Genomic DNA, 113734 nt, shown 5'->3' on the forward strand with positions numbered 1-113734 from the left:
GGCTGGCCATGCCCATTCCTGCGGCATAACCATTGCCGCCCAGCGCCGTGCTGGCAAAGACCGCCAGCAGCAGCGAGCCAACGATTCCGCCGACGCCGTGAACTGCGAATACGTCGAGCGAGTCGTCGATTTCCAGCTTGTGCTTGATCAGCAGGATCATCGGGAAACAGGCCGCAGCGCCGATGGCGCCGAGCATGATTGCGCCGCCTGCTGAAATGAAGCCGGCTGCCGGGGTTACCGTCGCCAGGCCCGCGATTGCACCCGTGGCAAAGCCGACGCTGGTGGGCTTGCCAACCTTGATCCGCTCGATCAGCAGCCAGGCCAGGGCCGCGGTGCTTGCGCCAAGGTGCGTGTTGATGATGGCGCTTGCCGCGTCATCGCTGGCGGCGAGCGCGGAACCGCCGTTGAAGCCGAACCAGCCCACCCACAGCAGAGCGGCGCCTGCCATGGTCAGCGACGGGCTGTGCGGCAGCATCAGAGTGCGGGGAAAGCCTTGGCGCTTGCCCAGCAGCAGGGCCACGATCAGCGCCGAGACCCCTGCGGTCGTGTGCACCACGATCCCGCCCGCAAAGTCCAGGGTGCCCAGTGCGCTCGCCAGCCAGCCGCCGCCCCAGATCCAGTGCGCAACCGGCGCATAGACGATCAGGCTCCACAGGACGCTGAAGCCGACGACCCAGCCGAACCGCGTGCGGTCGACCCAGGCGCCGACCATCAGGGCCGGAGTGATCGCGGCAAAGGTCATCTGGAACAGCGCGAAGGTCCGCTCTGAAATGTCGGTCCCGCTGCGCAGCAGGTCCTGGCTACCCTTCAGCATCCAGGCTCCAGCGCCAAGCCAGCCGTTGGTTGCCGGACCGAATGCCAGCGCATAGCCGCACAGCACCCACAGGATCGAAACGGCAGAAGCGATGGCGCCGACCTGGACCATGACCGAAAGGAAGTTCTTGGTCCGAACCAGCCCGCCGTAGAACAGGGTCAGCCCCGGCATGGTCATCAGCAGGACGAGGGCTGAGGAAATCAGGACCCAAGCCGTATTGCCGCTGTCCGCCGCCACTTGCGCGGCTTGCGCCGCCTGCGCGTGCGCGCTGGCCGGTGCGATCATTGCTGCTGCAACGGCAAGTAACTTGAAAAGTCGCATGAGATGCTCCCCGCAGCCGCAGTCTACCGCTCGGCCGTTCTTCGGGGCGGTCGTTTAGAGCAATGATTTATATCCGCGCAAGCCGCGAGCGGCACTTTTGTTGCGCGAACCCAGCTTATACCCAGCCTTCAAGGACTTGGTCGGGCGGGCGGTGACCATCCACCCAGAACCGGATGTTGGCGATAACCTTTTCGCCGGCGTGGCCGCGCCCTTCGACTGTTGCGCTGCCCATGTGGGGCAGGGTGATGACATTGGGCAGGGCGATCAGGCGCGGATCGACCTGCGGCTCGTTGGCGAACACGTCCAGACCGGCCCCGGCCAGTTGCCCGCTTTGCAGGGCGGCGACCAGAGCGTCTTCATCAATCAGGTGGCCGCGCGCGGTGTTGATCAGGTAGGAACCGGGCTTCATCGCGGCGATCCGCTCGGCATTCACCAGATGGTGCGTGCCCGCGCCGGCAGGGGCGTGCAGCGAAATGATATCCGCTTCGGCAAACAGCCGGTCGAGGTCCGGTTCGTACTTTGCGCCGAACACGTTCTCGATCGCCGGGGCCAGGCGGCTGCGATTGTGATAGACGATCTCAAGCCCGAATGCCCGGGCGCGGTGTGCCACGGCCTGGCCGATCCGGCCCATGCCGACAATGCCAAGCCGCTTGCCGCCGAGGCAATGTCCCAGCATCGATGTGGGCGACCAGCCGCTCCATTTGCCATCGCGCACCAGCCGTGCCCCTTCGCCCAGGCGGCGCGGCACCGACAGGATCAGCATCATGGTGAGGTCTGCCGTATCGTCGGTGAAAACGCCCGGCGTATTGGTGACGATGACTTTGCGCGCACGTGCGGCAGACAGGTCGATATGTTCGATCCCCGCGCCGAAATTGGCGATCAGGCCCAGCCGCTCGCCCGCTTCTTCCAGCATTTGGGCATCGATGCGGTCCGTCACGGTGGGGACGATCACATCGGAATCGCGCATGGCGGCGACCAGTTCGTCGCGGGTGAGAGCGCGGTCTTCCGGGTTCAGGACCACGTCGAACAGTTCGCGCATCCGCTCTTCGACGGCGGGCAGCAAACGGCGGGTCACGTGTACCCTGGGCTTGCCCGAAAGGCGGCGGCTTGTCCTGGTGTCGGTCACGACTGTCATGGGATAAGCGCTAGGCCGGGGCAGGGCAGGCGGTCAAGCGGCTTGAAGCGGATTGCACTGGCAGTCTATCAGCAGGCATGATTTTCCTGCGCCGATTCCTCCTGCCCCTGTCCCTCGTGGCTTCTGCTGCCTGCGCCCCTGCGGCCCTTGCCCAGGATAACAGCGAAGTGCCCTATTGGGCTTCCGTGCGGGTGAGCGAGGTCAACATGCGTGCCGGACCGGGCGAGGATTACCAGATTCTCTGGGTCTATAAGCGTCCGATGCTGCCGCTGAAGGTTCTGCGCATCAAGGAAGGCTGGCGACTGGTGCGCGATCCCGATGGCGCGCAGGGCTGGGTCCTGGCGCGCTTCCTCAGCCGCAAGGCGGGCGGGTTCGTTCAGGGCAAGGACCCTGCGGACATGCGGGAGAAGGGCAGCAGCGATGCGCGCCTGCTCTGGCGGCTTGCGCCCGGCGTGGTCGGTGAACTGGGTGACTGCGCCAACAACTGGTGCGAATTTACCGTTGGCCCGCGCAAGGGATTTGTCCCGCAGGCCAGGTTGTGGGGCGCAGGACAGCCCTGATCAAAGAGGCCGTCCGGGGGCGATGAACGCGCCCCGGACCGAACCGATCAGAATTTAGGCCAGTTCAACCGCAACGGCAGTGGCTTCGCCGCCGCCGATGCACAGGCTGGCCACGCCCTTCTTCTTGCCATGACGCTGGAGCGCCGCAATCAGGGTGGTCACGATGCGCGCGCCCGAAGCGCCGATCGGGTGGCCCAGGGCAGTCGCGCCGCCATGGACGTTGATCTTGTCGTGCGCGATGCCCAAGTCGTGCATGGCGAACATGGCGACGCAGGCGAAAGCTTCGTTGACTTCGAACAGGTCGACGTCGGCCAGCGACCAGCCCGCCTTTTCGAGAACCTTGTTGATCGCGCCGACCGGAGCAGTCGTGAAATCCTTCGGTTCCTGCGCATGGGCAGCTACGGCGACCACGGTAGCGACCGGAGCCAGGCCCTTTGCCTTGGCCACGCTTTCACGCGTCACGACCAGCGCCGCCGCACCGTCAGAGATCGAGCTGGACGTGGCGGCAGTGATCGTGCCGTCCTTGGCGAAGGCAGGCTTCAGCGCGGGGATCTTGTCCGGGCGGCCCTTGCCGGGCTGCTCGTCGGTGTCGACCACGGTTTCGCCGCTGCGGCTGACGACGGTGACCGGCGCGATTTCGGCCTTGAACGCGCCGTCGGCGATGGCGGCCTGGGCGCGGCGCAGCGATTCAATCGCGTAATCGTCCTGCGCCTCGCGCGTCAGTTGATAGGCATTGGCCGTGTCCTGCGCGAAAGTACCCATGGCGCGGCCCGGTTCGTAAGCGTCTTCCAGCCCGTCGAGGAACATGTGATCATAGGCCGTGTCATGGCCGATGCGTGCACCGGAACGGTGCTTCTTGAGCAGGTAGGGCGCATTGGTCATGCTTTCCATGCCGCCCGCCACGACCAGGTCGATCGACCCGGCGGCGAGAGCTTCCGCGCCCATGATCAGGGTCTGCATGCCCGAACCGCACACCTTGTTGACCGTGGTCGCCTGCACCGACTTGGGCAGGCCGGCCTTGATCGTCGCCTGGCGGGCCGGAGCCTGGCCCAGACCTGCGGGGAGAACGCAGCCCATGTAGACGCGCTCAATCTCTTCGCCCTTTACGCCGGCGCGCTCCACCGCGGCCTTGATCGCGGTTGCGCCCAGGTCGGTCGCGCTGACGTCGGACAGGGCGCCCTGCATCCCGCCCATCGGGGTGCGCGCATAGGAGAGGATGACAATCGGATCGTTCGCGGAAAGCTGGGCCATGTCACTGCAACCTTTCAGGCAGGATGAAGAATCCCGCTCCGTCTAATGTTGCGCCGCAGCAATGGCAATCGCCTCTCGCATCAGCGCTCGCCAAAGACGAACTTGGCATAGGCCTGAACGATGGCTTCCCAATAGGCGACGTTATCCAGAAACAGGTCCTCTGACATTCCGCCCTTTTCAAGGTCGAGGTCGAATTCCAGCGCCGGATCGCCATCCTTGTCGAGATAGACGCGGCCCCAGCGGTTTTCGCGCGCATAGGCGTTTATTGCTTCAAGGCTGGGGCTGGATTCCGGGTTGAAAGCAATGAAGAATTGCAGGGACTTGCAGTTCCGCTTCGTGTCATCGCAGCCATAGGGAAGGACCATGAACTTGTATCCGTCCAGCTCTGCGGTGAGGAAGCGTTCGCCCAGATTGCTGCCCAGTTCGGCCTGGTAACCGGCCTTCTTCATGACCGTGGCAACCTGGTCCAGATCGGCAACGATGTTGCTCGCCTGGCTGGGCTGGGCGTTCAAACCGAACATGGCGACAAGGGCAATAATGGCGGTGCGACCCGAAGTTCTCATTTTTGCGTCTCTCCAAGAGCGGACGCCGCTAGCACGCCAAAAGCCGTTGTAAAATCATGTTTTTATCAGAGTTGCGCAAACTCTTGCCTTGCGGCCTGCCTTGGCGGAAAAGAGTGGCAAAGAGAAACTGGGAAAAACTGGGGAAGGATGCATCAATGAGCAATGCCGAAGTGGACCGCATGGGGGCCGTGCTGGCCAGGCAGAAGGCCGCATTTACCGCCGCCATGCCCGAAGGTCACGCCATCCGCCGCGACCGGATCGACCGCGCGATTGCGCTGCTGGTCGATCACAAGGATGCCTTTGCCAAGGCGGTCAGTGCCGATTTCGGCCATCGCAGCACCGAACAGACGCTGATGACCGATATCATGCCGTCAGTCGGGGCGCTCAAGCATGCGCGCAAACATTTCGAGGCGTGGAGCCGGGATGAAAAGCGCAAGGCGATGTTCCCGCTCGGCCTCCTGGGTGCCAAGGCCAAGGTGGTTTACCAGCCCAAGGGCGTGGTCGGCGTGATTGCGCCGTGGAACTTTCCAATCGGCATGGTCATGGTGCCGATGGCCGGTATTCTCGCCGCCGGTAACCGCGCCATGGTCAAGCCCAGCGAATTTACCGAGCGCGTTGCCGACCTCTTTGCCGAAGTGGTGCCGCAGTATTTCGCGGAAGAGGAAATGGCGGTTTTCACCGGCGGGGTGGAAGTCGGCTCGGCCTTTTCGAAGCTCGCCTTCGATCACCTGATCTTCACCGGAGCGACCAGCGTCGGCAAGCACATCATGCGCGCCGCTGCGGATAATCTGGTTCCGGTAACGCTGGAGCTCGGTGGCAAATCGCCAACCTTCATCGGTCGCAGTGCGGACAAGGCCAAGGCCGGACAGCGCATTGCCATGGGCAAGATGATGAATGCCGGCCAGATCTGTCTGGCGCCCGACTATCTGATGGTTGCCAAGGAGCAGGAGCAGGACGTGATCGCCAGCGTGAAAAGCAGCGTGGCGACCATGTACCCGACCCTGCTGGGCAACGACGACTACACCTCGGTGGTCAATGGCCGGAACTATGAGCGGCTCCAGGGCTATCTCGCCGATGCGAAGGAAAAGGGCGCCGAGCTGATCGAAGTGAACCCGGCGGGCGAAGACTTCGCATCGTCCAACGGCAACAAGATGCCGCTGACGATCCTGCGCAACGTGAATGACGACATGAAGGTCATGCAGGAAGAAATCTTTGGCCCGATCCTGCCGGTCATGACCTATGACTCGATCGACCAGGCCATCGACTACGTGAACGCGCACGATCGTCCGCTGGGGCTCTATTACTTCGGCAACGACAAGGCGGAGGAGGAGAAGGTCCTTTCCCGCACGATCTCGGGCGGGGTGACGGTGAACGACGTCCTGTTCCACAATGCCATGGAAGACCTGCCGTTCGGCGGGGTAGGGCCGTCGGGCATGGGCAATTACCATGGCCTGGATGGCTTCAAGACCTTCAGCCACATGCGCGCGGTCTATCGCCAGCCGGGCCTGGATATCGCGGGCATGTCGGGCTTCAAGCCGCCCTATGGCAAGTCGACCCATGCCACCCTGGCGCGCGAACTGAAGAAGTAGAATCTGCACGGCAGGCGGCGCGCCACGGGGCTGCGCTGCCTGCCGCCAGCATCGGTGCTGCCGCGCTGGCGGTAAAATTCCGGCTTTGCAGGGGCTGTCCCCCTTGCACGCGGGCCACGCCGGGACTAGGGCGCGCCTATCTGTTCAGCAAGGCGAGTCAGCCCCTTGGTAGACCTGTCACAATATCTGCCGATCCTGATCTTCCTCGGGATTGCATTCGCGCTATCGGCGCTCTTCGTGTTCCTGCCCATGGGGGTGGCGCGCCTGACCGGCACGCATAACCCGACTGCGGCCAAGGAAAGCGAGTACGAATGCGGCTTTCCCGCGTTCGAAGACCCGCGCAGCCAGTTCGACGTCCGGTTCTATCTGGTCGCGATCCTGTTCATCGTCTTCGATCTTGAAGCGGCCTTTCTGTTTCCGTGGGCGGTCAGCTTCCTCGATCTGGGCTGGGCCGCGTGGATCACGATGATGGTCTTTATCGGCGAGCTTGTGTTCGGCCTTGTTTATGCCTGGAAGATGGGGGCTCTGGATTGGGAATGACCGACCAACTCGACGCAATCGGCCGTCCGGTCTGGAACCGGCCTGACATCACCCCGCCTGATGCTGACTTTTTCAACAGCCTCAACGCCGAAGTGAACGACAAGGGGTTCCTGGTCACTTCGACCGAGGACCTGTTCCAGTGGGCCCGTACCGGTTCGCTGTGGTGGATGACCTTCGGCCTGGCCTGCTGCGCCGTCGAAATGATCCACGTGAACATGCCGCGCTATGATATGGAGCGGTTCGGCGTCGCGCCGCGCGCTTCCCCGCGTCAGTCCGACGTGATGATCGTGGCCGGTACGCTGTGCAACAAGATGGCTCCGGCGCTGCGCAAGGTCTATGACCAGATGTCGGACCCGAAGTACGTGATCTCGATGGGCAGCTGCGCCAATGGCGGTGGTTACTACCACTACAGCTACAGCATCGTGCGCGGGTGTGACCGGATCGTGCCGGTCGACATTTACGTGCCGGGCTGCCCGCCGACTGCCGAAGCGCTGCTCTATGGCGTGATGCAGTTGCAGCGCAAGATCCGCCGCGTGGGGACGATTGAGCGATGAGCACGGTTCTGCATTCCGCCCCGCGGTTCGCTTCGAACGAAGGCGTGATCGACGCCCTGACCAAGGCGCTGGGCAGCAAGCTGCTCGGCGCGGTCGAGCAGCATGGTGAAGTGGTCCTGACCGTCGCTCGCGCTGAAATCGCGAACGCGCTGCGCCAGCTGCGTGACGATCACGAATACCAGCAGCTCATGGAAATCGCCGGGGTCGACTATCCCGACCGCGCTGAGCGGTTCGAAGTGGTCTACATGCTGCTTTCGGTCACCAAGAACCACCGCCTGCTGGTTAAGGTCAGCGCGGCGGAGCAGACTCCGGTGCCGACTGTGACGACCCTCTGGCCCAATGCTGGCTGGCTGGAGCGCGAAGTTTTCGACCTTTACGGCGTGATCTTCGAAGGCAACCAGGACCTGCGCCGCATCCTGACCGACTATGGTTTTGAAGGCCATCCGTTCCGTAAGGACTTCCCGCTCACCGGCTATGTCGAGCTGCGTTATTCGCAGGAGCAGGAACGCGTCGTTTACGAACCGGTCAAGCTGAACCAGGACCTGCGCCAGTTTGATTTCCTCAGCCCCTGGGAAGGCCCGGACTACGTCCTGCCCGGCGACGAGAAAGCGGAGGGTGCGAAGTGAGCTTCACTCTCGAAGAGTCGCCGACCACCGGCGACGAAGTCATCACCAATTACACGATTAACTTCGGTCCGCAGCACCCGGCGGCGCACGGCGTGCTGCGCATGGTGCTGGAGCTGGACGGCGAGATCATCGAACGCGTCGATCCGCACGTCGGCCTGCTGCACCGCGGCACGGAAAAGCTGATCGAGCACAAGACCTACCTGCAGGCGCTGCCCTATTTCGACCGGCTTGATTATTGCTCGCCGCTGGGGATGGAGCATTCCTACGTCCTGGCCGTTGAAAAGCTGCTGAACGTCGAAGTTCCGCTGCGCGGCCAGTATCTGCGCGTGCTGTTTGCCGAACTGACCCGCATCTGCAACCACATGCTCAACATGGGGTCGCACGTAATGGACGTCGGCGCGATGACGCCGAACCTGTGGCTGTTCGAAATCCGCGAAGACTGTCTCAACTTCTTCGAGCGCGCTTCGGGCGCCCGGATGCACTCGGCGTGGTTCCGTCCCGGTGGGGTCCACCAGGACGTGCCGCAGGCCCTGCTCGACGATATCTCGGTCTGGCTTGAAACCCGCCTGCCGCAGCTGTTCGAAGACGCGATGAGCCTGGTGATCGACAACCGCATCTTCAAGCAGCGCAACGTCGATATTGCCAAGGTTTCCAAAGAAGACGCGCTGGCCTGGGGCTTCTCCGGCCCGATGATCCGCGCCGCCGGCATCCCCTGGGACCTGCGCAAGGCGCAGCCCTATGACGTTTACGACCGGATGGACTTTGAAATTCCGGTTGGCACCAATTCCGACTGCTATGACCGGTTCATGGTCCGCGTCGAGGAAGTGCGCCAGTCGGCCCGGATCATGAAGCAGTGCATCCAGCAGATGCCGGAAGGTCCGGTGGCCAGCACCGACCGCAAGATTTTCCCGCCCAAGCGCGCGGAAATGAAGCAGTCGATGGAAAGCCTGATCCACCACTTCAAGCTCTACACCGAAGGTTTCCGGGTTCCGGAAGGCGAAGTCTATGTCGCCACCGAAAGCCCCAAGGGCGAATTCGGCGTCTATCTGGTCAGCGATGGCACCAACAAGCCGTACCGCTGCAAGATCCGCCCAACCGCATTCAGCCACCTTCAGGCGATGGACTTCATGTGCAAGGGCCACATGCTACCCGACGCGACCGCCATCCTGGGCGCGATCGACGTGGTGTTCGGGGAGTGTGACCGGTGAGCAAGCTTGCCATCGCCGAGGCGATGATCGCCGCCTACAACGCGCAGGACGTGGACCTTTACGTGTCCTACATGACCGATGACGCCTGCGAGGCGAACTATCGCGGCGCCGTGGTGCGCGAAGGCAAGGAAGGGACGCGCAGCGGCCTTGCTGCTGCTTTCGCCAAGTGGCCGCAGAATCATGCCAAGATCGTCGAGAAGCAGGAAATCGGCGACTATGTCCTGTTCCGCGAACATGTGACGCGCGGGCCGGCTTCCGATGGTTCGGAACTGGTCGAACCGTTCGACGTGATCGCAGTCTACAGCTTCGAGGGCGACAAGTGCTCTCGCGTGGAGTTTATCCGGTGAAGTTGAGCAATCTCGATCAATTGCGGGTCTGGGCGGCTCTGACCGGCCTGCTGCTCGCCGTGGCCTATTTCGCCATGGTCTGGCTGGGCATGGACAATCGCGACAGCCTGGTGATGCTGACGGTCAGCGTCGCCGGTTTCGAACTGTTCTTCCTCACCCAGGAACTGTCGCAAGCCTGGAGGCGGCGTAATGGCTGACCGTCATCTCGAACCCGATAGCCCTGAACTGCGGGCGCGCTGGGGTGATTTCGCCTGGACTGCGGAGAACGCGGCCAAGGCGAAGGAAATCATCGCCCGCTATCCTGAAGGCCGCCAGCGCTCGGCGGTCATGCCGCTGCTCGATCTGGCCCAGCGCCAGGTGGGTGCGGAAACCAATACGCAGGGCTGGCTGCCGATCCCGGTGATGGAATATGTCGCGGCGCAGCTCGACATGCCGATCATCCGCGTGGTCGAAGTCGCGACCTTCTACACCATGTACAACCTGGTCCCGGTGGGCCGTTTCCACGTCCAGGTTTGCGGCACCACGCCGTGCATGCTGCGTGGTTCGGACGATATCCTGGCCGCCTGCAAGAAGCGCGGGATGGAGAAGGGCCACACCACGGATGACGGTCTATGGACCCTCACAGAGGTCGAATGCATGGGCAACTGCGCCTCGGCTCCGATGGTCCAGATCAACGACGACAATTTCGAAGACCTGACCGCCGAACGCCTCGACAAGGTGCTTGACGCGCTCGCCGCTGGCCAGTCGCCCAAGACCGGCACGCAGGAGCCGGGCCGTCACACGGTTGAGCCGCTGGGCGGGCCGACCACTCTGACCGAGATGGTCCAGGCCAATCACGATTACCGGAAGGAGTGGTAAGCCATGCTTGCTGACAAGGACCGGATCTTCACCAACCTCTACGGTTATCAGCCGTGGAACCTGAAGGCCGCCCAGGCGCGCGGCGATTGGGACAATACCAAGGCGATTCTCGCCAAGGGCCGTGATGCGATCATCGAAGAGATGAAGGCATCGGGCCTGCGCGGTCGCGGTGGTGCGGGCTTTCCCACCGGCCTCAAGTGGTCGTTCATGCCCAAGGAAAGCAAGGACGGTCGTCCCAGCTTCCTGGTCATCAATGCCGACGAATCCGAACCGGGTTCGTGCAAGGACCGCGAAATCATCCGCCACGATCCGCACAAGCTGATCGAAGGCGCGCTGGTGGCCGGGTTCGCCATGGGCGCGCGCGCGGCCTACATCTACATTCGCGGTGAATATATCCGCGAAGCCGAAGTGCTGTTTGCTGCCGTGCAGGAAGCCTATGACGCGGGCCTGATCGGCAAGAACGCGTGCAAGAGCGGCTATGACTTCGACGTCTTCGTCCACCGCGGCGCGGGCGCCTACATCTGCGGCGAAGAAACCGCGATGATCGAAAGCATCGAGGGCAAGAAGGGCCAGCCTCGCCTGAAGCCGCCGTTCCCGGCAGGTGCCGGCCTCTATGGCTGCCCGACGACGGTCAACAACGTCGAATCGATCGCGGTATCACCGACGATCATGCGGCGCGGCGCGGCCTGGTTCTCCTCCTTCGGGCGGGAGAACAACAAGGGTACCAAGCTGTTCCAGATCAGCGGGCACGTGGAAAAGCCGTGCGTCGTCGAAGAATCGATGTCGATCCCGTTCAGCGAGCTGATCGAAAAGCACTGCGGCGGCATTCGCGGCGGGTGGGATAACCTGCTGGCGGTGATCCCCGGCGGTTCCTCGGTTCCGCTCGTCCCGGCGGCGCAGATCAAGGACGCGCCGATGGACTTTGACGGCCTGCGCGAACTCGGCTCGGGCCTTGGCACCGCCGCCGTGATCGTCATGGACAAGTCGACCGATATCGTCCGCGCCATTTCGCGCCTGTCCTACTTCTACAAGCACGAAAGCTGCGGCCAGTGCACTCCTTGCCGCGAAGGCACGGGCTGGATGTGGCGCGTCATGGAGCGCCTGCGCACTGGCGATGCCGACGTGGAAGAAATCGACATGCTGTGGAACGTCACCAAGCAGGTCGAAGGCCATACCATTTGCGCCCTGGGCGACGCGGCCGCCTGGCCGATCCAGGGCTTGATCCGCCACTTCCGCCCCGAAATCGAGCGGCGCATTGCAGAGAACGTGCGGGAGGCAGCCGAGTAATGCCCAAGGTAACCGTAGACGGCGTTGAACTCGAAGTTCCGCAGGGCGCGACTGTCCTGCAGGCCTGCGAGCTGGCCGGTAAGGAAATTCCCCGCTTCTGCTATCACGAACGGCTGAGCATTGCCGGCAACTGCCGCATGTGCCTGGTCGAAGTGAAGCCCGGACCGCCCAAGCCGCAGGCCAGCTGCGCGCTTCCGGCCACGGAAGGCCAGGAAATTCGCACCGACAGCGAAATGGTCAAGAAGGCGCGGGAAGGGGTGATGGAGTTCCTCCTGATCAACCACCCGCTCGATTGCCCGATCTGCGACCAGGGCGGCGAATGCGACCTGCAGGACCAGTCGGTGGCCTATGGCCGTGGCGGCTCGCGCTATCACGAGCACAAGCGCGCCGTGACCGAGAAGTACATGGGCCCGCTGATCAAGACGGTGATGACGCGCTGCATCCAGTGCACGCGCTGCGTCCGCTTCAGCGAGGAAATCGCCGGGGTCGATGAAATCGGCGCGCTTTATCGCGGCGAAAACATGCAGATCACGACCTATCTGGAACGTGCATCGACGCATGAACTGTCGGCCAACGTGATTGATCTCTGCCCGGTCGGCGCGCTCACCAGCCGTCCCTATGCGTTTGAAGCGCGTCCGTGGGAGCTGAAGAAGACCCTGTCGATCGACGTCTCCGACGCAGTCGGTGCGAACATCCGTATCGACAGCCGTGGCCGCGAAGTGAAGCGCGCCCTGCCGCGCATCAACGACGACGTGAACGAGGAATGGCTGAGCGACAAGGGGCGTTTCCAGGTCGATGGCCTGACCCGCCGTCGTCTCGACAAGCCGTACCTGCGCCGCGATGGCAAGCTCGAGGCGGTCAGCTGGGCCGATGCCTTTGCCGCGATTGGCAAGATCAATCCGGGCAAGTCGGTTGCGGTTGTGGCCGGTGATCTGGTCGATTGCGAGACGATGTTCGCGGCCAAGGCCCTTGCCGGTGCACTCGGCTCCACGATGCTGGAAGGCCGTCAGACCGGGCTGGATTACGACTGCTCGAACCTGGCAGCCGTCAACTTCAACTCGACCCTGGCCGGGATCGAGGAAGCCGATGCGATCCTGATCGTCGGCAGCCACGTCCGCTGGGAAGCGCCGCTGGTCAATGCGCGCCTGCGCAAGGCAGCGAAGCGCGGCGCCAAGGTCTTCGTGGTCGGCCCGGAATGGGATGCGACTTACCCGGTCACCAACCTGGGCAACGACCTGTCCGTGATCGACAAGCTGCCCAAGGATGCTGACGCGGCCTTCAAGGCGGCTGAGCGTCCGGCGCTGATTATCGGCGGCGCTGCCCTGGGCAAGGGCGCGCTGGATGCGTGCCTGGCGCTTTCGGACAAGTACAAGCTGGTGCGCGAAGGCTGGAACGGCTTCAACGCGCTCCACATGGCGGCCAGCCGCATGGGCGGGCTGATGCTGGGCTATGCGCAAAAGGGCGGCATTGCCGATCTGGTCGCGGCCAAGCCGAAGATGGTGATCTCGCTCGGCGCTGACGAAGTGGACTATGCCAAGTTCGCTGGTTCGATGATCGTCTACATCGGCCACCACGGCGACAAGGCCGCCCATGCCGCCGATGTGATCCTGCCGGCAGCGGCCTACACCGAAAAGGCTGGCACCTACGTCAACACCGAAGGCCGCGTGCAATTTGCGGACAAGGCCGTGTTCGCTCCGGGTGATGCCCGTGAAGACTGGACCATCCTGCGCGCCATGGCCGATGCCCTGGGTGTCAATGTCGGCTTCAACAGCTTCGACGAACTGCGCGCTGCCATGGTGGCCGCCGTTCCGGCGCTTGGCCGCGATGGCCTGGCTGGCTACGGCGCTCTGCCCAAGGGCAAGGCCGGGGCTTCGGGCACGATCGAGGCCTATCCGATCAAGGACTTCTACCTGACCAACCCGATCGCCCGCGCCAGCGTGACGATGCAGCGCTGCTCGGCAGAATTGCTGCACGGGGAAAGCTTTGCGGAGGCTGCGGAATGACCCAGTTCTTCCAATCGTTCGGCCTGTCCTATGAATGGTCGTGGTTCATCGCCACGATTGCCGGGATCCTGCTGATCGCCCTGCCGCTGATGCTGGCCGTGGCCATGATCATCTACGTGGACCGCAAGGTCTGGGCCGCCATGGCGCTGCGTCGTGGCCCCAACGTGGTCGGTCCGCTTGGCCTGCTGCAATCCTTCGCTGACGGCCTTAAGGTTTTCCTGCAGGAAACCATCATTCCGGCCGGAGCCAGCAAGGGCCTGTTCCTGCTCGCGCCGATCATTACCTTCACGGTCGCGCTGCTGGCCTGGGCGGTGATCCCGTTCAATTCCGGCGCGATCCTGGCCGACATCAACGTCGGCCTGCTCTATGTCCTCGCGATTTCGTCGCTGGGGGTTTACGGCACGGTGATCGCGGGCTGGTCGTCCAACTCGAAGTACCCGTTCTTCTCGGCCATGCGCGCTTCGGCGCAGATGATCAGTTACGAAGTCTCGATCGGCTTCATCCTGATCTGCGTCGTCATGTACGCTGGCACTTTCCAGATGAACGGGATCGTGATGGGCCAGAAGGCACACGTTCTCGGCTTCTTCAACGGCTATGGCTTCAACCCGCTGCTGTTCCCGATGGCGGTGATGTTCCTGATCTCGGCCATGGCTGAAACCCAGCGTGCGCCGTTCGACCTGACCGAAGCGGAAAGCGAACTGGTCGCCGGTTACCAGACCGAATATTCCTCGATGAGCTTCGCGCTCTACTGGCTCGGCGAATATGCCAACGTCCTGCTGATGTGCGCGCTCAACGCCACGCTGTTCTGGGGCGGATGGCTGCCGCCGGTCGACTGGGCTCCGCTCTATCTGATCCCGGGCTGGCTGTGGCTGTTCATCAAGATCTTCGTGTTCTTCTTCATCTTCTCGTGGGTGAAGGCGACTGTCCCGCGCTATCGCTATGACCAGCTGATGCGCCTGGGATGGAAAGTGTTCCTGCCGGTCTCGCTGCTGTTCGTGGTGATGGTCAGTGGCTGGCTGATGTATGTGAGGTACGGCGTATGACCGTGGCGCAGCTCGTCAAGAGCTTCACCCTGTGGGAATTCGTGAAGGCGCACTGGCTGACCTTGAAGTATTTCTTCAAGCCCAAGGCGACGATCAATTACCCCTTCGAAAAGAACCCGCTGAGCCCGCGTTTCCGCGGTGAGCACGCGCTGCGCCGTTATCCCAACGGGGAAGAGCGCTGCATTGCCTGCAAGCTGTGCGAAGCGGTCTGCCCGGCCCAGGCGATCACCATCGAGGCCGAACCGCGCGAGGACGGCAGCCGCCGCACCACGCGTTATGACATCGACATGACCAAGTGCATCTTCTGCGGCTTTTGCCAGGAAGCCTGCCCGGTCGATGCCATCGTCGAGGGGCCGAACTTCGAATATGCCACGGAAACGCGGCAGGAACTGTTTTACGACAAGGCGAAACTGCTGGCCAACGGGGACAAGTGGGAGCGGGCGATTGCCGCTAACCTTGAAGCCGATGCGCCGTATCGCTAGGGGGCGCGCGCAATGATTACGGCACTTGCCTTCTACCTGTTCGCAGCGCTGACGATCCTGTCCGGCGCGATGACGATCACGGCCCGCAACCCGGTTCATTCGGTGCTGTGGCTGATCCTCGCCTTCTTCAACGCCGCCGGGCTGATGGTTCTGGCCGGGGCAGAGTTCATCGCGATGCTGCTGGTCATCGTCTACGTCGGGGCAGTCGCCGTGCTGTTCCTGTTCGTGGTGATGATGCTGAACATCGACTTTGCCGCCCTGCGCGCAGGCTTCGTTCGCAACTTCCCGCTGGGCATTGCCCTGGCGCTGGTCCTGCTGGCCGAACTGGCCATTGGCCTTGGCGCGGTGGGCTCGGGCGGCATCCAGCTCGGCACGCCTGATGGCAGCGCTGCGATCCCTGCTGGCATGAGCAATATCCAGGCCATCGGTCACCTGCTCTATGGCAAGTACCTGTTCCTGTTCGAAGCGGCGGGCATCCTGTTGCTGGTCGCCATGGTCGGCGCAATCGTGCTGACCCACCGCAAGCGGAGCGACACGCGCGGCCAGATCATCGCCAAGCAGAACGCGCGCCGTCCGGGTGATGCGACGATCAACGTCAAGCCCGAAGTGGGCAAGGGGGTTCAGCTGTGATCGGTATCGAACATTATGTCGTGGTCAGCTCGATCCTGTTCGTGCTGGGCGTGCTGGGGATTTTCCTTAACCGCAAGAACGTGATCGTCATCCTGATGGCGATCGAACTGATCCTGCTGGCAGTGAACATCAACTTGGTGGCCTTTTCCAGCTTCCTGGGCGACCTCACCGGACAGGTCTTTGCGATGTTCGTGCTGACTGTCGCAGCCGGTGAAGCGGCTGTTGGCCTGGCCATCCTGGTCATCTACTTCCGCGACCGCGGCACCATTGCGGTCGAAGACGTCAATCAGCTGAAGGGGTAAGGCTGTCGTGAATCCCATCCTCTTCATTGTTTTCCTGCCGCTGCTGGCTGCCGCTATTGCGGGGCTGGGCAACCGCGCGCTGGGCAATACGCTGGCCAAGTCGGTGACGACGGGCGCGCTGTTCATCGCCTGTGCGCTGAGCTGGCCGATCTTCCTGTCGTTCGTCGGCGGTCATGCCGAACCGCAGGTTGTGCAAGTGCTGCACTGGGTGCAGTCCGGCAGCCTGACCTTTGACTGGGCGCTGCGGGTCGATACGCTGACGGCGATCATGCTCGTCGTGATCACGTCGGTGTCGGCGCTGGTTCACCTCTATTCCTGGGGCTACATGGCCGAGGACCCCGATCAGCCGCGGTTCTTCGCCTATCTCAGCCTGTTCACCTTCGCCATGCTGATGCTGGTGACGGCGGACAACCTGGTCCAGATGTTCTTTGGCTGGGAAGGGGTGGGCCTTGCCTCGTACCTGCTGATCGGTTTCTGGTTCAAGAAGCCCAGCGCGAACGCTGCTGCGATGAAGGCTTTCGTCGTCAACCGCGTCGGCGACCTTGGCTTCATGCTGGGCATTTTTGGCACGTTCCTGGTGTTCAACACCGTGTCTATCCCTGAAATCCTGGTCCGCGCACCGGGCATGGCGGGTTCGACCATCGGCTTCCTGGGCATGCAGTGGGATACGATGACGATCCTGTGCATCCTGCTGTTCATCGGCGCGATGGGCAAGTCGGCGCAGCTGGGCCTGCACACCTGGCTTCCCGACGCGATGGAAGGCCCGACCCCGGTTTCGGCGCTGATCCACGCGGCGACCATGGTAACTGCCGGCGTCTTCATGGTCTGCCGTCTATCGCCAATGTTCGAAACCAGCGCGGTTGCCATGGGCGTTGTCACGGCAGTTGGCGCGGCGACGCTGTTCTTTGCCGCTACCATCGGTACGACGCAGTGGGACATCAAGCGCGTCATCGCCTATTCGACCTGCTCGCAGCTCGGCTACATGTTCGTGGCAGCCGGCGTCGGCGCTCCCGGTGCGGCGATGTTCCACCTGTTCACGCACGCCTTCTTCAAGGCGTTGCTGTTCCTGGGTGCCGGGTCCGTAATCCACGCGATGCACCACGAACAGGACATGCGCTATTACGGCGGCCTGCGTAAGCATATCCCGCTGACCTTCTGGGCCATGACCATCGGTACGCTGGCGATCACCGGCGTGGGCGTGGTCGGTCTGTTCGGCTTTGCCGGGTTCTATTCGAAGGACGCGATCCTCGAAGCGGCGTTCGGTGCGCATACCTCGATCGGCATGTTTGGTTTCTGGATGGGCCTGGGTGCGGCGCTGCTGACCAGCTTCTATTCCTGGCGCCTGGTCTTCCTGACCTTCTTCGGCAAGCCGCGCTGGGAACAGTCGGAGCATATCCAGCACGCGGTGCATGACGATCATCACGGGCACGACCATGCCCATGGCCATGCGCACCACGATGATGGCACTGCGGGCTATCATCCGCACGAGAGCCCGATCAACATGCTGATCCCGCTGGGCGTGCTGTCGCTTGGCGCGGTCCTGGCCGGGTTCGTGTTCCACCACTCGTTCATCAGCGAAGGCACCGGCCATTTCTGGCAGGGCAGCGTGGCGTTCAGCGAAGAGCTGATCCACCACATGCACGGCGTGCCGACCTGGGTGAAGTGGGCTCCGGCCGTCGTCATGATCACCGGCCTGCTGATTGCCTGGTACGGCTATATCAAGAACCCCGGTTTCCCGGCGAAGCTCGTCGCGGCGATCCGTCCGGTCCACACCTTCGTCTACAACAAGTGGTTCTTTGACGAACTGTACAACCTGGTCTTCGTCCGCCCGGCCTTCTGGTTTGGCGACAAGTTCTGGAAGCTGGGCGACATCGGCCTGATCGACCGGTTCGGTCCCAATGGTTCGGCCTGGGCCGTCCTCCAGGGAAGCCGCTTCGCTTCGAAGCTGCAGACCGGTTACCTCTATTCCTATGCGCTGGTGATGCTGCTTGGCCTCACCGCAGCGATCAGCTGGGTCCTGGTGCACTGATATGACCGATTTTCCCATTCTTTCGCTGATGCTGCTGGTGCCGCTGGTGGCTGGCATCGTCTGCCTGATGGTTTCGGCCCAGGCGGCGCGGACCGTGGCCCTGGTTGCTACGCTGATCGACCTGGCCCTGGGTATCGTCCTGTGGACCAGCTTCGACGTCGGCGGTGCGCAGTGGCAGTTCCAGGAAAGCCACGCGATCTTCGCCGGTTTCGCCTGGAAGCTGGGCATTGACGGCATTGCCCTGACGCTGATCATGCTCTCGGTATTCCTGATGCCGATCTGCATCCTGGCGAGCCAGTCCATCGAAAAGCGGGTTGGCGAATACATGGCAGCCTTCCTGTTGATGGAAGTGCTGATGATCGGCGTCTTCGCCGCGCAGGACCTGTTCCTGTTCTACATCTTCTTCGAAGCCGGCCTGATCCCGATGTACCTGATCATCGGCATCTGGGGCGGGGCCGAGCGGATCTACGCCAGCTACAAGTTCTTCCTCTACACGCTGCTTGGCTCCATCGTGATGCTGATCGCGATGATCTGGATGGCGCAGACCGCAGGGACCACGGACATTCCGACCCTGATGGAATACGACTTCCCGTTCGATGCGCAGAAGTGGCTGTGGCTCGCCTTCTTCGCCAGCTTCGCGGTGAAGATGCCGATGTGGCCGGTCCACACCTGGCTGCCCGATGCGCACGTCCAGGCGCCCACCGCCGGTTCGGTGATCCTGGCCGGGGTTCTGCTGAAGATGGGTGGCTACGGCTTCATCCGCTTCTCGCTCCCCATGTTCCCCGAAGCCTCGGCGCACTTCGCCTGGCTGGTGTACTGGCTGTCGATGATTGCGGTGGTCGTGACCTCGCTGATCGCGCTGGTGCAGCACGACATGAAAAAGCTGATTGCCTATTCCTCCGTCGCGCACATGGCGATCGTGACCATCGGCCTGTTTGCCTTCAACACCCAGGGTCTTGAAGGTTCGATGGTGGTCATGCTCAGCCACGGCCTCGTTTCGGGTGCGCTGTTCCTCTGCGTCGGCGTGATTTACGACCGCCTCCACACGCGCGAGATCAGCCGTTACGGCGGCCTGGCGATCAACATGCCGAAGTACGCGCTGTTCTTCCTGTTGTTCACCATGGCTTCGATCGGCCTGCCGGGTACCAGCGGCTTCGTCGGCGAATTCCTCAGCCTGGCCGGGATCTACCAGATTTCCAGCTGGGTGGCGTTCATCGCCACGACAGGGATCATCCTGGGTGCGGCCTATATGCTCTATCTCTATCGCCGGGTCGTCTTCGGCGATCAGAAGAATGCGGACGCCGCCGCCATGAAGGACCTTTCGGCCCGCGAATGGTTCATGCTCGCTCCCATTGCCGCAGCCGTGCTGTGGATGGGGGTCTATCCTGAAAGCTTCCTTGCCCCGATGCGCAAGGACATCGCGACCCTGGACGCGCGGATCGCCCGCGCCAAGCCGGAGAGCGATGCTCGGCTGACTGCCGCTGTGGCAAAGCCGCATGAAGAACACGCCCAAGAAGGGGGGGCGCACTGATGGACTGGATGCAGTCGCTGCGCCTAACCGCGCCTGAAATTCTGTTGAGCGTATCCGGCCTGATCCTGCTGGTCGGGTCGGCCTGGGGGCAAACCCGGCGCGACGCCCGCGCCGTGAACTGGCTGTCCGTGCTGGTTCTGATCGCCGCCAGCGTTATTACCGCGCCGACGCTGCTGAACGGCGTGACCGGCGATGCCGCCCTGGCATTCGACGGTCTGTTTTCGGCAGACGCCTTCGCCGCTTTTGCAAAGTTGCTGATCTACGTCGCTGCTGCGGCGTCGCTGCTGCTGGCTCCGTCGTTCTTTGAACGGCACGGCGGTTACCGCCCGGAATTCCCGGTGCTGGTGCTGTTCTCCGTACTCGGCATGGGCATGATGGTTTCGGCAACGAACCTGCTGACGCTCTACGTCGGGCTCGAGCTGAACTCGCTCGCTGCCTATGTCCTTGCGGCATTCCTCAAGTCGGACGAGCGTTCGGCAGAAGCGGGTCTGAAGTACTTCGTGCTGGGCGCGCTGGCCAGCGGCATCCTGCTGTTCGGCATGAGCCTGACCTATGGCTTCACCGGCACGATCAGCTTTGACGGCATTGCCGCCGCAACCAGCACCGGCCTGTCAAAGGGCGCGCTGTTCGGCCTGACCTTCATGATCGCCGGTCTGGCCTTCAAGATCAGCGCCGTGCCGTTCCATATGTGGACGCCCGACGTTTACGAAGGCGCGCCGACCCCGGTGACGACGCTGTTCGCTTCGGCTCCCAAGGTTGCGGCTCTGGCGTTGACCATCCGCGTTGCGGTCGAGGCCTTTGGCAACCAGACTGCGGCGTGGCAGCAGATCATCGGTTTCGCCGCGGTTGCCTCGATCGTCGTCGGTGCGCTCGGTGCGATCTGGCAGACCAACCTCAAGCGACTGCTGGCCTATTCGTCGATCAACAACGTCGGCTTCATGCTCGTCGGTCTGACCGCCGCCAGCCCGGAAGGCGTTTCGGCCATGCTGGTCTACCTGGCGATCTATGTGCCGATGACCATTGGCGGCTTCGTCGCGGTCCTGATGCTGCGCGATGCCGAAGGACGTCAGCTTGAGGCGATTTCGGACCTGGCCGGACTTTCCAGCACCCGTCCGCTTCTGGCGCTGGGTCTGGGCTCGGTCATGTTCTCGATGGCGGGGATCCCGTTCTTCTTCGGGTTCTGGGGCAAGTTCGTGGTTTTCCAGGCCGCCGTTGCCGCTGGGCTGGTGCCGCTGGCCGTGATTGCAGCCGCAGGCAGCGTGATCGGTGCGTTCTATTACCTCAAGATCGTCAAGGTCATGTACTTTGACGAGCCGGTAGGGAAAGCCACGGGGCAGAGCGACATGGTGCACGAATGGCTGCTGGCCATTTCGGCCCTGCTGATCTCGCCGCTGGGCTGGCTGCTGACCAAGGGCCTTGGCGTGCTGGCAGCGCTGGCCGCCGGCGTATTGTTCGCCGCAGCTTGATCCAGACCGTCCAGGAAACCGGTTCGACCAACGCCGACCTCGCCGCGCGCCTGCACCGCGGCGAGGTTGTGGCGGAGGGCGATTGGCTCGTTGCCGAGCGCCAGACGGCAGGGCGCGGACGCCAGGGCCGAACCTGGTTTGACGGGTACGGCAACTTCATGGGGTCCACCGTGGTTCGTCTGGTAGCGGGCGATCCACCTGCAACCAGCCTCGCCTTGCTTTGCGGCCTGGCCTTGCACGAAGTCGTCGCTCCGCTGGTTCCCGCCCCAGCGGTTGCACTGCTCAAATGGCCCAATGACGTGATGATCGGCCAGGCCAAGCTGGCAGGGATATTGCTGGAGCGGGTAGGGGACAGCGTGATCGTGGGGATCGGCGTCAACCTGGCCCATGCTCCCAAAGTGGCGGGGCGGGAGACGATAGCCCTTTCCGCCTTCGGTCCAGCGCCGGACCGGGATCACTTTGCCCGCAATCTTGCTATCCAGTTCGCGCAGGAACTGGAACGCTGGCGCAGTTTCGGGATCGAATTGCTGGTGCGGCGCTGGCAGGCTGCGGCCCATGCCCAAGGCACTGCGCTGGCGGTGGGCGAGCCGGGGGAAGTGCCCATATACGGGCAGTTTGCCGGATTGACGCCAGATGGGGCCTTGCAACTGCGGCTTGCTGACGGCACGACGCGGTTCATCCACGCCGGCGAGGTTCGCCTGGCCGAGGGAAGCTAGGGACAGGGAAATGCTGCTCGCAATCGACAACGGCAACACCAATGTGAAGTTCGCGCTGGTCAACGATGCGGGCGAAATCGTCCAGCGCTGGCGGCTTGCAACGGACATCAAGCGCACGGCAGACGAATACGCGGTCTGGCTGGATCAGCTGCTCCGCATGGAAGGTTTCCAGCGGTCTGACGTGCATGCCGTGGTGATTGCCTCGGTCGTCCCGCGCGCCTTGCACAATCTGCAGGAACTGGCGGCGAAGTACTTCGGGGTCGAGGCCCTGGTCGGCGGCCGCGCGCCGGTCGAATGGGGGATTGCCCTGAAAGTTGATGAGCCGCGCGCCCTGGGTGCAGACCGGGCGGTCAACGCCATTGCCGCCCAGGCGCTAGAGCCGGGAGACAAGATCGTCATTTCGTTCGGCACGGCGACGACCTTTGACCACATCGGTGCGGATGGCGCCTACCTTGGCGGCTCCATCGCCACCGGGGTCAGCCTGTCGCTGGACGCGCTCTACAATGCGGCGGCGATGCTGCCGCGCATCGCGATCGAACCGCCCCCCAGCTCGAGCGTTATTGGCCGTGATACGGTCGGCCAGATGCAGATCGGCGTTTACTGGGGTTACGTCAGCATGATCGAAGGAATGATTGCCCGCATGAAGGCCGAAATTGGCCGCCCCGTGAAGGTCATTGCGACCGGGGGCCTGGCTCCGCTGTTCCAGCGCCATGGCGACCTGTTCGACCGGGTTGAACCCGACCTGACCCTGCGCGGCATCGCGCTGCTTTATGCCAACCGGGACCGGTGACGTCATGAAGCCCGGCAAGGAACTGCTGTTTTGCGCGCTCGGCGGATCGGGCGAGATCGGCATGAACGTCAACCTCTACGGCTGCAACGGCAAGTGGTTGATGGTCGATCTGGGGATGAGCTTCGGAGCGGCTGAATATCCGGGCACCGAACTGGTCTTTGCCGATCTGGAGTTCATCGAAGAGCGCCGCGACGATCTGCTCGGTGTGGTTCTGACCCATGCGCACGAGGACCACATCGGTGCCATTCCCTATTTCGCCAAGGAATTGGGCGTTCCGCTTTATGCCACGCCGTTCACGGCCAAGCTGGTCAATGAAAAGCTGGAGGAAGCGGGTAACCGCCACGAAATCGAGCTGAACGTGATCGACCACCTCGACCGGTTCGACCTGGGACCGTTCGGCATCCGTTATCTGCCGCTGGCACACTCGATTGCCGAGGGCAATGCACTGGTGATCGAAACGCCGTATGGGCGGATTTTCCATACGGGCGACTGGAAGTTGGACGACGACCCGCTGGTCGGCGTTCCGGCAACCGCTGAGGAACTGACGCAGATTGGCGACGAAGGCGTTCTCGCTCTGGTTTGCGATTCCACCAACGTGTTCAATCCGAAGGCATCCGGCTCCGAAGGCGCAGTCCGCAAGGCCTTGCTGGAAGAAGTGGCGCGGCACCACGGCAAGCGGATCGTCGTCACGACCTTCGCCTCGAACGTGGCCCGACTTCAGACTTTGGGTGAAGTGGCGCGGGCCAGTCGGCGCAAGCTGTGCGTGGCGGGGCGCTCGCTCGACCGGATCATCAAGGCGGCGCAGGGCTGCGGCTACCTGATGGACCTGCCGGAACGGGTCGACTTCGACACGGCCATGTCGCTGCCGCGCGGTGAAGTGCTGATCGTGGCAACCGGCGGGCAGGGCGAGCCGCGCGCGGCCTTGTCCCGGATTGCCGAGGACAACCACCCGATCGGCCTGGAAGCGGGCGACGTCGTGCTCTTCTCCAGCCGCCAGATTCCGGGCAACGAAATCGCGATTGGGCGCATCCAGAACCGTCTGGCCAAGCGTGACATTACTATCGTTACCGACCGCCAGAGCGGCATTCACGTGTCCGGCCATCCCGGACGCCCGGAACTGGAAGCGCTCTATGGCTGGCTGCGGCCTGAAATCCTTGTGCCGGTCCACGGCGAGATGCGGCACATGAAGGAACAGGCGCAGCTTGGCAAAGCCTGCGGGATTGCCAGGACCGTGGTGCAAGAGAACGGGGACATGGTCCGACTGGCTCCGGGTAAGCCGGGCAAGATCGATGAAGTCCGCTCAGGCCGCCTTATCCTGGATGGCGATATCATCTCGCCGGCTGATGGTGAGGCGATCGTCATGCGGCGGCGCCTTGCGGCGAGCGGTCTGGTGATCGTGGTGCTCAGCGGTAAGGGCCGCGTCCACGTGGAAGGCGTCGGCCTGCCGTTGGACGAGGACCTGGAAGATTTCATGGCCGAAGCGCGCGAAGATGTAAGCGCCGCGCTTGCCCGCCTGAAGGGTGGCCAACGCCACGATCGGGAGGCTATAACCGAAGCGGCCCGCCTGGCCGCGCGCCGCGCCGCGCTGCGCTGGTCGGGCAAGAAGCCGCAAGTCCGGGTGATCCTCGCGGAGCATTGATCGAATGAAGCTGACCTCTGCCTTGGCGATCTATTTCCTGTTCTGGGTGATGAGCGCCTTTTTCGTGCTGCCATTCGGCGTGCGCACCCATGACGACGAACGCGCGGAAACCGTGCCGGGCCAGGTGACCAGCGCACCGGTCAACTTCAGCCCGCGCAAAGTGGCGATCCGCGCCACTTGGGTGTCCATTGTCCTGTTCGGCCTGTACTACGTCAACTACGTGCAGGGCTGGCTGACTATCGAGGATATCGACGTCACCCGCTACATTTTCTAATTGCGCAGCCGTTCGATGGCCTGGGCGAGCGCAACGTAGAGCTTGCCCATGTCCGACGACAGCAGCGTCACACCCAGGGCATGGCCGTCGCGGGTGGAGAGCAGCTGGCGCAGCATGGCTTCGAAATCATGGATATAGCGGCTGACGTGATCGCGGAACGCCCGGTCTTCCTCGTACAGGTGTGCAATCGCCTTGGCCTCGCCGCTGTCGAGCAGCCGCACCGCTCGCCGGGTAAAGATCCCGCGGTCTCCTTTCAGATAGGCTGACCACGCCGTATCGGTCACTTCCGTGTCGATGACCGAGGCAATGTCGATGGCGTTGGAATTGAGGCTTTCCGTGATCAGCGCAACCCGGCGGGCGAAATCGTTGTCCACCTGCTCTTCCGCGCGGCTGCGGGCATGGGCGACGCGCTGTTCCAGGTGCGCGGTGAGTTCGCTGACCTTGGCCAGTTGGTCGCGCAGTTGCATGGCGGCCTCGCGGCTGATGCTGGCGGCACTGGCGGCTGCCTGTTCAAGCTGACCCGCTACTTCCTGCGCGCGTTCACGTATGGCCTTGTCGATAGCGAGGGTGCTTTCGTCGCCCAGCCGGGCGGCAACTTCGGAGATGGCGCCAGCGCTCATCGTTCCGATGTTCGTCACGGCATCCCGGGCTGAGCGGTCAAGCTCTTCAATCGCCTGCTTGAGCTGGCCTTGGGCCTGCTCGGCGATGGCCAGGCTTTCGCTGCGCACCTTTTCGAGCGAGGCGGTCAGCTCTGCAAAGGTTCCGGCCTGGCGCGCTCCGTCCGCGTCCAGCTGAGAGGACAGCTTTTCGATCCGGGAGATGGCGGTCTGAAGCTCGCTGCTCCCGCGCGCGATATGACCCGCTACCCGATCACCGCTCAACTCTGCTTCGCCGAGCGTCTGCTTCAAGGCGGTCACCCGGCTTTCAACCTCGGCAAGCTTTGCTTCACTAACACCCATCGCGCGGGGCAGGTCGGTGGACGAATGCTGGACACTGGCCTGGATCAGCTCCAGCAAGCGCACGCTGCCATCGGTCAGGTCCGCAATCGCCGCGTCGGTTCCCTGGAGCGCTTCGCGGCTTGAGGCGAGGTTATGGCCGAGCGTCTCGAGGCTCTTGCCAATCCGGTCTTCCGCCTCGCCGCCCAAGGCGGTGACTTCGTCCAGGCGGCGGGCCAGGACTTCGAACTGCTGCGCCACGGTTTCGCTCTGCGCGACAAGCTGACGGCCATGCTGATCCTGCGCGGCGCGGCGTTCATCAATCTGGAGGTCCAGCGATTCCAGCTGGCCGGTCAGCTGCGCGATAAACTGGGCGTGGCGCTGTTCGAAGGCGGCCTGGCGGCGCTCCAGCTCGTCGGCAAACAGGCGGTCCCGTTCGGCCATGCGGCTGTCCAGTACAGCCGCTTCATTGGCCAGATCGGTCAGGCGATTGCGGGCAGAGGTCATCGCCTTTTCGTCGATTTCGGTGACCCGCGCGATGGCGCCGGTCAGGTCTTCTTCAAGCTGGACAATGGCGATCTTCCACGATTGCAGGGCCGTGCTTTCTCCATCGCGCAGGGAGCGGACCAGCGCGCTGCTTTCGTCGCGAATGGCGGTCAGGCGTGCGCGCAGCGAAGTCAGGCTTTCGGATTCCTGCACGTCGAGGATCTTGCGGGCGTCTTCCAGTTCATCGGACAAGGCCGTGGCCCGACTGCGGATTGCGGCCAGGGCTTCGATTTCATGCGTTTCAAGCTGGGTGCGGAATTCCGCCCCGCGTTCTTCCAGAGCCGAAAAGCGACGATCGATCATTTCGCCCAGTTCGTCCGTCCGCCGGGTGAATTCGGCAAGCGTATCGTCAACCACGCGGCTCAGGCTGGCGACCTGGCGTTCGCTGGCCTTGCCGAATTCGTTGAGGCGGTTGAGGCCCGCAACCAGATCGTCGATCTGGGCATTGGCCGTGCGGCCGGCGGTGCCGATGTTGTTGGTCACGTCCTTTGCCGAACTGGCGATGACCGGCAGGTGACCGCGCAACGATTCCATGTTTTCCAGCGCGGCGGCGCTGACCGTCTGGATCGAATCCAGCCGGTTGCCATTGTCGGAAATCAGGGTCGACAGGCGTTCCGCATGTTCGGACAGCCGCTCGGTAGCGACGCGGCCCAGCGATTCGATATCGCGCGCCTGCGAGGCGATGAATTCCCGCGCCAGGCTGAGTTCGCGGTTCACGACCGACAGGCGTTCTTCCAGCCTCGCCGATTCCACGCTGAGCAAATGGGCCGTACGGCCAAAGCGCAAGGCCTCGCGGCGGCTGTTGCGCATGGCGACCAGCCAGGCTACCGCCACCAGCAGAACCGGAACCGCCCAATCGCGCAGCCAGCCCGTCCATTGCTGCAAGGAGGCGCCCGCCTGCATTTCGGCCAGGTTGGCGAGGATGAACAGCACGGTCCATGCGGCAACGGCGGAAAAAGTCAGGGTTACCGCAGCGATTGCTCCCCACGAACGGCCTGCCGGAGCGATTTCCTCATCTGCATCGGGTAGCTGATAATCTTCGGCAGGCGCTTCGATGGCTTCGATCACGGCTTCGGGAGAGGGCGCGCCTTCCGGCTCGCCAGCGTCGATCGCAACAATGCGCGTCCTGCGGGTCATGGTCCTGCGTTTACCATGTTAGCCGGAAGGATAAACCCCAGTTTAACCTTTCCCCGATTAGCGTCGGCCGATGGCCTATGAAGCAGGATCACTGGACGCGACCATCGCTCTGGCAGCAGGGCAGGATGCCGCGCTGTTCACGGAACTGCGCAATGCTTTCGGTGAGAGTGCGGCCCGCCAACTGGACCTGATGAAGCGCGCCCGCTGCGATGCGAACTGGCACATGGCGGCCTTGCGCCTGAAAGGTCTGGCCGCTTCATTCCATGCCGAGGCGTTGATGAACCTGGCTGACGAGGCCTTGGATGGCGCACCTGGCGATCCCCTGGTCCTGCGCCGCATCGGCAGTTTTCTGGAAGAATTCGCAGCAGCTTAGCCGCCAGCGGACAGGGATTGCTTGGCACTGGCGCAATAGTCCATTAGACAACGCGCACCCCCAAAAGTGCGGAGAAAGACGCTGCGCGTTGCCGTTCTGACAATGCTTGAACCGATGGCTGCGGGCAGTTCGTCCGCGCGGGCGTTTCTGCGGATCGGTGGGCTTACGGTCGCGCGCCAGCAGGCAACGCTGGCGCTGCAACTGGGGTGTGAGCGGATTATTTGCATAGCGCCTGGGCTTTCTCCGGAACTGAGCGATTTGCAGCAGCAGATCGAGGCGGGCGGGGCGCAGTTCCACCTGATTTCCCATGCGCGCGCCCTGGTCGGGCTGGTCAGCGCAGTGGACGAGGTCCTGGTCCTGGCCGACGGTCTGTTTGCCACCAATTCCGCAGCCCATGCGCTGCTGGAAGAAGGACAGGCCGTGCTGGTCCAGCCGATCGAGCAAGGCCTGGCCGCCGGTTTCGAGCGGATTGACCTGAACCACGCCTTTGGCGGTGCCATGCGCTTGCCCGGCCGCCTCGTTGAGCGCCTGGCCGAATTGCCGGCGGATTGCGATGCGACTTCGGCCCTGCTGCGGATCGCGCTGCAAGCCGGAGTGCGGCAGAAAGCCATTCCGCAGCCGGATCAGGCGCGCCTGTTCTGGACCCTCGTTCGCAGCGAGGAACAGGCCCACGCGCTGGAACCGCAATGGATCCGCCAACGCACGCGCGGAGAGGGCGGGTTGAGCCTGTCAGGCGGGCTCGCGCTTCTGGCCGTGCGCAGTTTCGGACCGGCGATGCTGCACGCCGGAAGCGGCGCGAGAGTGCTGGTGCTTGCGGCTGCCGTCCTGTCGCTGCTCGCCCTAGGCGCTGGCTGGCTAGGCTTTGCGGCGCTGGGCTTGGGCTTCGTTGCGTTGGGCTGGATCGTGCGGGAATCCGCCGCCATGATCGCCCGCATCGAATTCGAGCAGGACCCGTTGGCAAGGGGGTTCGACGCAAAGGAGATCTATGGCTGGCTGCTCGACGTGCTGATCGTCATCCTGGCCGCTTTCGGATCTGAACCTGGCCAGGGACAGGATCTGGGCGCGCGGCTGTTCGCGCCTTTCATGCTCGTTGCTCTCCTCAGGATCGTGCCGCGACTTCTTCCGGGGAGCTGGTCGGCGTGGTTCCACGACCGGGGCTTGATCGCCTTGCTGCTGGCCGGCTCGATCCTGGCCGGACTGGGCGGCGCAACTGCAATGATCGCGTCCAGCCTGATTGCCCTAGGTGTAATCCTCCTGCCTCTTGGGCAATCGCGGCTAACGCGGCATTAACCAACTTGGTCTAGGTCGGCGCAATGACCGAAGGATTCACTCGGGCCTCCAGTCCCGTTGCAGCAGAGGACGCGCTGCGGCAGGATCTGGCGCGCGGCGATGCCGTGATTGAATCGGTCGGGCCGGTCCTGCGGCATCTGCTGTCCAGTGAGGACCATTCGGTTTTCCGCGACGAGATCGTAGCCGCGACACGCGGAATGCTGACTGACCTGACGCGCCAGTTGCTTGAAGGTTTGGCGGCAGAAGGAAATCCCACGGACCAGAATGCGGAGTTGTCAGCCGCTTTGGTTGAGCGCCTTGTCGGTGAGCCGGAGCTGCTGGTCCACGTCCACGCCCTTGCGCTCGAAGTGCAGCTGGCCTTGCGCCTTGAAGCGCGCCTGGGGCTTGATCCGGTGGTCTCGCCTCTGTTGCAGGCTCTTCTGGCCTCAAGCGATGAACACGTGTCGGCCTTGGCCATGGGGCTGGTCGCCGCCCAGGCGCGGTTTGTGCAGAACCAGCGGCGGATGCAGCTTCCGCTGGGGGAGCTGCCGGGCGATCTGCTGCACCGGGTCCTGATTGCATTCCGCGATGTGGTTTCTGGCCAGGATACTGCGGAACGTTGCGAAGCTGCGGTTCGCTCCGCCTTTGACGAGAGCCGCAGCAGGCTTGGTCTCCTCTCGCGCCTCGTTACGGGGATGGGGGGAGGGGCGACTGCCGGGCTTTCGCTGGGCCATGCCGGGGGCGCGATATTCCTGACCGCGCTTTCCCAGGCTTCCGGCGAGGAGCGGGAGAAAGTGGCTCTGATCGTCAGCCAGGAACAATTGACCCGGCTCGCGCTTGCCCTGCGCGCTGCTGGCATCAACCCCGACGGGATCGTCCAGCAGCTTGAGATCCTGCAACCCGACGCGCGGCTGCAAGCTTACCTTGAACACCTTGGCACCGATCAGGCCGCAACTTTGCTGGCCCAGTCGGCCCTGAACAGGCTAGGGTGATCGCCCATGGCCGCACATCCTCCCCCCCTGGCGCAAGGCCGCAGCGATGCCGCAGGTCATCTGGTCAACGCCAGTGAGCGCTTGTCAGAGCTTCAGTTCGAATGCGGCGGAGAGCTTCCCGGGGTGATTGCCATTCCGGCGCTGCGCGAACTGGAAACGAAGGCGCGGACCTTCGGGCTGAAGCTTGCCCGGACCATCCGCGCGAGCAATGGGCGCGACGCAATCACGGCCTGGGTTGAGATCGAGCCTGATGCGGACGGCGGAACGAACATGCGGTTTGCGTCATGGCAGTCCGCGCCGCTCCCACCCGAGGACACCGCGCAAATTGCCGAGCATCGCGCCGCAATCGACCGCACGCTCGCCGAACTGGTGGCGCGGCTCGACCGGCGGCAATGCCTGCTTTCGGTCGATTGCGAAGCTGCTGACTTGGCTGAACTGTGCAGCGCGATGAAGGGGGGACTGGGACGGCCCTGGACCGATTTCGTTTCGGTTGACGGTGCCAACCATCACCAGCCGATGCACTGGCGCCTGCTTGATGGGGCGAGCCTGACCATTCCCGGATCGCAGCGCAAGTGGCGCGCCACGCTCTTACCCCAGCAAGTGCCGGGGCGCGATCCGGCGGGGTTCGAACTCTGCCTTACCGCCGATGTTCCCTTGGCACGGCCGCAACTGCACGAGGCCGAAGTCGCCGCGCCCCGCAACAGCCAGGGCTTGGTCGGGCGGAATGTCGCTCCTGTCCTGCGCCAGCCGATCTCGCGGATCATTGCCAATGCCGAGACGATCCGGACTCGCCTGGCCGGCCCGATTGCGGACGAATACAGCCAGTATGCGGCTGACATTGCCGCAGCCGGGCAGCACTTGCTTGCCCTTGTGGAGGATCTGTCCGATCTTGAAGTGGTGGAATCGGAGGATTTCAACACGGCGCCGGACCGGATCGACCTTGCGCAGGTAGCGCAGCAGGCGGCCAGCATCCTGGCTGGACGGGCGCAGGAAAAGGGCATCGCGATCGACGCGCCCCGCCAAGGGGAGAGCCTGGCGGCCATCGCGGAATCGCGCCGCGTTCTGCAAATCCTGCTCAATCTGGTGGGCAATGCGATCCGCTACTCTCCGGAAAATTCTCACATCTGGATCCGCCTCGAAGACGAAGGCGCACGCGCTCGGGTTATCGTTGCCGATCAAGGCCCCGGTCTGTCGCACGAGCAGCAGGTCAAGGTGTTCGACAAGTTCGAGCGGCTTGGTCGCAGCGGGGAAGATGGCGGGTCAGGCCTTGGCCTCTACATTTCGCGCCGCCTCGCACGGGCCATGGGCGGAGATCTTACGGTGGAGAGCGCGCCGGGGCAGGGGGCGCGGTTCGTGCTGGATATTCCGGCGGACCTTTCGGCCCAGACGCCTGCCGCAGCAAAAGCGTACCGTCTCGACTAACGAAAAAAGCGGGCGCAATGGCCCGCTTTTCCCTTTTATCAGATTTGCCGCCACCGTTCCGGCCCTGCATCACCGGGAAGCAGGGTGCCGAAAGCGGGCGCGCGATCAGCGCTTGTCGAGCGGTACGTAATCGCGCTGCGTCGGGCCGGTGTAGAGCTGGCGCGGACGGCCGATCTTCTGGCCTGGATCGCTGATCATTTCGTTCCACTGCGCAACCCAGCCGACGGTGCGGGCCAGGGCGAACAGCACGGTGAACATGGTGGTCGGGAAACCGATCGCCGAAAGGATGATGCCCGAATAGAAGTCCACGTTCGGGAACAGCTTCTTTTCCACGAAGTAGGGATCGTTCAGGGCGATCTCTTCCAGGCGCAGCGCGGTTTCGAACAGCGGATCGTTGACCTTCAGCGCGTCGAACACTTCGCGCACGGTCTTCTGCATGACGGTCGCGCGCGGGTCGTAGTTCTTGTAGACGCGGTGACCGAAGCCCATCAGGCGGAACGGATCGTTCTTGTCCTTGGCGCGCTCGATATAGTGCGGGATCTTGTCCGGCGTGCCGATTTCCTTGAGCATGTTGAGCGCGGCTTCGTTCGCGCCGCCGTGGGCAGGACCCCACAGGCAGGCAATACCGGCAGCGATGCAGGCAAAGGGATTGGCGCCCGACGAGCCGGCCAGACGGACGGTGCTGGTCGATGCGTTCTGTTCATGGTCGGCATGAAGGATGAAGATGCGGTCCATGGCCTTTTCGACTGCCGGGATCACTTCGTATTCTTCAGCCGGCACGCCGAAGGTCATGCGCAGGAAGTTGCCGGTGTAGGACAGGTTGTTGTCCGGATAGAGGAACGGCTGCCCCACCGAATACTTGTAGGCCATGGCCGCGATGGTCGGCATCTTGGCGATCAGGCGGTGGCTGGCGATCTTGCGCTGCACCGGATCCGAAATGTCGGTGGAATCGTGGTAGAACGCCGAAAGCGCGCCGACTACGCCGCACATCACGGCCATCGGGTGTGCATCGCGGCGGAAGCCGCTGTAGAAGCTGGTCAGCTGTTCATGCACCATGGTGTGGCGGGTGATGGTATTGGTGAACTGGTCAAGTTCAGCCTTGCTGGGCAGTTCGCCGTTCAGCAGCAGGTAGCTGACTTCCATGAAGCTGGAATGTTCCGCCAGCTGGCCGATCGGATAGCCGCGGTGCAGCAGGACGCCTTCGTCACCGTCGATATAGGTCAGCGCGCTTTCGCACGATGCCGTCGAGGTGAAGCCCGGGTCATAGGTGAACATGCCCGTCTGGCCATAGAGCTTGCGGATGTCGATGACATCCGGCCCGACGCTGCCCGAAAGGACGGGATATTCCGTTTCGCCAGAACCGGCGCCGAGTTTAACCGTATTGCCCACCTTAGCTACCTCCTCAAACTTTGCCTGCATCGACCGAGGCCTGGGCACCGATCCGGGCCAGACTTTCTTCCCGGCCGAGCAGGACCAGAACGTCAAAAATACCTGGGGAAGTCGTTTGCCCGGTTAGCGCGGCCCGAAGGGGTTGCGCAAGCTTTCCGAGTCCAAGCCCAAGTTCTTCGGCCATAGCCTTCAAACTTGCCTCAAGCGTGTCAATTGCCCATTCGTCCAATGCCGCGATCCGGGCGTGGATGCTGCCGAGCAGCGCGCGGGCATCGTCGGTCAGCAGTGCCTGGGCCTTTTCCTCGATCGCCAGCGGACGCTCGGCAAAGAGGAAGGCGGAACTGGCAGCCAGTTCGTTCACGTCCTTGGCACGGACCTTCAGCACCGGCATGGCCTGGGTCAGCAGGTTCAGGTCGACATCAGCCGTCAGCTTCGCGGCGACCAGCTCTGCCAGCCGCGCATCGTCAGCCTCGCGCAGGTAGTGCGCGTTCAGGTTGAGCAGCTTGGCCAGGTCGAACCGCGACGGGCTCTTGCCGACATGGGCGATATCGAACCATTCAACCGCCTGATCGCGGCTGATGATCTCGTCATCGCCGTGGCCCCAGCCGAGACGCAGCAGATAGTTGAACAGCGCTTCAGGCAGTACGCCCATCTCGTCGCGATAGGCATCGACGCCCAGCGCGCCGTGACGCTTGGAAAGCTTGGCCCCGTCGTGGCCATGGATCAGCGGAACATGGCCATAGGCCGGTTCGGGCCAGCCCATCGCGCGGATAATCGCCAGCTGGCGGAATGCGTTGTTAAGGTGGTCGTCGCCGCGGATCACGTGGGTTACGCCCATGTCATGGTCGTCCACCACGACGGCCAGCATATAGGTCGGCGTACCGTCCGAACGGAGCAGGACGAAATCGTCAAGCTCCGCGTTCTGCACCGCGACGCGGCCCTGGACGAGGTCTTCGATGACCGTCTCGCCTTCGCGCGGGGCCTTGATGCGGACCACGAAGGGTTGATTTGTCGGAGCCGTCGCCGGGTCTGCATCGCGCCATTCGCTGTCAATGCGGAACGTGCGCCGCTCTGCCTGGGCCGCTTCGCGCCGGGCCTGGAGCTCTTCCTGCGTCAGGTAGCAGCGATAGGCATGGCCATTGGCCAGCAGTTCGTTCGCGACTGCGGCATGGCGGTCGGAGCGGGCGAACTGGAAGGTCGCGGGCTCATCGCCGCCCAGGCCGAGCCACTCCAATCCATCGAAAATCGCTTCAATGGCGGAATCGGTGGAACGGGCGCGGTCCGTATCTTCAATCCGCAGCAGGTACTTCCCGCCATGGTGGCGTGCAAACAGCCAGTTGAACAGGGCCGTGCGGGCCCCGCCGATGTGCAGGTAGCCCGTGGGCGAGGGGGCAAACCGCGTAACGACGCCGCGGGGTTCGCCCGTTGCCGCCATGACGCTATCACTTGCCATCAATCGTCCCTTCCTGTCATCTACTGCCATGGGTCGCGAAACTTTGCCGCAGGTGCCTATGGGCAGCGATGCGGCGCATACCGCTGCACTGCAACATGGCCCTTGGCGCATGACTCGCGACTTGTCCAGCGGGCTTGAGCAGGTTGAACGATTCCTTGTCCGGTCGCGGTTCGACCTTGCGCCCTGGGGCCTTGTGGCGCTGATTGCAGGGATCGCCAGCTGGTTCATCACGCCCAGCGCCTGGCACTGGGGGGCGGTCATTGGCGCGGGCCTTGGCATCGCCCTGGCCGCAATCGGATTCTTCCGGGCGGACGGACGCTATCCGTACCTGCGCCGGTCGCTGGCGGTCGTGGGCATTGCCGTGGCTCTCGGCTGCGCTCTGGTCTGGATCAAGGCAGAACTTGTTGGGGCAAGGCCGATTGCGCGGCCCATTGCCGCGACGCTGGAAGCGACCGTGCTGGACCGCGAAGACCAACCGGCGGAGCAGCGCGTGCGCCTGATCCTGGCGACCCGCGAACCGGGCGGTGCAAGAGCGATCAAGGTGCGGCTGAACCTGCCACTGGATGAGGCGAAGGGTTCGATTGAAAAAGGCGCGCGGCTCCGCCTTCGGGCGCGGTTAGTCCCGCCGCCTGCGCCGATGCTGCCGGGTGGCTATGACTTTTCCCGCACCGCCTGGTTTGCCGGATCGCCGCCACAGGCAGCGTGCTTGGCCCGGTGGAAGTCCTCCAGCCAGGAGAGCGCGGCCCCATCGCAGCGGCGCAGCGGCAGCTTTCTGGGCACGTCCGGGCCAATCTGGACGGTTCTGCCGGGACCATTGCCGCCGCTTTGGCCAGCGGCGATCGCGGGGCCATTGCTGAAGCGGATGACCAGGCGATGCGCGACGCCGGGCTGACGCACCTGCTGTCAGTCAGCGGGCTACATGTCAGCGCAGTCGTGGCGGCAGGCTACTTCGTGGCGATCCGCCTGCTGGCGCTATGGCCCTGGCTGGCCTTGCGGGTGCGCTTGCCCCTTGTCGCCGCCGGGACAGGAGCGTTGGTCGGGATTGGCTATACCTTGCTGACCGGCGCGGAACTGCCGACGATTCGGTCCTGCATCGGGGCCGTGTTGGTCCTCGCCGCCCTCGCCATGGGCCGCGATCCCTTGTCGATGCGGATGGTCACCATCGCCGGTTTTCTGGTCGTCCTGTTCTGGCCTGAAGCCGTCGTCGGGCCGAGTTTCCAGATGAGCTTTGCAGCGGTAATCGCCATCGTTGCCTTGCATGGATCTGTGGGCATGCGGTCCTTCAATGCTCCGCGTGAGGAAGGCTGGCTGGCGAAAGGAGCGCGTAACCTGTTCGGCCTGCTGATTACGGGCGTGGTGATTGAACTGGCCCTGATGCCGATTGTCCTGTTCCATTTTCACCGCGCCGGGGTTTACGGAGCGCTGGCCAACGTCGTCGCGATCCCGCTGACGACATTGGCTTCGATGCCGCTGATTGCCCTCGCACTGCTGTTCGATCTGGTGGGGATCGGTGCGCCGTTCTGGTGGCTGGCGGGCAAGTCGCTGGAACTGCTGCTGGCTCTGGCGCACTGGGTTGCGGCCATGCCCGGTGCAGTCACGGCCATGCCGGGCATGGGGAGGGGCGCGTTTGCCCTGTTCGTGGCGGGCGGCTTGTGGCTAGCACTCTGGCAAAGCCGGATCCGCTTGCTGGGTTTGGTCCCCGTCGCGGCCGGACTGATCTTGCTGAGCCAGGTGAGAACCCCGGACTTGCTGGTCTCCAGCGACGGAAAACATGTCGGGATTACACGCGTGGCAGGCGAAGATCTGCTGGTGCTGCGCGACAGCAGAAGTGGATACACCCGCGACAACCTGCTCGAAAGTGCGGGCATGAGCGGTGCGACGAGGACGATTGCGGAATGGCCCGGAGCCAATTGCAATGCTGATTTCTGCGCGCTGAAGCTGGAACGCAGGGGCAGATCGTGGCGTTTGCTGATCGGGCGGGGGACGGATTTTGTTCCGGAACGCGCACTCGCTGCCGCCTGCGACCGGGCCGATATCGTCATCGCCGGACGATACTTGCCGGGATCGTGCCGCCCGCGCTGGTTAAAGGTGGACCGGCGTATGCTCGATCAAACCGGAGGGCTGAAAATCGACTTGGTCCAGCAGAAGCTCGCCACCGTCGCTGAGGACCAGGGTCAGCATGGCTGGTGGAAGCCGAGGCAGGCCAACCAGCCATCTGCAAAAGCGCTGCCGGCCGAGGAGGCAAGCAGCGCCCCGGATCAGTGATAGCGGCGCAGCAATCCGGCCAGCTTGCCCTGGACCACCACTTCGCGCGGATCATAGATCTGCGGTTCATAGGCCGCATTGGCGGGATCGAGCCTGACGCGGCCATTCTCGCGGCGCAGGTATTTCAGCGTTGCTTCCTCGCCGCGCACCAGGGCTACGACAATTTCGCCATCGCGTGCCGTATCGGTGCGGCGGATCAGGGCATAGTCACCGTCCAGAATGCCCGCTTCGATCATCGAATCGCCGGAAACTTCCAGGGCGTAATGATCGCCCGCGCCCAGCAGGGCTGCCGGGACTGGCAGGGTGGCCGACGTTTCCATCGCCTCAATCGGGACGCCCGCCGCAATCCGGCCGTGCAGGGGAATTTCGATCACGTCATTGGCCGGAGCAGGGCGCGCTTCGGGCGGACGAATCACGGCAGCTGCCGCGCTGTTGCTGTTCGCCGCGCGAGCCGGAGCCTTGGTCGTTACGTCATCGGGCTGACGCAGCACTTCCAGCGCCCGGGCCCGATTGGGCAGGCGGCGGATGAACCCGCGTTCTTCCAGGGCGGAAATCAGCCGGTGAACCCCGGACTTTGACTTGAGGTCCAGAGCCTCCTTCATTTCCTCAAACGAGGGGGAGACGCCGCTTTCTTCAAGACGGGCCTGGATGAAGCGGATCAATTCGTGCTGCTTGCGAGTCAGCATGCCGGCATCACTCCGTTGGAATCGGTCCGGAACGGGAATGTTCCTGCACCGTTCAGTGAACGAATGAGGAACAAGTAAGCAACCTTTCGGAACGAGTCAAGCAGTTACGCCTTCCGAACAATCAATCCTCTGCGCGCCAGTCTCCGGACTTCCCGCCGCGCTTTTCGATCAGGCGCATGCCGGAAATGACCATGCCTTTGTCGACCGCCTTGGCCATGTCGTAAATGGTGAGGAGCGCCACCGAGGCGGCGGTGAGCGCTTCCATTTCCACACCGGTCTTGCCGGATAGCGAGGCGCTGGCGGTCACGCGCACGGCGCTCTCTTCAAAGGCGAAGTCCACTGTTGCCGCGTCGAGCGAGAGGGGGTGGCACAGCGGGATCAGGTCGGCGGTTTTCTTGGCGGCCATGATGCCGGCGATGCGCGCCGCAGCCAGAACGTCGCCCTTGGGAACCGCGCCATCACGGATTGCGGTAAGCGCCTGAGCGGACATGGTGATCCGGCCCTCGGCAATGGCCACGCGGCGCGTTTCTGACTTGGCGCCGACATCGACCATGCGCGCCTTGCCCTGTTCGTCGAGGTGGGTCAGCTCGCTCATCGTTCCTCCGTCGATCGGTCTGACCGTCTTGTTGCAGCTTTCGGCGCCAGTGGACAGGCGCTATCCGTTGAGCAAGGTGCGGGTCGCGGCTTCAACGTCATCTTGCCGCATCAGGCTTTCGCCGACCAGGAACGTGCGGATGCCGGACTTTTCCAGGCGGAGCAGGTCGGCATGGCCGTTGATCCCGCTCTCGCTGACCAGCAAGGTGCCCGCCGGGGCGAGGGGGGCGAGGCGTTCGCTGTTGGCCACGTCAGTCACGAACCGTTTGAGGTCGCGGTTGTTGACGCCGATCAGGCGGCTGCTCAGACGAGCGGCGCGTTCCATTTCGGCCTCGTCGTGCACTTCGACCAGAACGTCCATGCCGAGTTCCTTCGCAGCCGCTTCGATCTCAGCCATTTGGGCGTCGTCGAGGGCGGCGACGATGATCAGGATCGCATCGGCGCCGATGGCGCGGGCCTCAGCCACTTGCCAGGGGTCGACCATGAAATCCTTGCGCAGGACCGGCAGGTCGCAGGCCGCGCGGGCGGCGACCAGGTAATCCTCATGCCCCTGGAAATAGGGCGCATCGGTCAGGATCGAGAGACAGGCCGCGCCGCCGGCCTGATAGGCTCGGGCGTGAGCGGGCGGATCGAAGTCGGGGCGGATCAGGCCCTTGGACGGGCTGGCCTTCTTGATCTCGGCAATCAAGGCGAAGCCGGTCTCGGCCTTTCGGCGCAAGGCAGCTTCAAACCCGCGCGGGGCGGTTTGCTGCGCGGCCTTGGCGTCGAGGTCGGACCAGGAGGCCAGCGGCTTGCGGGCGGCAACTTCTTCGCGCTTGGTGGCGCAGATTTCTGCTAGTTTGTCGGTCATCTCGGGGGCGCTCTAGCTTGGATTTTCGGGCGGTGTCGAGTTTTGTTTGATTCTCACACGAAGGCACGAAGACACGAAGGCGTTTCAGCCGAAACGTTGCGTAGGAATAATCTCACGCAAAGGCGCGAAGGCGCCAAGGTGTTGCGCTGGTCGCCGAAGGCGTTTGCCTCTCAATGGTTGCGGCAAATTCTACGTCCGTATTTCACACGGCTTCGCCGAATGTCCGGCATCTTAGCGTCTTTGCGGCTTTGCGTGATTATCCAATAAAAGGACGATCCCCGAAAGAAGCTCTTCGTGCCTTCGTGTCTTCGTGTGAGTCCCAAAAACTCACCGAACCATGTCGATCCAGCAAGCGAGCAGCGCCTTGGCCAAGCCTTTATCGAGAGCTTCGGCCGCCTCTTCAACGCCTTCCAGCCAGTCCTCGACCTGTCCCGCCACCAGCAAGGCGGCTGCGGAGTTGAGCAGGACCGCAGTGCGATAGGCGCCTTGTTCGCCCATCAGCACCCGCTTTAGTGCCTCTGCGTTATAGGCCGCGTCACCCCCGCGCAGTTCTTCCAGTGGATAGGGTGCAAGGCCCGCATCGTCAGGCGAAATTTCCGCTGGCAGGGGCGGCAAGCCTATTGTGGCGAGATAGCTGGGACCAGCGACGGAAAGCTCGTCCAGCCCTTCTGCACCGGAGACGATCATCGCCGCTTCGGTGTCGAGCAGCTGCATCGCGTCGCGGTAAAGCGCGATCAGGTCCGGTCTGGCCACGCCGATCAGCTGGCGGCGGACACCAGCAGGATTGGCCAGGGGGCCAAGCAGGTTGAAGATCGTGCGGCGGCCCAGCGCCTTGCGGATCGGAGCAACGCGGGCGAGGGCCGGGTGGTGGGTCTGCGCAAAGAGGAAGGCAATGCCCAGGTCGGGCAGGGTCTGCTCTGCCAGTTCCGAGGCCCGCGCGATGTTCAGGCCGACGGCTTCCAGCGTATCGGCTCCACCCGCGAGGCTGGAGGCGGCGCGGTTGCCGTGCTTGGCCACCGGTACCCCGCAGGCCGCCACGACCAGCGCCACGGCAGTCGAGACGTTCACACTGTGCTGGCCATCGCCGCCCGTGCCGCAAACGTCGATCGCGCCTTCGGGTGCCGAAACGCGCTTCATCCGCGCCTTCATCGCCCGGACGGCACCAGCGATTTCCTCCGCCGTTTCGCCGCGCTCGGCGATTTCAACCAGGGTCGCGGCGATCTCCTCATCCGGCACGAGGCCGTCGAGGATCCGTCCGAACAGGTCTTCCGATTCTGCGAGATTCACGCGACTGCCTTTGGTTCCAGTCCTGCCATGCGCAGGAAATTGGCCAGCATGGCGTGGCCGTGTTCGGTGGCGATGGATTCGGGGTGGAACTGCACGCCGTGGATCGGCAGATCCTGATGGCGGAAGCCCATGACGTGGCCATCGTCAGACTTGCAGTTGACGACCAGCCCTTCCGGAACGTCGTCCACGATCAGCGAGTGATAGCGAGTGGCCATGAAGGGCGAGGGGAGGCCGGCGAAAATGCCCGTGCCGTCGTGCGTGACCGGGCTGGTCTTGCCATGCATCAACCCGCCGCGAACGACCTGGCCGCCGAAATGCTGGCCGATGGACTGGTGTCCCAGGCAGACCCCCAGCAGCGGCAGGCGCGCATTGGCGCAAGCTGCCACCAGGTCCAGGCTGATCCCCGCCTCGTTGGGCGTGCAGGGACCGGGCGAAATCAGAAAGCCCTTCGCGCCGCTGGTTACGGCCTCAGCCGCGGAGATCGCATCATTGCGGACCACTTCCACCTTGGCGCCCAATTCCATCAGGTAATGGACCAGGTTCCAGGTGAAGCTGTCGTAATTGTCGATGACAAGGATGTCGGCCATGGACAGGCCCATAGGCGGCTGTGCGGCGTTTTGCCAGTCACACTTGGCATGATCGTAAAAGCCAGTCCGTTCGTGCTGAGGAGGAGCCGAAATCGAAGATTGAGGAGCCGTCTCGAAGCACTCCGCGCAGCCCTTCGAGACGCCTTTCAGCTTTCAGCTTCAAGGCTCCTCAGGGCGAACGGGTCAGGATAGCGGCACCGCAAACCTGTCGGCGGCGCGGACCAGACCGTCGGTAATGCCGGGTTCGGTGAACAGGTGCCCACCATCGGGGACGATTTGCAGGTCCACTTCCGGCCAGGCCTGTTTGAGCGCCCAGGCGGCAGCGGGCGGGGTGCAGCAATCGTGGCGGCCCTGGACAATGACCCCCGGAATGCCGCGCAGCTTGCCCGCGTCGCGGATAAGCTGGTCCGGCTCCAGCCAGCAGTTGTGGCGGAAATAATGGTTCTCGATCCGGGCAACGGCCAGCGACTTGCGGTCAGCCTCCGGTCCGGACTCGTGAGGCTGGGGCAAGAGGGTCACGGTAGTGTCCTCCCACTGGCTCCACACCCGCGCGGCGGCAAGGCGGACCGCTTCGTCATCGCTGGTCAGACGGCGGTGATAGGCTTCGACCAGATCAGCGCGTTCTGCTTCGGGGATATGGTCCCGGAACGCCTGCCAGGCCTCCGGGTAAAGTTCGCTGGCGCCGTATTTGTAGAGCCAATCGTATTCGCCGGACGTGCCCAGGAAAATGCCGCGCAGCACAAGTTCGCTCACGCGGTCGGGATGCCTTTCGGCATAGGCGAGGGCCAGGGTGGAACCCCACGAGCCGCCGAAGACCAGCCAGCGATCATGCCCCGCCATCTCGCGCAGCCGCTCCATATCCGCAACCAGGTGCCAGGTGGTGTTCGCCTCAAGGCTGGCAAAGGGGCGGGACCGGCCGCAGCCACGCTGATCGAACAGGAGAACGTCATAGCGCTCCGGATCGAATTGCTGGCGCTGCTTGTCGCTGCACCCGCCGCCCGGTCCGCCGTGAAGGAAGACGGCCGGCTTGGCTCCGGGCGTGCCGCAGCGCTCCCAATAGATTTCATGCCCGTCGCCCACGTCCAGCCAGCCGCTGGCATAGGGCTCGATAGGCGGATAGAGCGTGCGGCGCTCCGTCACTTGGTTGCCAGCAGCTTGGCGAGGTCACTCTTCCAGAACTTCGCCCAGGTGTGCGTGCCGTGTCCCTTGGTTTCGGGTGTAGCCGGGATAAGGATGAAGCGCGCGCGGGGCATCAGCTTCGCATGCTGCTGCGCCAGGCCAAGTTCCGGCGGGTTGATGAAATCGTCGGCGGAATTGATCCACAGGACTGGTACAGTGATCTTCTTCAGGCCCGGCAGCGGGTTGTAATCGCGCGAGGAATCGAGCTGATAAATCTGGTCGTTGGCGTCCAGGTCCCCGGCGGCGCGGGCAGCATAGGCTTCGTTCAGGTACTTCACCGCCGCATCGCGGGTGGGGTACTGGGCTTGAAGCGCGACTGGGTTTCCGCCCGCGATCATCGAGATGTAGCGCGCGGTGCGCAGGCCGCTTTCCGGCTGCTGGGTGTAATTGCCGCCGTTCCACAGCGGATCGGCCTTGATCGCGTCAATCGACATCTGGCGCCACATGCGGTTGCGTCCGGCGATTTCCATGGCGTTGCAGGCAAAGGGCGCCAGGCGGCGGGCAAAGCCCGGATATTCGGTGCCCCAGACGAAAGCGTGCATGCAGCCCATCGAGGTCCCGAGGATCAGTTGCAGCCGGTTGACCCCTAGACCTTCGGTCAGCATCCGCTTTTGCGCCGCCACCATGTCGAGATAGCCATAGCGCGGGAAGGCCATGCGCTGCCCATCGCTGGGCTTGGAGCTTTTGCCGTGGCCGATGTTGTCCGGCAGGATCACGAACCATTTGCTAGTGTCGAGCACTTGGCCGGGGCCGAACAGCTCGTCGGCGAATTGCGGGCGATAGAACTGGTGGCCCGAACCGCCGGTGCCATGCAGGATCATCACCGCGTTTTCGATCTCACCCGCAGCATTGCGGCGCGGCGTGCCCAGCGTGGTGACATGCAGGTTGAGGTCCATGACCTCGCCCGTGCCAAAGCGGAAATCCTTGAGCACGACATCGCGCTCGGCCCCGCGTTTGGACCAGTCTTCGGCGTGGAGCGGGGCGGCGAAAAGGGCGGCGATCAGGAGGAGAAGTTTGCGCATGGCCGCAGGCTAGCCATGCGCGGCCCCGGCGGTCAAGCTATTGCCCGTATCCCGCTTCACCCGCGACGCGAACAGCCTCGCGCGCGGCGGCGATCAGGGCACCGGCCTTGGCCTCGCACTCGCGCTGTTCATAGGCAGGGTCGCTGTCGGCCACGATGCCGGCACCGGCCTGGACGTGGAGCATGCCGTCCTTGACCACTCCGGTGCGCAGGACGATGCAGCTGTCCAGGTTGCCGTCGGGCGCAAAGTAGCCGACGCCGCCGGCATAGGCGCCGCGCGTTTCGGGTTCCAGCTCGGCAATGATCTCGCAGGCGCGGACCTTGGGGGCACCGCTGACCGTTCCGGCCGGGAAGCCTGCGAAGACCGCGTCGATCGCATCGTGGTTCGCCGCATCAAGGCGCCCGACCACGTTGGAGACGATGTGCATGACGTGGCTGTAACGCTCGATCGTGTAGCTTTCCGTGACTTTCACCGAACCGGCCTCGGCCACGCGGCCCACGTCGTTGCGGCCCAGGTCGAGCAGCATGAGATGCTCGGCGCGCTCCTTGGGGTCGGCCAGCAGGCTCGCCTCGTTGGCGCGGTCCTCGTCCGGAGTCGCACCGCGCGGGCGGGTGCCAGCGATAGGCCGGATCGTCACTTCGCCATCGCGAACGCGAACCAGGATTTCCGGGCTGGACCCCGTCAGGGCAAAGCCAGGCAGGTCCAGGAAGTAGAGGAAGGGCGAGGGGTTCACGCGCCGCAGCGCGCGATAGAGCGAGAGGGGCGGCAGCGTGAACGGGCAGGTAAAGCGCTGGGCCAGCACCACCTGGAAGATGTCGCCTGCTTCGATGTAGTCCTTCGCGCGCAGCACCATGTCACGGTACTGGCCGGGAGCCATGGTGGGTTGAAGGGCTGGCTCCGGCAGGCTGGCGTCGCGCACGGGCAAGGGTGCCGCCTTGGTTAGGCGGAGCAGCGCGGCGTCGATCCGCTCTTCTGCCTGTTCCAGCGCGCGATCGCCGCTGTTCGGCCATACCGGCGCGACGCACCACAGCGCGTCGGTCAGCCGGTCAAAGATCAGGATCAGGGCCGGGCGGACAAACAGCATGTCCGGCAGGGCCAGCGGATTCTCCGCCGGGCGCGGCAGCTTTTCGACCAGGCCATAGGTTTCATAGCCGAAATAGCCGACCAGGCAGGACAGGACCGGCGGCAATTCCTGCGGCACGTCGATCCGGCATTCGCCCACCAGCGCGCGCAGCTCCGCCATGCTGTCCCCGGGCAGCGGGGCAAAGGCGGCGCGATCATCGCGCCATTGGCGGTTCACTTCCGCCGCCGCGCCGGTTGCCCGGAACACCAGGTCAGGATCGAGGCCCAGCAGGCTGTAGCGCCCCCGGACTTCGCCGCCCTCAACCGATTCCAGCAGGAAGTCGCCGCGCCCTTCTTCGATTAGTTTGACTCCCGCGCCGACCGGGGTTTCGGTATCCGCCACCAGCTTGCGCCAGATCAGGCTGGAACGGCCTGAGGCGAGGGCGGCGGACGCGGCGGTCCAGTTCTCGGGACGGGTACTGCTCATGATGGGCTTATTGTCCGGTCTGGAGCCGCTTCTTCAGTGCGGAGATGTGCTCTTCGTTACGGGTAGTGCCGATTTCCGTCCGCATCGCATTGCTCAGCTGGTCGTCGTATTCCTTGCCGAACGCGCCCTGCAGGCTTTCCTGAAGACCTGCGAGGCGCGGATCGTTCGGGGCGACCTGACCGGGGATCACTTCGCTCACCGTCACGACGTACCAGCCCCGATTGCGCGGCGCGGCGAGCAGGCGGACCTTGCCCTTGGCCATCGAGAACAGCAGCAATTCGGGCTTGGACGCGTTCTGCCCCTGGCTCTGCACATCCATCCGCGCCTTTTCCACCCGGTCCACCGGGGGCAGCGGGACGCCGAGCGAGGCGAGGGCGGCTTCCGCCGAAACGCCCTTCTGCATCTGGGTCTGGACCTTTTCCGCAGCAGCCTTGGCCGCCTTGGCGCCCTTTGACAGCTGGATGTCGGCAATCACCTGGTCGCGGATCGCAGCCAGCGGCGGCGGTGCGGCGGGCGTGATCGACCCGGCGTCATAGATCATGAAGGTCTTGCCCGGTTCGGTTTCCGTGAGTTGCGCCTGACGTTCCCCTTCCATGGTGAAGGCGGCTTGCAGGATCGGTGCGAGTTCCTTGGGCGCGGTCAGGCCCGGCTTGCCAAAGACATTGCCGTCCGCAGTCAGCGGCGCGGTTTCCTGGACCTGAAGGCCCATGTCCTTGGCCAGATCCGGCAGGGTTGCGCCGTTGGCCAGGTCGTCTTCGATCTTGGCGGAGAATTCGGCGATGGCGGCGCGGCGCTTGTCTTCGGCCAGTTGCTTGACCAGTTCGGGGCGTGCCTGTTCCAGCGTCTTGCCAGGGTTGCCGTCAATCCCGTCAACCCGGACGAGCAGCCAGCCCAAGGGCGACTTGAACGGTCCGGCAACCTTGCCGGTCGGTGCGGAGAACACGGCATTGGCCGCATCGCCCGTGCTTTGCAGGGCAAAGGCGGACTTTTCCATGCTGCCCAGGTTGGCAACCGACAGGCCCTTGGCCCCGGCAGATGCTTCAAGCGACTTGCCGCCCGCGATTTCGGCCGCAACGGCCTTCGCCGCCGCCTCGGTGGGGAGGACGAGCTGCGAAAGCTTGCGCTTGTCGGTCGGCGCGTACTTCGCCTTGTTGGCGTTATACAGCGCAGCGATTTCGGCATCGGTGCTGGCGGGCACGCTCTTCAGCACGTTGTCGCCAAAGGTGATGTAGCGGATCGTGCGGCGTTCGGGCAGGGCATAGTCGCCCTTGCGGCCATTGTACCAGCCGGTGATTTCCGCCTCGCTCGGCGGGGCGGCAGGCGCGAAGGCGGCGGCGGGAAGAGTGACGATTGCACCCTTGCGCCGCTCGAGAATCACGGCGGCATAGCGCATCGAAATCTTCGCCGGCAGGCGCAGGCCAAGCTGGTTTGCCCCGGTCAGCTGACGCGCAACCAGGTCTTCGGCGACTTCCTTGCGGAACTCGGCATCGGTCATGCCGCGTTCGGCGAGGAACTGGCGGTAAAGCGCCGGATCGACCTTGCCATCGGGAGCCTGGATGCGGGTGATCTTGGCGATCTCGCTGTCGATCAGGCGGTCGCCGATGTAGATGCCGTGGCGCTGGCCCCACTGGCGTGCCGCCTTGCGGTCAATCAGGTAGGAAAGCAGGTCTTCCAGGCCGTTGCGGCCCAGGAAAGTAGCCATGTTCACTGTCGGGTCCTGCTGGCGCATCCGGGTGAGGATCGTCTGGACCGAGCGTTCAACCTCGGCATTCTCGATCTTTTCCTTGCCGACCTTGGCCAGGGTGGTCTTCCCGCCGGCCGAACCCAGTCCGCCCATGTTCGCCACGTCGCCGCTGGCAAAGGCAAAAGCGATCAGCGCGACGAAGCCAAGGGTCATGGCGACCCCCCATTTGGACTGGAAAAAACTGCGGAAAGACTGAAGCATTGCTCGCTCGCCAGGAAGTGAACCCGCGCCGACCATCGGCGCATCAGGCCGGGCTTTAGCAGCATTGCGCCTGCAAGCAATGGTTTGCGGGCACCATCCCCGGCGCTTTGCCGCATCCCCTTTGACAACCTGCGATGCACTCGCCTAGGCGCGGTTCTGAGCCTGCCTGTCGAGCGGGAAATTTTTGTTCAGCGAGGAATCCAGATGCCCAACCGGCCTTTCATAGTCGGCAATTGGAAGATGAACGGCACGCGCGCCATGCTGGCGGAAGCGCGGGCCATTGATCGCGGCGCGGCCCGCCATCCCGGCGTGCGCGTTGGCATTGCTCCGCCGTTCACCCTGATCCAGGCGATGAGCGAGGCGGTGCAGACTGCCTCGGTCGGCGCGCAGGATTGCCATGCCGAGGTTTCGGGCGCTTTCACCGGCGACGTCGCTGCTCCGATGCTCGCGGATGCCGGCGCGCAGTTCACCATCGTTGGCCATTCCGAACGCCGCGCCATGCACGGGGAAAGCGATGCAGTGGTCAAGGCCAAGGCAGAAGCTGCCCTGGGTGCTGGCCTCGAAGTCATCGTCTGCGTGGGCGAGACCGAGGCAGAGCGCGATGCAGGCCAGGCCGAAGCCGTGGTCTGTGCCCAGCTGGACGGTTCGCTGCCCCGCGGCGAGGGGCTGACCCCGCGCATCACCGTAGCCTATGAACCGGTCTGGGCAATCGGCACGGGCCGTGTCCCTTCGGTGGACGATGTGGCCGCCATGCACCGCGCGATCCGTGCGCGCCTGCTGGACATCTATGGCGAGGATGGCGCGGCGATCCGCATTCTCTATGGCGGTTCGGTCAATGCCAAGAATGCCGAGGAACTGTTGGGCGCGGACCAGGTGGGCGGGGCATTGGTCGGCGGCGCCAGCCTGACCGCCGACAGCTTTCTGGCCATTGTCCTGGCGGCAGCCGGTCCTGACGCGGAATAAGCCAGCGGCTTGCACTTGAGCCGCCGCGCGCCTAGATGCGCGGCAACAGACCAGTTTTTCCGGGAATGCCATGTCGCTTATCATCTTCCTGACCGTCGTTCAGGCCATCGTCGCCTTTCTGCTGATCGTCGTGATCCTGATGCAGAAGTCCGAAGGTGGCGGCCTGGGTGTGGGCGGCAGCCCGGCGGGCCTGATGTCGGCGCGCGGCGCGGCGGATTTCCTGACCCGGACGACGACGATCCTGGCAACTGCCTTCGTTGCGCTCAGCATCCTGCTGGCCGCCCTGGCAGCCAGCAACGGGACCGATCGGCAGATCGAGGACAGCCTGAACCGCTCCTCGGTTCCGAGTCAGCCGGCTCCGATCAACCCGCTGGGCGGCGGCACGGTTCCGGCCGGTCCTGCTGCTCCGGCAGGAGCCGATCCGCTCAGCGCACCGGCTCCGAAGCAGTAAAAACGCTGCTCCAAGGATGGCCCGCCGGTCGATTTGGCCGGTGGTTGCCATTTTTTCACCCGCTAATTGTGGATTGCGGTAAGCCGAGCTTGCCGGATCCCCCCACTTCGGCTTAAGGCGCGACTCCCATGGCGCGGTACATTTTTATCACCGGCGGCGTGGTCTCCTCGCTCGGCAAAGGTCTTATGGCGGCAAGCCTCGCGGCTCTGCTCCAGGCTCGTGGATTCAAGGTCCGGATCCGCAAGTTCGATCCCTATCTGAACGTCGACCCCGGCACGATGAGTCCCTATCAGCACGGCGAAGTCTATGTGACCGACGACGGCGCCGAGACGGACCTGGACCTGGGCCATTACGAGCGCTTTACCGGCGTCTCGGCGCGCCAGGCCGACAACATCACTTCTGGCCGCATTTATCGTGACATCATCACCAAGGAGCGTCGGGGAGACTATCTGGGCGCGACTGTGCAGGTCGTTCCGCATGTCACCGACGCGATCAAGCAGTTTGCGCTGGACGATACCGACGACCTCGATTTCGTGCTGTGTGAAATCGGCGGCACGGTCGGCGACATCGAGGGGCTGCCCTTTGTCGAAGCGATCCGCCAGCTGCGCAACGAACTGGGGCGCGAACGGTTCTGTTCGGTCCACGTGACCCTGGTGCCGTACGTATCCGCTGCGGGTGAGCTCAAGACCAAGCCGACCCAGCATTCGGTGCGCGAACTGACCAGCCTGGGCGTTCAGCCGGACATCCTGCTCTGCCGCTGCGAGCATCCGCTGCCGGAAAACGAACGCGCCAAGATCGCGCTGTTCTGCAACGTCCGCAAGGAAGCCGTGATCCAAGCGCTTGATGCCAGCAGCATCTATGCTGTGCCGCTACAGTATCACGCCGAGGGCCTCGACGCGGAAGTGCTGCACCACTTCGGCCTGTCCAGCCCCGCGCCGAACCTGTCGCAGTGGGAAGATATCGTCGACCGCTACCAGAACCCCGAGGGCGAGGTGACGATTGGCGTGGTCGGCAAATATGTCGGCCTGCCCGACGCCTACAAGAGCCTGAACGAAGCCCTGATCCACGGCGGCATGGCCAACCGGGTCAAGGTCAATATCAAGTGGATCGACGCCGAACTGTTTGAAGGCGGCGACGACGAGATCGTGACCAAGCTCGAGCCGATGCACGGCATCCTGGTGCCCGGCGGCTTCGGAGTGCGCGGGACCGAGGGCAAGATTGCCTCGGTGCGCTTTGCCCGTGAACGCAAGGTGCCGTTCTTCGGCATTTGCCTGGGCATGCAGATGGCCTGCGTGGAAGGCGCGCGGAACACCGCCGGAATTGCTGGCGCCGGCTCCACGGAGTTCGGTGAACCCAGCGAACCGGTCGTCGGCATCATCACCGAATGGATGAGCCCGGAAGGCCTGCAAAAACGCGGTGCCGATACCGACCTGGGCGGGACCATGCGGCTTGGCGCCTACGAGGCCAAGCTTGGTGCCAACAGCCATGTCTCGTCGATCTATGGCGGGGCAACGCAGATCAGCGAGCGGCATCGCCATCGCTATGAAGTGAACGGTGCCTACCGCGAGGCGCTGGAGAAGGGCGGACTGGTTTTCTCTGGCATGTCGCCTGATGGTCTGCTGCCCGAAATCGTCGAGCGGCCCGACCACCCGTGGTTCATCGGCGTGCAGTTCCATCCTGAGCTGAAGAGCCGTCCGTTCGAGCCGCACCCGCTGTTCGCCAGCTTCATCGCGGCTGCCCTGGCGCAAGCGCGGTTGGTGTAACGCTTTCCAAATTCTCTGCGGATTTGAAAAAGTTAACGCAAGTTATCCAATTCCGAATCGCTCCAGTTTCGGCAATCGTTTGTTGAAACCCGGGGTCGGTATTATCAGCGCGTTAGGCTAAAAAAATTACACTTGGCGTTCACTCAAAATTATCCATGTAGGCCAGTGATTTGCCTTGGATATGCGTTGTGAATACGTACCTTTAGGGCTGGAGGGGCATTCCCCAGTCTTTACGAGCGGCAAAAAAGCGCTACTTCCCAATACGGTAGGAAGGCCGGAAAACACGGCCTCCTGTACAGCTTGTCGCGATCTGATCATCTTCTGCGACCCGGATGATCGCGATGCGACAGGCGACGCGCAAGCGTCGCGGGGGTGAGGTTCTGCCTCACCCCCTTTTTCATATCCGCTTTCGATATATGGGCTTAGGCGGCCTGGCTGTCGCCGCCGCTCGCTGCGTCGTGCACGACGCTGAGCGTCTTTTGCGTGCCGACCGCAATCTTCTTGGGCTTCATCGCTTCGGGCACTTCGCGCACCAGGTCGATGGTGAGCAGGCCGTCTTCCAAGTTAGCGTTCTCCACGCGGACATAATCCGCCAGTTCAAAACGGCGCTCAAACCCGCGCTGGGCGATGCCGACGTGCAGGAACTGGCCTGCCGAAGCTTCGTCCGCCTTCTTGCCCTGGATCACCAGCAGGTTCTGCTGGGCGGTAATGTCGATGTCAGCCGGCTTGAAGCCCGCCACGGCCAGAGTGATGCGATAGGCGTCCTCGCCCCGGCGCTCGATATTGAAGGGGGGATAATTGTCGCCGCTGTTCATCCGGCCCTGGTTTTCCAGAAGATCGAACAGGCGGTCAAAACCGACCATGGTGCGGCGATAGGGGGTGAAATCGAAACGGTTCATGGCATAATCCTCTTGAAATGAGCAATCATGGTTTGGCGGGACCCAAGGTGGCATCCCGGTGAAGCCATGCCCTTGCGGACCATGACTTCGCATCCGAGATATGCTAGCCCGGCTGCGTTTCAAGAGGAGTGCGCGCGTGTCTGCTGCGAAGGTTGAAATCTACACCAAGTGGGGCTGCCCCTATTGCGTCCGCGCCAAGGCGTTGTTGGACGGGAAGGGCGTAAGCTACACCGAGTACGACATTACCATGGGCGGACCCAAGCGCGCGGAAATGCAGGAGCGCGCGCCCGGTGCGATGACCGTGCCGCAGATCTTCATCAACGATCAGGCCATGGGCGGGTCGGACGATATCCACGCGCTCGACCGGGCGGGCAAGCTGGCCCCCCTGCTGGGGCTATGAGCCGATGACCCGCATCGCCGTCCTGCAAATGACTTCGGGGATCGACCCCCTGCACAATGCCGAAGTGCTGACCGGAGCGATTGGCGCTGCGGCCATGGGCGGGGCGGAGATGATCTTCACGCCGGAAATGACCGGCCTGATCGATCGTGATCGGGCCCGCGCCACTCCCCACGTCGTTCCGGAGGAGCAAAGCCCGGTCCTGGCCGCCGCGCGTGAAGCTGCTGCGGGTGCAGGAATCTGGGCGGCGGTGGGCAGCATCCCGGTGCTGCGCGAGGACGGGCGCTGGGCGAACCGTTCCTTCGTGATCGACAGCAACGGCGCGATTGCCGCCCGCTATGACAAGATCCACATGTTCGACGTGGACCTGGACACCGGCGAAAGCTGGCGTGAATCCGCCGCCTATGCGCCGGGTGAAGCCGTCGTGACCGTGGATTGCCCGGTCGGCAAGCTGGGATTGGCGATCTGCTATGACCTGCGTTTTCCGGCCTTGTTCGAAGCGCTGGGCAAGGCGCGCTGCGATGCCATTGCCATCCCCGCCGCTTTCACCCGGCCAACCGGCGCGGCGCACTGGCACGTGATGCAACGCGCCCGCGCGATCGAGGCGAGCGCCTTCGTCATTGCTGCCGCCCAGGTCGGGCAGCATCAGGACGGTCGCGAAACCTATGGTCACAGCCTGGTGATCGACCCCTGGGGCGATGTCATCCTGGACATGGGCGGAGAGGCGGCGAACCTCGCCTTTGCGGAACTGGACCGCAGCCGGATCACGGCGGTTCGCGCCCAGTTGCCCAGCTTGGCGAACAAGCGGCCGATTGCGCAATGATCGTATTCGACCTGGCTTGCGATGCAGGCCACCGTTTCGAAGGCTGGTTTGCTTCTTCCGACGATTTCGCGGGCCAACAGGCGCGCGGCCTGGTCACTTGCCCGGAATGTGGCTCGGCTGAGGTGACAAAGGCGCCGATGGCTCCGGCCGTGCCGCGCAAGGGTAATCAGGTGGCCGAAACGAGGCCGCAACAGGCAATGGTCTCCGCGCCGCTTCCGCCCGAAGCGGTCGAGGTTCTGGCCAAGCTGGCCGCGCTGCAAAAGGAAGCGCTCAAGCAATCGCGCTGGGTCGGCAAGGATTTTGCCGAGCAGTCCCGCGAAATGCATTATGGCGAGCGTGACGTCGAGACGATCCACGGACAGGCGACGCTGGAAGAGGCGCGCGACCTTCTGGAAGAAGGGATAGCAGTCATGCCGCTGCCGTTCCCGGTTGCTGCGCCGGAGGATCTCAACTGATTGCCAGAGCCGCCGGCTCCCCCTATGGGAAGCGCGGGGCGCCCGTAGCTCAGCAGGATAGAGCACAAGATTCCTAATCTTGGGGCCGTGGGTTCGAATCCCGCCGGGCGCACCATTCGCGAACTTCACGTGTAGTTACCGGCACCTGCTGAGGCGCCGCTGTGGTCTGCTCACGCACACGGAACAAATCGCACTATTGGTGCATCACAGTTCCTTGCTTTCTCATGGGCATAATGGGGGAGCGTAAGGGCGATCCGGTAAAGTGACCTAGGATTTTTACACTATGTCTAATTAACATAGGCTGCTATTCTGCGCCAAGCGTTCGCGAAGCGGAAGGATTTCGCCATGAAGATAGAATCGCTTAAGCCCCAGTTTATTATGGGTTTATTGGTTGGTCTTTTGGCAATGCTCTTGCTACTTGCCTCCCTGCCTGCAACTGTCCAATTTGCTTCAAGCGAGAGCTCAAATGCTCATGGCCCGTCCATTCAGTCCGGCACATATCAAATCACTCTGCGAGGATTTGTGCCAACCATCTGCAGGGTCTCGGTGGAGCCAAAGGTCACCCCGGCAGGAGGAGTTCTGGTTGATCTGGGTGAAATGAAAGAGTTCTGTAACAGTCCGAATGGCTACATTGTTTATGCTGACCACACACCGAACGTGACTGGAGCAGTACTCATCATTGATGGGCGCAGCGTTGTTCTATCCCCTCATGGATCGACAATGCTTCTGGAGTCGCGTGGACCCGGAAACCGGACGCACAAAGTTTCACTGGACCTTCGCAATCATCCGGCACCCAAAGGCTATATCTCGTTTCGAATTCAACCCCTTTGAATTCAGCGAAAGTACCTGACCGTCATGGAGATTTTCGCCCTGCCGTTGCGATATGTAACTTTACGGGTTGCACGGCCCGGTTAACTGTGATTCTAAGGGGCTATGGGCGGACGCAACGAACCTAAATTGGCCAAGGAAAAGGTGACGCAGGGCTTTGCTCTGTTCTCGCTTATGGCCATGGGTGGCTGGGTCCTGTTCGGGCCGAGCGGGTTCCTGGCGTGGAGCGACAACAACCGCATGCTGGCCGAGCGCCAGAAGGAACTGGCCCAGCTTCAGGCGGAACGCGCAGAGCTGAAAAACCGCGTTGCCCTGCTTAACCCGCAGCAGGTTGACCCCGACATGGCCGGCGAATTGCTGCGCTCCAATCTCAATGTCGTGCATCCGGATGAGGTCGTCCTCATCATCAAGTGACGCTACGGCGCTCTTGCTCACATAACGGACATTCCGGCATCAAATTCGTATGCGGCGGATTGCCACGCGCGCCGTTCTCCCTATAGCCGGAACAGTAGTTCCATACCCTAGGGGATACGAAATTGGCTAAATCCGGATCGAGCCGCAAAGCGCCTGAAACGGCAGCCGCGGACGAGGAAACCTTCGCGCTGCGCAGCTTGCAGGACGCGCATGATGCTAACCCCCGCTATGCGGCCAGCGACGACGAACTGCTCAAGTTCTATGAGCAGATGCTGCTTATCCGCCGTTTCGAGGAGAAGGCCGGTCAGCTCTACGGTCTGGGCCTGATCGGTGGGTTCTGCCACCTCTACATCGGCCAGGAAGCCGTTGCGGTCGGCCTGCAATCCGCTCTGGAAGAGGGCAAGGACAGCGTCATCACGGGCTATCGCGATCACGGTCACATGCTCGCCTATGGCATCGATCCCAAGGTCATCATGGCTGAGCTCACCGGGCGCGGCGCCGGGATTTCCAAGGGCAAGGGCGGGTCGATGCACATGTTCTCGACCGAGCACAAGTTCTACGGCGGGCACGGCATCGTCGGCGCGCAGGTGCCGCTGGGCGCCGGTCTGGCTTTCGCCCACCAGTACCGCGGCGATGGCGGGCTGTGCATGGCCTATTTCGGCGACGGTGCGGCCAACCAGGGTCAGGTCTACGAAGCCTTCAACATGGCGGCGCTGTGGAACCTGCCGGTGATCTTCGTGGTGGAGAACAACGGTTATGCCATGGGTACGGCCGTTACGCGCGGTTCGGCCGAAACCGAATTCCACCGCCGCGGCACGGCGTTCCGCATTCCGGGCATGAAGGTCAATGGCATGGACGTGCTGGAAGTGCGCGCCGCTGCAGAGGTGGCCGTGGCCCATGTCCGTGCTGGCAAGGGGCCGGTGCTGATGGAACTGCACACCTACCGCTATCGCGGACATTCCATGTCCGACCCGGCAAAGTACCGCACCCGCGAGGAAGTGCAGGAAATGCGCGAGAAGCACGACCCGATCGATGCGGCCAAGGCCGAGCTGTTGCAGCGCGGCATTGCCGAAGACCGGATCAAGGAAATTGAAAAGCAGATTCGCAGCATCGTCAACGAATCCGCTGATTTTGCAGAGAATTCACCGGAGCCAGATATGTCCGAACTCTACACCGACGTCCTGGTGGAGAGCTACTGATGAGCATCGAACTGAAAATGCCCGCACTGTCTCCGACGATGGAAGAGGGGACGCTTGCCAAGTGGCTGGTCAAGGAAGGGGATGCGGTCAAGGCCGGTGACATCCTGGCCGAGATCGAGACCGACAAGGCAACGATGGAGTTCGAAGCGGTCGATGAAGGCACGATCGGCGCGATCCTGGTTCCGGAAGGGACCGAGGGCGTGAAGGTCGGCACGGTCATCGCGGTGATCGGCGAAGAGGGTGAGGCGGTTGCCGTTGCACCTGCTGCCGTCCAGAAAGCCGCCGAATCCGAAACGCCTGCCGCCAGCCCCGCCACGACCGCCCCTCCGGCACCGCGTCCGCGCGCGGACGATCCGGTGGTTCCCGCTGGCACCAACATGAAGACCTCGACCGTGCGCGAAGCCCTGCGCGATGCCATGGCCGAGGAAATGCGCCGGGACGAGCGCGTTTTCGTGATGGGCGAGGAAGTGGCGCAGTACCAGGGCGCCTACAAGGTCACCCAGGGCCTGCTCGACGAATTCGGGCCGAAGCGGGTGATCGATACGCCGATCACCGAATATGGCTTTGCCGGGATCGGGGTTGGCGCGGCGATGGGCGGGCTGCGTCCGATTGTTGAATTCATGACCTTCAACTTCGCCATGCAGGCGATTGACCACGTCATCAACTCGGCGGCCAAGACGAATTACATGTCGGGCGGGCAAATGCGTTGTCCGGTCGTGTTCCGTGGTCCCAACGCGGCGGCCAGCCGCGTGGGTGCGCAGCACAGCCAGAACTATGCACCGTGGTACGCCAGCGTACCGGGCCTAATCGTGATCGCGCCATATGACGCCTCGGATGCCAAGGGCCTGCTCAAGGCCGCGATCCGCAGCGAAGACCCGGTGGTCTTCCTGGAGAATGAGCTGGTCTATGGCCGCAGCTTCGAACTGCCCGAGCTCGATGACCATGTCCTGCCGATTGGCAAGGCGCGGATCATGCGCGAAGGCAAGGACGTGACCATCGTCTCCTACTCTATCGGTGTAGGCTTGGCACTCGAAGCGGCGGAAACGCTGGCTGCCGAGGGGGTCGAGGCCGAAGTGCTCGACCTGCGCACCCTGCGGCCGCTGGACAAGGAAGCCGTCCTGGCGTCCCTCGCCAAGACCAACCGCCTCGTCATTGCGGAGGAAGGCTGGCCGGTCTGCTCCATCGCTTCGGAAGTGATGGCGATCTGCATGGAGGATGGCTTCGACCACCTCGACGCGCCGGTGCTGCGCGTTTGCGACGAAGACGTGCCGCTGCCCTATGCCGCGAACCTGGAAAAGGCCGCGATCATCGATGCTCCGCGCATCGTCGCTGCCGTGCGCAAGGTCTGCTATCGGTAACAAGGATAATCCCGCCCGGCCTCGCTTGATGGCGAGGCCGGACGGGTCTTCCTGGTCCGGTCAGGCCGCCGTCGGGGCGACTACGAAGACCGGGCGCGTATAGGTAATGGGAATTTCGTCGATGCCGATGATCGAGAGCATCGTCGGCACCATGTAGGTCAGGGTGAGCGTATATTCCGTCGCCCCGACTACCCGCTGGACCGGTGCATTCTGCATCGTCGCCAGAAAGCGGCTGCGCTGGAGGCCATAAGGCGGGCGCGTTGCGATACCATTGGCAAAGTCGCTGAGCTGGCCCGTCGTCAGCCGGGTATCCGTCTGATAGTTCACCACTGCATAGCGGGCCACGTCGCCAGAGATACTGCGCAGCGCGTTATAGTTCTGCATCCCGATGCCGAAGTGCAGCACGGCCAGGAACATCGTGAGCAGGGCAGGACCGATCAACGCGAATTCGACGATCACCGAGCCATCCTGACGGTGCCAGATCTGTTTGAGCATGGCGCGCATCACACTTCATCCTGTTGATACAGCACGTAGCGGGTAACGTTGTAATTGATCGGAGAGCCTACGCCGAAATTGGTCCAGCTCGGTGTGTAGGTATCGCGCAGATCGATCTTCACGAACGAGGATACCACCTTGGCGGAGCTGCAACTGTCAGGCGAAGTAACATAGCTGGTGCTGTCGTCGCAGCGATAGGCTGCAGTGACAGAAACCTTGTCCGCCGCAAGTCCGCTGGATCTTTCGATCACCTGCTCGACAACGGTCCGCTTGGCGGCCGTATCGGGCGCAGCGGCGAGTGCGATTGCCACCGCTTCGGCGGCTGCGCTCTGCAATTCCGTCTGCCGGGCTACCATGTTGCTGACCTGGTAGGAACCCAGAGTGAGCAAGACAAGGACCGGCGTGACGATGGCCGTTTCGATGACCATCGTACCGTCGCTATCGCGCCGCAACCGGCGGAGAAGGGCGAGCAGGCCCGTCATGCGACCAGCTTTACCTTGGCGCGGCCAGTGGTGACCTCGTCCACGTTGCTCATCCCCGGCGGGCAGAAGCTGGTCATGTTCGCATCCCCTTCCAGCGTGATGTTGGCAGCCGCGATCAGCAGGCAGGCGCTGGTTACCGATGCGCTGCCACTGAACCGGATGTCGCTTTTCGGCAGATAGATCTTGCCGTTAAGGACCGTATCGGCGTTCCCGTTGAGGGAGTTGCGGCCATCGCTGCCTTGCGAGGCGCGGTCTTCAAAGACGAGCATCCCTGCGAACTCCTGCGCCTGCGTAGTGGACAAGCCGCCTACGCTGCTGAGCTGCGCAGATGTCGCTGCGGTAAGGGCGATGTTCGAGCCGCCGGTAATGTCGATATAGGCCCCATTCTTCAGGACGATCAGGATGCCCGCACCGGTAACCTGGTACTGCCCGGTGATCTTGAGGCGTCCGCCGTCGATGACATAGATCCCGGGGTTGAGGACGGTGGTGCAGCTGACGTCAAATCCGCCCCGATAGGTGCCTTGATTCAAGGTTGCCTGGGTATTGGTGCCCACTGTCACGGCATTGGCAACCTCGCTGGTCGTGCGGAAGACCGTCTTGCGCCACTTCCGGTTCTGTCCGGAGCCGCCCAGTGAGGTCCAGGTGGGCGTTCCATCGGTCGTCGTAACGCCATTGACGGTGTTGACCGGAAGAGTGGTGTTGTACACCCAGGGCGTCCACGAGCCGTTGACGTTGGGCAGGTATCCAGTGCCGCTATAGGTTGTCAGCTGCGTGGCGTTGTTCGTGTTTGAGCCCTGCCAATAGGTGTAAATGGTGTCCGTTTTCGTACGACGGTCCCCGGTAGTCGTCGTCGTTGCAGCGATGCACTGATATGTCTGCGCCGGATTGGGATTGGGCGTCGGCGTGGTCAGATCGGCAAACGGGTCGGCCAGACCGCTCAGGTATTCACGGATCTCGGCATCGGTGTGCTGGTTGAGCCAGTCGTCGATGCCGCCTGCCGAGACAACCCAGCCCGGATCGAGCGTGGGGTTACCGTTGATCACGATCGAGCTGTCAGAAGTCGAAAGGGCCGCAATGCCGCAGGCCGCCGTCAGGGTGGCGCTGCCGCCGATGGTGATTGCGCCGCTGTCGTCTTCGTCGACGGCGATCAGGCACGCGGTATAGCGTTCCCCGTCGGTGAAGCTTGCCTGGGAATAGACGCTGACCGTGGCGCCTTCGCCGGTGAGAAAGCTGGAGAACGGCAACTGCTGCGAGGCTGCCACCGTCACGACCACGCTGTTGTCGTCGCCGCCATTGTAATCGGCCAGGCGAACCGTCGGTTCCGTCGTTATCGTGCGCGTGGTTGAGAGGTTGGCAGCGAATTCCTGCTTTGCGCGCGTGACGTAGACGTCCCGGGAATCGTCATTGCTGCGCGCCCATGCGCCGGCAAGCGCCGCCTGGTCTGCGGCGTACTGGATTTCGCGCTTCCACATATACCACTGCGCCGTGTCGACAGCCAGGCCCGATCCTCCGATCAGAACCGGCAGGCCAAGGGCCACGAGCATCGTCGCGTTGCCGCTGGTGCTGTTCTTCAAATTGCGGAAACTTCGCCGAATCGACTGAAGCATGGTGCCCCCAGATGGAATCTTGTTGGCAGGCCATATACGTAGTGTGGTGTGCACACTGTCTAAGGGTGTGGTTAACGGCGCGCTAAGTTGTCGTTCCGCTTGGAATTTGTTTAACGCGCTATGCAGGGCTCATGCGGAGCGGTAGGCGCTGGCGCATGGAACCTGCAGCCCTGCTGGACGAATTGCCCCCTGATCGCCGCCTGGCCCTGGCCTATGCTCCGGCTGCAACGCGTGCCGATTGTCTCGCGGTATTCTCGCTTGATCTGCGACTTTCGCGTCTGCTCGCCCAGCAGCGCGAACCCATGCTGACCCAGATGCGCCTGGCCTGGTGGCGGGACCGCTTGAGCGAAGAAGCGACCGGCTTTCATCACGATGAACCCGTGCTGGCCCTGCTCGCACCATGGGGGGCGCAGCGGGCCCAATTGGCCGCCCTGGTCGATGGCTGGGAAGCGCTGTTGGCCGAGCCGCCGCTGGCTGCCTTTGCCGTCCGCAACTTTGCCCAGGGCAGGGCTTCAGCCTTTGCTGCGCTGGCGGAGCGGGCAGGGGCGGCAGGACAGGCGGAGGAAGCGGCGCGGGCGGGCTTCAACTGGGCCCTGGCGGACCTGGCAGCGCATATTTCTGACCCGCAGGAGCTGGCCGTGGTCAAGGCATTGATCCAGACGCGCGACTGGGGCAGGCCAAGGATCGGCAAGGATTTACGTCCCCTGGCTCTGCTCCACGGGCTGGCTGCCCGCCAGCGCGGGAATGGAGCATTGCTGGGCGGAATACGGGACGGACTGGCCGCGATCCGGCTTGGCTTGCTGGGCAGATAGGCTATTGCTTCCAGACGGTTACGGAGGACTTGGCATGAACCGGATTGTCCTGGGTGCGGTTTCGGCGCTGTTGCTGGCCGGGGCGGGCCTGTTCTGGTGGCAGGGCAAGGCCGCCGTTGAAGCGGCAGCTCCTCCCCCGCCGCCCATGCTGGCGGAGCGGCAGGACGATCTTTTGCCCATTCCGGAGGAAGACGGCGAAGGGCTGGTTGGCGCGGACCTGCCCGAAGTGGACGAGGCCACGCGAGAGGAGCGCCGCTTCAACCGGCTCGACCGCAACCGTGACAATCTGATCAGCCGGGCCGAGGCGCTTCAGCCGCGTGTCGCCGCGTTTCGCAAGCTGGACAAGGATGGCAACAACCTGCTCAGCTTTGAAGAATGGGCCGTGGTATCCAGCAACCGGTTCCGCAAGGCGGACGCCGATGGCAACGGCAGCCTGACCCGGCCCGAATTCGCCACGACCAAGCCCAAGCCGGTAAAGAAACCCGCCTGCAAGTGCTGATCGGTCAGGCGCTCGCCAGCCAGCCTTGCAGGTCGTGCTTGGCGCGCTGGGTATAGGCCAGCTTGCGCTGCTTCTTGCGCACCTCGGCATCCACTGGCGGGAACAGGCCGAAATTGACGTTCATCGGCTGATAGCTTTCCGCCTCGGCGTCGCCGGTAATATGCGACAGCAGCGCGCCCAGTGCGGTGGTGCGGGGCGGGGAGGTCCAGCCCCGGCCAGCCACTTCCGCAGCGGTCATCAGGCCGCCCATAAGGCCGACCGCGGCGCTTTCGACATAGCCTTCGCAGCCGGTGATCTGCCCGGCAAAGCGGACGTGCGGGGCAGATTTCAGGCGCAGCTGCCGGTCCAAAAGGACGGGGGAGTTGAGGAAGGTGTTGCGGTGCAGCCCCCCCAGCCGCGCAAACTCGGCATTTTCAAGGCCCGGAATGGTGCGGAACAGGCGCACCTGCTCGGCATATTTCAGCTTGGTCTGAAAACCCACCATGTTCCACAGCGTGCCCAGCTTGTTGTCCTGGCGCAGCTGGACCACGGCATAGGGCCAGCGGCCATTGGGGTGTTCCGGCGTGGCCCAATGCGGATTGTCCAGGCCGACGGGCTTCATCGGGCCAAAGCGCAGTGTGTCCTCGCCGCGTTCAGCCATGACCTCGATCGGCATGCAGCCCTCGAAATAGGGCGTATTGGATTCCCATTCGCGGAATTCGGTCTTTTCACCCGCCAGCAGGCCTTCGCGGAAGGCGACGTACTGGTCCTTGTTGAGCGGGCAGTTGATATAGTCCTTGCCGCCCTTGTCCCATCGTGCGGCTTTCCATGCGATGTCCATGTCGATCGTGTCGTGGTGGACGATGGGCGCGATGGCGTCGAAGAAGGCCAGGCTGTCCGCACCGGTGGCTTGCCCGATGCTGTCAGCCAGAGCCGCAGCAGTCAGCGGCCCGGTCGCCACGATGGTCAGGCCCGATGCGGGCAGGCGGTCGATCCGTTCGCGGACGATCTCCAGATTGGGCAGGGCGGAGAGGCGCTTTTCCACCTCGGCAGAGAATACGTCGCGGTCCACCGCCAGGGCCGACCCGGCCGGAACCTTCGCAACTTCCGCCGCGCCCATGATCAGCGAGTCCAGTTCGCGCATTTCCTGGTGCAGCAGGCCAACCGCATTGTTTTCATGATCGTCGGAGCGGAACGAGTTGGAGCAGACCAGTTCGGCAAGGCCGGTGCCTTGGTGCGCCGGAGTGGTATCGCCGCCGCCGCGCATCTCCGACAGGCGGACCTTGATTCCGCGCTTGGCCAGTTGCCATGCCGCCTCGCTGCCGGCCATCCCGCCGCCGATAATGTGTACATCGTAAGCCATGCCCATGCGGTTAGCCTTGCGCGCGGAAAATTCCAACGGCAGCATGTGCGAAAGGGAAGGGGAAACCGATGCCGAAACGTGCGCTCGCGGAAAAACGGCCCTGGCTGCTCGCCAGCCTGCTGGCTGGAATCAGCTATTACTTCGTCCGCGACGGGCAGATTCCCGGGCTCTACCTGATGGCTTGGAAGGGGGCTGGCGTGGCCTTGCTCGCGCTCTATGCGCTGGCCAGGCACAAGGGTGCGGATTCGCGGCAGATTGCAGCAGTCATGGCCTTTGGCGCGCTGGGCGACGTCCTGATCGAGCTGGTGCTGGAATGGGGCGCGGTGGCGTTCCTGATCGGGCACCTGATTGCCATACACCTCTATTGGCGCCACCGGCGGGCGCGGCTCAGCCCCAGCCAGAAACTTGCCGGCATAGCTTTTGCGGTTTTGATCCCGGCCATCAGTTTCATGCTTCCATCGGACCGCGCGGCAGCCCCCGGCGTGGCGTTCTACGCCCTGGGGCTTGGCGTGATGACGGCTGCCGCCTGGACCAGTTCCTTTCCGCGCTACCGCGTCGGGCTGGGCGCGGTCATGTTTGCCGTGTCGGACCTGCTGATCTTCGCCAGGATTGGCCCGATGGCGCAAAGCCCGCTGCCGAACCTGCTGATCTGGCCGCTCTATTACTTTGGCCAGTTCCTGATCTGCACCGGGGTGGTGGGGGAACTGCGCAGGCGCAGCGCAACCGCGTGAAGGGTGGCGCGTTCCTGTCGGACCACACCGCAGGCGCTGCATGGACCTTCTCTATTACGACGCGAACGGACACGACCGGCGGCTCGAACCGGACGAGGTGAGCTCCGTTGCCCTGACGGAAAGCAGCCTGCTGTGGCTGAACGGCGAGGCGGAGGATCTGGCGAGCCTGAAACCGACGGCCCCGCTGAGCAAGGCCTTGGCCTGCGCGGCGCGGGTACCGGACAACGTGCGGGTTTACCAGGAGTTCTACCACCTCGCCATTCCGGTCCTGCCGCCATCGGGTGAGGCGATCAGCGCGCAGCTGGTCCTGCTGGTGGGGGATCACTGGCTCGTTTCCATGGGGCCGCCGGACGCGACCGACTTTGCCGATCTGATCTCGCGCGATGTGGGCGAGACGATGAAGGGCAACCTGTCTGGCACCACCCTGGCAGCCGCGCTTTTGGCGGAGCACTTCGGGCGGTTCCACCAGCATATTTCTGCCATCGATGCGGAGATCGACAAGGTCGAGCAGCGCACCCTGACGGGGAAGGAGGGGCGCAGCACCCTATCGGTCCTGACAGTACTGCGACGCCGGACGGCGCGGATGCGCGGGGTGCTGAGCGATTTGCGGCCCATCGTCACGTCGCTGATCCGCCCGGACTTCCTGCCCGAAATGACTGCCGAGGACCGTGAGCATTTGCGGCACCTGGAAGCCTCGTTCGAAAAGCTCTCGGATGAAATCGTGCGGCTGCGCGAAACCGTGGTCGGCAGTTTCGAGCTCTACGCCACGCAGATCGCGCAGAACACGAACCGGCTGCTCAAGGCGCTGACGATCCTGACCCTGGGCATCGGTCTGATCGGGGCCGGAGCCGGGATCATGGGGATGAATTTCAAGCTCGACTGGTTCGACCACGGGGTCAGCGCTTTCGTTCCTGTGGTTGTCACCATGGCGGCGCTGTTCCTGGTGACGGTAATCCTGGCGCTGGACGCCTATCGCCGGGATTAGACGCCGTTCCAGGCGGCGATGGTCGTGCGGTGCAGTTCGCGGCGGTAGCCCTCATAGCCGCCGGTCGCGCGGTGCAGGACCGAGCGGTTGTCCCACATCACCAGCATGCCCGGTTCCCATTTCTGGGCGAAGACAAAGCGCTCGTCCCCCTGCCAGGCCTGCAGTTCCATCAGCAGGGTAATGGCCGCGTCCTGGGCCATGCCCTCGATCCCGACGATATAACCCAAGGTCGAGTAGAACCCGCGCCGTCCGGTTTCGGGATGGGCGGGGACCAGCGGGTGGATCTGGGTGGCCAGCGCCGCCTCGCTGGGACGGATGTCCATCGACCGGCCCTTGTCCTTCGCTCCATAGGTCCCGTCCGGCGCGTAGGGCAGGCGGGCCGAGTGGATCGCGATCAAGTCGGCATAGCGTGATTGCTGATCCGTTGTCAGGCTTTCCCAGGCCAGGTGCTGGTTGGCAAACAGGGTGTCGCCGCCATGCGGAGGAATGTCGATGGCCAGCAGGCAAGTTCCTGCCGGAGGGCGCGCCTGGAAGGACCAGTCCGCGTGCCAGTTCTCGGCAAACAGAGGGCTTTGTTCATCCGCCTCGCGCCTGATCGCGGCGATGTGTTGCCGGCCCGGGATCGGCGCGAAGAACGGATCGTCGCCGAACCCGCCGAAATAACAAGTGAAGCGCTCAAGATCGTCGTCGGTCATCGCCTGGTCGGGAAAGGCCAGGACGTGATGCTGCAACCACGCCGCGCGGACGGCGGCGACGGTTTCAGCATCCAGCGGCTTTGACAGGTCGAGCCCGGTGACGCGTGCCCCGCACGCGCCGCCCGAGGGTTCGACCCGCAGCGGCATCAGTCTTCGCCGCCTTCGCTGGTTGCGGCGACCTCATCCACGACCGCTTCGCCGATCTCCTCAGCATCGTCCTCGCCATCGTCGGCCAGACGGACGGCGGAGACGACGTGTTCATCGTTCGAGACGTTGAACAGGCGCACCCCGGCGCTGCCGCGGCCAATGACGCGCAGGCTTCCCAGCGGCAGGCGGATCAGCTTGGCCTGGTCGGTCACCAGCATCAGCTGATCGGCCTGGGTGGCCGGGAAGCTGGCGACGACCGGACCGTTGCGGGCAATGTTGTCGATATTGGTGATGCCCTGGCCGCCGCGACCCGTGCGGCGATATTCGTAGGCGGAACTGAGCTTGCCATAGCCGTTGGCGCAGACCGTAAGGATGAACTGTTCGCGCTCGGTCAGTTCGGCCATACGCTCGGCGGACATGGTCGGCTCGCCCTCGCGCTCGCCCTTCCACGGTGCGAACTTGACGTATTCCTCGCGCTCTTCGCTGCTGGTGCCGACGCGGTGGAGGATCGACAGGCTGATAACCTCGTCATCGCCCTTCAGCGTCATGCCGCGCACGCCGGTCGAAGTGCGACTGGTGAATTCGCGCACTTCGTCGGCGGCAAAGCGGATCGCCTTGCCCGCGCGGGTGGCGAGCAGGACGTCGTCGCTCGATTCCAGCAGGGCGACACCGATCAGGCGGTCGTCCGAATCCTCTTCGAACCGCATGGCGAACTTGCCGTTGCTGGGAATGTTGGCGAAGGCGTCCATCGCGTTGCGGCGGATATTGCCCTTGGCCGTGGCAAAGACGACCGAGAGCTTGCCCCATTCGGCTTCGTCTTCCGGCAGCGGCAGAACGGTCTGGATCGTTTCGCCCTGGTCCAGCGCGGGGAGCAGGTTGACGATCGGACGACCGCGCGTGGCCGGACCGCCTTCGGGCAGCTTCCACACCTTGAGCCGGTAAACCTTGCCTGCGGTGGAGAAGAACAGCACCGGGTTGTGCGTGCTGGTGACGAACATGGTGGTCACCACGTCTTCGTCCTTCGTCGCCATGCCGGCGCGGCCCTTGCCGCCACGGTTCTGCGCACGGAAGGTCGAAAGTGGGGTGCGCTTGATATAGCCGTCCATCGTGACGGTGACGACCATCTCGTCCCGCTCGATCAGGTCTTCGTCGTCGATACCATCGGCAGCCGCGGTGATTTCCGACATGCGCGGCGTGGCATAGGCTTCGCGGACCAGGACCAGCTCGTCGCGCATCACGCCATAGAGCTTCACCCGGTCAGCCAGGATCGAGAGGTATTCGGAAATGGCCGCAGCCAGTTCCTTGAGCTCGTCGCCGATCTCGTCGCGGCCCAGGGCGGTCAGGCGGTGCAGGCGTAGGTCGAGGATCGCCTTCACCTGGATTTCCGACAGGCGGTAGGTGCCGCCTTCCTGTTCGGCGCTCGGCTCGACTGCCTCGACCAGCTTGATGTAGGGCGCGATGTCGCCAATCGGCCATTCGCGGCGCAGCAGGGCTTCGCGGGCGGCGGCCGGGTTGGAGGCACCACGGATGATCTTCACCACCTCGTCCAGGTTGGTGACGGCTACCACCAGACCCAGCAAGATGTGCGCCCGGTCACGCGCCTTGCTCAGTTCGAACTTGGTGCGGCGGGTAATCACTTCCTCGCGGAACGAGATGAAGCTGGTGATGATGTCGCGCAGCGTCAGCACTTCGGGACGGCCGCCCCGGATCGCCAGCATGTTCGCCGGGAAGGAGCTTTGCGCCGGGGTGTTGCGCCACAGCTGGTTCAGCACGACTTCCGGGGTCGCATCGCGCTTCAGGTCGATCACCACGCGCACGCCCAGGCGGCTCGATTCGTCGCGGATGTCGGAAATGCCTTCGATCCGCTTTTCCTTCGCGGCCTCGGCGATCTTTTCGACCAGGTTGGACTTGCCGACCTGATAGGGGATGCTGGTGAGCACGATTGAGCGGCGGTCGCCCCGACCTTCCTCAATCTCGTGACGGCAGCGCATGATGATGCTGCCGCGCCCTTCGGTATAGGCCTTGCGCGCACCGGCGGTGCCCAGGATCAGAGGCGAGGTTGGGAAGTCCGGCCCCGGAACGATGGCGATCAGGTCTTCGTTCGAAATCGCCGGATCGTCGATAGTGGCAAGGCAAGCGTCGATGACTTCGCCCAGGTTGTGCGGCGGAATGTTGGTCGCCATGCCGACCGCGATGCCGCCTGCGCCGTTGACCAGCAGGTTCGGGAAGCGGGCCGGGAGGACCGACGGTTCCTGCCGCGAACCATCGTAGTTGTCGACGAAATCGACGGTATCCTTGTCGAGGTCTTCCAGCAGCGAACTGGCCACCCGGGCCAGGCGCGCTTCGGTATAGCGCATCGAGGCTGGCGGATCGGGGTCCATCGAGCCGAAGTTGCCCTGGCCGTCGACCAGCGGCAGGCGCATCGACCAGTCCTGCGTCATGCGCGCCAGCGCGTCATAGATCGCGGCGTCGCCGTGCGGGTGGTAGTTACCCATCACGTCGCCGACGATCTTCGCGCTCTTGCGGTAGGGACGGCCCGCGACGAAGCCGCCTTCCTGGCTGGCGAAGAGGATGCGGCGGTGAACCGGCTTCAACCCGTCGCGCACGTCGGGTAGTGCGCGGCTCACGATCACGCTCATCGCGTAGTCGAGGTAGCTGGTCTTCATCTCCTCGACGATGTCGATGCGCTGGAATTCGCCCAGCGGACCGGTCGGTTCGGATGAAGGTTCAAGGATTTCGGTGTCGTCGCTCACGCGCTTTGGGTCACTTGTTCTGTTGTCACTGCAAACGGTTCGATGGCCCTAGGACAATGCCCCCCGCAAGGCCAGCATAACCAGCCTGAAAGCGGCCTTGAGAGGGGTTTTTTCCACACTTTGCAGCGCAATCCTGAACGGGCGGGCGCGCGGTCATTCAATTGCCGTTCAACCGGGCATGGCTAGTGCGCTGGCCTGTTGCCAAGGGGGCGTGCGAACGCCTATGGCGAAGCAGAGGAAGTTAGCTGCCAAAGCGCCACGGGCGCCATGGATGCCAAGGAGAAGATTTCGTATGGTTCGTGCCAAGTTTTTCGCCCGCACTGCGCTGGGCCTTGCCCTTGCAATGGGTGTTGCCGCTGGCGGCGTAAGCGCTCCGGCCATGGCCAAGGAAAAGGAAAAGAAGGCCGAAGCGCCGAAGATTACCCTGTCGAAGGGCTTCATGCCGGCCTACCAGGCTGCCAAGACCGCGCTTGACGCTGCTGCCAAGCGTCCGGACGTGGTTGCTGGCCGCGAGGCTGCGACGGCTGCTGAAAACGCATACCGCAGCGCACAGGGCAAGGCTGCCCGTGATACCGCCCGCGCCAAGTACGATGCCGCGATCGCTGCCCTGGGCACTGTGGTTGCTGCTGAAAACCAGGCCGTCGAAAACGCCTTCACCGCCGCAACCACGCCCGATGACAAGTTCGTTGCCGGTCAGCTCGGCCTGACGCTGGGCCAGCTCTCGCTGGACAAGAAGATGCAGCGCCGCGGCCTGCAGTCGATGGTCGACAGCGGCAAGGTCGCTGCGGCAGATGCGGCCAAGTTCAATTACTACATCGGCGGTCTGGCCTTCGACTCGCGCGATTATGCCGGGGCCCGCGCCGCATTCCAGGCGGCGATTGCTGGCGGTTACACCGAAGGCGGCATCGACGGCCTGCTCGCTGATTCCTACTTCAACGACAACCAGGTGGCCGAAGGCCTGAAGGTGCTCAATGCTGCCATTGCCAAGCGCGGCGCTGCAGCTCCGGAAGACTGGATCCGCAAGGGTATCGTCGTGTCGTACAAGGCAAAGCTGGCCCCTGAGGCGGTCGCTTTCTCGAACAAGCTGGTTGAGGGTTATCCGAGCAAGGACAACTGGGCCCTGGCCATCGCCGTGATCCGCGACATGAGCCAGTTCCAGAACCAGGAACAGCTTGACCTGATGCGCCTGATGGATCGTACGGGCAGCTGGTCGGAAGCTCGTGACTACTTCGAGTATATCCAGGCTGCCGACCCTCGCCGTCTGCCGGCCGAAGCGCTGAAGGTGATCGACCTGGGGATTGCTTCGGGCAAGCTCCAGGCCAGCGACGTCAGCGTTTCTGATGCCCGCAACATTGCCTCGGGCCGCATCGCTGCGGACAAGGCCTCGCTGGTCGGTCTGGAGCGTGATGCCCGCGCTGCCAGCGGCTCTGCCGCAACGGCCATGGCCGGCGGCGACGCGTTCCTCAGCTATGGCGATGCCGCCAAAGCGGAAGCGCTGTACCAGATCGCGCTCAGCAAGCCCGGTGTCGATGCGCCGCGCGTGCTGACCCGCCTCGGTATTGCCCAGACCGACCTCGGCAAGACTGCCGAAGCCCAGGCGACCTTTGCCAAGGTTACCGGTCTGCGCGCACCGATCGCGGCGCTGTGGTCGGCCTATGCCAAGAGCAAGGCTGCGCCCGCGCAGTAAGCTGACGGCAAAATGCCAAAAGAAAGGGCGGCCTTGCGGGGCCGCCCTTTTCGTTTGTGGGATTGCGGGAAGCTATTCCTGCGGGACCGGGGCGTAGGTTCCGGTCTCCTCGTCCAGCAAGTGCAGCATGCCATCGGAGATCGCGAAGATCGCGCCGGTCAGGCGCAGTTCGCCTGCGCGTTCCTTCTGGCGGATGCAGGGGAAGGTGCGCAGGTTGTCGAGGCTGACCTGGACGGCGGCCTGCTCCATAGCATGTTCCGCCTCGCGGCCCTCGGTGCCATGCGAGTGCACCACCGGCCCTCGCACATGATCCAGCAGGCCGATCCATTCGGCAATGAACCCGCCTTCGCCCGGAGCGGCGTCTTTCAGCTCGCCCGTCAGGGCTACCTTGCAACCGCCGCAGCGACCATGGCCCATGACCACGATTTCCTTCACCTGTAGCACTTGCACCGCAAATTCGAGCGCTGCCGAAACGCCGTGACGACCCGGATTCGTCTCGAACGGCGGAACCAGTGCAGCCACGTTGCGGACGACGAAAACTTCGCCGGGATAAACGTCGAAGATCTGGCTGGGATCGACTCGGCTGTCGGAGCAGGCGATGACCAGCACGTCGGGCTGCTGCCCTTCGCGCAGGGTTTCCCAGCGTTTGCGGTGCGGTTCCCAACCGGTGCGGATGAAACGGCGATAGCCGGCGATCAGGCGGTCCAGGCCCGTGGAAGGTGTGCTGTCCATGCCCGGTCCCTTGCCCCCATAAATTCGCACTGGCAAGCCTTGCCGCCTGCGCCTATCTGGGCGCCATGAACGATCTTTCATCGCCCCCCGCACCGGAGCGCCAGCGCAAGCCGGACTGGATTCGCGTCAAGGCCCCGACAAGTAAGGGTTATGGGGAAACCCGTAAGCTGATGCGCGACCTCAAGCTGAACACGGTTTGCGAAGAAGCGGCTTGTCCGAATATTGGCGAGTGCTGGACCAAGAAGCACGCGACGGTGATGATTCTGGGCGATGTGTGCACCCGCGCCTGCGCGTTCTGCAACGTCAAGACCGGGATGCCCCGCGCGGTCGATCCGCTGGAGCCGGAACACGTTGCGATTGCAGCGGCCAAGATGGGGCTGGAACATATCGTCATCACCTCGGTCGACCGCGATGACCTGCCGGATGGCGGAGCAGGGCAGTTCGTCAAGGTGATCAAGGCGCTGCGGGCCGCCACGCCCGACACCACTATCGAGATCCTCACTCCGGACTTTCGCGGCAAGATGCGCCCCGCGGTCGAAGCAATCGTCGCGGCGGGTCCGGATGTTTACAATCACAACCTGGAAACGGTCCCCCGGCTTTACCCGACGATCCGTCCGGGCGCGCGGTACTATGCTTCGCTGCGCTTGCTGGAAGAGGTGAAGAACCACGACCCGCTGGTCTTTACCAAGAGCGGGATCATGCTGGGCCTGGGCGAGGAGCGGCTTGAGGTTCATCAGGTGATGGACGACATGCGCAGCGCCGGGATCGACTTCATCACTATGGGTCAATACCTGCAGCCCACGCCCAAGCACACCAAGGTCATGGAATTCGTCACGCCGCAGACCTTCGACGCCTATGGCTCGATCGCGCGGGCCAAGGGCTTTCTGCAAGTCGCAGCCAGCCCGCTGACCCGCTCCAGCTATCACGCGGGTGATGATTTCAAGCAGATGCGCGCTGCCCGTCAGGCCAAGATCGGAAGCACCCGCCGTTGACCATGGCTGCGTCCCATAACCCGCTCAGCCTGAGCCTGTCGAAGGCGGCGTTGGGCCAACAGGTGCTTCGACAAGCTCAGCACGAGCGGAGGGTGGGCTGATGCCCGGAAGCCGCGAAGTCCGCCGCTTGCCCTATACGGTCGAACAGATGTTCGACCTGGTCGCCGACGTCGCGCGCTATGGCGAGTTTCTGCCCTGGGTCGTGGCGACCCGGATTCGCTCTGACAGCGAGACGGAAATGGTCGCCGACATGCTGGTGGGCTTCAAGGCGTTGCGGGAAAAGTTCACCTCTCGCGTGATCAAGAGCCGACCACACCGGATCGAAGTGATCTATGTCGATGGACCGATGCGCGATCTGGACAATGTCTGGGAATTCCGCCCTGTCGAGGGCGGCGGCTGCGAAATCGACTTCCAGGTCGAATTCACCTTCCGCAATGCGATGTTCGAAAAGCTGGCGGGCCAGTATTTTGACCGCGCCTTCCGCAAGATGGTCACCGCGTTTGAGGAACGCGCGGACAAGCTTTACGGCAGCAGCAGCTCCAGCGCGACCAGCGCGGCCTGACGGCGGATCTCGGAACGGGTCTGGCCATCCAGCAAGCGCTCTTCGGCCACCAGTTCTTCGCTGCCCCGCACTGCGCGGGCAAAGACCACGGTTCCTACCGGCTTTTGCGGCGTGCCGCCATCGGGCCCGGCAATCCCGCTGATCGCGACGGCCACATCGGCGCGGCTGTTGTTGAGCGCGCCCTGGGCCATCGACCAGGCGCAGGCGATGGACACGGCGCCGAACGTCTCGATGATTTCGCGCGGAACGTTCAGCGATTCCTGCTTGGATTCGTTCGAATAGGTAACGAACCCGCGGTCGAGCACGGCGGAAGAGCCGGCAATCTCGGTAAGCGCAGCCGCGACCAGTCCGCCAGTGCAGCTTTCGGCCAGCGCTACCGTCCTGCCGCTCTCACGGTTTGCAGCGACCACGCGCGCGGCCAGCTCAGTCAGGTCTTCGGACAGGATACTCACTTCGGAACTTCCCCTAGCGAATCGCGGAGGGCGCCATGGTCCTGTTAACGGGGAAAATCCAGCCCGGTTTCGTCTAGTCGGCAATAAGAGTGGCCACGGCCTGCGCCGCGATGCCCTCGCTCCGCCCGGTAAAACCCAGCTTTTCCGTGGTGGTAGCCTTTACGCTGACTGCTTCCACGCTTGTCCCCAGAAGTTCGGCGAGGCGCGCCCGCATGGCCGGGCGGTGCGGCCCGATCTTCGGTGCCTCGCAAATGATCGTCAGGTCGACATTGCCGATGCGATAACCCGCTTCGCCCGCCAGCTTTGCCGCGTGAACAAGGAACTGGTCGGAACTGGCACCCTTCCACTTCGGGTCGCTGGGCGGGAAGTGGCTCCCGATATCCCCATTGCCCACGGCACCGAGGATTGCATCGACAAGCGCGTGGATCGCGACGTCGGCATCGCTGTGGCCGGAAAGTCCCGAGTGATGTTCGATGCGCACTCCGCACAGCCACATTTCCTCGCCCGGTGCGAAGCGGTGGACGTCATAGCCCGTTCCCACCCGGATCGGAGTGCGGGCGGCGGCAAAATCGCTGGCGAAGGTCAATTTGTGCAAGGCTTCGTCTCCATCGACCAGGGCCACGGGCAGACCGGCGGCGCGTGCCACCTGGGCATCGTCTCCTGCATCAGCCGCGCCGCTCCATGCCCGGTGGGCGGCGAGAATCTCGGCGTAGCGGAAGGCCTGGGGCGTTTGTACACGGCGCAAATCCTCCCGCCGCGCAGGGGCGCCCATCATGGCTCCATCGGCGGTGGTCAGGCTGTCCACCACAGGCAGGACCGGAATGGCCCCTGGTGCAGTATCGAGCGCGGCCAGCAGCCGTTTTATTACCTCTACGGGCAGCACAGGGCGGGCGGCATCGTGGATCAGGACCATGTCCGGCGCATCCTGCGTCAAAGCCTCCAGTGCCAGGTGCACCGATTGCTGCCGCGAAGCGCCGCCCGTGACCAGGCGGATACCGGCGATCCCGGCCAGGGCAGCCGTGGCTACCTCTTCAGCCCCGGCGGGAATGGCGACAACGATAGGCGCGATACCCGATGCGGCGAGCGCTTCTGCCGAATGGCGCACCACCGGTTTGCCGCGCCACAGGGCGAACTGCTTGGGCAGGGGCTGACCGGCGCGCAGGCCCTGGCCAGCGGCGACGATCACGGCGGCAGTGCGGGAAGGGGAGGGGCTGTCGGCCATGCGATCCCGGTAAAGACTTGCGGCAGGCGGGGCAATTCCCTATGTGCTGCCCAAATTTTAGGCACCCTTACTATGACCGCGCTTCCTCCCTCTCCTGGCCTGGCCCCGATCAAGGTCGGCCCTGTCGCCATCGACTGCCCGGTGATCCTGGCGCCGATGACCGGGGTTACGGACCTGCCATTCCGCCGGATGGTCCGCCGCTTCGGCTCCGGCCTGAATGTGACCGAGATGATCGCCAGTCCCGCCGCGATCCGGGAAACGCGGGTTTCGGTGCAGAAAGCCATGTGGGACCCGGCAGAGGAGCCGGTATCGATGCAGCTCGTCGGCTGCGACCCGGTCCAGATGGGCGAGGCGGCCAAGCTGGTCGAGGATCGCGGCGCGGCGATCATCGACATCAACATGGGCTGCCCGGTGCGCAAGGTGGTGAACGGGGATGCTGGTTCGGCGCTGATGCGCGACGTGCCGCTGGCGGCAAAGCTGATCGAGGCCACGGTCAAGGCCGTGAAAGTGCCGGTAACGGTCAAGATGCGCATGGGCTGGTGCCATGACAGCCTCAACGCTCCGGAACTGGCGCGCATTGCCCAGGATCTGGGAGCGCAGATGGTCACCGTTCACGGCCGCACCCGCAACCAGATGTACAAGGGCTCCGCCGACTGGTCCTTTGTGCGCAAGGTGAAGGAAGCCGTCTCGATCCCGGTCATCGTCAATGGCGACATTTGCGAGATCGCCGACGTCGCAGCGGCGCTGGAGCAGTCCGGCGCTGACGGCGTGATGATCGGGCGCGGGGCCTATGGCCGGCCCTGGCTCCTCGCACAGGTCATGCACTGGCTGAAGACCGGGCAGAAACTGGCTGATCCCACTCTGGAAACGCAGCTTGCGGTGATTCTGGAGCATTACCAGGCCATGCTGGACCACTATGGCACCGACACCGGCGTCAAGATGGCGCGCAAGCACCTGGGATGGTACACGCGCGGGCTGCACGGTTCGGCCTCGTTCCGCAACATGGTCAACTTTGTCGACGACGCCGATGAAGTCATGCGCCTGATGCGTGAATTCTACGATCCCTTCCTGGAACGGGCCGCCGCCTGATGGCCGAAGCCCAGCGCCAGCTTGCCAGCTTGCCCTTTGCAGTGCTGCTGCTGGCTCCAGGGCAGAAGCTGGCTGCAGCCAATCCGGCGGCAGAGCAATTGCTGGGGCAAAGCTTCCGCCGACTTGAAGGCAGACCGCTCGATGCCGTGCTGCGCTTTGAAGAACCGCGCATTGCCGAGCGCCTTGCCCAGGCCGATGGCCAGCTCTCCGCCCGCGCCACTTCGATTGCGCCGCTGGGCCAGCCATCGCGCCACGTCGATCTGACCTTGGCGCCGGTGATCGACCAACCCGGCTGGCAAGTCCTGACCCTGATCGACATCGGCGGGGCAGAGGCACTGCGCGATGCCCCGGCAGCGGGTGAGGGCGGCGTGCTGCGCGCGCCCGAAATCCTGGCGCATGAAATCAAGAACCCGCTCGCCGGTATTCGCGGCGCGGCGCAGCTTCTGGGCCGCAAGCTGGAGGGCAAGGACCTTGCCCTGACTGGCCTGATCGCGGACGAGGTCGACCGGATCGCCAAGCTGATCGACCAGATGCAGTCGCTCTCCAGTCGGACCTCGCTGGACCTGGCGCCCTGCAACCTTCACGAGGCCGTCCGCCGTGCCCGCGCCGTGATCGAAGCCAGCGGCAAGGCCCCGCAGATCGTCGAAGAGTTCGATCCGTCGCTGCCGATGGTCATGGGCAATGCCGATGCCCTGGTGCAGGTGCTGATCAACCTGCTCGCGAATGCAGCGGACGCGACGCGTGACGTAGCAGAGCCGCGCATCGTGATCCGCACCCGCTTTGCCAGCGGGCTGCAATTGCATACCGGTGATGCGGGCAAGGCGCTTCGCCTGCCCATCGAACTCAGGATCAGCGACAACGGACCGGGCATCGATCCGGACCTGCGCGAGCACGTGTTTGAGCCGTTCGTGACGTCCAAGAAAAGCGGACAGGGCCTGGGCCTGGCCCTGGTACGGCGCCTGCTGCGCGACATGAATGGCCGGATCAATCACGACCGCGATCCGAACGGAGGCTGGACCCATTTCCGGGTTCACTTGCCAGTCGCCCGCGAGGGGCGGAAAATTCTGCATGAGGAAGCGGCATGAGCGTCCTGCTGGTTGAAGACGATCCCTCGATCGCACTGGTCATCACCGCAGCCCTGGAAGCGGAAGGCTTCACCGTCGATTGCTGCGATTCCATCGCTGAGCGCGACCGCTTGCTGAAGCGGCAAAGCTATTCCGCCCTCGTGACGGACGTGATGCTGACCGACGGTGACGGGATCGAGACTATCGGTGCCGTGCGCGAAGCCGCACCGCGCATGCCGATCATCATCCTGTCGGCACAGAACACGCTGGATACGGCAGTCCGAGCCAGCGATACCGGCGCTTTCGAGTATTTTCCCAAGCCCTTTGACATCGATGAACTGGCCCGCACCGTGCGCCAGGCCGTCGGCAATGCCGAAGCGGCGCAAAGCGGCAGTGACGAAAGTCCTGTCGCCGGACTGCCGCTGGTCGGCCGCTCTGCGGCGATGCAGGCGGTCTATCGCATGATCACCCGCGTTCTGCGCAATGACCTGACCGTGCTGATCCTCGGGGAAAGCGGCACGGGCAAGGAACTGGTGGCAGAGGCGATCCACCAGCTGGGGCACCGCAAGACCGGTCCCTTCGTGGCGGTCAACACGGCGGCGATCCCGGCGGACCTGATCGAAAGTGAACTGTTCGGCCATGAAAAGGGCGCTTTCACGGGCGCCGTTGCGCGCCATGCGGGGAAGTTTGAGCAAGCCAGCGGTGGCACGCTGTTCCTCGACGAGATCGGGGACATGCCGCTCGAGGCGCAGACGCGGCTGCTGCGCGCGTTGCAATCGGGCAAGGTGCGCCGCGTTGGCGGGCGGGAAGAAATCGCGGTCGACGTACGGATCATTGCCGCCACGAACCGCGACCTGGAACCGATGATCGCCGCAGGCACCTTCCGCGAAGACCTGTTCTATCGCTTGAACGTGGTGCCGATCACCCTGCCGCCGCTGCGCGAGCGGAGCGACGATATTCCGGCGCTCGCCCGGCACTTCCTGCAACTGGCAGCCGGGGAAGGGCTGCCCCGCCACAGCCTGAGCGACCAGGCCGAAGCACTGCTCAGCCGCCAGCCCTGGCGAGGCAACGTGCGCGAACTGCGCAACTTCATCTACCGCCTGGCCCTGCTGGTCCGCGAAGACCGGATCGAGGCCGAAGCAGTGGCCCCGCTGCTGCTTCAGGCGGCGCGCGCCGAAAGCAATGACGGGCCGGTCAAGCTGGACGCAGCGGTGGAGCAATGGCTGCACGATCAGCGGCCCGCTCCGGGCACGGTCTATGACCTTGCCCTCGCGGCCTTTGAGCGCCCGCTGTTCCTTGCCGCACTGCGCGAAACGCAGGGCAATCAGCTTCGCGCGGCCAGCTTGCTCGGCATCAACCGCAACACGCTGCGCAAAAGACTGACCGAACTGGAAATAGATCCAGCCGAAGCGGTACGGTAAATCCACTCCTTTCGGCAAAAGCCGCTTGCATCACTGCAACAGTGCTGTTGTAATATGGCAACGATGGTGATCACCGGCTCTCTGAAACATGCGCGTAGCTGGCCCAACTGGTGGCGGCGCGTTCAGATTGCCGCGCGGCGGGCCAACTTGATCGCTACCCTGGAAATTGCCTCGGTCCTCGCCTTCGTGGTGATGACCGGGCTGACCTGGTACAAGTTCGATTCCACGTCCAGCACCGGCAAATTGCTCCCGACGGAGCTGACTGCCGCTCTGCTGATCGGCACGCTGGTTCCGGCCATGGCGATCCTCGTCCTCCTCGGACGGCGCCTGGCCTTGAAGCGCGCGGCTGAGCGGATCGGCGGCGGAACGGGTCGGCTCCACGTGCGACTGGTGTTCCAGTTCTCCCTCGCATCGGCGGTCTCGACCCTGATGGTCGTGCTGTTTGCCTCGTTCCTGTTCCAGACCGGGGTGGAGTTCTGGTTTTCGGACAAGTCCCGCGGCCTGATTGAAAACGCCAACCAGCTGGCGCGCGCCTATTACGAGCAGACCGAGCGCGACCTGGAGCTGGAATCGCTGGCCATGGCCGCCGACGTCGGTGATTTTCTCAGCAAGGAGTCGTTCTCAAGCCCCGCTTTCCCGGAATATTACTCCTATCAGGTTCATCAGCGGCGGATCAGTGAATCGACCATTCTGCAAAAAGGCAGCGACGGCGCCTTGCACCGGGCCGCGCTGGCGAGAGGGCCAGAGCCGCTGTCCGAACAGGTTTCCGCCGGAGTGCTGCGCCAGCTGGACGGCGGCGCGCCGATCGTGGTCAGCTCTACCGGCAATTCGATCCAGGCCGTGACGCCAATCGACCGCCGCGCCGGGATCTATCTCTACACAGCGCGCAAATCTGACCTGCTTTCAACGGGTTACGCGCAGAACGTGCTGCGCTCCTATGAAGAACTGACCCAGCGCGCACGCATCCAGCAATTGCGCTTCAACGTGCTGCTGTTCGTGGCCAGCCTCGCGCTGGTCGGCCTGTCGGTCTGGTTCGCGCTGCGCTTTGCCGACCGGCAGGTGGAGCCGCTCTACGATCTGGTCGATGCCGCGCGCGAGGTGGGGGCGGGCAACTTTGCCATGCGGATCGAAGGGCGGACCGGCGGCGACGAGATCGGCCTGCTCAACCGCGCTTTCAATCGCATGACCCAGCAACTGGACCGACAGACCCAGGCCCTGGTCGGCGCGAACCAGCAACTGGACGAGCGCCGCGCCTTCATCGAAACCGTGCTGGAGTCGGTCTCTGCCGGGATCATTTCCACCGACGCCAAAGGCCGGATCAGCCTGATCAACGGACAGGCGCTGAAGCTCTTGCTGGATAGCAGTGCCGAGCCGCCTATCGGCAAAAAGCTGGAAAGCATCGCGCCGGATATCGCGGCCCTAGCGGAAAGCGGGCGCGAGGGCGGGGTGGTGCAGTACTACCGGGGCAGCGAGCTGCTAACCTTGGCGGTCAAGGCGACCAAGGGCAGTGCCGGCACGGTCGTCACTTTCGAAGACATCACCCGGCAGTTGCTCGACCAGCGGCAGGCCGCCTGGTCTGACGTCGCCCGCCGCATCGCCCATGAAATCAAGAACCCGCTGACCCCGATTCAGCTGGCTACCGAACGGCTCAAACGGCGCTATACCAAACTCGTTTCCGCCGATGCGGAGCTGTTCGAGGAACTGACCGGCACGATCATCCGCCAGGTTGGCGATCTGCGCCGCATGGTGGACGAGTTCTCCTCGTTCGCGCGGTTGCCCAAGCCGGTATTCCGCGGCGAGGACCCGGTCGATCTGGCCCGTCAGGCGCTTTTCCTGCAGGAAGTGGCGCGGCCCGACATCAACTTCGCTTTCGCGGCGGATACCAACCTGGGCATTATTGCCTGTGATCGCCATCAGTTCGGCCAGGCCATGACCAACGTGCTGAAGAACGCGACCGAAGCGATCGAAGCGCGGCAGAAGACCGGCGATGCTGACTATCGCGGACGAATTTCCGTCTCGCTGAAGGGCAGTGATGACGATGTGATCGTCACCATCGCGGACAACGGGATAGGCCTGCCGCAGGACAAGGAACGCATCGTCGAACCCTATGTCACCACGCGCGAGAAGGGCACCGGGCTGGGTCTCGCCATCGTGAACAAGATCGTTGAAGAGCATGGCGGCGAGATGACTTTCGCCGCTGGAGAGCAAGACGGAACTGTCGTGAAAATGCGGTTCGCCCGCGATCCCCGGTTGAGCCAGCACGGCGCCGACGGGGCAGATGAAAAGGTTTTGAGGTAAGGCAATGGCACTCGATATCCTGATCGTTGACGATGAACGCGACATCCGCGACCTGGTCGCCGGCGTGCTCAGCGACGAAGGCTTTCAATGCCGGACCGCCGGGGACAGCACCTCGGCACTGGACATGATCGACGAGCGCCGGCCCAGCCTGGTTCTGCTTGACGTCTGGCTCCACGGCAGCCCGATGGACGGACTTGAAGTGCTCGACGCGATCAAGGCGCGGGAGCCCGAACTGCCGGTCATCATCTTTTCCGGCCACGGCAATATCGACACGGCAGTTTCCGCGATCAGCCGCGGCGCGATGGACTTCATCGAAAAGCCGTTCGAGGCAGAGCGGCTCTTGCTGCTGGTCGCCCGCGCGACCGAGACAGAGCGCCTGCGCCGCGAGAACGCGCGCCTGCGCGAAGGCTTTGCCATTGCGGACGAATTCACCGGCAATTCCAGCGCGATCAACACGGTCCGCGCCACGTTGAAGCGCGTCGCCAATACTGGCAGCCGCCTGCTGATCAGCGGGCCCGCCGGATCGGGCAAGGAAGTCGCGGCAAGGTTGCTCCATTCTTGGAGCCCGCGCGCTGAAAATGCATTCGTCACAGTCAACTCGGCACGGATCACCCCGGAACGGTTCGAACAGGAACTGTTCGGCGAGGAAGTGGACGGAAAACTGGTCCGCGCTGGTCTGCTGGAACTGGCCGACGGCGGCACGCTTTACCTCGACGAAGTGGCCGACATGCCCGAATCGACCCAGGCCCGCATCCTGCGCGTGCTGACGGAACAAGCTTTCGTCCGCGTTGGCGGGCACCGACAGATCCGTGTTGACGTACGCGTGGTTTCCTCCACCGCGCGCGATCTGGAAAAGGAAATTGCCGAGCGCCGTTTCCGCGAGGACTTGTTCTACCGCCTGAACGTGGTGCCCGTGACGATCCCCAGCCTGGCCGAGCGGCGCGACGACATTCCGACGCTGGTCGACCATTTCTTCGCTCGCTTTGCCTCCGATCAGGGGGTGCCGCCGCCCGAAGTGTCGGAAGAGGCGATGGCCGCGCTGCAAAGCTATGAATGGCCCGGAAACGTGCGCCAGTTGCGCAACGTGGTCGAACGCATGATCATCCTCACCCCGCGCGAACGGCTTGCCCGGATCGAAGCAGACATGCTGCCCAGCGAAGTCGTATCGGGCCGGATCAGCAGCGACAACGGTCTGCCCAACCTGATGGGCGTGCCCCTGCGCGAGGCGCGCGAGAATTTTGAGCGTGAGTACCTGCGCGTTCAGATCAAGCGCTTTTCGGGGAACATTTCCCGCACCGCCAGCTTTATCGGAATGGAGCGTTCGGCCCTGCATCGCAAGCTGAAGCTTCTGGGAATGGCTGACCGCCGCGAAGGCGAGGATGAGGACGAGGTAACCGCATAATTGTAATCGCCCTGTCAAAAAGGGCGTTTACCCTTAACGGTCTTAGGTTTATCAGGTCCCCCAATTAACCGGTCGGTTCGGGCGAACCGGCCAGATTGCGGACTGCACCAGCAGCCGCCAAAAAGAAGGAGCAGACAATGACCTCACGGACTCTTACCGCACGCCCGCGTCCGGCCAAGACTGAAGCCGAAACAGCGGCAGCGGAAACCGCGCCCGCGTCGGTAACCGGCGGCGCCAAGGGCCAGAACCTCCAGGACCAGTTCCTCAACCTGCTGCGCAAGAACAAGACGCCGGTCACCATGTTCCTGGTGAAGGGCGTGAAGCTGCAAGGCATTGTCACCTGGTTCGACAATTTCTCGATCCTGCTGCGCCGCGATGGGCAGAGCCAGCTGGTCTACAAGCACGCCGTTTCGACCATCATGCCCAGCCTGCCGGTCGACGCGCGCCAGTTTGCCAGCGGCGGTGAAGGCGGCAAGAAGGTTCGCCTACTGCAGGACGTGTTCCTGACGAGCGTGCGCGCGTCCGAAGTCCAGGTCACCATGTTCCTGGTCAACGGCGTGATGCTGCAGGGCCGCGTTGCCGCGTTTGACCTGTTCTGCATGCTGCTGGAACGCGAAGGCTATGTTCAGCTGGCCTACAAGCACGCGGTTTCGACCATTCAGCCGGTTACTCCGGTGGACCTGACCGGCGATGGCTGGGACGGTGAAGAAGGCGACGACGACTGAGTTTTCTTGACGACAATCGCGAGGATGTGACCCGCGGCGCGCGGGCGCTGATCGTGTATCCGGAATTCCGTGGCAGGGCCGCTGCCTCGGTCGATACGGCCGCACGCCTGGAAGAAGTGCGCGGTCTCGCCTTCGCCATCGGGCTGGAAGTGGTCGATGCCATCGCCATCCCGATCCGCGAGGCGCGCGCCGGCACCCTGTTCGGGGAAGGGCAGATCCAGAACATCGACATCGCCTGCACCCAGGGCGAGGCGGAACTGGTCATTGTCGATGGCTCGCTCTCCGCGATCCAGCAGCGCAATCTGGAAGAAAAGCTGAAGCGCAAGGTGATCGACCGGACCGGTCTGATCCTCGAGATTTTCGGGGAGCGGGCGGCGACGGCGGAAGGCCGCTTGCAGGTCGAACTGGCCCACCTCGATTACCAGGCCGGACGACTGGTCCGCAGCTGGACCCACCTTGAGCGGCAGCGCGGCGGTTTCGGTTTCCTCGGCGGTCCGGGCGAAACCCAGATCGAAGCCGATCGGCGCATGATCCGCGACCGCATGGCCCGCCTGCGCCGCGAACTCGATCAGGTCCGCCGGACGCGGGGCCTCCACCGCAGCCGCCGGGAAAAGGCGCCCTGGCCGGTCATTGCCCTGGTTGGCTATACCAATGCCGGGAAAAGCACCCTGTTCAACCATCTGACCGGGGCAGGGGTGATGGCTGAAGACCTGCTCTTCGCCACGCTGGACCCGACCATGCGGCGCATCCGTCTGCCGGGTGTCGACAAGGCGATCCTTTCGGACACCGTGGGCTTCATTTCGGACCTGCCGACTCAGCTCGTCGCCGCATTCCGCGCCACTCTGGAAGAAGTGACGGCAGCCGACGTCATCGTCCATGTCCGGGACATTGCGAACCCGGATAGCAGCCAGCAAAAGACGGAAGTGCTAGGCATTCTGGCCGACCTTGGGCTGTTGGAGGAAGACGGCACGGCGCCCAGGGTGCCGATTGTCGAGGCCTGGAACAAGTGGGACCTGCTCGACACGGAACGCGCGGCGGAACTGGCCGACCGGATCAAGGCGCGCAGCGATGAAGTGATCGTGCCTGTCTCGGCCCTGACCGGAATGGGGTGTAACGAATTGCTCGAAGCGGTCAGCAAGTTGCTGACCCAGGGCGCGCGGCTTCATTCCTTTGTCTTGCCGGTCAGCGACGGACAGCGGCTCGCCTGGCTCCACGCGCATGGTGAAGTGGTTTCTGAAGAGGATGCTGGCGAAGACGAGCGCGGACCGCTGCGGCGGCTTGAGGTTCGGCTTGAGCCGCGGGAATTAGGACGCTTTACCCGGCTCTGACGTCTTGACGTCAACCCACAGGGCTTCCTGTTTGTCCAGGGTCAGGCTGGCAAAGTCCAAGCCGCGCGCTTTGGCCAGGGCCTCCATTCCGGCAAAACGGCGTTCAAACTTGGCATTGGCGGCGCGCAGGGCTTCTTCGGCCGGTATGCCGTAAGCCCGGACCAGGTTGACGGCGGCAAACAGCATGTCGCCGGCCTCCTCAAAGCGGTGCTGCTCCGTTTCAGCTTCCGCAAGCTCGCCGATCTCTTCAACCAGTTTCTGAGCTGGGCCTTCCACGTCAGGCCAATCGAAACCGACACGCGCCGCCCGTTTCTGTAGCTTTTCGGCGCGCAGCGCGGCGGGAAGGGCAAGTGCAACGCCGTCCAGAGCGCTGCTTGCCCCTTTGGCCGCGCGCTCTTCGGCCTTGATCCGCTCCCAGCGTTCTTCGCGGGAGTGATCCTGTTCGCTGCTGTCGCCGAAGATATGCGGGTGGCGCGCTTCCATCTTGTCCGAGATCGCTGCGGCCACGTCGGCGAAAGCGAAATGGCCAGCTTCTTCGGCGATGCGGGAATGGAACACGACCTGAAGCAGCAGGTCGCCAAGTTCGTCCTTCAGCGCCGCCATGTCCTTGCGGGCAATGGCGTCCGCAACTTCGTAGGCTTCTTCGATCGTGTAAGGCGCGATCGTTTCGAAGGTCTGCGCAGTGTCCCAGTCACAACCGCGCTGAGGATCGCGCAACTGCGCCATGATCGAGAGGAGACGTTCGAGAGGGGGCATGGACTGGTCGCTTATTTAAGACTGATAATATATATTATGTTAAATTAACTCAACTGATCATTGCTGATACAGGGAGATCAGGATGGTTAATCCGCTGATAATGGTGACCCAGATTGCCGCCATTTGCAGCATCTGCAAGCGGCCATGCCCTGCAATTGCCCGAGCGTGACGGAAAGCGACGAAATCAAGAACCAGGCAACCGATAGCCAGAACAATCAGGCTTTCGGATGAGAAAGCTATCACGCGGTAACCTCAAGCCCGTCATAACCGACCAGGACATGAGCAGGAACTTCGGCCTGCAACGAGGCATAGTCCAGCGACTTGTCGAGATGCGTCAGGATCCCGGTCCCCGCGCGCACCGCGTCGATCAGTTCCAGCGACATGGCCAGATGCGAATGGGTTGGATGCGGATCGCGGCGCAGGCAATCGACCGCCAGCACGTCGACTCCGCTCAGAAGATCGACCATCTCGCGGGTAATCTTGTTGAAGTCCACTGCGTAACCGACTGATTTTCCGTCGCAATCAAAGCGGAACGCGGTGCTGTCCATCGCGCCGTGCGGCATGGTGCAATGCCGCACGCCAATCCCCGCGCACATGCGCACCCGCTCCAGCGTGTCGAGCGCCAAGATCGTTGGGTAGCCATCCTGTCCGGAAAAAACATAGCCGAAGCGCTGCCGCAGCCGCCGGACCGTCTCGTCATCAGCATAGGCGGGAATCGGCCCCGCGCGGCCATAGCGCAGGACGCGCAGGTCATCGATGCCGTGACAATGATCGGCATGGTCGTGGGTCCAGAAAACCGCGTCGATCTTGTCGATCCCGTTGGTCAGGAACTGGTTGCGCAAATCCGGCGAGGTATCGACCAGGATGCGGCTTCCGTCGTTGCTTTCCACCATTACGGACACACGGCTGCGGCGGTTCCTGGGTTCAGCGGGATCGCAGTGGCCCCAATCGTTGCCGATCCGGGGAACGCCCGTGCTCGTCCCGCAGCCAAGAACCAGCAGTTTCATGCCGCTTTCCTGAACAGGTTGAAGAAATTTCGGGTGGTCGCTTCGGCCAGAGCCTCTGGCGTTGTCCCCCGCAGACCCGCCACAAAGCGCGCCGTATCCGCAGTAAAGGCCGGTTCGCAAACTTGCCCGCGATGCGGCACCGGCGCCAGGAACGGCGCATCGGTTTCGACCAGGATCCGATCTTCAGGCAGCTCCGCCGCGATAGCCTGCAAGTCCTTGGCGTTCTTGAAAGTTACGATGCCGGACAGCGAAATGGTCAGGCCCAGGTCAAGCACCTTGCGCCCGAAATCGGCCGAAGCGGTGAAGCAGTGGATCAAGGCGGGATAGGCCCCCTTCTCCATCTCTTCTGCCATGATCGCGTAGGTATCGTCCTCGGCCTCGCGGGTGTGGACGATCAGGGGCAGGCCGGTTTCGCGTGCGACGGAAATATGACGCCGGAACAGGGCTTTCTGAGTCTCTCTGTCCGAATGGTCGTAATAGTAATCGAGGCCGGTTTCGCCGATCGCGATCACCTTGGAATGGGCTGACGCTTCCAGCAGGGCCCCCTCACCCATGTCGCTGTGGCCATCGGCCTCGTGCGGGTGAATGCCGACGCTAGCCCAGACATCAGCCTCGCGCTCGGCCGTGCCGATCACTTGCGCCCATTCGCGCTGGCGGGTGGAGATCGAAAGGAAACCGCCAAGTCCTGCTGCCCGCGCGCGGGCCAGAACGCCTTGCTGGTCCTCGACCAGGCCCTTGTATTCCAGGTGGCAGTGGGAATCGATCAGCATAAGGCGTCCTCAGCCGGAAGTTCAAGCCGCGGGAACACGCCAACCGGTTGTTCCAGCTTGAAGCCGCTGGCCCGCAGTCGCTGATACCAGGCACCATCCGCCAGGTCCGCAAACCCGCGCTCAGCAGCCGGAATGCCCAGTTGGTCGAGTAACTTGTCGGCAGACACCGGAACCACCGGACGGATCGCAATCGCCAGATCGCGCACCGCCTTGAACAGGGTCAGCAAAACCGCCTTCATACGCTCCGGATCGGTCTTTTTCAGGGTCCAAGGCGCCTGCTCGTCGACGTACTGGTTGCAGGCAAAGACGGCGCGCATCCAGGCTTCGATCCCGGCGGAGAAATCGAGCGCTTCAAAAGCGGCGACCAGGTCCTTTCCGCAAGCTTGAGCGACAGTGCTCAGCAATTCATCGTCGGCCGCTTGCGTCGAAAACTCCGCAAGTTCACCGTCCAGATTCTTGAAAATCATCGACAAAGAGCGCTGTGCGAGATTGCCGAAGCTGTTCGCGAGCTCTGCATTGCAGCGCGTCACGATGGCTTCTGGCGAGTAGGACCCGTCCTGGCCGAAGGCGACTTCGCGCATCAGGAAATAACGCAGCGAATCAACCCCGAACTGCCCCGCCAGGGCCATGGGATCGGTCACGTTGCCCAGCGACTTCGATTCTTTCTGCCCGCGATTGAGCAGGAAGCCGTGACCGAAGACCTGCTGCGGCACCGGAAGCTGCGCGCTCATCAGGAAGGCCGGCCAATAGATCGTGTGGAACCGGACAATGTCCTTGCCGATCAGGTGCAGGTTTGCCGGCCAATACTTGGCGTAGTCACCGCCTTCGTCGGGAAAGCCGATCCCGGTCAGGTAATTGGTCAGGGCGTCGACCCACACGTACATGACGTGGTTTTCGCTGCCCGGCACCTTGATCCCCCAGTCAAAGCTGGTGCGCGACACGGAAAGATCGCGCAGCCCCGCCTTCACGAAGGCGATCATTTCATTGCGGCGGCTTTCCGGGCGCAGGAAACCGGGAGTTTCCAGCAGGGTCAGCAGCTTGTCCTGATAGGCGGAGAGACGAAAGAACCAGCTTTCCTCAACGGTCCATTCGACCGGTGTGCCCTGGGGAGAGAGCTTCTCGCCGCCCTCGCCCTGGGTCAGTTCGCTCTCGTCGTAATAGGCTTCGTCGCGGACCGAGTACCAGCCTTCGTAGCGATCGAGATAGAGGTCGCCATTCGCTTCCATGCGCCGCCACAGTTCCTGGGTGGCAGCGTGGTGGCGCGGTTCCGTGGTGCGCAGGAATACGTCATAGGACACATTCAGTCCTTCGCACATATCTATGAAATGCTGTGACATTTCGTTGGCAAGCTGCGCCGGAGTGATCCCCAGGTCGCGCGCCTTTTGCGCCATCTTCAGCCCATGTTCGTCCGTGCCGGTCTGGAAGCGGACATCGCGTCCCATCTGGCGCTGGAACCGGGCGATCACGTCGGCAGCAATCGCCTCATAGGCATGACCGATATGCGGCTTGCCGTTGGGATAGGAAATCGCGGTGGTAATGTAGAATGGTTCGGCCATGGCCGCAGCTTGTCTTTCAAAAGCGGGAAATCAAGCCGCCTCTCTAGGCATGGCGAGGGAGGCCAGCAAGGCCCCGATTTCCATCACGACCAGCGCCGGGTCAAAATTGTAGGTCGGAAGCTGGCCGGACAGGCGCACCAGATCGCCGTGAACCTGGATCACGGCCTGATTGCGGCGTGCATCGCCTCGGCCCAGCTCGGCGGCGACCACTGCCCGCGCGAGGTCAACCGCGGCCTGCTGGCGTTCCCGGTCTGGCCGCGTGCCGATTTCTTCCGCCAGTTCCCCGCGCAGGGCGAAATGCTCGTCCCCCTCGGCAATCAGGCGCAGCATGACCTGGTGCAATCTGCCCAGATCCTGATCGACAAAGTCCAGCGCCGCGCCCGGGGATCCTTCCGCCGCCGCAATTGCCGCCGCCCGCGCCGCCGCTTCGGCCTGGGGCGCGGATTCGCGCAAGATCCGCTCCATCGCGGCGTGATCGAGCGGGTTGAAGCGCAGCACGCGGCAGCGCGAACGGATGGTGGGGAGCAACCGGCCCGGACGGTGCGTGACCAGCAGGAAGTAGGTTCCGGCAGGCGGCTCTTCCAGCGCCTTGAGCAGGGCGTTGGCGGCGTTGCGCTCCAGATCGTCAGCCGGATCGATGATCACCGCGCGGCGCGAACCCAGCGTGGGCCGGGTGTGGAGTCGCTGGATCAAGGTGCGGATTTCCTCGATCGGAATGGCGCGCTTGCGCCGGTATTCGCCGCCATCCTCGCGCTTTTTGGCCTCGTCCTTGTTTTCGGGAGGATGCTCGGGGATCAGGATGTCGGGATGCGCCTCTGCTGGCGGTTGCGGAATGCCGGGTTCGGCAACCAGTTCAGCCGCCGCAGCGCGCGCGAACTGGCCCTTGCCCAGCCCCTTCAGGCCGGTCAGCATCCAGGCGTGGTGCATGCGCGGACTGGCCAAGGCCGCCCGGAACTCGCGCCACGCGCCTTCATGACCGGCGAGATCGGTCATACCTGGTCCAGCATTCCATCGAGCGCAGCCATGACTGCCGAGTGGACTGCTTCGGCATCGCCGTTGCCGTCAATCCGCGCAAAACGCGCCGGTTCTGCCTCTGCGAACCGGGCGAAGGCGGCGGCAACCTTGGCGTGATAGCCCTCGTCCCGCCCGCCGATCCGGTCCGCCCCATCGACATCGCGCGCAGCCGTGCGCTGGCGGGCCACTTCGGGCGATACTTCGATCAGCAGGGTCAGGTCGGGAAGCAAGCCGCCGCTGCCAATGCGGTGCAGTTCGAGCACTTCCGCATCGGACAGTCCGCTGCCGCCGCCCTGGTAGGCGCGGCTTGAATCGACGAAACGGTCGCAGATCACCCATTTTCCTGCCGCCACGGCGGGCTGGATCAGGCGTTCGACATGGTCCGAGCGGGCCGCCGCAAACAGCAGCGCTTCGGCGCGCGGGTTCCACCCCTCCCCCTCGGTCCCCAAAAGGAGCGCGCGGATCGCCTCTGCGCCAGGAGTGCCGCCGGGTTCGCGGGTGATGATGCTGGGCGCGCCGCGCCGTTCCAGTGCAGCCGCCAGCAACCGGGCCTGCGTACTCTTGCCCGCCCCTTCCCCGCCTTCGAATGCGATGAACTTGCCCCGTGTCATTCCCACAGCCCTAGCAGGCCATTCACGATCCTGTCGATTGGTCCGGCGGTGGTGACGGACTTTGTCGTCAGCAAAGGCAGGCGGTAGGCCGGTTGGCCTTCGATCTGCACCTCAAGGGTTGCGATAGGCGCACCCTTGGCAATCGGTGCCCGGACAGGCCCAGTATAGTGAATCTCCGCCCGGAACGCCGGATTGGTGCCTGACGGAACCGCCATGGAGTAGTCCCTTGGCACGGTCACCGGAACCTCACGGGCGGTGCCGTTCTGGACCCTGATCCGGCCCACTTCTTGCCCCGCTGCCAGGAAAGGACGACTATCCCAGGCTGCAAAGCCCCACTCCACCAGATCGCGTGAAGCCTTGGCCCGTGCAGCTTCCGAAGGCGTCGTGCCCACCACCAGCACCAGCCTGCGACCATCGCGCACCACCGAACCCAGGAAGGTGTAACCCGCCTCGCGCGTATGGCCGGTCTTGATCCCGTCTGCACCTGCGACCACGCCGGACAGCGGGTTGCGGCTGAACAGGCGGTGGCCGTTCCGGGTCATCTCCCTGGCGCGGAAATAGCGCTGATAGAGCTCCGGATGCTCCCGCACCAGGGCCTGACCGAGCCGCGCCATGTCTGCAGCCGTGACATAGGTCTTGCCGCCATCCGGCAAGCCATTGGCGCTGGCAAAGTGGCTACCGGTCATGCCCAGCGCCTGCGCCCGCTGATTCATCGCCTGGTGCCACGCCTGCTGACTGCCGAGCGCAGCTTCCGCCAATACGGCGGCGGCATCGTTGGCGCTGGCGGTCACCACCCCGCGCAGCAGGTCGGCAATGCGAATGCGCTCGTTCGGTTTCAGGTAGAGCGAGGTTCCTTTACCCGACAGGCGGGATGCCGTCGCTGGCGGCACGGCGACCAGGGCTTGCTCGTCCAGCCGTCCGGCGCGGATCAGGTCGAAGGCGACCAGCGCGGTCATGGCCTTGGTCATTGACGCGGGCAGAAAGCGGGCTTCCGCCCGGCGCGCGAACAGCATCTGCCCGGACGAGGCATCGACCAGCAGGGCGATCGGCGCTTGCTCTGCCGATGGCGGCGCGGGCTGCTTCGCCGCAGCCGGCGCCGCGACAATCAGCAGGGCCAGCGGCAGCCAGCGCTTAGCGTGCAATCTCATCCGCCAGCAAGGCCACCGACAGGGCGTAATAGTTGGAGCAGTTGTATTGCAGGATCACGCGGTAATTTCCGGTGAGCAGGTAGATCCCGTTGCCCGGGCCATCCGGTTCGAACAGCGTTGCCATGGTCTGATCGGCAATCGCCCCTTGCGGCACCACGCCCAGCGCGCGCCATTCTGCCACGGTTTTCCATACCGAGTGACGATTGTGGACTGCGGGGCAACTGGGCGATTCCAGCCGGCTCGCGATGAGGCTGCGGTTGAGTCCCGCCGGCGTGCTGGCACGGACGCCCCAGGGCTCGCCCGGTCGCCAACCCGCGTCGCGGAAATAGTTGGCGATGGAGGCAAAGGTATCGGCGCGGCTGTTCCAGATATCCGCATCGCCATCCCCGTCGCCATCGCGCGCCACGCGCAGATAGACCGAGGGCAGGAACTGCGGATTGCCAAACGCACCGGCCCAACTGCCGAGCATCCGGGCGCGCGGAACGCCCCGGTCGGCCATTTTCATCAGCGCGATCAGTTCCCCTTCGAACAGCGCCCGGCGGCGCCCTTCATAGGCCAGCGTTGCCAGGGAACGCGCCAGGTCAAAGTCGCCCTTGATCCGGCCGTAAAAGGTTTCCTTGCCCCAGATCGCGATGATCATCTTGCGCGGCACGCCGTACTGCGCCTCAATTCGGCTAACCAGCGCGGCATTGCTGGCCATGGCGGCCCGGCCCAGGTTGATCCGCTCTGCCCCGATATGCTTGACGTAATAGCTGGAAAACGGCGGCGGTGCGCCCGGGCTGGACCCAGGCTGCGCCCGGTCCAGCGAAACCACGCGCGGGTTGTAGGACAGGCCCGACAGGATGGAATCGATCGCCTGCTGGCTGACCCCCTCCCCCTGCGCCTTGGCAGAGACCAGTTGCAGATAGCCCTGGAAGCCGGCAGCAGGATCGGATTGCGCAGCCAGCTGGGCCGGCGGGGCGGACAGCAGTGCCACCCCCACGGCCAGAGGACTTGCCAATCGAATCTTGCGCAGGAATTTCATCGGCCAAGCTTGCCACAGCGAAGTTGATTCTGGAAATGCAACGGGCGTGACAAAGCAGCACTTTGCCGCTAGCGGCGTTCGCACAAGGACAGGTGGCCGAGTGGTTTAAGGCAGCGGTCTTGAAAACCGCCGTGGGTGCAAGCTCACCGTGGGTTCGAATCCCACCCTGTCCGCCACCCCTTCCCTGCATCAGTTGTCCGCACCGCTGCTCTAGTCGTTCAGCCAGAGTTCGTGGCTGTCGATCCGGATCCGGGTGGCGGCGCGGTGGGCTTCGGTGCGGGCCAGGGCTTCGGTGCGGAATGCCTCGCCGGTCAGCCGTTCGGCGGCGAGGAGATCGATCAGATCCAGTTCTCCCAGGTCATAACCACGGCGCATCTTGGTCAGGGTGGCGACTTGGGATTGCAGCGCCTCGCGTGCGCGCTGCCAGGCGGCCAGGCGGTACTCGGCTTCGGCAATGTCCGTTGCGGCGACTTCGGCAACGTTGGCTTCCACCAGGCGAAGGTCGGCAGCCGCAGCGCTGGCTTCGCTTGCAGCGCGATCAGCCAGCGCGGAGCGATGGCCGCCGCCGAAGGGGATCGTGACCACCAGGCCGCCGCCCCGCTCCATTCCGCCCCGTTCGGAAAAAACCCGGAAGCCCAGCGAGGGATCGGCCAGGCGCTCCCGCCGTGCGCGCGCGGCCAGACTGTCGCTGCGGGCCGCTTCGGCGCGGGCAAAGCCGATCTCATGGCTGTTGGCCAGGATCAGCGCGCGATACTTCTCCCAATTGCCGAAGGAAACATCAGGTTCGGGCACCGGCGGAGCATCGACTGGTAGAGCAAGATGCGGGAACTGCGTGGCGAGACGCGCCCGGGCCCGGAGCGCCCGCCCGCGGGACTGTTCGAGCCCGATGCGGGCCGTGGCCAATGCGGCCTCTGCCTGATCCGCTTCGAGCCGGGATGCATCGCCCAGCTTTTCGCGCCGACCAACTGCCGCCACCAGGCGCTGGTGGTTCTCGATCAGCACCTCGTCGATCCGGGCTTCGCTGGCCGCGCTAATCCAGTCCCACCACGCTTCGGCCAAGACCAGCGCCGCCTGATGGCGTGCATCCTCCGCACGGTTTTCCGCAGCGTCGAGGCCATGGCGGCCAATCTCGCGATCAAGCGATGCCTTTCCTGGCAAGCGAACCGGCCGGGTCAGCAAGGCGTCGTATTCCGTGAAGCGACCGTCTATATCGACCGTGCGGCGGACCACGCCAGCGGTCAGGCTGAATTCGTGCGGTCCCTTGGCAAGGGCCCGGGCATCGGCGGCGGCGGACTTCACCCGCGCCTGTGCCGCGATGACCATGGGGTGCTGGTCGAGCGCCTCGGCAACGGCGGCAGGATCAGGCAGGGCTTCCTGCGCCATGGCTGCCGGAGCCAGGCAGAAAGGTGCAAGGGCAAGCAACATCAGGCGCATTGGTCAGCCCTCTCTTCCGGTCATGGAGATCTCTCCAGCGGTGCGTTCGGCATCGCTTTCGCCAAAGCGCTGGTAGAGGATCGGCAGCAGGATCAGGGTCAGCAGCGTCGAAGTGATCAATCCGCCGATCACGACGATGGCCAGCGGCTTCTGGATTTCCGATCCCGGCCCGGTTGCGAACAACAGGGGGACCAGCCCGAATGCGGCAATCGTGGCGGTCATCAGGACCGGTCGCAGGCGCCGTTCCGCACCGCGCCGGACGGCTTCGGCCAAAGGCATTCCCTGTTCCCGCAACTGGCGGAAGTAGCTGACCATCACCAGACCGTTGAGGACGGCGATCCCCAGGAGGGCGATGAACCCGACCGATGCCGGTACGGAGAGATATTCGCCCGCGAGCGCCAGGGCGACGATCCCGCCAACCATCGCGAAGGGGATGTTTGCCAGGATCAGCAGCGAAGCCCGCAGCGAACCGATCGTTGCATAGAGCAGCCCGAAGATGAGCAGCACCGCCAGCGGCAGGACCAGCGCCAGCCGGGCCGAAGCGCGTTGCTGGTTTTCGAACTGACCGCCCCAGACGATCCGGTAACCGGGGGGCAGCTTTACGTTCGCATTCACGTCGGCGCGGGCCTCTTCCACATAGCCGACAAGGTCGCGGCCCGTAACGAAAGCCTGGACCATGGCAAAGCGCGAACCGCCTTCATGCTCCAGCTTGACCGGACCTCCGGTGCGCTCGACCCGGGCAACGTCGCTGGCGCGGACCAGGCCGCCGCTGGGTGTGCGATAGACCTGATCGGCAAAAGCCTGCGGAGAAAAAGCGCCGCTGGATGCTTCGCCGCCGCGCAGCATGATCGGAATACGGCGGTTGCCATCGGTGGAGACGCCCGCGTGCAGCCCTTCGATCTGCGTGCGCATGGAATCCTGCAACAGGTCCACTGGCATTCCGGCGCGGCCGGCAGCGACCGGGTCTATTTCGAATTGCAGGTAATCGACCTTGTCGTCGGCCACGGTCAGGGCCTCGGCCGTGCCCGGGATGGCGCTGAGCCGGTTCTGGATCTGGGTGGAGAGACGCCCCAGTTCCTTGAGGTCCGGCCCGAACACCTTGATGACCAGATCGCCGCGCGCGCCGGTGAGCATTTCCGAAATGCGCATTTCGATGGGCTGCGTAAAAGTGGGTTCGACCCCCGGCACTCCGGCCAGTACTGCGCGGAGCTGGCCGATCAGCCATTCCTTGTCATTCACGCGCCATTCGCTGCGCGGTTTCAGTTTCAGGAAGCTGTCGGTGTCATTGAGGCCCATCGGGTCCAGCCCCAACTCGTCCGAGCCAAGGCGGGCGATGACGTGGTCGATTTCCGGCACTTCCTTTAGCAGGGCTTGCTGGACCTTCAGGTCAACATCGCGGCTATGTTCAAGCGAGATAGTCGGGTGCTTGGCCAGCTGAACGATGGTCGAACCCTCGTCCATGGTGGGCAGGAAAGTCTTGCCCGTCAGGCCATAGGCTGCGCCCGCCATGACGAGGGCAATACCGGCGCCGGCAAAGACCCGGCGCGGGTGGGCAAAGCCCTGCTCCAGGGCGCGGCGATAGCGCGGCGCCAGCTGCCGCATCAACCACGGCTCGTGATGCCCCTGCTTCACCTTGAGGAGATAGAAGGCCAGCACCGGAACCAGGGTGAGCGACAAGGCAAGCGCACCCAGCAGGGCGAGGACGATAGTCAGCGCCACCGGTGCGAAGAGCTTGCCCTCCAGCCCTTCCAGCGTCAGCAAAGGCAGGAAGACCAGCGCAATGATGACCATGCCGGAAGCAACCGGAGTGGCGACCTCGGCCGACGCGATGAAAACGTTGTGGAGCTTGCTGGAAGAGGCGTGCTTCGGATCGGAGAGCCGCTCCACCACGTTCTCCACCACCACCACGGCGCCGTCGACCAGGATGCCGACGGCAATGGCCAGTCCGCCCAGGCTCATCAGGTTGGCGGTCAGGCCAATCGACCCCATCAGGATGAAGGTGAACAGGGCCGCCATCGGCAGGGCCAGGGCCACGATGACCGAGGCGCGAAAATCGCCAAGGAACAGGAGCAGCAGGACCACGACCAGGATGGTCGCTTCGAGCAGGGCCTTTTCCACCGTCCCCACGGCGCGCGAAATCAGGTCGGAACGGTCATAGAACGGGACCACGGTCATTCCGGCGGGGAGGCTGGGCTTCACGTCCTCAAGCGCCTGCTTGACGCCCTTCACCACCTGGCTGGCGTCAGCGCCGCGCAGTCCGATGACCAGGCCCTGCACCGCCTCGCCCTTGCCGTCCTTGGTGACCGCGCCATAGCGGGTCAGGGTGCCGTTTCGCACCGTTCCCACGTCGCCCACCCGGACCACGCGCCCGCCTTCGCTGCGAACCACCACAGCCGCAAGGTCCTGCAATCCCCGGATTGCCCCGGTCGAGCGGACGATCAGCGCCTCCTCACCGGTAATCAGACGGCCGGCGCCGTCGTTGCGATTGCTCCGCTCGATCGCGTCGGCCAGGTCGCGCACGGTCAGTCCGGCAGCGGCCAGGGCGGCATTGTCAGGCGCCACTTCAAGCGTCTCGACAAAGCCGCCCAGCGCGTTGACGTCGGCCACGCCCGGAACGGTTCGCAGCGCGGGACGGATGACCCAGTCGAGCACGCGGCGCTTTTCCGCGAGATTCTGGGGGCCTTCGAGGGTGAACATGTACATGTCGGACAGCGGGGTCGAAATCGGTGCCATGCCGCCGCTGACGGAAGCGGGCAGGCTGTCGGTCACGTTCGACAGCCGCTCTGAAACCTGGCTGCGCGCCCAGAAGATGTCGGTCCCATCCTTGAAGTCGATGGTGATGTCCGCAATCGCGTACTTGGCTTGCGAGCGCAGCACGACCTGGTTCGGAATGCCCAGCATTTCCATTTCGATCGGAGCGATCACCCGGCTTTCCACCTCTTCCGGGGTCATGCCCGGGGCTTTCAGGATGATCTTCACCTGTGTGGAGCTGATGTCCGGAAAGGCATCGATCGGCAGCTTCAGGAACGACCAGGTTCCCCACGCGGCCAGAACCGCAGCGAGGCCCAGCACCAGCAGGCGCAGCGACAGCGCCCGTTCGACGAGTTTGCGCAGCATCCGCCTTACTCCGCCGTCAGGGCTTTGAGTTCGGTGATGCCGCTGACCGCGACCAGCTCGCCGCGCTTCAAGCCAGAGGCAATCACGCTGCGCCCCGCGACTTCCGCCGCGACCGTTACCTTGCGGCGCAGGAACCGTTCGCCTTCGCGCACGAAGACGTGGGGCTGTCCGTCAATGAAGGTCACGGCAATGCTGGGGACCACGATTCCGCTGGTGGTGCCCGCATCGCGGATCACCACTTTGACGCCTCGGCCCGAGACAAGCCCGGGCAGCGGCTCGATCGACGCGCGGGCCATGATCGAGCGGGTGACCGGATCAAGCGACGGGGAGACGGTCAGCAACTTCCCGCGCGCGGTAACCGCCGGTGCGTCGCCCTCTGCGGGCAGTTCGATCTCCACACCCATCCCGGGCTGGACGCGGCGGGCCAAGGCTTCGCCAAGCTGCAATTCCACCTGGAGCGCGGCGGGATTTTCGATGACAACAGGGGCAACCTGCGGATCGACCGCGCCGCCAGTTTCAACGGCAACCTGCGCGACGCGGCCCGCAATGGGCGCGCGCAAGGTCATCGTGCCATCCCCTGCGGTCCCGCCCGAAGCAAGCTGGCGCTGGCTTTCCGCAACCGATGCCCGCGCCTGGGCCAGGCGCGCTTCGGCCTCATCCAGGCGGGCGCGGGCTATGATACCTTCCTTGTGCAACTGGCGCATCCGGCCAGCATGGGCCTGGGCCAATGCAAGGTCGGCGCGGGCGCGGGACAGGTCCCCACCAAAGCGGATAGCGTCCGGGGCGTGAACCAGGGCGAGAGCCTGCCCGCGCCGCACCGGCTGCCCTTCGATCACCAGCAGCCGGGTTACCAAGCCGGGATAGGGCACGGTCACGGCAACCCGGCCTTCGGGAGCAAGCTTTACTTGTCCCGGCACGGCGCCCAGCGGCAAGTCGCTCACCTCTGCGGCGGCTTCCGTGCGGATGCCAAGCCGCGCCATCTGCGCGGCATCGACCTTGCCTGCCTGGGCTGTGGCTTCGACCCGTTCCGACGGCTCCGGCTGCGACCCTGAAAGGAGGTACCACCCTCCCAGTGCCGTAACCGCTAGAACGGCCGAAGCCACAATGCGCTTGTCCATGAATATGTCCCAAAGTTGCTGAACCTGGCCGCGCCATTGCGCTGATTGCCAACCGCCGCTCCCCTATGCGGACCGCGCTACAAATCAAAGACGCCGGGTCCGCATCCGGGGCGCGCAACCCGCTGTAGAGGCCGGAAATAGCACAGCTGCTTATGGGCCTAAGCGAGACGTGTAGGCGCTTTCCCGATCATCACCCGCAGATCGCAGGATTAATCAGGATTAATCCATACCTTGCAGTGAACTGACAGGCTCCTTACGCGCAGTAACGGCTTGCACCGGAAGAAATGGATTCCGCACATGGGTTCGCTGCATTCGATATATCTGACCCGCGATGGTACGCGCGACCTGCCCTGGCGGATCGAGCAGAACCTTGCCTCGTTCCGCAACGCCTATCCCGGCATGGTGCACACCTTGTACGACCTTGAAAGCGGCCGGGCGTTCATTGCCACGCATTTTGTCGGTGACGTCCTGGCGGCGTGGGATGCCCTGATCCCCCTCGCCTACAAGTCAGACCTCTTGCGCTATTGCCTGCTCTACCAACTGGGCGGCATTTATTCGGATGTTGCCATCCACCACTTCTTCCCGTTCACCATCCCGGAAGGGCGGGACCTGGTGGTCTTCCGTGATGCGTTCAACGCTGCGCCGTGGATCGTTGCGACGTCACTGATATACAGCCGCCAGCAGAACCCGGTCTTGCTTCGCTGCATCGAGGAGATCGTGGGGAACGTGAAATCCCGCTTCTATGGCGTCAATCCGCTCTGCCCGACCGGGCCGAACCTGTTTGGTCGACAGATTGCGAAACATGCCGACCTGGGGACGCTGGCCAGCGGGCAAGCGGTGCGGATCAATGGCACCCGGTCCCTGGTCTATGTAGACCAGACCGGGGAAACGATCGCTTCTAACATCAAGCGAGGCGCGGGGCTGGCCTCGCTGGGCGGTTCGCACGATGACTACAACCAGCACTACGCGATGCGCCAGATCTACGCCGGCGAACAGGGGGCGATGTCCTGGTCTGCCGAGGAACTGCGGCGAAAGGGTTACACGAAGCCGCATAGCGGCCAGGCGGGCGAAAGGGAGATCGTGGCTTTCGGCCCCTATGCAACGCTACCGCCTGGAACTTACCGCGCGACCTACGCTGTCGAGGGCGTATCCCCCGGAGTTCTGCCGCGCGAGGCATTGACGATGGATGTCTGCGCGGAATGCGGGGGCAAGCCGCTGCCGCACTCCACGCCGGAAGTCACTGCCGGTGCGGGGGGCGCGGTTGCGGCGTCACTGGTTTTCACACTCGAAACCGTGACCAGCGACATCGAAGTCCGGTTGTTCTCGGCGCAGCGCGTGACCCTGTGCGAACAGGCGCTGAAGATCGAACGCTGCGCCGAATAGAAACACTTAGATATGCAGCGCCTTGCCGTAAGCGGCGAGGACGCTTTCGTGCATCATTTCAGACAGGGTCGGGTGCGGGAAGACCGTGGCCATCAGTTCGGCCTCGGTCGTTTCCAGGGTCTTGCCCACGACATAGCCCTGGATCAGCTCGGTCACTTCCGCGCCGATCATGTGCGCGCCCAGCAATTCGCCGGTCTTGGCATCGAATACCGTCTTCACAAAGCCTTCTGCTTCGCCCAGCGCGATGGCCTTGCCGTTGCCGATGAAGGGGAAGGTTCCGGCCTTGACCTCGTAACCGGCCTCCTTCGCCTTGGCCTCGGTCAGGCCGACGCTGGCGATCTGAGGGTGGCAATAGGTACAGCCGGGAATGTTGCGGCGGTCCATCGCGTGGGGATGAACGTCCTTGTTGCCCAGCTCCTTGGCAATGCTTTCCGCCGCGATCACGCCTTCGTGGCTGGCCTTGTGTGCAAGCCAGGGGCCGGGAGTGACATCGCCGATAGCCCAGACGCCCGGAACATTAGTGCGACCGTAATCGTCAATTGCGATGATGCCGCGTTCGGCCTTTACGCCCAGCGTTTCAAGCCCGATGTTCTCGGTATTGGGCACGATGCCGACGGCGACGATGACGTGGCTGTAATCGGCTTCGACGATCTTGCCGTCCTTGCCCTTGATCTTCGCCTTCACGCCCTTGGCACCGACATCCAGGCTTTCGACGCCCGCGCCGGTCATGATGGTCATGCCCTGCTTGGTCAGCGCCTTTTCCAGGAAGGCGGAAACATCCGCGTCTTCCACCGGGACGATGCGGTCCATCATCTCGACCACGGTCACTTTAGCGCCCATGTCGTTATAGAAGCTGGCGAATTCGATTCCGATCGCGCCCGAGCCGATGACCAGAAGCTTGCTGGGCATCTCCTTGGGCGTCATGGCATGGCGGTAGGTCCACACCCGGTTGCCGTCGGCCGGAGCGAACGGCAGGTCGCGCGCCCGTGCGCCGGTGGCGACGATGATGTGCTTGGCGGAGAGGGTTTCGCTGCCCTTCTCCCCCTTCACTTCCAGCTTGCCCGCGCCTTTCAGCGTGCCGGTGCCCATGTGGACGGTGATCTTGTTCTTCTTCATCAGGTGCGTGACGCCCTGATTGAGCTGCTTGGCAACGCCGCGGCTGCGGGCGACCACGGCGTTCAGATCGGCGCTGATCTTTTCCGCGGCCAGCCCGTAATCCTTGGCATGGTTCATGTAATGGAAGATTTCCGCCGAACGCAGCAGCGCCTTGGTTGGGATGCAGCCCCAGTTGAGGCAGATGCCGCCCAGGTTCTCGCGTTCGACAATCGCGGTCTTCAAGCCAAGCTGCGCACAGCGGATCGCCGCGACATAGCCGCCCGGGCCAGAGCCGAGCACGATCACATCGTATTGTTCAGCCATTTTACGCCACCAGTCCCAGCGGGTTTTCGATCAGGTCCTTGAACGCCTGCATCAGCTGCGCCCCGTCCGCGCCGTCAATCGCGCGGTGGTCAAAGCTGCCAGTCGCGCTCATCACGCTGGCGACGGAAAGCGCGCCGTCGACCACATAGGGGCGTTGCTCACCCGCACCGACTGCCATGATCATCGCCTGGGGCGGATTGATCACTGCGTCGAACTGCTTGATCCCGAACATGCCCAGGTTGGACAGGCTGGCCGTGCCGCCCTGGTATTCGTGCGGCATCAGCTTGCCATCGCGGGCCTTGTCGGCCAGCGCCTTCATTTCCTTGCTGATCTGCGCGACGCCCTTGGTGGCGGCATCGACGATGATCGGCGTGATCAGGCCCGAAGGAGCCGCCACGGCGACCGAGATATCGGCGCGGCTGAACTTGCGCAGTTCGTCACCGGCAAAGCTGACATTGCACTTGGGCACGCGGATCAGCGCCTTGGCCAGCGCCTTGATCAAGAGGTCGTTGACCGACAGCTTTACGCCGTCCGCTTCGAGCGCCTTGTTCAGTTCGCCGCGCAGCTTGAGCAGGGCATCGAGGCGGACATCGACAGTCAGGTAAATGTGCGGGATCGTCTGCTTCGCTTCGGTCAGGCGGCGGGCGATCGTTTTCCGGACATTGTTCAGTTTTTCGGCTTCGTAGGGGATGCCGAAGTCCGGCGTAGCGGTCTGAACGGCCTGCGGCGCGGCGGCGGGAGCAACCGCGACAGGCGCCGCGCCGGGCTGTGCTGCCTCGACGTCGGCCTTCACGATCCGGCCATTGGGACCACTGCCCTTGACCGCCTTGAGGTCAACGCCCTTCTGCTCAGCAATCCGCTTGGCCAGCGGCGAGGCGATCACCCGGTCGCCCTGCTTTGCTACCATGGCAGGGCTTGCTGCCGGAGCCGGAGCTGGCGCTGCGGCTGCGACTGGCTCCGCCTGAGCGGGGTTCGCCGCAGCAGTCTTAGGCGCTGGTTTTGCTGAAGAATCCTCGTCTTCACTCGCCAGAACCGCGATCACGGTGCCGACCTTTACGCCCTCGGTACCTTCCGGAACGGAGATCGAAACGATGGTCCCTTCGTCGACCGCTTCGAATTCCATGGTGGCCTTGTCAGTCTCGATCTCGGCCATGATGTCACCGGAAGAAACGGTGTCGCCTTCCTTGACCAACCATTTGGCGAGCGTGCCTTCCTCCATGGTTGGGGAAAGCGCGGGCATCTTGATTTCGATGGGCATGGTTTGCCTTTTTGATCCTCGCTGGGGAGTGCGTTGTCGCTACGTCCTTGGCCAGAAATGAGCAAAACGGCAAGACGCTTGCGCTGAATTCGTTTGTAGCGGATACCTCGCCTCAAGGGGACCACAGATGCGCGTTTATCTGGTGATCATGGACGAGACCGAGGAAGCCAGCACGGCGCTGCGCTTTGCCGCGAGCCGTGCCGCGCGCACCGGTGGCCAGGTGCACTTGCTCGCCCTGGTCCCGCGCCAGCAGTTCGTGGCCTTTGGCGGCATCCAGGCCACCATCGAGGAAGAGGCCCGCGCCCGCGCCGAGGCACTGGTGACGTCAGCCGCCGGAAGCCTGCTGAGCGACGGCGTAGCCGCGCCCGCCATTGCCGTGCGGCAGGGCGAAGGCGTTGCAGTGATCAAGGAATACCTGTCCGAGCACCCGGAAGTTTCGGCGCTCGTCCTGGGAGCGGCAGCCAGCGGCGGACCGGGTCCACTGGTCAGCCACTTTGCGGGCGTGTCCGGGCAACTGCCCTGCCCGGTCTATATCATCCCCGGTGGGATCGGCGCGGCTGATCTGGAGCGGTTGGGGTAGAAATCCAGCTTCATCAAATGCTGCCGTGCTTCGAGACGGTCCCTCAATCTTCGATTTCGGCCCCTCCTCAGCACGAACGGTAGTAATTCTGCACTCCGTTCGCCCTGAGGAGCCTTGAAGCTGAAAGCTGAAAGGCGTCTCGAAGGGTGGCAATCGACAGTCTACCGCCGCTTGCCCTGGTGCCGGATATTCCCCGGACGGCCACGTTTTCCAGCGAAGTGCTTGCCCTTCTTCTTCAGCTGCATCGGCCGACCACGCGGTTCGATGCGGCCTTCGGAATGTTCCGGTTCAAACTTCAGCGCGCCGGTTAGCGGGTTGGCCTCTGCCAGACGCAAGCGCAGGATCATGCCAAGGGTATAGCGGTCGCCGCTCTGCTCGCCTTCCAGCGCCTGGGCCTTTTCGTCGTGGAAGAAGCGCTCGTCGCCCAGGACGGACACGGGGACCAAACCGTCGCCCCCCAGCCCGATGATCGTGGCGAAGACGCCAAAGCGCTGGACCCCGGTGACGCGGCAGTCGAACACTTCGCCCACACGTGAGGCGAGCCACGCCGCGACATAGCGGTCGATCGTCTCGCGCTCGGCCTCCATCGCGCGGCGTTCAGCGGCGCTGATGGCTTCGGAGACGCGGGTCAGGTCGGCACGGTCGCGGTCGGAAAGACCAGACAGGCGCGGCAGATCGGCCTTGGGCGCAGGCTGCTCCAGGCCGAAACCATCTACCAGCGCGCGGTGGACCAGCAAGTCGGCATAACGTCGGATGGGCGAGGTGAAGTGCGCATAGGAACCCAGCGCAAGGCCGAAATGCCCGGCATTGCGCGGCCCGTAATAGGCCTGGGTCTGGCTGCGCAGCACCGCCTCCATGATCAGCGCCTTTTCGGTCTCGTCAGCCACGTCCTTCAACATGCGGTTGAACAGTCCCGGAGTAATGACCTGACCAAGCGCCAGCTTGCGGTCAAAGGTAGCGAGATAGTCTTTCAGCGCGACCAGCTTTTCCCGGCTCGGCGGCTCATGGATACGATAGACAACCGGGCTGACTTTCGATTCCAGCGCCTTCGCCGCCGCGACGTTGGCGGCAATCATGAAATCCTCGACCACGCGGTGCGCATCGAGCCGTTCGCGCAGGGCGATTTCCTTGATCTTGCCCGCTTCGTCCAGCAGCACGCGGCGTTCGGGCAGTTCCAGTTCCAGGGGATCGCGCCCCTGCCGCGCCTTTTCCAGCGCGCGCCAGGCGCCCCACAGGTTGACCAGAGTGTCTGCCGCCTCGCTTTCGTCGATGCGGCGCTGCGCCTCTTCATAGGCGATGACTTCGTGGATGCGGACAAGCGCGCGGGTGAAGCGCCAGTCGGTGATCTTGCCATCGGCGGCGATGTGCATGTGGCAGGCCATGGCCGCGCGGTCCTCACCCGCACGCAGCGAGCAGACGTCCGCGCTGAGCACTTCGGGCAGCATCGGCACGACGCGGTCCGGGAAATAGACCGAGTTGCCGCGCTTGCGCGCCTCGCGGTCCAGCAGGCTGCCAGGGCGGACATAGAAGCTGACGTCGGCAATCGCGACGACCGCGTTGAACCCGCCCTGCCCGTCCGGCTCCGCCCAGATCGCATCGTCATGGTCGCGTGCGTCGATCGGGTCGATGGCGACGATGGGCAGGTGGCGCAGGTCTTCGCGGTGATCGGCAGAGAGCGGCAGCTTTGCCGCCACTTCGCCCTCTGCCAGGGTTTCGGCATTGAACGCGAAAGGAATGCCGTGCTTGTGGATCGCAATCAGGCTGAACGCCTTGGGCGCCAGCGGATCGCCCAGCACCGCGGTGACTTTCACCCCGGAACGCGGACTGCGGCCCGCCGGTTCGGCCAGGACCAGCTGGCCTTCCTCTGCTCCGCCAAGATCAGCAATCGGCAAGGAGTTCCGGGCGCGCTTGTCCACCGGGGCGAGCCAGCCCTTGCCGCTACGGTCGATCTCCACCACGCCCAGCACCTGTTCGGTGGCATTGGGCAGTTTCTTCATTGGATGGGCGATCCAGCCAGTGGCCGTTTCCTCGGTCCGGGCGAGCACGCGGTCGCCCTTGCGCAGGGCAGAGCCACGCCCCTTTTCCCGCAGGCGCAGGCGCGGCGGCGGGGTGGCATTGTCGGGCGTCCAGCTATCGGGAACGGCAATCGCCTCGCCATCGTCAGTATCGACCACGCGCAGCACCGTGACCTTGGCCACGCCGCCCATGCGGTGAAAGGCGGTGCGGTTGCCGTCGATCAAGCCTTCTTCGGCCATGTCCTTGAGCAAGGACTTGAGCTGGATCTTCTCCTGCCCCTTCAGACCAAAAGCGCGAGCAATCTCGCGTTTGCCCGCCGGTTCCTCGCTGCTCGCGATGAAGTCCAGGATTTGCTGGCGGGTAGGAAGGCCCGGCTGGGGTTTGGAGCGGCTCACCGGGTCAATACGCGCGAGCGACGTAGATGGTTTCCACGGCGGGCTGACCGGTGAACGGGCAGGTTCCGCTGGCCGGAGGCGCGCCCAGCGGCGTGTTGCGCATGGTCAGCTTCAGCGCCTTGAGCTTGGCAACCACTTCATCCAGCGCTGCACCGGTCGGGCGGGACCAACCCAGTTCGACCCAGCCCGGGTACTTCTGATCCTCGGCGAAGAACTTTTCGAGGCCCGCCAGGTCCGTCACCCCGCGGTGGATCTGCGCATCGCGGCGCGCCGCCGCTTCGGCAAACAGGGCGCGCTGGATGTCTTCCAGTTCGGCAGCGGCCTTGCCCAGGAATTCTTCCTTGCCCTGGCCCACGAAGTTCACCTTGCCATCCTCGCGGTAGAGCCGGTCGCGGCGGACGACCGAGACCTGACCGCCCGCAGCATCGCGGCCCCCGATCTCCAGGATCAGCGGCACGCCCTTCTTGACCCAGGCCCAGCGCTTTTGCGTCGCCTTGCCTGCCCGCTTGTCCAGCAGGACGCGGATCGGTTCGCCCAAGGCCGACTGGCTTGCCAGCGCCTTGCGCAGGTCTTCGCAATAGGCGAGCAGCGCTTCGTCGCCATCGTCGTCGCGTAGCATCGGCAGGATCACGATCTGGTGCGGCGCGATGCGCGGCGGCACGCGCAGACCATCGTCATCGCCGTGGGTCATGATGACGCCGCCGATCAGGCGGGTGGATACGCCCCAGCTGGTGGTATGGCACAGCTCCTGCTGGCCTTCCTTGTTCTGGTAGCGAATGCCCGCCGCTTCGGCAAAACCGGTGCCCAGGTAGTGCGAGGTGCCGGCCTGCAGCGCCTTGCCATCCTGCATCATCGCTTCGATCGAGTAGGTCGCCACGGCGCCAGGAAAGCGCTCGTTCTCGGGCTTTTCACCAGCGATCACCGGCATGGCCAGGTCGTCCTCGGCGTGCTCGCGGTACATTTCCAGGGCGCGGAGCGTTTCCGTCATGGCATCCTCACGGTCGGCATGGGCGGTATGCCCCTCCTGCCAGAGGAACTCGCTGGTGCGCAGGAACATGCGGGTGCGCATTTCCCAGCGCACGACATTGGCCCACTGGTTGGTGAGCAGCGGCAGATCGCGCCACGACTGCACCCAGCGCGCCATGGCCTGGCCGATCACCGTTTCCGAAGTGGGCCGCACGATCAGCGGTTCTTCCAGCTTCGCCTCGGGATCGGGGACCAGCCCGCCCTTGCCATCGCCGATCAGGCGGTGATGGGTGACGACGGCCATTTCCTTGGCAAAGCCATCGACGTGTTCGGCTTCCTTGGCAAAATAGGACAGCGGGATGAACAGCGGGAAATAGCAATTGTCCACGCCAGCCGCCTTGATCCGGGCGTCCATCAGCTTCTGGATGCGTTCCCAGATGCCATAGCCCCATGGCTTGATGACCATGCAGCCACGGACACCGCTTTCCTCGGCCATTTCAGCCTCGGCGATGACGTCCTGATACCAGGCAGCGAAGTTTTCTGAGCGAGTGACGGAAAGGGCGTGTTTCATGGCGCGGCGGATAGCCGCTCAGGCCCGATCCGGCAAGGTGCGGGGAGGCAGTGGATTTCCGATGAACCGTTCACGACCGGAACGCTAACCCGCACACACCCGCTCAGGCTGAGCTTGTCGAAGCCGGTCGTCCGGGCACCAACACCCTTCGACAGGCTTAGGGTCAGCGGGTCGAGGGGCTTTCCTCCCCTGGCCGGCCCGTCTTTAATCCTTGCCCAGCTTGTCCAGCTTCGCCTGCATCGCGGCCATCTGCTGGCGCAGCTGGGCCAGTTCATCGTCCTGGGCCTTGTCGTGCGTGCTGGGCTTGTCATCATCGACCAGGCCAGGGACGAAGGCAGAGGCGGCGGCCTTGAACATGGCCAGGTTCTGCTGCGCCAGCTTGGCCAGCGGATTGTTGCCCAGGCTCGATTCGAAGGCTTCGCGCAGCTTGTTCTGGTTGGCGCGGAACTGGTCCATGCTGGCTTCGAGATAGTGCGGGACAAGTTCCTGCATCGAATTGCCATACATGCTGATCAACTGGCGCAGGAAGCTGACCGGCAGCATCTGCTCGCCGCGCGCGGTTTCTTCTTCCATGATGATCTGGGTGAGGATCTGGTGCGTGATGTCCGCGCCGCTTTTCGCATCGAGAACTTTGAAGTCCACGCCGTCGCGGGTCATCTTGGCCAGGTGGTCCAGCGTGATGTAGCTGGAGGACTTGGTGTTATAGAGCCGCCGGTTGGCGTACTTCTTGATGACAACAGTTTCGCCGCTGGCGTCGTTCATGTTCTCAAACCCCGCAGAGTTGCTCCCCAGGACCGGACGTTAGCACTTGCAGCAACGGCAATGCAACAAAACGATGCTGCGCAGCATTAGCGCGAAAATCTGCGGCCCAGCGCGGTCAGGAGTTCATATTGGGACAGGCCGGAGAGGGCCGCCGCCGTGGGCAGGAAATAATCCGCCGTCACCCAGTCACCCTCACCCAGGTCCGCTGCCTGGGACAGGTCGACCACGGTCATGTCCATGGACACGCGGCCCAGGACTTCTAGGCGCTTGCCGCCCGCCAGCATCGCGCCTTTGCCCGACCAGCAGCGCAGGTAACCATCGGCGTAGCCCAAGGCGACCACGCCCACCCGCATGTCGCGCGGGGCAATGAAGGTGGAATTGTAACCGATCCCCTGCCCGGCCTGAACCTGCCGTACCTGCATGATGACGGCTTCGGGAAAGGCAACCTGCCGGATCTCGCCTTCCAGTGCGGCGCAGGGTACGCCGCCGTAAAGCGCGATACCGGGCCGGGTGACATCCCCGTGAAAGTCCGCGCCCAGCATGATCCCGGCGGAGTTGGCCAGACTGCGCTCTCCGCGCCCCAATGCGGCGCAGGCGGCGCTCCAACGCGCTTGCTGCAGTGGGTTGAGCGGGCTGTCCTCTTCCGCACTGGCAAGGTGCGACAGGACTGTGGTGACGTCCAGTTCGGCCAGCAGCGGATCGCTCAGTTGTTCCTGGTTGAAGCCGATTCGGTTGATCCCCGTGTCGACCATAAAGTCGCAGGCCCCGCCATTGGCCGCTCGCCAGAGCTGCACCTGGGCAATGGAGTTCAAGACTGGCCTGAACCCGTTTGCCGCGATCCAGGCCGCTTCGTCGGCACTCTGCGGGCCGTGCAGGATCGACACTTGCGCCGGATCGACGGTCCCGATCAGCTCCGCCGCTTCGCTGGCATAGGCCACGAAGAAATCGCGGCACCCGGCATCGCGGAGCGCGCGCGCGACGCGCACCGCGCCAAGGCCATAGGCATTCGCCTTGACCGCTGCCCCTGCCCGCGCCGCGCCTGACAAATCGTTCAACCGGCGCCAGTTGTGTACCAGCGCGGTTTCATCGAGAGTCAGGCGCAGCGGCGGCTCAGGCAACATTATCGGCAAAATCCTTCGGTTTTCCGTTTGGCAGGCCCCACCAGGCAACGATCATCGCCACCAGCACCACGATCCAGGTGTACCACAGGCCGGAATAGGGATCGCCGGTCCGCGCCACGATATAGCTGGCAATGAACGGCAGGAAACCGCCGAAATAGCCGGTGCCAATATGGTAGGGGATCGACATGGAGGAATAGCGCACCTTGGGCGGGAACATTTCCGCCAGCAAAGCCGCCACCGGGCCATAGGTCGCGCCCGACAGCGCCATCAGCAGCATCAGCCCGCCAATGATCAGCACGGCCTGGCCGAAGTCTGGCTTGTGCTTGGCAAAGTTGAACACCGTCTGTCCGGCGCGGGCCTCGATTTCGGCCTTGCGCGCCTTGGCGTCATCCAGCGCAATGTCGTCGAGCGCGATCACGCGGCTGCCACCGGCGACCAGTTCAAGCCGCTCGCTCTTTTCCAGCGTGTACGGCACCCCCGCCCCGGCAAAGTCGCCCATCAGCTTGCCGCAGCGGGTTTCCTGCGTCGTGGCGAAGGGGGAATAAGAGCAGTCCGGACCGCGCAGGGTCCATTCCACCGCCGAACTTTGTGCCGGGTCCTTGGCTGCGCTGCCAATGAACCAGAAGGTCGGGAACAGCAGCAACAAGGTCAGCGCATAGCCGATCACGATGGGCTTCTTGCGCCCGATCCGGTCAGACAGGTGGCCAAAATAGAGGAAGAAGCCCATACCCAGCGCGGCTGCGATCCCGACGATGATTTCCGCCGTCGTATCCTCGACATGCATGGCCGATTTCAGGAACGACAGGCCAGAGAACATGGCCGTGTACCAGATCACCGTCAGGCCCGCTGCAATGCCGAACAGGGCGACGAAAATGCGGCGCTTGTTGCCGGGATAAGTAAAGCTTTCCACGAAGGGATTTCCGGCAATCTCGCCCTCTTCCTTCATCGCCTTGAATACGGGGCTTTCAGAAAGCTTGAAGCGCATCCACAGCGAAATGGCGAGGAGCAGCAGGCTGAGCAGGAACGGCACGCGCCAGCCCCATTCGTTCCAGGTCTCTGGCGTCATCACCGCCTTGCAGCCCAGCACCACGATCAGGCTCAGCACAAAGCCGCCAACCACGCTCGCCTGGATATAACTGGTGTGATAGCCGCGCCGCCTGAACGGGGAATGCTCCGCCACATAGATCGCCGCGCCGCCATATTCGCCGCCCAGCGCAAGCCCTTGCAGGATGCGCAGGAAAATGACGATGGCGGGTGCCCAGTATCCGATGCTGGCGGCGGACGGGATCAGGCCGACGCCGGCCGTGGCCACGCCCATCAGGGTGACGGTGACCAGGAAGGTGTACTTCCGGCCCAGCTTGTCACCAAGGTATCCGAACAGGACCGCACCCAGCGGGCGAAAGCCGAAGCCGACCGCGAAGACCAGCCAGAACAGCAGCATTTCCAGCGTGGCATTGCCGGTCGGGAAAAAGGTCTTGGAAAGGATCGCGCCCAAGGTGCCATAGATGAAGAAATCGTACCATTCGAACACCGTCCCGGCTGAAGAAGCCGCGATGACGAGCCGCATTTCTTTTGCATTCGGTTCAGCGTGTTGGTGCCCTGCCGCAGCGCTCATGGCCTGCATCTCCCCTGGTTATTTCGCGATGCTCTAGCGCTGCTGGCGCGGTTAGGGAAGCGCATCAAGCGCTGCCCGCCACGGCAGCAGGATCGCGCCATGCCGCCCAGGAAAGTCGCGGGCTGCGGCAATCGCTTCCAGCCCCGGCCAGTCGGGAAGTTCCGTCCGTTTTCCGCTCAGCCAATCCTCGATCTGACCTAGCGCCAGCGAGAGTTTTTCACGGTCGTTCCCGCTGGCTGCCTTTGCAAAAATCGCGGCGGCGGCCTGACCGATCGCGCAGGCGTGAACCTTCATGCCAATGCGGTCGATCGTCTCGCCCCCGTCCAGTTCGAATGCGATCTCAATGGCTGAACCGCAAACCGGCGAGCGCGCAGCGCCTTTGAAGGTCAGGTTGTCGCCCAGCGGATATGCAGCCAGTTCGGTTGCCAGACCCAAGACCTGCGGCGTGTAAAGCGTCGTGGCGATGCTCACTTGCCCGAAAGCATCTTCTTCACCGCGTCCTTGCCCATTCGCTTCGCTTCGGCCTCGGCAGCTTCCTTGCGGCGTTCGGAAATCATCGAGACGAGATATTCGCTACCCGCATTGACGAAGGGATAGGCGCGCGCCTGGGTGATCCAGGTCGGCCGACCTGCCGCGCCCCAGACCGTGTCATAGCCCAGCACCAGGATGGAAAAGGCGAGGACGACAATCACCATGCCCTTTACCGCGCCGAAACCGAAGCCCAGCAAGCGGTCTATCGGGCCAAGGACCGAATTGCGGCTCGCCTCGCCCATGCGTCCCGCAACCACCTTTACTGCGGCGTAGGGAACGAGGAGCAGGATAGCGAAGGCTAGCACCGCAGAACCGCTGCCATTGCCCACATAGGGGACCAGCGCTTCCGTAACCGGCGTGTGGAGATTGTGGATCGCGAACAGCGCAAGCACCCATGCGGCCAGCGCCAGGACTTCCTGAATGAAGCCGCGCATGAACCCCGTGATCGCCCCAAGGCCGACCAGAATTAGAACCGCGATGTCGAAACCCGTCATATTGCGGGCGAAACTAGGCGTGGCCGACGATCCGGTCAACGAGATTTGGCAGCAGGCCAAGCCCGGTAAACCTGGTGGCACTCTCTCCGCCGTTAGCATCGGAAGGTCCGAAGGCGCGGCCGAAGCCCAGCTTCGCGGATTCCCGCAGACGGATCGAGGAATGGGCGACAGGGCGGATCTCACCAGCCAGCGAAACTTCGCCAAACCAGACCGCATCGGCGGCGAGCGGCTTGTCTGCCAGGGCGGATACCAGCGCCGCAGCGACGGCCAGGTCCGCAGCCGGATCGGCCAGGCGGTAGCCCCCGGCAACGTTCAGGTAGACTTCGGCGGAAGAGAAGTTCAGCCCGCAGCGCGCTTCCAGCACGGCGAGCAGCATGGCCAGCCGTCCACTGTCCCACCCGACGACCGCCCGGCGCGGCGTTGCCCCGCTTTGCAGGCGGACGATCAGGGCTTGAACCTCGACCAGAACGGGCCGCGTCCCTTCGATGGCGGGGAACACCGCGCTGCCCGGAACCGGGGATTCGCGGCCGGAAAGGAACAGCATCGAGGGGTTGCCCACTTCGGCCAGTCCCTGCCCTTCCATGGCGAAAACGCCGATCTCGTCCACCGGGCCAAAGCGGTTCTTGATGCTGCGCAGGATGCGGTACTGGTGACTGCGCTCGCCTTCAAAGCTCATCACCACGTCGACCATGTGTTCCAGCACGCGGGGGCCTGCGATCGAGCCGTCCTTGGTGACATGGCCAACCAGGACAAGCGCGACGCCGTTTTCCTTGGCGTAGCGGATCAGTTCGAACGCAGAGGCGCGGACCTGGCTTACCGTTCCCGGCGCCCCTTCGATCTGATCGGAATGCATGGTCTGGATCGAGTCGATCACCAGCAATGCAGGCGGGACCATGCCGGACAGCGTAGTCAGGATGTCGCGCACTGAAGTCGCCGATGCCAGAGAGATCGGCGCTCCGGCCAGTCCCAGGCGGTCGGCCCGCATCCGCACCTGTCCGGCGGCTTCTTCCCCGCTGATATAGACCGAGCTTGCCCCGCCCAGCGCGATTTTCGCAGCGGCCTGAAGCAGCAGCGTGCTCTTGCCGATGCCCGGATCGCCGCCCATTAGGACCGCCGAGCCCGGAACAAGCCCACCGCCCAGCGCCCGATCAAACTCGGCAAGGCCGGTCGAGCGGCGCTTCAGCACTTCGCCCGGAGCATCCAGCGCTTCGAAGATAATGGGCCGCCCGCCCGATGACAGGTCATGCTTGGCCGAAAAGACCGTTTCCGGAGCCTCTTCCGCCAGGGTGTTCCACTCCCCGCAGTCGGCGCATTGCCCCTGCCAGCGGTGGGTGACGCTGCCGCAAGCCTGGCAAATGTATCGACGTTTCGGTTTGGCCATGGCTTTCCCCTAATTGGAACGTAATAAGAACGCAATTGCCACAGCGCATAGGACGTGGAAAGAGGTGACCATGCGCCAGAAGGAACTCCGCATCGCCCTGGTCTGCTACGGCGGTGTCAGCCTTGCCGTTTACATGCACGGCGTGACCAAGGAGCTGTGGAAACTGGCCCGCGCCAGCCGCGCTTTCCATGGCGGCGCGGCGGTGAGCGGCGGCACGGAAGCGGTCTATCAGCGCTTGCTTGACCGGATCGAGCGTCATTTCAAACTGCGCCTGCGGGTTCTGCCTGACATCGTCGCCGGGGCCAGTGCTGGCGGGATCAACGGCGTATTCCTGGCCCAGGCGCTCCATTCCGGGCAGAGCCTTGAGCCGCTGACAAAGCTCTGGCTGGAACGGGCTGACGTGGACGTGCTGCTTGATCCCGACGCCCGGCCCGGATCGCGCATAGCCAAGTTCTGGGCCATGCCCATCGTCTATTGGCTGCTCAAGCGCCCGGGCAATCTCGTCTCGGCCAGCGTTGCCCCGGAAACCCGGCGCGAAGTGCGGGCCAAGCTCTCGCGCCTGATCCGCTCGCGCTGGTTTGAACCGCCGTTTGGCGGGCTGGGTTTTTCCAAGCTGCTGTGCGAGGCCCTGGATGCGATGGCATCGGGAGAGGCCGATGCGCCGCTGCTTCCTCCCGGCCACCCCATCGACCTGTTCGTCACCGCAACCGACTTTGCGGGGCACGCGCAGACGCTTCACCTGCACAGCCCCAAGACGATCGAGGAGAGCGAGCACCGCTTTTCCATCGGCTTTCGCTCCAACACCCCGGCAGAGCCAGGACAGGGCATTGCCCCGTCGCTGGAACTGGTCTTCGCCGCGCGCGCCACGGCGAGTTTTCCGGGGGCCTTCCCCGCCCTGCAACTGCGCGAGATCGATGCGCTGGCCGCAGAAAAAGGCGATCCATGGCACAGCCGTACGGCCTTTATCGAGCGGATCATGCCGGAACACAGCCACCGGGGCGAGGCGGAACAAGTTGCGCTGATCGACGGTTCGGTTCTGGTCAATGCCCCCTTTGCCGAAGCGATGGGTGTTTTGCGCGACCGTCCGGCCCAGCGCGAGGTGGACCGCCGGTTCGTCTATATCGACCCCCATCCGGACGAAGTGGGCGGCAGGCGTCATGCCGATCCGCGCGCGCCCGGGTTCTTTCACATGATCTTCGGGTCGCTCTCCTCCATTCCGCGCGAACAACCCGTTCGTGACAACCTGGAAGCGATCCAGCGCGCATCGCGCCAGCAGGCCAAGCTGAAAGCCGTAGTCGATTCCCTTCGCCCGGAGGTGGAAGAAACGGTCGAACGCCTGTTCGGGCGGACGCTGTTCCTGGACCGACCGACGGCAAAGCGCCTGACTGCCTGGCGGGCCAAGGCGCAGCAGGCAGCAGCGGAGCAGGCTGGCTTCACCTTCCAGGCCTATGGGCAAGTCAAGCTGGCGGGCATCGTGGCCAGCCTTGCTGAAACGATCCTGGCCGCCGCGCCGGAACTCATGCTGCCCAATCCCGATCCGGTTGCGGACCGCCTGGCCGGATGGCTCGCCGCCCATGGTCTGGATCAGATCGGCGGAGCGCGCGGCGGGGCGAGCGATGCGGCGATCGATTTCTTCCGCGACCATGACCTGGGGTTCCGCATTCGCCGCCTGCGGCTGCTGGCGCGCCGCTTGTCGGAGGACTGGGACGATATCGACGCCGCCGCGCCCGACGCGCGCGAGAACGCCCGCAACGCGGTCTACCGCGCGCTATCGCTCTATTTCGACCGCGAGACGAGCGGGGCGCTGGGTACGGACTTTGGCGCGATTGCGCGGCAGGTGATGGAAGAGCCGGAACTGGTCCTCACCACCATCGCGAACCGCCGCCAGCTTGCCGCGACGGACCTGGTGGTGGATGCCCTGCTGGTCGAAGCGCTGGAGACCGTGCCGCGCGAACTGAAGCGGCGGATTCTCCTCAGTTACCTCGGCTTTCCGTTCTATGACATGGTGACGCTGCCGCTGCTGCGCGGCGAGGGAACCAACGAATTCGACCCGGCGAAGGTGGACCGGATTTCGCCGGACGATTGCACTTCGATCCGCACAGGGGGCGCAGGCGCCATGCTGCGTGGAACGGAGTTCTACAACTTCGGTGCCTTCTTCAGCCGCGCCTACCGTGAGAACGACTACATCTGGGGCCGCCTGCACGGGGTGGAGCGGATGATCGACCTCGTCACCTCGGCCTTGCCTGCGGGCATGGTGCTGGAGGGGGCCGAACTGGCCCGGTTCAAGCGCGAAGCTTTTCTGGCCGTGCTGGACGAGGAAGCGGAGCTGAAGCGGGTCGATCCGGCCTTGCTGGAAGGCTTGCGGGACGAAATCGGCGCCGTCGCCTGATCGCCCCGTCAATTTCGGAGACGACGATCAGCCGCCGAACGCTTCCTTGATGCGGTCAAAAAAGCCCTTTGACTGCGGCGTTTCCTCTCCCGTCTCGGTCTCCTGCAACTCGCGCAGCAGTTCCTTTTGCCGGGCAGTCAGCTTGGTCGGCGTTTCGACCAGGATTTCGACCACCAGATCGCCCCGGCCCCGCCCTTGCAGCACGGGCATACCCGCCCCGCGCTTGCGCAGTTGCTTGCCGGACTGGATGCCAGCGGGAATGTCGATGCCGATCTTCTCGCCATCCAGACCCGGAATTTCGATCTCTCCGCCCAGTGCCGCCGTGGTGAAAGCAATCGGCACGCGGGTTACCAGCGTGGTCCCGTCGCGCTCGAATACGGCGTGGCGCTTGACGTGGATGAAGATGTAGAGGTCGCCCGGCGGTGAGCCGAACGGCCCCGCCTCGCCCTTGCCCGCCAGACGGATGCGGGTGCCCGTATCGACGCCCGGCGGAATGTTCACTTCCAGCTTTTGCGGAATGTCGACGCGGCCTTCGCCCCGGCAAGAGCGGCATGGCTTTTCGATGACTTCGCCGCGCCCATGGCAGGTCGGGCAAGTCCGCTCGACCATGAAGAAACCCTGCTGCGCGCGGACCTGACCGTGGCCGCCGCACAGGTTGCAGCGCCGCGTGCCGGTGCCGGGCTCTGCGCCCGAACCGTCGCAAGGTTCGCACTTGGCCGCGACTTCGATTTCAATCTCGGCCTGCTTGCCGTGGAAAGCCTCGTCCAGCGTGACTTCCATGTCATAGCGCAGGTCGGCCCCGCGGCGTTGCTGCTGCCGCCCGCCGCCCCCGCCAAAAGCGGAACCGAAGATCGTTTCGAATATATCGCCAAGGTCGGAGAAGCCCGCACCTGCGCCGGGACCACCGCCGCCGGACATGCCCTGCTTGAACGCTTCGTGGCCGAAACGGTCATAGGCCGCGCGTTTTTGCGGGTCCTTCAGGCAATCATAGGCTTCGCTGATCGCCTTGAACCGGGCTTCAGCTTCCGGGTCGCCGGGATTCTTGTCCGGGTGCCAGCGCATGGCAAGCTTGCGGTACGACGACTTGATCGTCGCATCGTCCGCGCCGCGGGTTACTTCCAGCAGTTCGTAATAGTCGGCTTCGACAGACATGGTCGCCCCTCAACAATCAAGCCCGCCGCCGCGCTTTGAATTGCGGCAGCGGGCCCGATCCATGGCCTGTTTAGCCCTTGTTCTCGTCAACTTCGGAGAACTCGGCGTCGACAACGTCGTCAGCGGCTTCGCCCGCTGCGGCGCCGGCTCCGCCCGGAGCAGCCTGGGCAGCCTGCTCCTTCTCATAGATCACCTGACCCATCTTCATGGCCTTTTCGGTCAGGGCCTGGGTCTTGGCAGTCATCTGTTCGGCATCGCCGCTTTCGATGGCCGTCTTCGCTTCGGCAATGGCCGCTTCGATTTCCGACTTGAGATCGGCATCCAGCTTGTCGCCATGTTCGGCGAGCTGCTGCTCGGTCGCGTGGACCAGGCTGTCGGCATTGTTGCGGGCTTCCGCCGCTTCACGCCGCTTCTTGTCCTCTTCCGCGAACCGTTCCGCGTCCTTGACCATCTGGTCGATGTCCGCATCAGACAGACCGCCCGAAGCCTGGATCTTGATCTGCTGCTCCTTGCCGGTGCCCTTGTCCTTGGCCGACACGTTGACAATGCCGTTGGCGTCGATGTCGAAAGTGACTTCGATCTGCGGCACGCCCCGGCGCGCGGCCGGAATGCCGACCAGGTCGAACTGGCCAAGCAGCTTGTTGTCGCTCGCCATTTCGCGCTCGCCCTGGAACACGCGGATCGTCACGGCCTGTTGGTTGTCCTCTGCGGTAGAGAACACCTGGCTCTTCTTGGTCGGGATCGTGGTGTTGCGGTCGATCATGCGGGTGAACACGCCGCCCAGCGTTTCGATACCCAGCGACAGCGGGGTAACGTCGAGCAGGAGCACGTCCTTCACGTCGCCTTGCAGCACGCCCGCCTGGATCGCTGCGCCCATGGCCACGACTTCGTCAGGGTTCACGCCGGTGTGCGGTTCCTTGCCGAAGAATTCCTTCACCACTTCACGCACGCGCGGCATGCGGGTCATCCCGCCGACCAGTACGACATCGTCGATGTCCGAAGCCTTGAGACCGGCGTCGGCCAGCGCCTTGCGCAT

At 63.9% G+C, this 113734-nt stretch carries 104 protein-coding genes, 2 tRNA genes and 1 pseudogene (2 of these 107 cut by a window edge); 57 read left to right on the forward strand and 50 right to left on the reverse strand.

Annotation, left to right across the window (positions count from 1 at the left end; genetic code table 11):
* Together ACQKOE_RS02160 and ACQKOE_RS02165 are read right to left on the reverse strand one after the other, a co-directional pair.
* A protein-coding gene (locus tag ACQKOE_RS02160) for an ammonium transporter (RefSeq protein ID WP_427511352.1) crosses the window boundary here: on the reverse strand, positions 1–1099 show its 5' portion. 173 nt of this gene lie to the left of the window's left edge; the window shows 1099 of its 1272 coding nt (coding positions 1–1099); its start codon is at positions 1097–1099; its stop codon lies beyond the left edge, outside the window.
* 151 nt (positions 1100–1250) lie between these two features.
* Complete coding sequence (locus ACQKOE_RS02165; protein WP_427511353.1) at positions 1251–2270, reverse strand: 2-hydroxyacid dehydrogenase; 1020 nt, start codon at positions 2268–2270, stop codon at positions 1251–1253.
* A 77-nt stretch (positions 2271–2347) separates the two neighbouring features.
* On the opposite strand from ACQKOE_RS02165, the gene ACQKOE_RS02170 reads away from it, so the two are divergent.
* Positions 2348–2830, forward strand: coding sequence for an SH3 domain-containing protein (locus tag ACQKOE_RS02170; RefSeq protein WP_427511354.1), 483 nt, complete (start codon positions 2348–2350; stop codon positions 2828–2830).
* A gap of 54 nt (positions 2831–2884) precedes the next feature.
* Here ACQKOE_RS02170 and ACQKOE_RS02175 read toward each other — a convergent pair whose 3' ends face one another.
* Positions 2885–4081 (reverse strand): acetyl-CoA C-acyltransferase, encoded by a 1197-nt coding sequence (locus tag ACQKOE_RS02175; protein ID WP_427511355.1) that lies wholly within the window; start codon positions 4079–4081, stop codon positions 2885–2887.
* A gap of 80 nt (positions 4082–4161) precedes the next feature.
* Positions 4162–4644, reverse strand: coding sequence for a YbjN domain-containing protein (locus ACQKOE_RS02180; RefSeq protein WP_427511356.1), 483 nt, complete (start codon positions 4642–4644; stop codon positions 4162–4164).
* A 155-nt stretch (positions 4645–4799) separates the two neighbouring features.
* On the opposite strand from ACQKOE_RS02180, the gene ACQKOE_RS02185 reads away from it, so the two are divergent.
* From ACQKOE_RS02185 to ACQKOE_RS02285, 21 genes and pseudogenes are all read left to right on the forward strand, one after another.
* On the forward strand, positions 4800–6233 hold the full coding sequence (locus ACQKOE_RS02185; protein WP_427511357.1) for a coniferyl aldehyde dehydrogenase: 1434 nt from the start codon (positions 4800–4802) through the stop codon (positions 6231–6233).
* Positions 6234–6398: 165 nt separating this feature from the next.
* Complete coding sequence (ndhC, locus tag ACQKOE_RS02190) at positions 6399–6773, forward strand: NADH-quinone oxidoreductase subunit A (RefSeq protein ID WP_427511358.1); 375 nt, start codon at positions 6399–6401, stop codon at positions 6771–6773.
* The gene (locus tag ACQKOE_RS02195) at positions 6770–7327 is read left to right on the forward strand and encodes a NuoB/complex I 20 kDa subunit family protein (RefSeq protein ID WP_427511359.1); all 558 of its coding nucleotides are present in this window, start codon (positions 6770–6772) and stop codon (positions 7325–7327) included. Before ndhC ends, ACQKOE_RS02195 begins: the two co-directional genes overlap by 4 nt.
* Positions 7324–7938 (forward strand): annotated as a pseudogene (locus tag ACQKOE_RS02200) (NADH-quinone oxidoreductase subunit C); the annotation flags it as partial. The gene ACQKOE_RS02195 and the pseudogene ACQKOE_RS02200, both read left to right, overlap by 4 nt.
* A gap of 11 nt (positions 7939–7949) precedes the next feature.
* Positions 7950–9161 (forward strand): NADH-quinone oxidoreductase subunit D, encoded by a 1212-nt coding sequence (locus tag ACQKOE_RS02205; RefSeq protein WP_427511360.1) that lies wholly within the window; start codon positions 7950–7952, stop codon positions 9159–9161.
* Positions 9158–9508, forward strand: a complete 351-nt coding sequence (locus ACQKOE_RS02210) for a nuclear transport factor 2 family protein (protein ID WP_427511361.1) — start codon at positions 9158–9160, stop codon at positions 9506–9508. The genes ACQKOE_RS02205 and ACQKOE_RS02210 overlap by 4 nt, the downstream gene beginning before the upstream one ends.
* The gene (locus ACQKOE_RS02215) at positions 9505–9705 is read left to right on the forward strand and encodes a hypothetical protein (protein ID WP_427511362.1); all 201 of its coding nucleotides are present in this window, start codon (positions 9505–9507) and stop codon (positions 9703–9705) included. The genes ACQKOE_RS02210 and ACQKOE_RS02215 overlap by 4 nt, the downstream gene beginning before the upstream one ends.
* Positions 9698–10366: a complex I 24 kDa subunit family protein gene (locus tag ACQKOE_RS02220; RefSeq protein WP_427511363.1), complete on the forward strand. Its 669-nt coding sequence runs from the start codon at positions 9698–9700 to the stop codon at positions 10364–10366. The genes ACQKOE_RS02215 and ACQKOE_RS02220 overlap by 8 nt, the downstream gene beginning before the upstream one ends.
* 3 nt (positions 10367–10369) lie before the next feature.
* A complete protein-coding gene (nuoF, locus tag ACQKOE_RS02225; RefSeq protein ID WP_427511364.1) occupies positions 10370–11653 on the forward strand; it encodes an NADH-quinone oxidoreductase subunit NuoF in 1284 nt (427 codons plus the stop codon).
* Complete coding sequence (nuoG, locus tag ACQKOE_RS02230; RefSeq protein ID WP_427511365.1) at positions 11653–13656, forward strand: NADH-quinone oxidoreductase subunit NuoG; 2004 nt, start codon at positions 11653–11655, stop codon at positions 13654–13656. The genes nuoF and nuoG overlap by 1 nt, the downstream gene beginning before the upstream one ends.
* Positions 13653–14699 carry an NADH-quinone oxidoreductase subunit NuoH gene (nuoH, locus tag ACQKOE_RS02235; protein ID WP_427511366.1) on the forward strand — a complete coding sequence of 349 codons (1047 nt, stop codon included), beginning with the start codon at positions 13653–13655 and terminating at the stop codon, positions 14697–14699. The genes nuoG and nuoH overlap by 4 nt, the downstream gene beginning before the upstream one ends.
* On the forward strand, positions 14696–15181 hold the full coding sequence (gene nuoI, locus ACQKOE_RS02240) for an NADH-quinone oxidoreductase subunit NuoI (RefSeq protein WP_374588198.1): 486 nt from the start codon (positions 14696–14698) through the stop codon (positions 15179–15181). The genes nuoH and nuoI overlap by 4 nt, the downstream gene beginning before the upstream one ends.
* Before the next feature lie 12 nt (positions 15182–15193).
* A complete protein-coding gene (locus ACQKOE_RS02245; RefSeq protein WP_427511367.1) occupies positions 15194–15811 on the forward strand; it encodes an NADH-quinone oxidoreductase subunit J in 618 nt (205 codons plus the stop codon).
* On the forward strand, positions 15808–16113 hold the full coding sequence (gene nuoK / locus ACQKOE_RS02250) for an NADH-quinone oxidoreductase subunit NuoK (protein ID WP_374588194.1): 306 nt from the start codon (positions 15808–15810) through the stop codon (positions 16111–16113). Before ACQKOE_RS02245 ends, nuoK begins: the two co-directional genes overlap by 4 nt.
* Before the next feature lie 7 nt (positions 16114–16120).
* On the forward strand, positions 16121–18142 hold the full coding sequence (gene nuoL, locus ACQKOE_RS02255) for an NADH-quinone oxidoreductase subunit L (protein WP_427511368.1): 2022 nt from the start codon (positions 16121–16123) through the stop codon (positions 18140–18142).
* A gap of 1 nt (position 18143) precedes the next feature.
* Positions 18144–19673, forward strand: a complete 1530-nt coding sequence (locus tag ACQKOE_RS02260) for an NADH-quinone oxidoreductase subunit M (protein WP_374588190.1) — start codon at positions 18144–18146, stop codon at positions 19671–19673.
* Positions 19673–21139, forward strand: a complete 1467-nt coding sequence (gene nuoN, locus ACQKOE_RS02265; RefSeq protein ID WP_427511369.1) for an NADH-quinone oxidoreductase subunit NuoN — start codon at positions 19673–19675, stop codon at positions 21137–21139. The genes ACQKOE_RS02260 and nuoN overlap by 1 nt, the downstream gene beginning before the upstream one ends.
* Positions 21136–21855 carry a biotin--[acetyl-CoA-carboxylase] ligase gene (locus ACQKOE_RS02270; RefSeq protein ID WP_427511370.1) on the forward strand — a complete coding sequence of 240 codons (720 nt, stop codon included), beginning with the start codon at positions 21136–21138 and terminating at the stop codon, positions 21853–21855. The genes nuoN and ACQKOE_RS02270 overlap by 4 nt, the downstream gene beginning before the upstream one ends.
* Before the next feature lie 10 nt (positions 21856–21865).
* Positions 21866–22645, forward strand: a complete 780-nt coding sequence (locus tag ACQKOE_RS02275; protein ID WP_427511371.1) for a type III pantothenate kinase — start codon at positions 21866–21868, stop codon at positions 22643–22645.
* Positions 22646–22649: 4 nt separating this feature from the next.
* Positions 22650–24284: a ribonuclease J gene (locus tag ACQKOE_RS02280; RefSeq protein WP_427511944.1), complete on the forward strand. Its 1635-nt coding sequence runs from the start codon at positions 22650–22652 to the stop codon at positions 24282–24284.
* A gap of 4 nt (positions 24285–24288) precedes the next feature.
* Positions 24289–24558, forward strand: coding sequence for a DUF1467 family protein (locus ACQKOE_RS02285; protein WP_427511372.1), 270 nt, complete (start codon positions 24289–24291; stop codon positions 24556–24558).
* Here the strand turns inward: ACQKOE_RS02285 and ACQKOE_RS02290 are convergent.
* On the reverse strand, positions 24555–27176 hold the full coding sequence (locus ACQKOE_RS02290) for an ATPase (protein ID WP_427511373.1): 2622 nt from the start codon (positions 27174–27176) through the stop codon (positions 24555–24557). The two genes, ACQKOE_RS02285 and ACQKOE_RS02290, sit on opposite strands and share 4 nt — an antisense overlap.
* A gap of 70 nt (positions 27177–27246) precedes the next feature.
* On the opposite strand from ACQKOE_RS02290, the gene ACQKOE_RS02295 reads away from it, so the two are divergent.
* The 4 genes from ACQKOE_RS02295 (at position 27247) to ACQKOE_RS02310 (ending at position 31232) form a co-directional block, all read left to right on the forward strand.
* Positions 27247–27549, forward strand: a complete 303-nt coding sequence (locus ACQKOE_RS02295) for an Hpt domain-containing protein (RefSeq protein WP_427511374.1) — start codon at positions 27247–27249, stop codon at positions 27547–27549.
* Between the two features lie 102 nt (positions 27550–27651).
* Complete coding sequence (locus ACQKOE_RS02300) at positions 27652–28839, forward strand: hypothetical protein (RefSeq protein ID WP_427511375.1); 1188 nt, start codon at positions 27652–27654, stop codon at positions 28837–28839.
* Between the two features lie 23 nt (positions 28840–28862).
* Positions 28863–29810: a hypothetical protein gene (locus ACQKOE_RS02305; RefSeq protein WP_427511376.1), complete on the forward strand. Its 948-nt coding sequence runs from the start codon at positions 28863–28865 to the stop codon at positions 29808–29810.
* A 6-nt stretch (positions 29811–29816) separates the two neighbouring features.
* Positions 29817–31232: a sensor histidine kinase gene (locus ACQKOE_RS02310; protein ID WP_427511377.1), complete on the forward strand. Its 1416-nt coding sequence runs from the start codon at positions 29817–29819 to the stop codon at positions 31230–31232.
* Between the two features lie 105 nt (positions 31233–31337).
* On the opposite strand, the gene ACQKOE_RS02315 is transcribed toward ACQKOE_RS02310, so the two are convergent.
* Both ACQKOE_RS02315 and gltX read right to left on the reverse strand, forming a co-directional pair.
* Positions 31338–32621 (reverse strand): citrate synthase, encoded by a 1284-nt coding sequence (locus tag ACQKOE_RS02315; protein ID WP_427511378.1) that lies wholly within the window; start codon positions 32619–32621, stop codon positions 31338–31340.
* A gap of 13 nt (positions 32622–32634) precedes the next feature.
* On the reverse strand, positions 32635–34074 hold the full coding sequence (gene gltX / locus ACQKOE_RS02320) for a glutamate--tRNA ligase (RefSeq protein ID WP_427511379.1): 1440 nt from the start codon (positions 34072–34074) through the stop codon (positions 32635–32637).
* 28 nt (positions 34075–34102) lie between these two features.
* Between gltX and ACQKOE_RS02325 the strand changes: the two genes are divergently transcribed.
* Both ACQKOE_RS02325 and ACQKOE_RS02330 read left to right on the forward strand, forming a co-directional pair.
* A complete protein-coding gene (locus ACQKOE_RS02325; RefSeq protein ID WP_427511380.1) occupies positions 34103–34966 on the forward strand; it encodes a DUF4131 domain-containing protein in 864 nt (287 codons plus the stop codon).
* Positions 34948–36339 carry a ComEC/Rec2 family competence protein gene (locus tag ACQKOE_RS02330; RefSeq protein ID WP_427511945.1) on the forward strand — a complete coding sequence of 464 codons (1392 nt, stop codon included), beginning with the start codon at positions 34948–34950 and terminating at the stop codon, positions 36337–36339. The genes ACQKOE_RS02325 and ACQKOE_RS02330 overlap by 19 nt, the downstream gene beginning before the upstream one ends.
* Here ACQKOE_RS02330 and lexA read toward each other — a convergent pair.
* From lexA to ACQKOE_RS02375, 9 genes are all read right to left on the reverse strand, one after another.
* The gene (gene lexA / locus ACQKOE_RS02335; protein ID WP_427511381.1) at positions 36333–37025 is read right to left on the reverse strand and encodes a transcriptional repressor LexA; all 693 of its coding nucleotides are present in this window, start codon (positions 37023–37025) and stop codon (positions 36333–36335) included. The two genes, ACQKOE_RS02330 and lexA, sit on opposite strands and share 7 nt — an antisense overlap.
* Positions 37026–37146: 121 nt before the next feature.
* Complete coding sequence (gene moaC / locus ACQKOE_RS02340; RefSeq protein WP_427511382.1) at positions 37147–37620, reverse strand: cyclic pyranopterin monophosphate synthase MoaC; 474 nt, start codon at positions 37618–37620, stop codon at positions 37147–37149.
* A 60-nt stretch (positions 37621–37680) separates the two neighbouring features.
* Positions 37681–38469, reverse strand: a complete 789-nt coding sequence (gene trpC, locus ACQKOE_RS02345) for an indole-3-glycerol phosphate synthase TrpC (protein ID WP_427511383.1) — start codon at positions 38467–38469, stop codon at positions 37681–37683.
* Positions 38470–38796: 327 nt separating this feature from the next.
* A complete protein-coding gene (gene trpD / locus ACQKOE_RS02350) occupies positions 38797–39756 on the reverse strand; it encodes an anthranilate phosphoribosyltransferase (protein WP_427511384.1) in 960 nt (319 codons plus the stop codon).
* Positions 39753–40343, reverse strand: coding sequence for an anthranilate synthase component II (locus ACQKOE_RS02355; RefSeq protein ID WP_427511385.1), 591 nt, complete (start codon positions 40341–40343; stop codon positions 39753–39755). The genes trpD and ACQKOE_RS02355 overlap by 4 nt, the downstream gene beginning before the upstream one ends.
* A gap of 183 nt (positions 40344–40526) precedes the next feature.
* Positions 40527–41483, reverse strand: a complete 957-nt coding sequence (gene pip / locus ACQKOE_RS02360; RefSeq protein WP_427511386.1) for a prolyl aminopeptidase — start codon at positions 41481–41483, stop codon at positions 40527–40529.
* Positions 41480–42544 (reverse strand): alpha/beta fold hydrolase, encoded by a 1065-nt coding sequence (locus ACQKOE_RS02365; RefSeq protein WP_374588152.1) that lies wholly within the window; start codon positions 42542–42544, stop codon positions 41480–41482. The genes pip and ACQKOE_RS02365 overlap by 4 nt, the downstream gene beginning before the upstream one ends.
* A gap of 37 nt (positions 42545–42581) precedes the next feature.
* Positions 42582–44093 carry an anthranilate synthase component I gene (gene trpE, locus ACQKOE_RS02370; protein ID WP_427511387.1) on the reverse strand — a complete coding sequence of 504 codons (1512 nt, stop codon included), beginning with the start codon at positions 44091–44093 and terminating at the stop codon, positions 42582–42584.
* A gap of 7 nt (positions 44094–44100) precedes the next feature.
* A complete protein-coding gene (locus ACQKOE_RS02375) occupies positions 44101–46074 on the reverse strand; it encodes a peptidyl-prolyl cis-trans isomerase (RefSeq protein WP_427511388.1) in 1974 nt (657 codons plus the stop codon).
* Positions 46075–46242: 168 nt separating this feature from the next.
* Between ACQKOE_RS02375 and tpiA the strand changes: the two genes are divergently transcribed.
* The 3 genes from tpiA to ACQKOE_RS02390 all read left to right on the forward strand — a co-directional run bounded on the left by tpiA (position 46243) and on the right by ACQKOE_RS02390 (position 49215).
* Entirely contained in the window at positions 46243–47001 is a 759-nt protein-coding gene (tpiA, locus tag ACQKOE_RS02380; protein WP_374588146.1) for a triose-phosphate isomerase, read from the forward strand.
* A gap of 70 nt (positions 47002–47071) precedes the next feature.
* Positions 47072–47452 carry a preprotein translocase subunit SecG gene (gene secG, locus ACQKOE_RS02385; protein WP_374588144.1) on the forward strand — a complete coding sequence of 127 codons (381 nt, stop codon included), beginning with the start codon at positions 47072–47074 and terminating at the stop codon, positions 47450–47452.
* Between the two features lie 128 nt (positions 47453–47580).
* Positions 47581–49215, forward strand: a complete 1635-nt coding sequence (locus ACQKOE_RS02390) for a CTP synthase (RefSeq protein WP_427511389.1) — start codon at positions 47581–47583, stop codon at positions 49213–49215.
* A gap of 422 nt (positions 49216–49637) precedes the next feature.
* Here the strand turns inward: ACQKOE_RS02390 and ACQKOE_RS02395 are convergent, their stop codons facing one another.
* Positions 49638–50114: an Hsp20 family protein gene (locus tag ACQKOE_RS02395; protein WP_427511390.1), complete on the reverse strand. Its 477-nt coding sequence runs from the start codon at positions 50112–50114 to the stop codon at positions 49638–49640.
* Between the two features lie 100 nt (positions 50115–50214).
* On the opposite strand from ACQKOE_RS02395, the gene grxC reads away from it, so the two are divergent.
* The 8 genes from grxC (at position 50215) to ACQKOE_RS02435 (ending at position 55588) form a co-directional block, all read left to right on the forward strand.
* Positions 50215–50514, forward strand: coding sequence for a glutaredoxin 3 (gene grxC / locus ACQKOE_RS02400; RefSeq protein WP_427511391.1), 300 nt, complete (start codon positions 50215–50217; stop codon positions 50512–50514).
* Positions 50515–50518: 4 nt separating this feature from the next.
* A complete protein-coding gene (locus tag ACQKOE_RS02405; RefSeq protein ID WP_427511392.1) occupies positions 50519–51334 on the forward strand; it encodes a carbon-nitrogen hydrolase family protein in 816 nt (271 codons plus the stop codon).
* The gene (locus tag ACQKOE_RS02410; RefSeq protein WP_427511393.1) at positions 51331–51789 is read left to right on the forward strand and encodes a DUF1178 family protein; all 459 of its coding nucleotides are present in this window, start codon (positions 51331–51333) and stop codon (positions 51787–51789) included. The genes ACQKOE_RS02405 and ACQKOE_RS02410 overlap by 4 nt, the downstream gene beginning before the upstream one ends.
* A 38-nt stretch (positions 51790–51827) precedes the next feature.
* A tRNA-Arg gene (locus ACQKOE_RS02415) sits at positions 51828–51904 on the forward strand.
* Positions 51905–52134: 230 nt separating this feature from the next.
* Positions 52135–52620: a hypothetical protein gene (locus ACQKOE_RS02420; RefSeq protein ID WP_427511394.1), complete on the forward strand. Its 486-nt coding sequence runs from the start codon at positions 52135–52137 to the stop codon at positions 52618–52620.
* A 102-nt stretch (positions 52621–52722) separates the two neighbouring features.
* The gene (locus ACQKOE_RS02425) at positions 52723–53031 is read left to right on the forward strand and encodes an FtsB family cell division protein (RefSeq protein ID WP_374588132.1); all 309 of its coding nucleotides are present in this window, start codon (positions 52723–52725) and stop codon (positions 53029–53031) included.
* A 122-nt stretch (positions 53032–53153) separates the two neighbouring features.
* Complete coding sequence (gene pdhA / locus ACQKOE_RS02430; protein WP_374588130.1) at positions 53154–54230, forward strand: pyruvate dehydrogenase (acetyl-transferring) E1 component subunit alpha; 1077 nt, start codon at positions 53154–53156, stop codon at positions 54228–54230.
* Positions 54230–55588, forward strand: coding sequence for a pyruvate dehydrogenase complex E1 component subunit beta (locus ACQKOE_RS02435; RefSeq protein WP_427511395.1), 1359 nt, complete (start codon positions 54230–54232; stop codon positions 55586–55588). Before pdhA ends, ACQKOE_RS02435 begins: the two co-directional genes overlap by 1 nt.
* 60 nt (positions 55589–55648) lie before the next feature.
* On the opposite strand, the gene ACQKOE_RS02440 is transcribed toward ACQKOE_RS02435, so the two are convergent.
* Genes ACQKOE_RS02440 through ACQKOE_RS02450 form a run of 3 tightly spaced genes read right to left on the reverse strand, consistent with a single transcriptional unit; the run spans position 55649 to position 58172 of the window.
* Complete coding sequence (locus ACQKOE_RS02440; protein WP_427511396.1) at positions 55649–56092, reverse strand: TadE/TadG family type IV pilus assembly protein; 444 nt, start codon at positions 56090–56092, stop codon at positions 55649–55651.
* A complete protein-coding gene (locus tag ACQKOE_RS02445; RefSeq protein WP_427511397.1) occupies positions 56092–56565 on the reverse strand; it encodes a TadE/TadG family type IV pilus assembly protein in 474 nt (157 codons plus the stop codon). The genes ACQKOE_RS02440 and ACQKOE_RS02445 overlap by 1 nt, the downstream gene beginning before the upstream one ends.
* Positions 56562–58172, reverse strand: coding sequence for a pilus assembly protein TadG-related protein (locus tag ACQKOE_RS02450; protein ID WP_427511398.1), 1611 nt, complete (start codon positions 58170–58172; stop codon positions 56562–56564). Before ACQKOE_RS02450 ends, ACQKOE_RS02445 begins: the two co-directional genes overlap by 4 nt.
* Before the next feature lie 155 nt (positions 58173–58327).
* On the opposite strand from ACQKOE_RS02450, the gene ACQKOE_RS02455 reads away from it, so the two are divergent.
* Both ACQKOE_RS02455 and ACQKOE_RS02460 read left to right on the forward strand, forming a co-directional pair.
* On the forward strand, positions 58328–58984 hold the full coding sequence (locus ACQKOE_RS02455) for a hypothetical protein (protein ID WP_427511399.1): 657 nt from the start codon (positions 58328–58330) through the stop codon (positions 58982–58984).
* Positions 58985–59018: 34 nt separating this feature from the next.
* The gene (locus ACQKOE_RS02460) at positions 59019–59483 is read left to right on the forward strand and encodes a hypothetical protein (protein WP_427511400.1); all 465 of its coding nucleotides are present in this window, start codon (positions 59019–59021) and stop codon (positions 59481–59483) included.
* A 4-nt stretch (positions 59484–59487) separates the two neighbouring features.
* Here ACQKOE_RS02460 and trmFO read toward each other — a convergent pair whose 3' ends face one another.
* Complete coding sequence (gene trmFO, locus ACQKOE_RS02465) at positions 59488–60825, reverse strand: methylenetetrahydrofolate--tRNA-(uracil(54)-C(5))-methyltransferase (FADH(2)-oxidizing) TrmFO (RefSeq protein ID WP_427511401.1); 1338 nt, start codon at positions 60823–60825, stop codon at positions 59488–59490.
* Positions 60826–60893: 68 nt separating this feature from the next.
* Between trmFO and ACQKOE_RS02470 the strand changes: the two genes are divergently transcribed.
* Positions 60894–61556: a lysoplasmalogenase family protein gene (locus ACQKOE_RS02470; protein WP_427511402.1), complete on the forward strand. Its 663-nt coding sequence runs from the start codon at positions 60894–60896 to the stop codon at positions 61554–61556.
* A 40-nt stretch (positions 61557–61596) separates the two neighbouring features.
* Positions 61597–62541 (forward strand): CorA family divalent cation transporter, encoded by a 945-nt coding sequence (locus tag ACQKOE_RS02475; protein WP_427511403.1) that lies wholly within the window; start codon positions 61597–61599, stop codon positions 62539–62541.
* Here ACQKOE_RS02475 and ACQKOE_RS02480 read toward each other — a convergent pair.
* Both ACQKOE_RS02480 and gyrA read right to left on the reverse strand, forming a co-directional pair.
* Entirely contained in the window at positions 62538–63383 is an 846-nt protein-coding gene (locus ACQKOE_RS02480; protein WP_427511404.1) for a TauD/TfdA dioxygenase family protein, read from the reverse strand. The genes ACQKOE_RS02475 and ACQKOE_RS02480 overlap by 4 nt on opposite strands.
* Complete coding sequence (gene gyrA, locus ACQKOE_RS02485; RefSeq protein ID WP_427511405.1) at positions 63383–66136, reverse strand: DNA gyrase subunit A; 2754 nt, start codon at positions 66134–66136, stop codon at positions 63383–63385. Before gyrA ends, ACQKOE_RS02480 begins: the two co-directional genes overlap by 1 nt.
* A gap of 292 nt (positions 66137–66428) precedes the next feature.
* On the opposite strand from gyrA, the gene ACQKOE_RS02490 reads away from it, so the two are divergent.
* On the forward strand, positions 66429–67823 hold the full coding sequence (locus tag ACQKOE_RS02490; RefSeq protein ID WP_427511406.1) for a hypothetical protein: 1395 nt from the start codon (positions 66429–66431) through the stop codon (positions 67821–67823).
* Between the two features lie 72 nt (positions 67824–67895).
* Here the strand turns inward: ACQKOE_RS02490 and ACQKOE_RS02495 are convergent, their stop codons facing one another.
* Positions 67896–68555, reverse strand: a complete 660-nt coding sequence (locus ACQKOE_RS02495) for a carbonic anhydrase (protein ID WP_427511407.1) — start codon at positions 68553–68555, stop codon at positions 67896–67898.
* Positions 68556–68620: 65 nt separating this feature from the next.
* On the opposite strand from ACQKOE_RS02495, the gene lipA reads away from it, so the two are divergent.
* Together lipA and ACQKOE_RS02505 are read left to right on the forward strand one after the other, a co-directional pair.
* Positions 68621–69547 (forward strand): lipoyl synthase, encoded by a 927-nt coding sequence (lipA, locus tag ACQKOE_RS02500; RefSeq protein WP_374588104.1) that lies wholly within the window; start codon positions 68621–68623, stop codon positions 69545–69547.
* Between the two features lie 100 nt (positions 69548–69647).
* Positions 69648–70109, forward strand: coding sequence for a type II toxin-antitoxin system RatA family toxin (locus ACQKOE_RS02505; RefSeq protein ID WP_427511408.1), 462 nt, complete (start codon positions 69648–69650; stop codon positions 70107–70109).
* Here the strand turns inward: ACQKOE_RS02505 and ACQKOE_RS02510 are convergent.
* On the reverse strand, positions 70070–70561 hold the full coding sequence (locus ACQKOE_RS02510) for a CinA family protein (protein WP_427511409.1): 492 nt from the start codon (positions 70559–70561) through the stop codon (positions 70070–70072). The two genes, ACQKOE_RS02505 and ACQKOE_RS02510, sit on opposite strands and share 40 nt — an antisense overlap.
* A gap of 73 nt (positions 70562–70634) precedes the next feature.
* Positions 70635–71783: a bifunctional 2-C-methyl-D-erythritol 4-phosphate cytidylyltransferase/2-C-methyl-D-erythritol 2,4-cyclodiphosphate synthase gene (locus tag ACQKOE_RS02515; protein WP_427511410.1), complete on the reverse strand. Its 1149-nt coding sequence runs from the start codon at positions 71781–71783 to the stop codon at positions 70635–70637.
* A 72-nt stretch (positions 71784–71855) separates the two neighbouring features.
* Between ACQKOE_RS02515 and dusB the strand changes: the two genes are divergently transcribed.
* The 7 genes from dusB to hflX all read left to right on the forward strand — a co-directional run bounded on the left by dusB (position 71856) and on the right by hflX (position 81110).
* A complete protein-coding gene (gene dusB, locus ACQKOE_RS02520; protein WP_427511411.1) occupies positions 71856–72872 on the forward strand; it encodes a tRNA dihydrouridine synthase DusB in 1017 nt (338 codons plus the stop codon).
* Positions 72872–73957 (forward strand): two-component system sensor histidine kinase NtrB, encoded by a 1086-nt coding sequence (locus tag ACQKOE_RS02525; protein ID WP_427511412.1) that lies wholly within the window; start codon positions 72872–72874, stop codon positions 73955–73957. The genes dusB and ACQKOE_RS02525 overlap by 1 nt, the downstream gene beginning before the upstream one ends.
* On the forward strand, positions 73954–75357 hold the full coding sequence (locus ACQKOE_RS02530) for a sigma-54-dependent transcriptional regulator (RefSeq protein ID WP_427511413.1): 1404 nt from the start codon (positions 73954–73956) through the stop codon (positions 75355–75357). Before ACQKOE_RS02525 ends, ACQKOE_RS02530 begins: the two co-directional genes overlap by 4 nt.
* 63 nt (positions 75358–75420) lie before the next feature.
* Positions 75421–77655: a sensor histidine kinase gene (locus ACQKOE_RS02535; protein WP_427511946.1), complete on the forward strand. Its 2235-nt coding sequence runs from the start codon at positions 75421–75423 to the stop codon at positions 77653–77655.
* A 4-nt stretch (positions 77656–77659) separates the two neighbouring features.
* Positions 77660–79057, forward strand: coding sequence for a sigma-54-dependent transcriptional regulator (locus ACQKOE_RS02540; RefSeq protein ID WP_374588091.1), 1398 nt, complete (start codon positions 77660–77662; stop codon positions 79055–79057).
* 137 nt (positions 79058–79194) lie between these two features.
* Positions 79195–79782, forward strand: a complete 588-nt coding sequence (hfq, locus tag ACQKOE_RS02545; protein ID WP_427511414.1) for an RNA chaperone Hfq — start codon at positions 79195–79197, stop codon at positions 79780–79782.
* A 26-nt stretch (positions 79783–79808) separates the two neighbouring features.
* On the forward strand, positions 79809–81110 hold the full coding sequence (gene hflX / locus ACQKOE_RS02550; RefSeq protein ID WP_427511415.1) for a GTPase HflX: 1302 nt from the start codon (positions 79809–79811) through the stop codon (positions 81108–81110).
* Here the strand turns inward: hflX and mazG are convergent.
* From mazG to ACQKOE_RS02595, 9 genes are read right to left on the reverse strand one after another with little or no spacing between them, the layout of a single operon-like run.
* The gene (gene mazG / locus ACQKOE_RS02555; RefSeq protein ID WP_427511416.1) at positions 81087–81866 is read right to left on the reverse strand and encodes a nucleoside triphosphate pyrophosphohydrolase; all 780 of its coding nucleotides are present in this window, start codon (positions 81864–81866) and stop codon (positions 81087–81089) included. The two genes, hflX and mazG, sit on opposite strands and share 24 nt — an antisense overlap.
* Before the next feature lie 57 nt (positions 81867–81923).
* Complete coding sequence (locus tag ACQKOE_RS02560; protein WP_427511417.1) at positions 81924–82109, reverse strand: hypothetical protein; 186 nt, start codon at positions 82107–82109, stop codon at positions 81924–81926.
* Positions 82106–82873, reverse strand: a complete 768-nt coding sequence (locus tag ACQKOE_RS02565; protein ID WP_427511418.1) for an MBL fold metallo-hydrolase — start codon at positions 82871–82873, stop codon at positions 82106–82108. The genes ACQKOE_RS02560 and ACQKOE_RS02565 overlap by 4 nt, the downstream gene beginning before the upstream one ends.
* A complete protein-coding gene (locus ACQKOE_RS02570) occupies positions 82870–83643 on the reverse strand; it encodes a TatD family hydrolase (RefSeq protein ID WP_427511419.1) in 774 nt (257 codons plus the stop codon). The genes ACQKOE_RS02565 and ACQKOE_RS02570 overlap by 4 nt, the downstream gene beginning before the upstream one ends.
* Positions 83637–85199: a methionine--tRNA ligase gene (gene metG / locus ACQKOE_RS02575; RefSeq protein ID WP_427511420.1), complete on the reverse strand. Its 1563-nt coding sequence runs from the start codon at positions 85197–85199 to the stop codon at positions 83637–83639. Before metG ends, ACQKOE_RS02570 begins: the two co-directional genes overlap by 7 nt.
* Before the next feature lie 30 nt (positions 85200–85229).
* Positions 85230–86192, reverse strand: a complete 963-nt coding sequence (locus ACQKOE_RS02580; RefSeq protein WP_427511421.1) for a DNA polymerase III subunit delta' — start codon at positions 86190–86192, stop codon at positions 85230–85232.
* Positions 86189–86824 (reverse strand): dTMP kinase, encoded by a 636-nt coding sequence (gene tmk, locus ACQKOE_RS02585; RefSeq protein WP_427511422.1) that lies wholly within the window; start codon positions 86822–86824, stop codon positions 86189–86191. Before tmk ends, ACQKOE_RS02580 begins: the two co-directional genes overlap by 4 nt.
* Positions 86821–87972, reverse strand: a complete 1152-nt coding sequence (locus ACQKOE_RS02590) for a D-alanyl-D-alanine carboxypeptidase family protein (RefSeq protein WP_427511423.1) — start codon at positions 87970–87972, stop codon at positions 86821–86823. Before ACQKOE_RS02590 ends, tmk begins: the two co-directional genes overlap by 4 nt.
* The gene (locus ACQKOE_RS02595) at positions 87956–88996 is read right to left on the reverse strand and encodes a lytic murein transglycosylase (RefSeq protein ID WP_427511424.1); all 1041 of its coding nucleotides are present in this window, start codon (positions 88994–88996) and stop codon (positions 87956–87958) included. Before ACQKOE_RS02595 ends, ACQKOE_RS02590 begins: the two co-directional genes overlap by 17 nt.
* Positions 88997–89082: 86 nt before the next feature.
* On the opposite strand from ACQKOE_RS02595, the gene ACQKOE_RS02600 reads away from it, so the two are divergent.
* Positions 89083–89172: transfer RNA gene (locus ACQKOE_RS02600), tRNA-Ser, on the forward strand.
* A gap of 34 nt (positions 89173–89206) precedes the next feature.
* Here the strand turns inward: ACQKOE_RS02600 and ACQKOE_RS02605 are convergent.
* Genes ACQKOE_RS02605 through ACQKOE_RS02615 form a run of 3 tightly spaced genes read right to left on the reverse strand, consistent with a single transcriptional unit; the run spans position 89207 to position 94665 of the window.
* On the reverse strand, positions 89207–90379 hold the full coding sequence (locus tag ACQKOE_RS02605) for a TolC family protein (RefSeq protein ID WP_427511425.1): 1173 nt from the start codon (positions 90377–90379) through the stop codon (positions 89207–89209).
* Positions 90380–90433: 54 nt separating this feature from the next.
* Positions 90434–93547 (reverse strand): efflux RND transporter permease subunit, encoded by a 3114-nt coding sequence (locus tag ACQKOE_RS02610; RefSeq protein ID WP_427511426.1) that lies wholly within the window; start codon positions 93545–93547, stop codon positions 90434–90436.
* A 5-nt stretch (positions 93548–93552) separates the two neighbouring features.
* Complete coding sequence (locus ACQKOE_RS02615; RefSeq protein ID WP_427511427.1) at positions 93553–94665, reverse strand: efflux RND transporter periplasmic adaptor subunit; 1113 nt, start codon at positions 94663–94665, stop codon at positions 93553–93555.
* Between the two features lie 297 nt (positions 94666–94962).
* On the opposite strand from ACQKOE_RS02615, the gene ACQKOE_RS02620 reads away from it, so the two are divergent.
* Entirely contained in the window at positions 94963–96048 is a 1086-nt protein-coding gene (locus tag ACQKOE_RS02620) for a glycosyltransferase family 32 protein (RefSeq protein ID WP_427511428.1), read from the forward strand.
* 6 nt (positions 96049–96054) lie between these two features.
* On the opposite strand, the gene lpdA is transcribed toward ACQKOE_RS02620, so the two are convergent.
* Together lpdA and ACQKOE_RS02630 are read right to left on the reverse strand one after the other, a co-directional pair.
* Positions 96055–97467: a dihydrolipoyl dehydrogenase gene (gene lpdA / locus ACQKOE_RS02625; RefSeq protein WP_427511429.1), complete on the reverse strand. Its 1413-nt coding sequence runs from the start codon at positions 97465–97467 to the stop codon at positions 96055–96057.
* 1 nt (position 97468) lies between these two features.
* A complete protein-coding gene (locus tag ACQKOE_RS02630; RefSeq protein WP_427511430.1) occupies positions 97469–98725 on the reverse strand; it encodes a pyruvate dehydrogenase complex dihydrolipoamide acetyltransferase in 1257 nt (418 codons plus the stop codon).
* 127 nt (positions 98726–98852) lie between these two features.
* Here ACQKOE_RS02630 and ACQKOE_RS02635 point away from each other — a divergent pair, with 127 nt between their 5' ends.
* Positions 98853–99305 (forward strand): universal stress protein, encoded by a 453-nt coding sequence (locus ACQKOE_RS02635; RefSeq protein ID WP_427511431.1) that lies wholly within the window; start codon positions 98853–98855, stop codon positions 99303–99305.
* Between the two features lie 161 nt (positions 99306–99466).
* Here the strand turns inward: ACQKOE_RS02635 and ACQKOE_RS02640 are convergent, their stop codons facing one another.
* From ACQKOE_RS02640 to radA, 8 genes are all read right to left on the reverse strand, one after another.
* A complete protein-coding gene (locus ACQKOE_RS02640) occupies positions 99467–101716 on the reverse strand; it encodes a ribonuclease R family protein (protein WP_427511432.1) in 2250 nt (749 codons plus the stop codon).
* 4 nt (positions 101717–101720) lie between these two features.
* Positions 101721–103253, reverse strand: coding sequence for an aminoacyl--tRNA ligase-related protein (locus tag ACQKOE_RS02645; protein ID WP_427511433.1), 1533 nt, complete (start codon positions 103251–103253; stop codon positions 101721–101723).
* Between the two features lie 204 nt (positions 103254–103457).
* Positions 103458–104015 (reverse strand): polyhydroxyalkanoate synthesis repressor PhaR, encoded by a 558-nt coding sequence (gene phaR, locus ACQKOE_RS02650; protein WP_427511434.1) that lies wholly within the window; start codon positions 104013–104015, stop codon positions 103458–103460.
* 86 nt (positions 104016–104101) lie between these two features.
* Positions 104102–105136: an alanine racemase gene (gene alr, locus ACQKOE_RS02655; RefSeq protein WP_427511435.1), complete on the reverse strand. Its 1035-nt coding sequence runs from the start codon at positions 105134–105136 to the stop codon at positions 104102–104104.
* The gene (locus tag ACQKOE_RS02660) at positions 105126–106751 is read right to left on the reverse strand and encodes an MFS transporter (protein ID WP_427511436.1); all 1626 of its coding nucleotides are present in this window, start codon (positions 106749–106751) and stop codon (positions 105126–105128) included. Before ACQKOE_RS02660 ends, alr begins: the two co-directional genes overlap by 11 nt.
* Before the next feature lie 51 nt (positions 106752–106802).
* Complete coding sequence (locus tag ACQKOE_RS02665; protein WP_427511437.1) at positions 106803–107222, reverse strand: iron-sulfur cluster assembly scaffold protein; 420 nt, start codon at positions 107220–107222, stop codon at positions 106803–106805.
* Positions 107219–107776: a CvpA family protein gene (locus tag ACQKOE_RS02670; protein WP_427511438.1), complete on the reverse strand. Its 558-nt coding sequence runs from the start codon at positions 107774–107776 to the stop codon at positions 107219–107221. The genes ACQKOE_RS02665 and ACQKOE_RS02670 overlap by 4 nt, the downstream gene beginning before the upstream one ends.
* Before the next feature lie 13 nt (positions 107777–107789).
* The gene (radA, locus tag ACQKOE_RS02675; RefSeq protein ID WP_427511439.1) at positions 107790–109157 is read right to left on the reverse strand and encodes a DNA repair protein RadA; all 1368 of its coding nucleotides are present in this window, start codon (positions 109155–109157) and stop codon (positions 107790–107792) included.
* Between the two features lie 70 nt (positions 109158–109227).
* Between radA and ACQKOE_RS02680 the strand changes: the two genes are divergently transcribed.
* The gene (locus ACQKOE_RS02680) at positions 109228–111546 is read left to right on the forward strand and encodes a patatin-like protein (protein WP_427511440.1); all 2319 of its coding nucleotides are present in this window, start codon (positions 109228–109230) and stop codon (positions 111544–111546) included.
* Between the two features lie 27 nt (positions 111547–111573).
* On the opposite strand, the gene dnaJ is transcribed toward ACQKOE_RS02680, so the two are convergent.
* The gene (dnaJ, locus tag ACQKOE_RS02685; protein WP_427511441.1) at positions 111574–112698 is read right to left on the reverse strand and encodes a molecular chaperone DnaJ; all 1125 of its coding nucleotides are present in this window, start codon (positions 112696–112698) and stop codon (positions 111574–111576) included.
* Between the two features lie 70 nt (positions 112699–112768).
* A protein-coding gene (dnaK, locus tag ACQKOE_RS02690) for a molecular chaperone DnaK (protein WP_374590751.1) crosses the window boundary here: on the reverse strand, positions 112769–113734 show its 3' portion. 954 nt of this gene lie beyond the right edge of the window; 966 of the gene's 1920 nt are visible here — the last part of the coding sequence; the start codon falls outside the window, past its right edge — the gene reads right to left on this strand; it ends in the stop codon at positions 112769–112771.

The sequence above is a fragment of the Novosphingobium sp. NPDC080210 genome (assembly GCF_050281025.1).
Classification (GTDB): domain Bacteria; phylum Pseudomonadota; class Alphaproteobacteria; order Sphingomonadales; family Sphingomonadaceae; genus Novosphingobium.

Coding starts and splice junctions, on each gene's coding strand:
- ACQKOE_RS02165 (WP_427511353.1), bottom strand. CDS start 2,270: ATGACAGTCGTGACCGACACCAGGACAAGCCGCCGCCTTTCGGGCAAG.
- ACQKOE_RS02170 (WP_427511354.1), top strand. CDS start 2,348: ATGATTTTCCTGCGCCGATTCCTCCTGCCCCTGTCCCTCGTGGCTTCT.
- ACQKOE_RS02175 (WP_427511355.1), bottom strand. CDS start 4,081: ATGGCCCAGCTTTCCGCGAACGATCCGATTGTCATCCTCTCCTATGCG.
- ACQKOE_RS02180 (WP_427511356.1), bottom strand. CDS start 4,644: ATGAGAACTTCGGGTCGCACCGCCATTATTGCCCTTGTCGCCATGTTC.
- ACQKOE_RS02185 (WP_427511357.1), top strand. CDS start 4,800: ATGAGCAATGCCGAAGTGGACCGCATGGGGGCCGTGCTGGCCAGGCAG.
- ACQKOE_RS02195 (WP_427511359.1), top strand. CDS start 6,770: ATGACCGACCAACTCGACGCAATCGGCCGTCCGGTCTGGAACCGGCCT.
- ACQKOE_RS02220 (WP_427511363.1), top strand. CDS start 9,698: ATGGCTGACCGTCATCTCGAACCCGATAGCCCTGAACTGCGGGCGCGC.
- nuoF (WP_427511364.1), top strand. CDS start 10,370: ATGCTTGCTGACAAGGACCGGATCTTCACCAACCTCTACGGTTATCAG.
- nuoG (WP_427511365.1), top strand. CDS start 11,653: ATGCCCAAGGTAACCGTAGACGGCGTTGAACTCGAAGTTCCGCAGGGC.
- nuoH (WP_427511366.1), top strand. CDS start 13,653: ATGACCCAGTTCTTCCAATCGTTCGGCCTGTCCTATGAATGGTCGTGG.
- nuoI (WP_374588198.1), top strand. CDS start 14,696: ATGACCGTGGCGCAGCTCGTCAAGAGCTTCACCCTGTGGGAATTCGTG.
- ACQKOE_RS02245 (WP_427511367.1), top strand. CDS start 15,194: ATGATTACGGCACTTGCCTTCTACCTGTTCGCAGCGCTGACGATCCTG.
- ACQKOE_RS02260 (WP_374588190.1), top strand. CDS start 18,144: ATGACCGATTTTCCCATTCTTTCGCTGATGCTGCTGGTGCCGCTGGTG.
- nuoN (WP_427511369.1), top strand. CDS start 19,673: ATGGACTGGATGCAGTCGCTGCGCCTAACCGCGCCTGAAATTCTGTTG.
- ACQKOE_RS02275 (WP_427511371.1), top strand. CDS start 21,866: ATGCTGCTCGCAATCGACAACGGCAACACCAATGTGAAGTTCGCGCTG.
- ACQKOE_RS02280 (WP_427511944.1), top strand. CDS start 22,650: ATGAAGCCCGGCAAGGAACTGCTGTTTTGCGCGCTCGGCGGATCGGGC.
- ACQKOE_RS02285 (WP_427511372.1), top strand. CDS start 24,289: ATGAAGCTGACCTCTGCCTTGGCGATCTATTTCCTGTTCTGGGTGATG.
- ACQKOE_RS02290 (WP_427511373.1), bottom strand. CDS start 27,176: ATGACCCGCAGGACGCGCATTGTTGCGATCGACGCTGGCGAGCCGGAA.
- ACQKOE_RS02295 (WP_427511374.1), top strand. CDS start 27,247: ATGGCCTATGAAGCAGGATCACTGGACGCGACCATCGCTCTGGCAGCA.
- ACQKOE_RS02300 (WP_427511375.1), top strand. CDS start 27,652: ATGCTTGAACCGATGGCTGCGGGCAGTTCGTCCGCGCGGGCGTTTCTG.
- ACQKOE_RS02305 (WP_427511376.1), top strand. CDS start 28,863: ATGACCGAAGGATTCACTCGGGCCTCCAGTCCCGTTGCAGCAGAGGAC.
- ACQKOE_RS02310 (WP_427511377.1), top strand. CDS start 29,817: ATGGCCGCACATCCTCCCCCCCTGGCGCAAGGCCGCAGCGATGCCGCA.
- gltX (WP_427511379.1), bottom strand. CDS start 34,074: ATGGCAAGTGATAGCGTCATGGCGGCAACGGGCGAACCCCGCGGCGTC.
- ACQKOE_RS02325 (WP_427511380.1), top strand. CDS start 34,103: ATGGGTCGCGAAACTTTGCCGCAGGTGCCTATGGGCAGCGATGCGGCG.
- ACQKOE_RS02330 (WP_427511945.1), top strand. CDS start 34,948: ATGCGCGACGCCGGGCTGACGCACCTGCTGTCAGTCAGCGGGCTACAT.
- lexA (WP_427511381.1), bottom strand. CDS start 37,025: ATGCTGACTCGCAAGCAGCACGAATTGATCCGCTTCATCCAGGCCCGT.
- moaC (WP_427511382.1), bottom strand. CDS start 37,620: ATGAGCGAGCTGACCCACCTCGACGAACAGGGCAAGGCGCGCATGGTC.
- trpC (WP_427511383.1), bottom strand. CDS start 38,469: ATGACCGACAAACTAGCAGAAATCTGCGCCACCAAGCGCGAAGAAGTT.
- ACQKOE_RS02355 (WP_427511385.1), bottom strand. CDS start 40,343: ATGGCCGACATCCTTGTCATCGACAATTACGACAGCTTCACCTGGAAC.
- ACQKOE_RS02365 (WP_374588152.1), bottom strand. CDS start 42,544: ATGCGCAAACTTCTCCTCCTGATCGCCGCCCTTTTCGCCGCCCCGCTC.
- trpE (WP_427511387.1), bottom strand. CDS start 44,093: ATGAGCAGTACCCGTCCCGAGAACTGGACCGCCGCGTCCGCCGCCCTC.
- ACQKOE_RS02375 (WP_427511388.1), bottom strand. CDS start 46,074: ATGGTCGGCGCGGGTTCACTTCCTGGCGAGCGAGCAATGCTTCAGTCT.
- tpiA (WP_374588146.1), top strand. CDS start 46,243: ATGCCCAACCGGCCTTTCATAGTCGGCAATTGGAAGATGAACGGCACG.
- secG (WP_374588144.1), top strand. CDS start 47,072: ATGTCGCTTATCATCTTCCTGACCGTCGTTCAGGCCATCGTCGCCTTT.
- ACQKOE_RS02390 (WP_427511389.1), top strand. CDS start 47,581: ATGGCGCGGTACATTTTTATCACCGGCGGCGTGGTCTCCTCGCTCGGC.
- ACQKOE_RS02395 (WP_427511390.1), bottom strand. CDS start 50,114: ATGAACCGTTTCGATTTCACCCCCTATCGCCGCACCATGGTCGGTTTT.
- grxC (WP_427511391.1), top strand. CDS start 50,215: ATGCTAGCCCGGCTGCGTTTCAAGAGGAGTGCGCGCGTGTCTGCTGCG.
- ACQKOE_RS02405 (WP_427511392.1), top strand. CDS start 50,519: ATGACCCGCATCGCCGTCCTGCAAATGACTTCGGGGATCGACCCCCTG.
- ACQKOE_RS02410 (WP_427511393.1), top strand. CDS start 51,331: ATGATCGTATTCGACCTGGCTTGCGATGCAGGCCACCGTTTCGAAGGC.
- ACQKOE_RS02420 (WP_427511394.1), top strand. CDS start 52,135: ATGAAGATAGAATCGCTTAAGCCCCAGTTTATTATGGGTTTATTGGTT.
- ACQKOE_RS02425 (WP_374588132.1), top strand. CDS start 52,723: ATGGGCGGACGCAACGAACCTAAATTGGCCAAGGAAAAGGTGACGCAG.
- ACQKOE_RS02435 (WP_427511395.1), top strand. CDS start 54,230: ATGAGCATCGAACTGAAAATGCCCGCACTGTCTCCGACGATGGAAGAG.
- ACQKOE_RS02440 (WP_427511396.1), bottom strand. CDS start 56,092: ATGCGCGCCATGCTCAAACAGATCTGGCACCGTCAGGATGGCTCGGTG.
- ACQKOE_RS02445 (WP_427511397.1), bottom strand. CDS start 56,565: ATGACGGGCCTGCTCGCCCTTCTCCGCCGGTTGCGGCGCGATAGCGAC.
- ACQKOE_RS02450 (WP_427511398.1), bottom strand. CDS start 58,172: ATGCTTCAGTCGATTCGGCGAAGTTTCCGCAATTTGAAGAACAGCACC.
- ACQKOE_RS02455 (WP_427511399.1), top strand. CDS start 58,328: ATGGAACCTGCAGCCCTGCTGGACGAATTGCCCCCTGATCGCCGCCTG.
- ACQKOE_RS02460 (WP_427511400.1), top strand. CDS start 59,019: ATGAACCGGATTGTCCTGGGTGCGGTTTCGGCGCTGTTGCTGGCCGGG.
- trmFO (WP_427511401.1), bottom strand. CDS start 60,825: ATGGCTTACGATGTACACATTATCGGCGGCGGGATGGCCGGCAGCGAG.
- ACQKOE_RS02470 (WP_427511402.1), top strand. CDS start 60,894: ATGCCGAAACGTGCGCTCGCGGAAAAACGGCCCTGGCTGCTCGCCAGC.
- ACQKOE_RS02475 (WP_427511403.1), top strand. CDS start 61,597: ATGGACCTTCTCTATTACGACGCGAACGGACACGACCGGCGGCTCGAA.
- ACQKOE_RS02480 (WP_427511404.1), bottom strand. CDS start 63,383: ATGCCGCTGCGGGTCGAACCCTCGGGCGGCGCGTGCGGGGCACGCGTC.
- ACQKOE_RS02490 (WP_427511406.1), top strand. CDS start 66,429: ATGGTTCGTGCCAAGTTTTTCGCCCGCACTGCGCTGGGCCTTGCCCTT.
- ACQKOE_RS02495 (WP_427511407.1), bottom strand. CDS start 68,555: ATGGACAGCACACCTTCCACGGGCCTGGACCGCCTGATCGCCGGCTAT.
- lipA (WP_374588104.1), top strand. CDS start 68,621: ATGAACGATCTTTCATCGCCCCCCGCACCGGAGCGCCAGCGCAAGCCG.
- ACQKOE_RS02505 (WP_427511408.1), top strand. CDS start 69,648: ATGCCCGGAAGCCGCGAAGTCCGCCGCTTGCCCTATACGGTCGAACAG.
- ACQKOE_RS02515 (WP_427511410.1), bottom strand. CDS start 71,783: ATGGCCGACAGCCCCTCCCCTTCCCGCACTGCCGCCGTGATCGTCGCC.
- dusB (WP_427511411.1), top strand. CDS start 71,856: ATGACCGCGCTTCCTCCCTCTCCTGGCCTGGCCCCGATCAAGGTCGGC.
- ACQKOE_RS02525 (WP_427511412.1), top strand. CDS start 72,872: ATGGCCGAAGCCCAGCGCCAGCTTGCCAGCTTGCCCTTTGCAGTGCTG.
- ACQKOE_RS02530 (WP_427511413.1), top strand. CDS start 73,954: ATGAGCGTCCTGCTGGTTGAAGACGATCCCTCGATCGCACTGGTCATC.
- ACQKOE_RS02535 (WP_427511946.1), top strand. CDS start 75,421: ATGGTGATCACCGGCTCTCTGAAACATGCGCGTAGCTGGCCCAACTGG.
- ACQKOE_RS02540 (WP_374588091.1), top strand. CDS start 77,660: ATGGCACTCGATATCCTGATCGTTGACGATGAACGCGACATCCGCGAC.
- hfq (WP_427511414.1), top strand. CDS start 79,195: ATGACCTCACGGACTCTTACCGCACGCCCGCGTCCGGCCAAGACTGAA.
- mazG (WP_427511416.1), bottom strand. CDS start 81,866: ATGCCCCCTCTCGAACGTCTCCTCTCGATCATGGCGCAGTTGCGCGAT.
- ACQKOE_RS02565 (WP_427511418.1), bottom strand. CDS start 82,873: ATGAAACTGCTGGTTCTTGGCTGCGGGACGAGCACGGGCGTTCCCCGG.
- ACQKOE_RS02570 (WP_427511419.1), bottom strand. CDS start 83,643: ATGCTGATCGATTCCCACTGCCACCTGGAATACAAGGGCCTGGTCGAG.
- metG (WP_427511420.1), bottom strand. CDS start 85,199: ATGGCCGAACCATTCTACATTACCACCGCGATTTCCTATCCCAACGGC.
- ACQKOE_RS02580 (WP_427511421.1), bottom strand. CDS start 86,192: ATGACCGATCTCGCCGGTCATGAAGGCGCGTGGCGCGAGTTCCGGGCG.
- tmk (WP_427511422.1), bottom strand. CDS start 86,824: ATGACACGGGGCAAGTTCATCGCATTCGAAGGCGGGGAAGGGGCGGGC.
- ACQKOE_RS02590 (WP_427511423.1), bottom strand. CDS start 87,972: ATGAGATTGCACGCTAAGCGCTGGCTGCCGCTGGCCCTGCTGATTGTC.
- ACQKOE_RS02595 (WP_427511424.1), bottom strand. CDS start 88,996: ATGAAATTCCTGCGCAAGATTCGATTGGCAAGTCCTCTGGCCGTGGGG.
- ACQKOE_RS02605 (WP_427511425.1), bottom strand. CDS start 90,379: ATGGCGCAGGAAGCCCTGCCTGATCCTGCCGCCGTTGCCGAGGCGCTC.
- ACQKOE_RS02610 (WP_427511426.1), bottom strand. CDS start 93,547: ATGCTGCGCAAACTCGTCGAACGGGCGCTGTCGCTGCGCCTGCTGGTG.
- ACQKOE_RS02615 (WP_427511427.1), bottom strand. CDS start 94,665: ATGGACAAGCGCATTGTGGCTTCGGCCGTTCTAGCGGTTACGGCACTG.
- ACQKOE_RS02620 (WP_427511428.1), top strand. CDS start 94,963: ATGGGTTCGCTGCATTCGATATATCTGACCCGCGATGGTACGCGCGAC.
- lpdA (WP_427511429.1), bottom strand. CDS start 97,467: ATGGCTGAACAATACGATGTGATCGTGCTCGGCTCTGGCCCGGGCGGC.
- ACQKOE_RS02630 (WP_427511430.1), bottom strand. CDS start 98,725: ATGCCCATCGAAATCAAGATGCCCGCGCTTTCCCCAACCATGGAGGAA.
- ACQKOE_RS02635 (WP_427511431.1), top strand. CDS start 98,853: ATGCGCGTTTATCTGGTGATCATGGACGAGACCGAGGAAGCCAGCACG.
- ACQKOE_RS02645 (WP_427511433.1), bottom strand. CDS start 103,253: ATGAAACACGCCCTTTCCGTCACTCGCTCAGAAAACTTCGCTGCCTGG.
- phaR (WP_427511434.1), bottom strand. CDS start 104,015: ATGAACGACGCCAGCGGCGAAACTGTTGTCATCAAGAAGTACGCCAAC.
- alr (WP_427511435.1), bottom strand. CDS start 105,136: ATGTTGCCTGAGCCGCCGCTGCGCCTGACTCTCGATGAAACCGCGCTG.
- ACQKOE_RS02660 (WP_427511436.1), bottom strand. CDS start 106,751: ATGAGCGCTGCGGCAGGGCACCAACACGCTGAACCGAATGCAAAAGAA.
- ACQKOE_RS02670 (WP_427511438.1), bottom strand. CDS start 107,776: ATGACGGGTTTCGACATCGCGGTTCTAATTCTGGTCGGCCTTGGGGCG.
- radA (WP_427511439.1), bottom strand. CDS start 109,157: ATGGCCAAACCGAAACGTCGATACATTTGCCAGGCTTGCGGCAGCGTC.
- ACQKOE_RS02680 (WP_427511440.1), top strand. CDS start 109,228: ATGCGCCAGAAGGAACTCCGCATCGCCCTGGTCTGCTACGGCGGTGTC.
- dnaJ (WP_427511441.1), bottom strand. CDS start 112,698: ATGTCTGTCGAAGCCGACTATTACGAACTGCTGGAAGTAACCCGCGGC.